General features: G+C 48.3%; 104 protein-coding genes and 1 tRNA gene (1 of these 105 running past the window's edge). 56 read left to right on the top strand and 49 right to left on the bottom strand.

All coding sequences use genetic code 11. The annotated features are described in order from the left end of the window. The 11 genes from GA003_02515 to GA003_02465 form a co-directional block, all read right to left on the bottom strand. On the bottom strand, positions 1-233 hold the start of the coding sequence (locus GA003_02515) for a pyridoxal phosphate-dependent aminotransferase (GenBank protein QXD28870.1). It extends 943 nt beyond the left edge of the window; only the first 233 of its 1,176 coding nucleotides appear in the window; the start codon lies at positions 231-233; the stop codon falls past the left edge of the window. 140 nt (positions 234-373) lie between these two features. Continuing rightward, positions 374-1,120 (bottom strand): CopG family transcriptional regulator, encoded by a 747-nt coding sequence (locus GA003_02510; GenBank protein ID QXD28869.1) that lies wholly within the window; start codon positions 1,118-1,120, stop codon positions 374-376. A 271-nt stretch (positions 1,121-1,391) separates the two neighbouring features. Next, complete coding sequence (locus GA003_02505; protein ID QXD28868.1) at positions 1,392-2,252, bottom strand: hypothetical protein; 861 nt, start codon at positions 2,250-2,252, stop codon at positions 1,392-1,394. Between the two features lie 45 nt (positions 2,253-2,297). After that, positions 2,298-2,765: a preprotein translocase subunit SecG gene (gene secG, locus GA003_02500; GenBank protein QXD28867.1), complete on the bottom strand. Its 468-nt coding sequence runs from the start codon at positions 2,763-2,765 to the stop codon at positions 2,298-2,300. Positions 2,766-2,834: 69 nt separating this feature from the next. Continuing rightward, complete coding sequence (locus GA003_02495) at positions 2,835-3,791, bottom strand: ParB/RepB/Spo0J family partition protein (GenBank protein QXD28866.1); 957 nt, start codon at positions 3,789-3,791, stop codon at positions 2,835-2,837. A gap of 10 nt (positions 3,792-3,801) precedes the next feature. Then, on the bottom strand, positions 3,802-4,425 hold the full coding sequence (locus GA003_02490; protein QXD28865.1) for a LysM peptidoglycan-binding domain-containing protein: 624 nt from the start codon (positions 4,423-4,425) through the stop codon (positions 3,802-3,804). Between the two features lie 37 nt (positions 4,426-4,462). Further along, positions 4,463-5,488: a methionyl-tRNA formyltransferase gene (gene fmt, locus GA003_02485; protein QXD28864.1), complete on the bottom strand. Its 1,026-nt coding sequence runs from the start codon at positions 5,486-5,488 to the stop codon at positions 4,463-4,465. Between the two features lie 58 nt (positions 5,489-5,546). After that, on the bottom strand, positions 5,547-6,938 hold the full coding sequence (gene der / locus GA003_02480) for a ribosome biogenesis GTPase Der (protein ID QXD28863.1): 1,392 nt from the start codon (positions 6,936-6,938) through the stop codon (positions 5,547-5,549). 116 nt (positions 6,939-7,054) lie between these two features. After that, positions 7,055-8,179: an aminotransferase class I/II-fold pyridoxal phosphate-dependent enzyme gene (locus tag GA003_02475; GenBank protein QXD30322.1), complete on the bottom strand. Its 1,125-nt coding sequence runs from the start codon at positions 8,177-8,179 to the stop codon at positions 7,055-7,057. 47 nt (positions 8,180-8,226) lie between these two features. Next, entirely contained in the window at positions 8,227-8,709 is a 483-nt protein-coding gene (locus tag GA003_02470) for an Lrp/AsnC family transcriptional regulator (GenBank protein QXD28862.1), read from the bottom strand. Between the two features lie 97 nt (positions 8,710-8,806). Beyond that, a complete protein-coding gene (locus GA003_02465; protein QXD28861.1) occupies positions 8,807-10,126 on the bottom strand; it encodes a S41 family peptidase in 1,320 nt (439 codons plus the stop codon). Here GA003_02465 and GA003_02460 point away from each other — a divergent pair. Further along, the gene (locus GA003_02460) at positions 10,125-11,150 is read left to right on the top strand and encodes an SAM-dependent methyltransferase (protein QXD28860.1); all 1,026 of its coding nucleotides are present in this window, start codon (positions 10,125-10,127) and stop codon (positions 11,148-11,150) included. The two genes, GA003_02465 and GA003_02460, sit on opposite strands and share 2 nt — an antisense overlap. A gap of 94 nt (positions 11,151-11,244) precedes the next feature. Here GA003_02460 and GA003_02455 read toward each other — a convergent pair whose 3' ends face one another. Together GA003_02455 and GA003_02450 are read right to left on the bottom strand one after the other, a co-directional pair. Continuing rightward, positions 11,245-11,460, bottom strand: a complete 216-nt coding sequence (locus tag GA003_02455) for a hypothetical protein (GenBank protein ID QXD28859.1) — start codon at positions 11,458-11,460, stop codon at positions 11,245-11,247. Positions 11,461-11,692: 232 nt separating this feature from the next. Continuing rightward, entirely contained in the window at positions 11,693-12,889 is a 1,197-nt protein-coding gene (locus GA003_02450; GenBank protein ID QXD28858.1) for an FIST C-terminal domain-containing protein, read from the bottom strand. 217 nt (positions 12,890-13,106) lie between these two features. Between GA003_02450 and GA003_02445 the strand changes: the two genes are divergently transcribed. The 4 genes from GA003_02445 to GA003_02430 all read left to right on the top strand — a co-directional run bounded on the left by GA003_02445 (position 13,107) and on the right by GA003_02430 (position 17,452). After that, the gene (locus GA003_02445; GenBank protein QXD28857.1) at positions 13,107-15,026 is read left to right on the top strand and encodes a carbon starvation protein A; all 1,920 of its coding nucleotides are present in this window, start codon (positions 13,107-13,109) and stop codon (positions 15,024-15,026) included. Positions 15,027-15,029: 3 nt separating this feature from the next. Then, complete coding sequence (locus GA003_02440; GenBank protein QXD28856.1) at positions 15,030-15,311, top strand: Smr/MutS family protein; 282 nt, start codon at positions 15,030-15,032, stop codon at positions 15,309-15,311. Positions 15,312-15,415: 104 nt separating this feature from the next. Then, positions 15,416-16,579 carry a phosphoribosylaminoimidazolecarboxamide formyltransferase gene (locus GA003_02435; protein QXD28855.1) on the top strand — a complete coding sequence of 388 codons (1,164 nt, stop codon included), beginning with the start codon at positions 15,416-15,418 and terminating at the stop codon, positions 16,577-16,579. 9 nt (positions 16,580-16,588) lie between these two features. After that, positions 16,589-17,452: a GNAT family N-acetyltransferase gene (locus GA003_02430; GenBank protein ID QXD28854.1), complete on the top strand. Its 864-nt coding sequence runs from the start codon at positions 16,589-16,591 to the stop codon at positions 17,450-17,452. A 155-nt stretch (positions 17,453-17,607) separates the two neighbouring features. On the opposite strand, the gene GA003_02425 is transcribed toward GA003_02430, so the two are convergent. From GA003_02425 to GA003_02395, 7 genes are all read right to left on the bottom strand, one after another. After that, positions 17,608-18,957 carry an MFS transporter gene (locus GA003_02425; GenBank protein ID QXD28853.1) on the bottom strand — a complete coding sequence of 450 codons (1,350 nt, stop codon included), beginning with the start codon at positions 18,955-18,957 and terminating at the stop codon, positions 17,608-17,610. A 157-nt stretch (positions 18,958-19,114) separates the two neighbouring features. Beyond that, positions 19,115-19,405 (bottom strand): cytidylate kinase-like family protein, encoded by a 291-nt coding sequence (locus GA003_02420; protein ID QXD28852.1) that lies wholly within the window; start codon positions 19,403-19,405, stop codon positions 19,115-19,117. Then, entirely contained in the window at positions 19,402-19,836 is a 435-nt protein-coding gene (locus GA003_02415) for a cytidylate kinase-like family protein (GenBank protein ID QXD28851.1), read from the bottom strand. Before GA003_02415 ends, GA003_02420 begins: the two co-directional genes overlap by 4 nt. A gap of 129 nt (positions 19,837-19,965) precedes the next feature. Continuing rightward, complete coding sequence (locus GA003_02410) at positions 19,966-20,730, bottom strand: putative 4-mercaptohistidine N1-methyltransferase (protein QXD28850.1); 765 nt, start codon at positions 20,728-20,730, stop codon at positions 19,966-19,968. Positions 20,731-20,830: 100 nt separating this feature from the next. After that, entirely contained in the window at positions 20,831-21,835 is a 1,005-nt protein-coding gene (locus GA003_02405; protein QXD28849.1) for an adenosine deaminase family protein, read from the bottom strand. Between the two features lie 179 nt (positions 21,836-22,014). Beyond that, positions 22,015-23,157 carry a galactose mutarotase gene (locus GA003_02400; protein QXD28848.1) on the bottom strand — a complete coding sequence of 381 codons (1,143 nt, stop codon included), beginning with the start codon at positions 23,155-23,157 and terminating at the stop codon, positions 22,015-22,017. Further along, positions 23,150-23,518, bottom strand: a complete 369-nt coding sequence (locus tag GA003_02395; GenBank protein QXD28847.1) for a VOC family protein — start codon at positions 23,516-23,518, stop codon at positions 23,150-23,152. The genes GA003_02400 and GA003_02395 overlap by 8 nt, the downstream gene beginning before the upstream one ends. Positions 23,519-23,656: 138 nt before the next feature. On the opposite strand from GA003_02395, the gene GA003_02390 reads away from it, so the two are divergent. Further along, positions 23,657-24,109: a hypothetical protein gene (locus GA003_02390; protein QXD28846.1), complete on the top strand. Its 453-nt coding sequence runs from the start codon at positions 23,657-23,659 to the stop codon at positions 24,107-24,109. Here the strand turns inward: GA003_02390 and GA003_02385 are convergent. Continuing rightward, the gene (locus GA003_02385) at positions 24,091-24,963 is read right to left on the bottom strand and encodes a hypothetical protein (GenBank protein ID QXD28845.1); all 873 of its coding nucleotides are present in this window, start codon (positions 24,961-24,963) and stop codon (positions 24,091-24,093) included. The genes GA003_02390 and GA003_02385 overlap by 19 nt on opposite strands. Here GA003_02385 and GA003_02380 point away from each other — a divergent pair. From GA003_02380 to GA003_02290, 19 genes are all read left to right on the top strand, one after another. Then, complete coding sequence (locus GA003_02380; protein ID QXD28844.1) at positions 24,952-25,572, top strand: YHYH protein; 621 nt, start codon at positions 24,952-24,954, stop codon at positions 25,570-25,572. The genes GA003_02385 and GA003_02380 overlap by 12 nt on opposite strands. A 102-nt stretch (positions 25,573-25,674) precedes the next feature. Further along, entirely contained in the window at positions 25,675-26,706 is a 1,032-nt protein-coding gene (locus tag GA003_02375; GenBank protein QXD28843.1) for a DUF3500 domain-containing protein, read from the top strand. Between the two features lie 48 nt (positions 26,707-26,754). After that, entirely contained in the window at positions 26,755-27,501 is a 747-nt protein-coding gene (locus GA003_02370) for a DUF1223 domain-containing protein (GenBank protein QXD28842.1), read from the top strand. A 273-nt stretch (positions 27,502-27,774) separates the two neighbouring features. Next, entirely contained in the window at positions 27,775-28,701 is a 927-nt protein-coding gene (gene cysK / locus GA003_02365) for a cysteine synthase A (protein QXD28841.1), read from the top strand. 39 nt (positions 28,702-28,740) lie between these two features. Further along, positions 28,741-30,297: a nitrite/sulfite reductase gene (locus tag GA003_02360; GenBank protein ID QXD28840.1), complete on the top strand. Its 1,557-nt coding sequence runs from the start codon at positions 28,741-28,743 to the stop codon at positions 30,295-30,297. 3 nt (positions 30,298-30,300) lie between these two features. After that, a complete protein-coding gene (locus tag GA003_02355; GenBank protein ID QXD28839.1) occupies positions 30,301-32,181 on the top strand; it encodes an FAD-dependent oxidoreductase in 1,881 nt (626 codons plus the stop codon). 289 nt (positions 32,182-32,470) lie between these two features. Next, positions 32,471-33,541, top strand: a complete 1,071-nt coding sequence (locus GA003_02350; protein ID QXD28838.1) for a hypothetical protein — start codon at positions 32,471-32,473, stop codon at positions 33,539-33,541. Positions 33,542-33,905: 364 nt separating this feature from the next. Next, the gene (locus GA003_02345) at positions 33,906-34,376 is read left to right on the top strand and encodes an HIT domain-containing protein (protein ID QXD30321.1); all 471 of its coding nucleotides are present in this window, start codon (positions 33,906-33,908) and stop codon (positions 34,374-34,376) included. Then, on the top strand, positions 34,377-35,348 hold the full coding sequence (locus GA003_02340) for a PhoH family protein (protein QXD28837.1): 972 nt from the start codon (positions 34,377-34,379) through the stop codon (positions 35,346-35,348). A 24-nt stretch (positions 35,349-35,372) separates the two neighbouring features. Beyond that, positions 35,373-37,742, top strand: coding sequence for an HDIG domain-containing protein (locus GA003_02335; GenBank protein ID QXD28836.1), 2,370 nt, complete (start codon positions 35,373-35,375; stop codon positions 37,740-37,742). Then, the gene (gene ybeY / locus GA003_02330) at positions 37,687-38,166 is read left to right on the top strand and encodes an rRNA maturation RNase YbeY (GenBank protein QXD28835.1); all 480 of its coding nucleotides are present in this window, start codon (positions 37,687-37,689) and stop codon (positions 38,164-38,166) included. Before GA003_02335 ends, ybeY begins: the two co-directional genes overlap by 56 nt. Beyond that, positions 38,159-38,863, top strand: a complete 705-nt coding sequence (locus GA003_02325; protein QXD28834.1) for a DUF502 domain-containing protein — start codon at positions 38,159-38,161, stop codon at positions 38,861-38,863. Before ybeY ends, GA003_02325 begins: the two co-directional genes overlap by 8 nt. A gap of 4 nt (positions 38,864-38,867) precedes the next feature. Next, positions 38,868-39,482 (top strand): hypothetical protein, encoded by a 615-nt coding sequence (locus GA003_02320; GenBank protein ID QXD28833.1) that lies wholly within the window; start codon positions 38,868-38,870, stop codon positions 39,480-39,482. A gap of 6 nt (positions 39,483-39,488) precedes the next feature. Beyond that, complete coding sequence (locus GA003_02315) at positions 39,489-41,825, top strand: PD-(D/E)XK nuclease family protein (protein ID QXD28832.1); 2,337 nt, start codon at positions 39,489-39,491, stop codon at positions 41,823-41,825. Between the two features lie 176 nt (positions 41,826-42,001). Beyond that, a complete protein-coding gene (locus GA003_02310) occupies positions 42,002-42,358 on the top strand; it encodes an RNA-binding protein (protein ID QXD28831.1) in 357 nt (118 codons plus the stop codon). An 89-nt stretch (positions 42,359-42,447) separates the two neighbouring features. Then, positions 42,448-43,887, top strand: coding sequence for an FAD-binding protein (locus GA003_02305; GenBank protein ID QXD28830.1), 1,440 nt, complete (start codon positions 42,448-42,450; stop codon positions 43,885-43,887). A gap of 2 nt (positions 43,888-43,889) precedes the next feature. After that, positions 43,890-45,002 carry an FAD-binding protein gene (locus GA003_02300; GenBank protein QXD28829.1) on the top strand — a complete coding sequence of 371 codons (1,113 nt, stop codon included), beginning with the start codon at positions 43,890-43,892 and terminating at the stop codon, positions 45,000-45,002. Positions 45,003-45,004: 2 nt separating this feature from the next. Further along, positions 45,005-46,267, top strand: a complete 1,263-nt coding sequence (locus GA003_02295; GenBank protein ID QXD28828.1) for a 4Fe-4S dicluster domain-containing protein — start codon at positions 45,005-45,007, stop codon at positions 46,265-46,267. A 248-nt stretch (positions 46,268-46,515) separates the two neighbouring features. Further along, complete coding sequence (locus GA003_02290) at positions 46,516-47,004, top strand: cell wall hydrolase (GenBank protein QXD28827.1); 489 nt, start codon at positions 46,516-46,518, stop codon at positions 47,002-47,004. A gap of 9 nt (positions 47,005-47,013) precedes the next feature. Here GA003_02290 and GA003_02285 read toward each other — a convergent pair whose 3' ends face one another. From GA003_02285 to GA003_02275, 3 genes are all read right to left on the bottom strand, one after another. Further along, complete coding sequence (locus tag GA003_02285; protein QXD28826.1) at positions 47,014-47,331, bottom strand: hypothetical protein; 318 nt, start codon at positions 47,329-47,331, stop codon at positions 47,014-47,016. A 49-nt stretch (positions 47,332-47,380) separates the two neighbouring features. Continuing rightward, positions 47,381-48,292, bottom strand: coding sequence for a hypothetical protein (locus GA003_02280; protein QXD28825.1), 912 nt, complete (start codon positions 48,290-48,292; stop codon positions 47,381-47,383). 275 nt (positions 48,293-48,567) lie between these two features. Then, entirely contained in the window at positions 48,568-49,254 is a 687-nt protein-coding gene (locus GA003_02275; protein QXD28824.1) for a hypothetical protein, read from the bottom strand. A 77-nt stretch (positions 49,255-49,331) separates the two neighbouring features. Between GA003_02275 and GA003_02270 the strand changes: the two genes are divergently transcribed. Next, entirely contained in the window at positions 49,332-49,685 is a 354-nt protein-coding gene (locus GA003_02270) for a Spx/MgsR family RNA polymerase-binding regulatory protein (GenBank protein ID QXD28823.1), read from the top strand. On the opposite strand, the gene GA003_02265 is transcribed toward GA003_02270, so the two are convergent. From GA003_02265 to GA003_02250, 4 genes are all read right to left on the bottom strand, one after another. After that, positions 49,577-50,362: a TIGR04283 family arsenosugar biosynthesis glycosyltransferase gene (locus tag GA003_02265; GenBank protein QXD28822.1), complete on the bottom strand. Its 786-nt coding sequence runs from the start codon at positions 50,360-50,362 to the stop codon at positions 49,577-49,579. The genes GA003_02270 and GA003_02265 overlap by 109 nt on opposite strands. Continuing rightward, the gene (locus tag GA003_02260; GenBank protein QXD28821.1) at positions 50,359-50,973 is read right to left on the bottom strand and encodes a hypothetical protein; all 615 of its coding nucleotides are present in this window, start codon (positions 50,971-50,973) and stop codon (positions 50,359-50,361) included. Before GA003_02260 ends, GA003_02265 begins: the two co-directional genes overlap by 4 nt. After that, positions 50,957-51,811 carry a DUF547 domain-containing protein gene (locus tag GA003_02255; protein ID QXD28820.1) on the bottom strand — a complete coding sequence of 285 codons (855 nt, stop codon included), beginning with the start codon at positions 51,809-51,811 and terminating at the stop codon, positions 50,957-50,959. Before GA003_02255 ends, GA003_02260 begins: the two co-directional genes overlap by 17 nt. A 66-nt stretch (positions 51,812-51,877) precedes the next feature. Further along, a complete protein-coding gene (locus tag GA003_02250; protein QXD28819.1) occupies positions 51,878-52,384 on the bottom strand; it encodes a peptidylprolyl isomerase in 507 nt (168 codons plus the stop codon). A 340-nt stretch (positions 52,385-52,724) separates the two neighbouring features. On the opposite strand from GA003_02250, the gene GA003_02245 reads away from it, so the two are divergent. The 3 genes from GA003_02245 (at position 52,725) to GA003_02235 (ending at position 55,361) form a co-directional block, all read left to right on the top strand. Next, a complete protein-coding gene (locus tag GA003_02245) occupies positions 52,725-53,438 on the top strand; it encodes a hypothetical protein (protein ID QXD28818.1) in 714 nt (237 codons plus the stop codon). 81 nt (positions 53,439-53,519) lie between these two features. Then, complete coding sequence (locus GA003_02240) at positions 53,520-53,963, top strand: response regulator (protein QXD28817.1); 444 nt, start codon at positions 53,520-53,522, stop codon at positions 53,961-53,963. A 72-nt stretch (positions 53,964-54,035) separates the two neighbouring features. Further along, the gene (locus GA003_02235) at positions 54,036-55,361 is read left to right on the top strand and encodes a PQQ-binding-like beta-propeller repeat protein (GenBank protein QXD28816.1); all 1,326 of its coding nucleotides are present in this window, start codon (positions 54,036-54,038) and stop codon (positions 55,359-55,361) included. On the opposite strand, the gene GA003_02230 is transcribed toward GA003_02235, so the two are convergent. Then, entirely contained in the window at positions 55,358-55,621 is a 264-nt protein-coding gene (locus GA003_02230) for a hypothetical protein (GenBank protein ID QXD28815.1), read from the bottom strand. The genes GA003_02235 and GA003_02230 overlap by 4 nt on opposite strands. Before the next feature lie 34 nt (positions 55,622-55,655). Here GA003_02230 and GA003_02225 point away from each other — a divergent pair, with 34 nt between their 5' ends. From GA003_02225 to GA003_02210, 4 genes are all read left to right on the top strand, one after another. After that, positions 55,656-56,378 carry a class I SAM-dependent methyltransferase gene (locus tag GA003_02225; protein QXD28814.1) on the top strand — a complete coding sequence of 241 codons (723 nt, stop codon included), beginning with the start codon at positions 55,656-55,658 and terminating at the stop codon, positions 56,376-56,378. Between the two features lie 94 nt (positions 56,379-56,472). Next, entirely contained in the window at positions 56,473-57,297 is an 825-nt protein-coding gene (locus GA003_02220; GenBank protein QXD28813.1) for a DUF1961 family protein, read from the top strand. 7 nt (positions 57,298-57,304) lie between these two features. Beyond that, positions 57,305-58,705: a sulfatase gene (locus tag GA003_02215; GenBank protein ID QXD28812.1), complete on the top strand. Its 1,401-nt coding sequence runs from the start codon at positions 57,305-57,307 to the stop codon at positions 58,703-58,705. Positions 58,706-58,733: 28 nt separating this feature from the next. Further along, positions 58,734-59,969 (top strand): VCBS repeat-containing protein, encoded by a 1,236-nt coding sequence (locus tag GA003_02210; protein QXD28811.1) that lies wholly within the window; start codon positions 58,734-58,736, stop codon positions 59,967-59,969. 5 nt (positions 59,970-59,974) lie between these two features. On the opposite strand, the gene GA003_02205 is transcribed toward GA003_02210, so the two are convergent. After that, a complete protein-coding gene (locus GA003_02205) occupies positions 59,975-60,931 on the bottom strand; it encodes a PQQ-binding-like beta-propeller repeat protein (GenBank protein ID QXD28810.1) in 957 nt (318 codons plus the stop codon). Positions 60,932-61,127: 196 nt separating this feature from the next. Then, a complete protein-coding gene (locus tag GA003_02200) occupies positions 61,128-62,051 on the bottom strand; it encodes a DNA alkylation repair protein (protein ID QXD28809.1) in 924 nt (307 codons plus the stop codon). A gap of 123 nt (positions 62,052-62,174) precedes the next feature. Between GA003_02200 and GA003_02195 the strand changes: the two genes are divergently transcribed. The 7 genes from GA003_02195 to GA003_02165 all read left to right on the top strand — a co-directional run bounded on the left by GA003_02195 (position 62,175) and on the right by GA003_02165 (position 69,078). Then, complete coding sequence (locus GA003_02195; protein ID QXD28808.1) at positions 62,175-63,182, top strand: Brp/Blh family beta-carotene 15,15'-dioxygenase; 1,008 nt, start codon at positions 62,175-62,177, stop codon at positions 63,180-63,182. A gap of 44 nt (positions 63,183-63,226) precedes the next feature. Beyond that, positions 63,227-64,291 (top strand): purine nucleoside permease, encoded by a 1,065-nt coding sequence (locus GA003_02190; GenBank protein ID QXD28807.1) that lies wholly within the window; start codon positions 63,227-63,229, stop codon positions 64,289-64,291. Beyond that, positions 64,292-65,293 (top strand): ABC transporter substrate-binding protein, encoded by a 1,002-nt coding sequence (locus tag GA003_02185; GenBank protein ID QXD28806.1) that lies wholly within the window; start codon positions 64,292-64,294, stop codon positions 65,291-65,293. Positions 65,294-65,410: 117 nt separating this feature from the next. Next, on the top strand, positions 65,411-66,277 hold the full coding sequence (locus GA003_02180; protein QXD28805.1) for an MMPL family transporter: 867 nt from the start codon (positions 65,411-65,413) through the stop codon (positions 66,275-66,277). A 74-nt stretch (positions 66,278-66,351) separates the two neighbouring features. Then, positions 66,352-67,749: a TonB-dependent receptor gene (locus GA003_02175; protein ID QXD28804.1), complete on the top strand. Its 1,398-nt coding sequence runs from the start codon at positions 66,352-66,354 to the stop codon at positions 67,747-67,749. 115 nt (positions 67,750-67,864) lie between these two features. Next, positions 67,865-67,955, top strand: a tRNA-Ser gene (locus tag GA003_02170). A 58-nt stretch (positions 67,956-68,013) separates the two neighbouring features. Then, a complete protein-coding gene (locus GA003_02165; protein ID QXD28803.1) occupies positions 68,014-69,078 on the top strand; it encodes a glycosyltransferase family 4 protein in 1,065 nt (354 codons plus the stop codon). On the opposite strand, the gene GA003_02160 is transcribed toward GA003_02165, so the two are convergent. The 7 genes from GA003_02160 to GA003_02130 all read right to left on the bottom strand — a co-directional run bounded on the left by GA003_02160 (position 69,047) and on the right by GA003_02130 (position 76,820). Beyond that, positions 69,047-69,919, bottom strand: coding sequence for an EamA family transporter (locus GA003_02160; protein ID QXD28802.1), 873 nt, complete (start codon positions 69,917-69,919; stop codon positions 69,047-69,049). The genes GA003_02165 and GA003_02160 overlap by 32 nt on opposite strands. 14 nt (positions 69,920-69,933) lie before the next feature. Continuing rightward, complete coding sequence (locus GA003_02155) at positions 69,934-71,490, bottom strand: PQQ-binding-like beta-propeller repeat protein (GenBank protein QXD28801.1); 1,557 nt, start codon at positions 71,488-71,490, stop codon at positions 69,934-69,936. A gap of 11 nt (positions 71,491-71,501) precedes the next feature. Further along, entirely contained in the window at positions 71,502-72,908 is a 1,407-nt protein-coding gene (locus GA003_02150; GenBank protein QXD28800.1) for a HAMP domain-containing histidine kinase, read from the bottom strand. Positions 72,909-72,926: 18 nt separating this feature from the next. Then, positions 72,927-74,117 carry a hypothetical protein gene (locus GA003_02145; GenBank protein ID QXD28799.1) on the bottom strand — a complete coding sequence of 397 codons (1,191 nt, stop codon included), beginning with the start codon at positions 74,115-74,117 and terminating at the stop codon, positions 72,927-72,929. A gap of 200 nt (positions 74,118-74,317) precedes the next feature. After that, a complete protein-coding gene (locus GA003_02140; protein QXD28798.1) occupies positions 74,318-74,695 on the bottom strand; it encodes a hypothetical protein in 378 nt (125 codons plus the stop codon). A 376-nt stretch (positions 74,696-75,071) separates the two neighbouring features. Continuing rightward, positions 75,072-75,326, bottom strand: coding sequence for a hypothetical protein (locus GA003_02135; protein QXD28797.1), 255 nt, complete (start codon positions 75,324-75,326; stop codon positions 75,072-75,074). Positions 75,327-75,419: 93 nt separating this feature from the next. Then, positions 75,420-76,820, bottom strand: a complete 1,401-nt coding sequence (locus GA003_02130; protein QXD28796.1) for a sigma-54 dependent transcriptional regulator — start codon at positions 76,818-76,820, stop codon at positions 75,420-75,422. Between the two features lie 131 nt (positions 76,821-76,951). Between GA003_02130 and GA003_02125 the strand changes: the two genes are divergently transcribed. Together GA003_02125 and GA003_02120 are read left to right on the top strand one after the other, a co-directional pair. After that, on the top strand, positions 76,952-78,316 hold the full coding sequence (locus GA003_02125; GenBank protein ID QXD28795.1) for a hypothetical protein: 1,365 nt from the start codon (positions 76,952-76,954) through the stop codon (positions 78,314-78,316). A 76-nt stretch (positions 78,317-78,392) separates the two neighbouring features. Beyond that, positions 78,393-79,190 carry an endonuclease/exonuclease/phosphatase family protein gene (locus tag GA003_02120; GenBank protein ID QXD28794.1) on the top strand — a complete coding sequence of 266 codons (798 nt, stop codon included), beginning with the start codon at positions 78,393-78,395 and terminating at the stop codon, positions 79,188-79,190. Positions 79,191-79,592: 402 nt separating this feature from the next. On the opposite strand, the gene GA003_02115 is transcribed toward GA003_02120, so the two are convergent. The 5 genes from GA003_02115 to GA003_02095 are packed head-to-tail and all read right to left on the bottom strand — an operon-like array spanning position 79,593 to position 85,796. Beyond that, the gene (locus GA003_02115) at positions 79,593-81,146 is read right to left on the bottom strand and encodes a hypothetical protein (GenBank protein ID QXD28793.1); all 1,554 of its coding nucleotides are present in this window, start codon (positions 81,144-81,146) and stop codon (positions 79,593-79,595) included. 49 nt (positions 81,147-81,195) lie between these two features. Further along, entirely contained in the window at positions 81,196-82,464 is a 1,269-nt protein-coding gene (locus tag GA003_02110; GenBank protein ID QXD28792.1) for an ABC transporter permease, read from the bottom strand. Further along, positions 82,457-83,716 carry an ABC transporter permease gene (locus tag GA003_02105; GenBank protein ID QXD28791.1) on the bottom strand — a complete coding sequence of 420 codons (1,260 nt, stop codon included), beginning with the start codon at positions 83,714-83,716 and terminating at the stop codon, positions 82,457-82,459. Before GA003_02105 ends, GA003_02110 begins: the two co-directional genes overlap by 8 nt. Beyond that, on the bottom strand, positions 83,713-84,435 hold the full coding sequence (locus GA003_02100) for an ABC transporter ATP-binding protein (GenBank protein ID QXD28790.1): 723 nt from the start codon (positions 84,433-84,435) through the stop codon (positions 83,713-83,715). The genes GA003_02105 and GA003_02100 overlap by 4 nt, the downstream gene beginning before the upstream one ends. 26 nt (positions 84,436-84,461) lie before the next feature. Then, a complete protein-coding gene (locus GA003_02095; protein ID QXD28789.1) occupies positions 84,462-85,796 on the bottom strand; it encodes an efflux RND transporter periplasmic adaptor subunit in 1,335 nt (444 codons plus the stop codon). 463 nt (positions 85,797-86,259) lie between these two features. Here GA003_02095 and uvrA point away from each other — a divergent pair, with 463 nt between their 5' ends. The 4 genes from uvrA (at position 86,260) to GA003_02075 (ending at position 93,167) form a co-directional block, all read left to right on the top strand. Continuing rightward, entirely contained in the window at positions 86,260-91,899 is a 5,640-nt protein-coding gene (uvrA, locus tag GA003_02090) for an excinuclease ABC subunit UvrA (GenBank protein ID QXD28788.1), read from the top strand. A gap of 6 nt (positions 91,900-91,905) precedes the next feature. After that, positions 91,906-92,385, top strand: a complete 480-nt coding sequence (locus tag GA003_02085; GenBank protein QXD28787.1) for a ribonuclease H — start codon at positions 91,906-91,908, stop codon at positions 92,383-92,385. A gap of 175 nt (positions 92,386-92,560) precedes the next feature. Then, positions 92,561-92,719 (top strand): PIN domain-containing protein, encoded by a 159-nt coding sequence (locus tag GA003_02080; GenBank protein ID QXD28786.1) that lies wholly within the window; start codon positions 92,561-92,563, stop codon positions 92,717-92,719. Positions 92,720-92,774: 55 nt separating this feature from the next. Beyond that, positions 92,775-93,167 (top strand): UPF0158 family protein, encoded by a 393-nt coding sequence (locus GA003_02075; GenBank protein ID QXD28785.1) that lies wholly within the window; start codon positions 92,775-92,777, stop codon positions 93,165-93,167. Positions 93,168-93,332: 165 nt separating this feature from the next. Here GA003_02075 and GA003_02070 read toward each other — a convergent pair whose 3' ends face one another. Continuing rightward, positions 93,333-93,950 carry a 3'-5' exonuclease gene (locus GA003_02070; GenBank protein QXD28784.1) on the bottom strand — a complete coding sequence of 206 codons (618 nt, stop codon included), beginning with the start codon at positions 93,948-93,950 and terminating at the stop codon, positions 93,333-93,335. Positions 93,951-94,098: 148 nt separating this feature from the next. Here GA003_02070 and GA003_02065 point away from each other — a divergent pair, with 148 nt between their 5' ends. Both GA003_02065 and GA003_02060 read left to right on the top strand, forming a co-directional pair. Beyond that, positions 94,099-95,130 (top strand): fatty acid desaturase, encoded by a 1,032-nt coding sequence (locus GA003_02065; protein QXD30320.1) that lies wholly within the window; start codon positions 94,099-94,101, stop codon positions 95,128-95,130. Between the two features lie 26 nt (positions 95,131-95,156). After that, a complete protein-coding gene (locus tag GA003_02060) occupies positions 95,157-97,706 on the top strand; it encodes a DUF3516 domain-containing protein (protein ID QXD30319.1) in 2,550 nt (849 codons plus the stop codon). Here the strand turns inward: GA003_02060 and GA003_02055 are convergent. The 3 genes from GA003_02055 to GA003_02045 all read right to left on the bottom strand — a co-directional run bounded on the left by GA003_02055 (position 97,698) and on the right by GA003_02045 (position 101,244). Continuing rightward, positions 97,698-97,931 carry a VF530 family protein gene (locus GA003_02055; protein ID QXD28783.1) on the bottom strand — a complete coding sequence of 78 codons (234 nt, stop codon included), beginning with the start codon at positions 97,929-97,931 and terminating at the stop codon, positions 97,698-97,700. The genes GA003_02060 and GA003_02055 overlap by 9 nt on opposite strands. A gap of 525 nt (positions 97,932-98,456) precedes the next feature. After that, complete coding sequence (locus tag GA003_02050) at positions 98,457-99,632, bottom strand: immunoglobulin domain-containing protein (GenBank protein QXD28782.1); 1,176 nt, start codon at positions 99,630-99,632, stop codon at positions 98,457-98,459. Positions 99,633-99,822: 190 nt separating this feature from the next. Then, the gene (locus tag GA003_02045; GenBank protein QXD28781.1) at positions 99,823-101,244 is read right to left on the bottom strand and encodes an immunoglobulin domain-containing protein; all 1,422 of its coding nucleotides are present in this window, start codon (positions 101,242-101,244) and stop codon (positions 99,823-99,825) included. A gap of 201 nt (positions 101,245-101,445) precedes the next feature. Here GA003_02045 and eno point away from each other — a divergent pair, with 201 nt between their 5' ends. Together eno and GA003_02035 are read left to right on the top strand one after the other, a co-directional pair. Next, complete coding sequence (gene eno, locus GA003_02040; GenBank protein ID QXD28780.1) at positions 101,446-102,765, top strand: phosphopyruvate hydratase; 1,320 nt, start codon at positions 101,446-101,448, stop codon at positions 102,763-102,765. Between the two features lie 223 nt (positions 102,766-102,988). Next, positions 102,989-103,423: a CopD family protein gene (locus GA003_02035; protein QXD28779.1), complete on the top strand. Its 435-nt coding sequence runs from the start codon at positions 102,989-102,991 to the stop codon at positions 103,421-103,423. Between the two features lie 106 nt (positions 103,424-103,529). Here the strand turns inward: GA003_02035 and GA003_02030 are convergent, their stop codons facing one another. Further along, on the bottom strand, positions 103,530-105,389 hold the full coding sequence (locus GA003_02030; GenBank protein QXD28778.1) for a TonB-dependent receptor: 1,860 nt from the start codon (positions 105,387-105,389) through the stop codon (positions 103,530-103,532). Positions 105,390-105,523: 134 nt separating this feature from the next. Between GA003_02030 and GA003_02025 the strand changes: the two genes are divergently transcribed. From GA003_02025 to GA003_02005, 5 genes are all read left to right on the top strand, one after another. Then, positions 105,524-106,402 carry a carbohydrate kinase gene (locus GA003_02025; GenBank protein ID QXD28777.1) on the top strand — a complete coding sequence of 293 codons (879 nt, stop codon included), beginning with the start codon at positions 105,524-105,526 and terminating at the stop codon, positions 106,400-106,402. A gap of 18 nt (positions 106,403-106,420) precedes the next feature. Beyond that, positions 106,421-107,218 (top strand): 2-succinyl-6-hydroxy-2,4-cyclohexadiene-1-carboxylate synthase, encoded by a 798-nt coding sequence (gene menH / locus GA003_02020; GenBank protein ID QXD28776.1) that lies wholly within the window; start codon positions 106,421-106,423, stop codon positions 107,216-107,218. Further along, a complete protein-coding gene (locus tag GA003_02015; protein ID QXD28775.1) occupies positions 107,218-108,111 on the top strand; it encodes a DMT family transporter in 894 nt (297 codons plus the stop codon). The genes menH and GA003_02015 overlap by 1 nt, the downstream gene beginning before the upstream one ends. Then, entirely contained in the window at positions 108,092-108,736 is a 645-nt protein-coding gene (locus GA003_02010; protein QXD28774.1) for an HAD family hydrolase, read from the top strand. Before GA003_02015 ends, GA003_02010 begins: the two co-directional genes overlap by 20 nt. A gap of 544 nt (positions 108,737-109,280) precedes the next feature. Continuing rightward, entirely contained in the window at positions 109,281-110,432 is a 1,152-nt protein-coding gene (locus tag GA003_02005) for a hypothetical protein (protein QXD28773.1), read from the top strand. 442 nt (positions 110,433-110,874) lie between these two features. Here the strand turns inward: GA003_02005 and tatC are convergent, their stop codons facing one another. Beyond that, the gene (tatC, locus tag GA003_02000) at positions 110,875-112,299 is read right to left on the bottom strand and encodes a twin-arginine translocase subunit TatC (GenBank protein QXD28772.1); all 1,425 of its coding nucleotides are present in this window, start codon (positions 112,297-112,299) and stop codon (positions 110,875-110,877) included. Between the two features lie 186 nt (positions 112,300-112,485). On the opposite strand from tatC, the gene ppdK reads away from it, so the two are divergent. Next, complete coding sequence (gene ppdK / locus GA003_01995; GenBank protein ID QXD28771.1) at positions 112,486-115,272, top strand: pyruvate, phosphate dikinase; 2,787 nt, start codon at positions 112,486-112,488, stop codon at positions 115,270-115,272. The last annotated feature ends 71 nt before the right edge of the window (positions 115,273-115,343 follow it).

Below are 115,343 nucleotides of genomic sequence, written 5' to 3'. Positions count from 1 at the left end.
TCAGCCAGAGCGGATCTTAGAGCTGGCACACCTGAGGAGGCAGCATACTTCGTCTTACCCTGATCAAGTGCTTCCTTACAGGCATCCTTAATAAAAGCTGGAGTATCAAAATCGGGTTCTCCCGCTCCGAATCCCGCAATATCTTCACCAGAAGCAATGAGCTCCTTTACGCGTGCATCGACGGCTAGAGTTGGTGAAGGTGAAATATTACTCGCCCAAGGAGATAGTGTCATGAATCAGTCGTTTGAAGTGGATATGCAGAATTTTTAAGCGGTGTATGAGATAAGCTTTATTTCAGCCTATCAAGAAAAAGTACAAAAAAACGCGAGCAACCTTTGAAGGCTACCCGCTTTGTGTAGAAATTAACTTAAGCTTACTTTTTCTTGGCTCTTTTCTTGGCTCTTTTCTTAGCGGCTTTTTTGGCAGCTTTCTTGGCAGCCTTTTTTGGAGCAGCCTTCTTGGCAGCCTTCTTTGGTGCAGCTTTTTTCTTGGCGGCTTTCTTAGCGACTTTCTTAGCGGCCTTCTTAGCGGCCTTCTTTGGAGCAGCCTTTTTGGCAGCTTTTTTAGCAGCCTTCTTTGGAGCAGCCTTTTTGGCAGCTTTTTTAGCAGCCTTCTTTGGAGCAGCTTTTTTCTTGGTGGCTTTCTTAGCGACTTTCTTAGCGGCTTTCTTAGCGGCTTTCTTAGCGGCCTTCTTAGCGGCCTTCTTAGCGGCCTTCTTAGCGGCCTTCTTTGGAGCAGCCTTTTTGGCAGCTTTTTTAGCAGCCTTTTTCTTGGCCGCTTTTTTAGGTGCAGGAGCAGCCGGAGCTAATGAGCCAGCAGCCATTCTTTTAGGCAAAGACTCAACACTCAAACGAAGCAACTCACCAACACTTACCTTGAGTTTCTTTGAAGCACGAAGGAGCTCGGTTTTTGCTTTGTTAGAAAGACGAACTGAAATTTGCTTGCTAGACTTCGGTTCAATTTGAACTCCAGAAAAGTCAAATTGTTGAAGGGCATATCGAATCACTTCACTCTTTGAAGCGGCGCCGGACCGTTTCTGAAGGGTTTCGATTTTGTCCAATAGCTTTCCTCCGATATCGAAAGTCAATGGCGCTGTTGCGGATTTCTTTTTAACTGCCATGATTATATTACCTTTTTTGATTTAGTGGTTAATAAGTAACGTTGTTGTTGTTTAATTTTAGTAGGAGTTTTTAACTGATTCTGTTTTATGTTTTCTGATTGTTGTACCCATTGCAAGGTAGCATTTGCCTTTTATCTATCGAATTCTTCAGGTGTGCAACCATAATTCAACTACAGCTTCCCATTAGGAGAGAATCCCCTAGTAAATTTCAACACGGCTAAGAGTTTTTCTTACTTCAAACTTAGGCAAATAATTCATCACTTAAGCCACCTTACTTTACTTCTTTGTACCGAGATAGTGGAATTTCGGGTACACTCTCAGGAATAACTCCGCGACCAAACGGATGATCACTGAAATCAAGATGCACGGCTGCTTCACGGATTCTCAAGCGCGTCTTATCTCGACCCACTTCATCCAAGAAGTCGAACGTCTTGGGCAACCATACATCGTCCACCTTTTTAATATCAATCAATCGGAGCGATTTAATGACCAGGTCATCAGCGGTCACATACTCGGCCTTAAGCAAAGCATTAAAACTTTCATCCAGAAACACCACTACCCCATACAAGCTAAGCGAGTTGTTTTGAAAAGACTCAGGGGCTGTCAAAAGAAAGGCATGGGCAACTCGACTGTTCACTTTGGTCACGCCTTCGTAAGACCAATCCTTCCAGTAGATAAACGGCATCATTAAGTCGAATGCAGTCAGTGTAATCTGATCGTCTACTGTTTTGAACCAATCCAATACGTCTACCATTGCCCATCGTGCCTGCGCATTTTGTTTTTTGGAAACAGATGCGAAGGGTCCGCTTTGCAGGTAGAGCTGAGATTCCGAATCTCCATGGATTTTGATAAGCGATACAGGTCCCCCCAAGCCATTGGTTCCCCATAGAGTTCCTTCAATCTCCTTTCGCTTGCCGCGACGGGGAATATACTGGAGTGAATATCGGAGACTGATATCTCCAACGACCCACATCCGTCTGAAATCGATCAAGCGTTGCCGTCCTTCTTCGAGATCAATCTCTCGAAGGATTTCTATCTTTGGTCGCTTGTTGGCCCGCTGTCCAGACACAGGGGAAGTCACAAGAGACAGAATTACCGAAATACTTAGGGCGGTATAGATTGCGCGAATCATAGTGCCCTGAGACTCCGACGCTCTAAGCATGTTGCAGAAGAAGCGCTACTGATTTACTGTTTCTTCGACTTCAGCCTTAACATCTTCGGCGGCAGCTTCCAGTTCTTGCCCGGCGGCTTCAGCTTGCTCAGCGGCCTCTTCCTGGCCTTCACTCAACTGTAAAATCTGCTGTAAGGCACTTTCAGCTTCAGGTGCATTTGAGGCTTCGGCGGCAGCTTCATCAACGATCTCACTGAGAATGCTTTCACTGCCCTCTTCTGTCTCACCCTTCATGGAAGATAGGTTTCCAAGATAAAGACCGAAAGTTAGCACGAAAAACCCAATGACTGCGTAGATGGTAATCCGGGTCAACAGGGAGCTGGTTTCGGCTCCTAATGCCGCCTCCATAGAACCTCCACCTAATGCAGCGCCCATACCTCCGTCACCTTTAGGTTTTTGAACCATCACAACGAGAAGTGTGAAAAGACAAAGGAGAACCAGAACGAAGCTGAATATAGCGATTATAATAGTCATGTGAATGCTCTTTGGAAAAAACGGGCTAATTTGCTCACCGAGTTCCTACAGTGCAAGTCAAAAGCATACTTACCCTTCAACCCCCATTTCTTCGAGTATACGCGCCAAATCATCGTTCCCAAAATACTCGATGACGATTCGGCCTTTTTTCGGACCATGCTTGATCGCAGCTCGGGTTTTAAACCGCTTTGAAATTTTGTCTTGAATCTCACGTACCGCGGCCGTCTCACTGGCAGGTCGACTGGTATTGGACTTGGAAGAACTCTGCCCACGAGATTCTTTGATTTGCCGAGCGTATTTCTCTGTATCTCTCACACTGGATCCCTCTTCCACCACACGACGGGCAAGCATGGTACGTTGAGCCGGTTCCTCGACTCCGAGAAGTACTTTGGCATGACCAGTTGAAAGGTGGCCTTTTCTGAGAAACCCCTGAATTTCCTTTTCAAGCTGAAGCAATCGGAGGGCATTGGCAATCGTAGCTCTCCCCTTCCCCACGCGTTCACCTACTTGCTCTTGGGTAAGGTCAAAGTCACGTAAGAGGCTTGCATAGCCAAGCGCTTCTTCAACCGGGTTCAGGCCTTCTCGCTGCAAATTTTCAATAAGGCTCAAGGTCGCTGAAGAGGCATCGCTCGCTTCCACCAGCCGAACGGGAATCGTTTTCAGCTTCAATTGCTGGCAGGCACGCCAACGCCGTTCCCCAGCAATCAATTGATAATTTTTGCCAACTTGTCGTACGACCACAGGCTGGAGCAATCCTTCAGAACGGATACTCTCAGCCAGCTCATTTAAATGGGCTTCGACGAAATCACGGCGTGGTTGGTAGGGATTGGGCTCGATTGCACTGATCGGCAATTCGGCAAATCCTGCGGATGTATCTTCCTGAGGTGCCGGTTTGTCCTTCGCCTTAGCCGGAGCCTTTTTAGCAACTGCCTTCTTCGCTGTTTTCTTAACGGGTTCGGATTTGGAGACGCCTCCTGAGATGAGACTTCCGAGTCCTCGACCGAGGCCTGTTTTGCGTTTCGCCATGAGCTATAAATTATTGATTATCGATCGGAATGAAGAGTTCTCTGCCAACTTGCAGCCGATCGGGATTCGGAATTTTGTTAGCATGCGTAATGTAGGAAATTTTCGATCCGACCTCCGAAGCAATCTTAGACAGGGTATCTCCTGATTGTACTTTGTAATAGATGCCCGTCTTCGGGAAACTGTTGGGGTCCCACTCAGTGATAACGGGAGGTGCGGCAGAGCTAGATCCACGGGAGGAAGCTCCTCCTTGATTCACCTGATCAGCCAAACCCTTAATTTGTTTAGTAATTTGTTTCGCGAGTTCTTCACGCTGCGCTTTGCTCAGGCGATTAAATTCCGCTTTGAGTGAGGCAAGTTCCTGGCGAAATACCACGTCACTCACAGCTGCAGCACCTTGAGCCTCCAGTTTTTTCATTCGCAACTCGAGCGTCTCGTTCTCACGAAGCAGTCGCTCCACCTCAAATCGCATTTCCCCAAGTTGCTCTTTCAATAGCGCCACGTCCTGAGAAAGGCTCGCCCGAGCAGAACCACTTGGGCTGGTCATGCGCGTCGGCTGGGAATAGCCCTGACCGTGGGCACTAAGCAGAGATAATGTAAGGGATAAAATAGTGAGGCAGATACTGTTAGGTTTCATGATAAAGCTCCTTAAAGGTCAGAACACCCATTTAATACTATGGTTTCGTATAAAGTTGAAAGACTCTTTTATGAGAAACCGGTTTTGGCGATACGAGTGAGTGCATTTCCCTACTTAGAAAGCGTTCACCGGAAGCAATAGGGTTTCCGAGTAAAAAGGCTTCAGCAGGGAGCATTTTCCCTCCCGGTCTTTGTAATTGTAGAACTCGAAGCACGCCTTGCCCCGTTCCTATTCTCACACAGCTAGTGTCTCCTTCAAATACAACTCCAGATTCGAATGATTGGTCCGCATCTTCGAAAGCAGCCAAGCCAAATTTGATCATGACACCATCGAGCTGGGCCGAGCAACCTGGCCAAGGAAACAAGCCGTTGATTCGATGAGCCAGATATTCTGCGGATTTCGAAAAGTCCAATTGCCCATCCTGTTTCACCAGAAGCCTACAATAACTGACTTCCTCGTCGTTTTGCTCAGTTGATAAAATAGACCCATCCAACATCGAGGATAAGTTCCGCTCCAATACTCGTGGACTTGCTTCGGCCAGTTTCTCCCGAAAGCCACCGCCGGTTTCGATATCTGAGATAGAGATGGACTCACGATCAAAGACCGGACCCGCATCCATTTTCATGACTAATCGCATGAGACTGACTCCACTTTCTTTGTATCCACTGGCAACCGCCGTTTCGATAGGCGAAGCGCCACGAAGCGCTGGAAGTAAGGACGTATGGATATTATAAATACCCAGCTTAGGGAGCTCTAGCACTGGCTTTGGAAGCAAATGGCCATAAGCCATTACTAAGATCAAGTCGGGGTTTAGCTCAGATAGTTCTTGTATAGCCTGCTCATCAAACTGTTCCGGCTGAAATACTGGAATCTCCTTTTCCTGAGCCCAGACCTTGATTGCATTGGGCTGAATCTTTTTCCCACGACCTCGCGCTCGATCAGGTTGCGTGTAAATCGCAGTAAGGACTACCCTCTCTCTTTCTTCCCACAAATACTCCAAGATCGGAAGCGTGATAACATCCGACCCCATGAAAACCATTTGCTTGGGCGCGGGAGATGACATGTGTGATTCGGGAAACTGGGTTTACGAAATAAATAATCTTCGCGGCCTTCAATAAAGACTAGGAAAATTTTTTCGGCGGTTTCTTTCCTTCGAGTTCAAAGAGAAGCGGGCAGCCTTGTAATTGAAATTCCTGAAGTAACTTAGCCTGAAGATAACGCTTATAAGAGTCATCCAGTCGACCAGCCTGATTACAAAACAGCTTAAACTTAATCGGCCGGGTGCTAATTTGAACTGCGTAGTACACCTTGAACCGGATCTTGGTAATGAGCCGAGGAGGATTCCGATCCATGAAACGCTTGAGGGCAATATTTAGACGCCCCGTCTGAACCTCGGAAAATAATCTTTGATAGATCACTGAGGCTTCCGTGAGGATATCATCAACTCTCAATCCGGAGAGTGCTGAAACAAACAAGATGGGTGAGTCAGGCAAAAAGAAGATTTCCTTCCTCACAGACTTCTCAAATTTTTTCTGAAAATCCACGAGGTCTTTGTAACCTGGCAAGGTGTATTCGCCAAAGGTCTCCACAGCCAGATCCCACTTGTTGACCAGGACGATGATGCCTTTGCCCTTATTCAGGATCTGCCCAGCAATCAATTTATCCTGCTTGGTGACACCTTCCATGGCATCGAGCACCAGGAATACAACGTCGCTGCGAGCAATCGTCTCGTCGACTCGTACCGATGAAAAGTACTCCACTGGATCCGTTACTTTGGTCTTTCGTCTCAACCCGGCCGTGTCGATCAGACTAAACTCAAGTAGATCGCCAGACTTGGACTGAAAATCCAAATCCTGACTAATGGCATCGCGAGTCGTGCCGGCAATATCACTGACAATCATTCGCTCTTCTTGAAGAAGGGAATTACAAAGGGAAGATTTCCCTACATTGGGTCGTCCAACGAAAGAAATTCGAATTCTGGAATCGGACTCTATTTCTTGCTCGGGTACCGTCCCAAGCGTATCGGCAATAAAAGTACGTAGCTCCTTAATGCCTCGTCGGTGTTCAGCCGACGTAAACATAAGGCCTTTCAGCCCCAGTTTCTGAAACTCATGGATTTTAAAATCGTGTTCTGGACCATCAATTTTGTTTACGACCACCCAAGCCGGTTTTCCGCTGGCACGCAGATGCTCAGCAACCATTTCATCCAAAGGAGTAAGACCATCAAGACCGTCCGTCACAAAGAGAATCATGTCGGCCGCCTCAATCGCGAAATCGACTTGCTGTTCTGCCGCCTTTTGAATCAGGGCAGGTGTCATTTCAGGCTTAATACCAATGCCACCCGTATCCATCAAGGTGTGCCCAGAATTCAGATCGTAGGACACCACGTCGCGAGTCACCCCTGGCATATCGTGTACAATAGACAATCGCCGCCCCGTAACCGCATTAAACAAACGGCTCTTACCAACATTCGGACGGCCCACCAAAGCTACACTTTTGCGCGTGAATTCCATGAAAAAAGCTGCCTGTGGTAACAGGTCCCCAGAAAATAACCAACTTAAAATAAAAAATCGTCCAGTTCGATGTCTCGTGCGACTTCGAACTATCTGAGAGCAATGAGCACTGAGTGCTACAAGCCCTGGACAAATGAGTCGATCAGATCGGTCGCTTGAATTAGATTTTCATAGCTCGTCGAATAGCTGCATCGAATAAAACCTTCACCACTGTCACCAAAGGCATCTCCTGGCACGGCAGCCACACGTTGCTCTTCAAACAACTTGAAAGAGAAGTCTTTCGAAGTCATGCCCGTAGACTGGATCGAAGGAAATGCATAAAAGGTTCCATTCGGCAAATGACAGGCGAGTCCCGATTCATTCAGCTTACGGACAATGAGGTCTCGACGACGCTGGTACTGCTCTTTCATTCGAGCAACCGCATCCTGTCCATTTTCTAATGCCTCGATTGCAGCTTCCTGACTTAAAATCGGAGCACAAAGCATGCTGTACTGGTGGACCTTCATCATAGCCTCGGTCAATTCCGGATTTGCACAGGCAAAACCAATGCGAAATCCCGTCATGGCAAATGCCTTGGAGCAACCATGCAAAAGTATGGTGCGATCCCTCATACCCGGCAGACTGGCGATAGAAGTGTGCTTTCCTTCAAAGGTCAGCTCAGCATAGATCTCGTCGCTGATTACAAGCACGTCTTTCTCCTGCGCGAAGCGGGCGATCTCGAGCAATTGCTCACGAGTCACCGTACCTCCGGTCGGGTTGGTCGGGAAATTGAGCAACAGGGCTTTTACGCCTGGCTCCCAATGATCCCAGAGTCGTTGCGGATCCAGAGCAAAATTATCTTCTTCTTTGGTCGCAACCTTCACGCCCACCCCATGCGTCATCAAAACCGATGGATGATAAGACACGTAGCAAGGCTCGTGGTACATAACCTTGTCTCCAGGATTAACCACTGCCCGCAGGGCAATGTCCAAAGCTTCGGATACTCCAACCGCGATCAATATTTCGCTCTCTGGATTATACTCCACTTCAAATTCTTTGGCCATGTATTTGGACACAGATTTGCGCAAGCTGAGTAGTCCCAGATTGGAGGTGTAACTCGTCTTCCCCTTCTCCAATGCATAAATAGCCGCTTCACGAATATGCCAGGGTGTCACGAAATCGGGTTCACCAATTCCAAGTGAAATCACATCGTCCGCCGCTTGCACCAATTCAAAAAAATCGCGAATGCCGGATTTTGGCATATCGCGAACATGATGGGCGACAAATGAAGTTGTTTCTTTAATCGTGTTCACGGGCTAATTTTGGGTTTCTCAGAATCTTCCGCGGTCCCCGGCAGGAGGTAGCCCTGCTCTTTATAGGCTCGCAATAGAAAATGCGTTCCGGTGGATAGGACACCTTCGATCGAAGCAAGCCGCTCCGATACAAATCCTGCAACTGCCTGGAGGTTACGTCCTTTAACAACCACCAGCAGATCGTAGGCGCCAGACATGAGGTAACAGCTTTCCACCTCGTCAAATCGGCTGATTCGATCAGCCAGTTTATTAAAACCACCTTCGCGTTCAGGTTTAATCTTCACTTCGATCACCGCACGCACCAGGTCTTCCACATCCTTCGTCGGATTCAAAATCGGACGCCACCCAAGCAGGATGTCTTGATCCTTGAGAGCTTGGAGATGCTTCTCGATCTCTTCCTCAGAATAATTTAACACCTCAGCCATCTGCCGGGTGCTTAATGACTCTCCTTCGACGAGTAATTGTAAGACCTTTTCCATAAAAGCCGCAGACCCTAGAGAACTAAATTTCTGAGTGCACGAAAAATTTGTGTCGGAAAATTGTAAAATAAACGAGCAGGACAAACGCCCCGAATGCTTACAAAACCATGCGATTTCTCACCACTTCCAAGGCTACATCGAGCTGTTTATCCGGCACTGGCTCAAATCCGTATTTTTCCAGGAACGCCTCTTCACCGAGGGACTCAAGATATCGACGCTGAACAACGAGCTTATTGAGCTCCTCCTCCGTTTGCGGAACTACCACGTCCGGTTCGATTCCCTGCTTATGAATGACGCGTCCGCTCGGAGTGAAAAACATAGCGGTAGTCAATCGCATGGCATCACCACTTCTGTATTGGAATATAGTCTGCACCGAACCTTTGCCAAACGTTTTGGTACCAACCAGCTTGGCCCGGCCAATATCCTGCAAAGCGCCCGCAACGATTTCGGAAGCACTGGCACTGCCTTCATTGACCAATACAACAATCGGGTATTCTCCCTTCCTAGCAGGCGTACTCGCCAGGTAGGTTTTATCCTGCGATTCATCTTTGCCTTTGGTATAGACTACCGTTTCGCCTTTTCCGAAGTACTCACCAGCAATGTTGACAGCTGCTGAGAGCACACCCCCAGGGTTATTCCGCAGGTCGAGTATGAGGCCTCGAAGATTGTCTTTCTCCAATTTGTTAAGTGCCAAAACAAATTCATTATAAGTCTTCGTCCCAAATTGTGTGATTTGAATATAACCGACCCCCGGCTCGATCATACCTACTTCCCGAACACTATGTACCTTGATCACCCGTCGGATGACCTCCATATCGATGACGGCCTTGGTCGAAGGACGGAATACTGAGAATTCGATGTTACTACCAGACGGACCTCGTAACAGCTCGACCACCTCCCGATATCGCATCCCATCCACAGACTGTCCTTCTACTTGCACAATCTGATCACCGGGAAGTATACCAGCCAGTTCCCCAGGGCTCCCTGCAAATGGGGATACAATCGTGACTCGATCGTCTGCCCACTCTACTTCTACACCGATGCCACCATACCGTTGTTCAGTTTCTATTTCAAATTCCTCAGCGTCCGAATGAGGAAGATACTCTGAATTCTCATCCAAAGACCGAAGCAAGTTATCTATGGCATTCCCGGTCAGTTCACTTGAGTCGACTTTGTCAGCATAGACATAGTGATCCGTGACCAGGCGCAGTGTTTCTTGAAATTGGCGAGACTCCTTGCGATAACCAATCGAGAACCAGCCTCCAAAAATCTCCCCCAGAAGGGTCACCACACTTATTGGAATCAGGAAGGCAACAGTCAGGTATATAATTAATCCTCGTCTCATAAAAAGAACCACTTTGTATGGTATGTCTTTAATTTGCCCGAATTCATCCACCTTTTTCAAGCTTTGAGACATGAGCCAACCGATTGAGCATCCCATATCTGAAAAACTAATTCAGAAATTGCGATCGCTGGCCGCAGAAAACGGCAGGCTCAATTACCAAGCATTTATACAATCCGCCCTCTACGATCCGGAATGCGGTTACTATAGCCGAGCAATTCAACGCGTAGGCCGCAACGAAGACACTGACTTCTACACTTCGCAAAGCCTGGGACAGGTCTTCGGGCTCCTAGTCGTCGATGCTGTCAAAAAACTACTCGAAGAAAATCCCATCAGTCCCGTGGCACTTAGCGATTGGACCTGGGTGGAAGTGGGATACGAAAGCGATGCCGGTTGGTGGGACGATACAGAGTGCCCGTTTAAAGAGATTATTCGAATCGGCCCATCCGACCCCATAGACATATCCGGACAATGTATTGTATTTTCAAATGAGCTATTCGATGCACAGCCTTTCCATCGTCTCTTACATATAGAGGGTCAATGGCGCGAACTCGGGGTCGATTGCTCAGGCCCAGAATTGAAAGAAACGATTCTGGAGGAGTTCTCCAAGGAAGTGTACGCCTTTCGTCATCAATTGCCTTTAGAAGCCGAAGAGGGGTACTCATTGGATCTACCTCTGGCGACAAGGCCATTGCTTCATCAATTAACCAATGAGAATTGGGATGGGTTATTTATCGCACTCGACTATGGAAAAACCTGGCCCGAGCTTGCACGAGACTTCCCGCAAGGCACAGCACGGGCCTACTACAAGCATGAACAATCCTCAAATTTGCTTCAGCAACCAGGGCTCCAAGACATAACCTGCCATATTTGCTGGGACTGGTTGAAGGAGGATCTGGAAGAAGCAGGCTTCGAAAATTGCCGCCTCGAAAGCCAAGAAGCTTTCTTTGTAAAAAACGCCGTTCGCAGAATTGAACAAATAGTCACTGCCAAAGCGGGAGAGTTTGATCCTCAGCGCCAAACACTCATGCATCTTATTCATCCAGCAACTATGGGGCAGCAATTCCAGGTGCTGTCTGCTTATCGCGGGAGTAAGTAAGGGGGCGTAGGATGGATGAGTACATGAAAAAGGCCGTCCCGAAAGACGACCTTTTTAATCCTATCTAGTGTTAATCAAGTGAGCGCACAGCGGATCAAGCTGCGTCCTCGGTAGCCATCCTCTTTTGAGCGATGAAACCGATCAATAAAATTCCGCCGATAATTCCAATCGCGAGATCGTTCTCGCGGAAAAAGTTTAAAAAGTCGCCATTCATTTGGACGGACAGGGAAGCCATATCGAAGGACATAATGGATATCGCACAGGATGTCAGGATTAATGTGGCGATCAGGATTTTAAAGAGGGTGATCATCGTTTTAAGTGTTTTTGCTTCGGTTCAATGGTAAACTTCAAAAATAAATTATCAAATTTATCGACGAAAGTCTATAAGTATTTCCCCTATATGAACCTAGTATTTACCTCTTGTTTACAATACTTAACACCCTTATGCAGCCAATAAAAACACTATAACCCTTTATAATCAAGGCTTTCAGGATTTTTTAGAGTTTCCCCCATACTAATAAGGGGTTCTCGTTTTTTACATTTTAAGTCTTATTAGTAAAAACACTTAATACAGCCGTGTAGCCATGTACGAAATTCACACCCCCGATGGCCCCAAATTCACCATTTCCAAAAAAGCCACTTACTCCAAAGGGCCCCAAATGATCCTGGATACTACTCGCGTCGAAATCCGGTACCTTAAAGAAGCTCTTTCCACGCCCTGTACAAGTAGATAATAGGCCTCCATAGAGTTTACGGCCTTTCAGCATCTGGACCATCTTCTCCAGCTGATCGTTCAATTCATCCATAGCGGAGTGACGATCTCGGAGTTGGAATTGCAAGGTTTGACCAACTCTAGGAAGCGCACCCACGAGCAAAGACCCTCGCTTTGGATCCGCACCGATAAGATTCCTTACAAGGAAATCACCTCTATCAAATTCTTGCTGATACTCATTGATGACAAAGCCTACGTGTAAATTGCCTCGAGATTTCAACTTCAAAGCATCGGGAAGGTCATCGAAAACATCACTAAGAACTTCGTAGGCCTTTCGATTCGCGATCCCATCAACCACATTGTTTTCAGCTGAAGTGATGATGAAAGAATCTCCTACGGGCTGACATCCCTGAGAAACTAGAGATTCAATAACGACGTCCCCACCTATGGCGACCCCAACAGCCCCGCTATCAATAACCTGGTGATTTAAAAATAAAGTGGTGGTTTCAATTTCCCGAGTTCCACAAGCCAAGCCACCCAAGACGGGCACTCCTGAAAACCTACGGTTAAATTCGACCAGCATTTGTTCGGGATGAGTCGAGAAAGGGTCAGCAAAGACCACAAAAGCGTTTGGCGATTTCTTTTCCAACTCCTCGAATACTTTTCCATCCTCAAAGTCGGGATAATCGTCGGTCATCTCACTTTTAAGATCAAAGGTATCGATGGTAGCATTGGGCAGCCGATGCAATGAGAGCGTCACACCTTCGCTGAGCTCATATTCAAATCCCTGACTCACAAGAGAATTTCCAGTACAGCCAATCAGGTTAGGCACCTGACAATGAATTTGGATAAGCTCTAAAATGTCCTGGAAAGAATCCTGGTATTCAGGTGTAGCAAAGACGAAGGCCAGATCGACCTGTTCCGAGATCAAACGTGTTCGAAGTTTTTGTGCCCACTCCTCTAATCCGGCCTCTTCAAATGGGCCATCCCAATGATCTGAAACTGCATAGGTGGAAAGATTGGACATGGTTCTAAGGATAATAGAGGCAGTGGTGCCTCTTTTAATTATAAGCTTCTATGATGCCACCGCTTGACGCAAGCACCAGCATTCGAATAAGTATGACCGCAAGTTATCAAATAACGTTCCCTGTATCTACTTAATCATTTCGTTCTCTCAGACTGACCTCGGTCATTAGTTAGTCATTTAACCTAGGAGCCATCCTTCCACCTCGACTTCTCAAATCATGTTCACACTCGCCATAGCCATCGGAGCACTTGTCCTATACCTCATTGCCTACAATACGTACGGCAAATGGCTCGCACGAAAGATTTTCAAACTCGATCCCGAAGCCACTGTACCGAGTGTAGCGCTCAATGACGACAAGGACTATGTTCCGACCGATAGAGGAATCATCTTCGGGCATCACTTTACATCGATTGCCGGCACGGGTCCGATTGTGGGTCCTGCTCTTGCCGTGATCTGGGGATGGGTTCCTGCACTTCTATGGGTTCTCTTCGGTTCTATATTAATAGGAGCTGTGCACGACTTTGGAAGTCTTGTCGTATCCATGCGAAATCGCGGCCAAACGGTAGGCGATATCGCCGGACGCATCTTAACCAAACGCACCCGTCTCCTTTTCCTCTCCATCCTCTTTATGGCGCTGACGATTGTATTGGCCATCTTCGGCCTGGTTATCGCCAATGTGTTCGATCTCTACCCGTCCGCCATTTTTCCCTGCCTCGTCCAAATTCCTCTAGCCATCATTATCGGCGTTTCCCTTCACCGCAAAGGCGTCAACATCCTGGTCCCTTCCATCATCGCTCTCGCGGTGATGTATGTCTCTATTATCTTTAGCGATTGGGGAATCTTCCATGCTGTGAATTATACATTGGGTGGAGAGCCTGGTGCGTTGAATGACGGCATCAGCCTGTTTGCCTGGGTACTCATACTCTTGATTTATTCCTACATCGCGTCGGTCCTGCCGGTCTGGACCTTATTACAACCGAGGGATTTCATTAACTCGCTTCAATTACTCTCAGCGCTGGCACTGGTTGTTCTCGGCCTGGCCGTAGCAGCCATCATTGGCGGAACTCCCGTTTCGGAAGAGGCAGGGCGAACCAGTCTCGAAATCGTGGCTCCGGCATTTCGCTGGGCACCCGAGGGCGCTCCCTGGATTTTCCCCTTTCTATTTATAACCATCGCCTGCGGAGCCATCAGTGGGTTCCACTGCCTGGTCTCATCGGGCACTTCTTCCAAACAGGTGAAATGCGAAACCGATGCTCAATTCGTAGGTTACGGATCCATGCTCACTGAAGGATTCCTGGCGACCCTGGTCATTCTTGCTTGTGTCGCAGGACTTGGATTGGGTGCAGCTACCGTAGGTGGTGAAGTACTCACAGGAAGTGCCGCCTATGAAGCGCGCTACGCTTCCTGGATGACGGCTCAGGGACTAGGAGCAAAGATCGGTGCCTTTATCGAAGGCTCCGCAAACTTTCTTCAGGCCCTCGGATTGTCAGCCGCATTCGCCGTTGCCCTGATGGGTGTTTTCGTGGCATCCTTTGCAGCAACCACTTTAGATACAGCCTGCCGTTTACAGCGCTATGTTATTCAAGAGCTCGCTTCCACCTTTGTTCCCAAATCCGAAAGCGGAGAATTGCAAGCAACTGGCATGAATCCATTTGGTTGGCTCACCAATAAACACGGGGCCACCATCTTCGCCATCATCCTGGCCGGCTTTATTGCAGCCATTCCGCTACCCGGTTCACCCTGGGGTTGGGAGTCAGCAGGCAAAGGCGGGCTCATCCTCTGGCCGTTGTTTGGAGCCACCAATCAGTTACTAGGTGGATTAGCATTTCTCGTGATCACTTTCTGGATGTGGCGCCGCAACCTTCCGGTCTTCTTTGTAGCAATACCCACGATCTTTATGCTCATACTTCCGGGTATTGCCATGGGGATTGAACTCTTCAAACCAACCGGCTGGATCGCACAAAGTCAGTGGCATTTAGTTTTCATTGGACTAGCCACTGTGGCCCTTGAAATCTGGATGATTGCAGAAGCCTTCATCGCCTGGCCCAAAGCGAAAGGTGTCCTCGAGCCTTCCCTTCCTCCTCTTCCAGGTGCCATTGTTAGCGAACCGCAAACCGAAGGTGGTCGTTCCTGTTGAGCGATGGAGGACGCGGATCCGGTCGAATACCCCATCGATGGTGAATTAGATCTTCATCAGTTCAGGCCTCAGGATGTGAAGGACCTGGTCACTGACTACTTGGAGCTCTGCCAGGAAAAAGATATCCTCAAGGTGCGTGTCGTCCACGGCCGCGGAATTGGTACCATCAAAGCGACTGTTCATGCACTGCTCCCGAAATTGGAAACGGTTCGCGATTTTCATTTGGCCGATGATCGAACTGGAGGTTGGGGAGCGACTTGGGTGTATCTGCATCCGAAATCGTGATGTATTTTTTGTAAGAGCATATTTGAGGTGACAAACGTCTCAGGACTCCAAAGCTGCTTTGCTTCCGCAAATCTGAATTAACTTATTCACTTATCCGACCGACCATGATCGAACTCCGCTACGGTGCCAATCCACACCAACAAACCAAACCCGTTTCATTCACTTCAGGTGAGCCATTAAAACTACTCAATGGTGCTCCTTCTTTCATAAACTTGCTCGATGCAATTACTGCCTGGCAGTTGGTTCGCGAGCTGCGCCAAGCAACCGGACTTCCCAGTGCTGCTTCCTACAAACATGTGAGTCCAGCTGGGGCGGCTGTGGCCAAGGAGATCGACGATGAGTTCAAGGAATCCCAGTTTCTCAAGCATACCGATTTCTCCCCACTCGCCAGTGCCTACGTTCGAGCTCGCGGAGGCGATCGCATGTGCTCGTTTGGCGATGCCGCCGCAGTCAGTGATGTGGTGGATGTAAGCTTGGCACAGTTCCTAAAGACGGAAGTCTGCGACCTACTAATTGCGCCAGGCTACGAGCCTGAAGCGTTGGAGATCCTCAAGCAAAAGAAAAAAGGCAACTTCCTCATTTTCGAAATCGATCCTGACTACGATCCGGATCCCATGGAGATGCGCGAATTGTTTGGCATTCAGCTGTCCCAGGAACGAAATCACAAAATCATTACCCGAGACGACCTGACGAATATTGTTTCACGCAACACGGACATTCCAGAGAGTGCCTACCAAACGCTCCTCGTCGCAGCCATCACTTTAAAATACACCCAGTCGAATTCCATTTCCTTGGCCTATGATGGACAAATCGTTGGGCTAGGAGCCGGACAACAGTCACGTATCCACTGCACACGTCTCGCTTGCGACAAGGCAGAAAAATGGTTTCTGCAACGTCACCCGAAGGTTCGTAATCTTCACTTTCAGGACAAGCTCCCCAAAGTCGTTAAGACCAACCTGATCGATCAATACCTGCTGTGGGATTCGTTGAGCGCTCGCGAGGAAGCCATGATGCTTGAAAGCTTCACCGAACGCCCGGAACCGATCTCCAAACAAGAACGCGCCGAGTGGATCAATACCTTCTCTGGCATCACGCTCGGCTCTGACGCCTTTATTCCTTTCCGCGACAACATCGACCGGGCCAGCCGAACCAATGTTCAGTATGTCGTAGAAACAGGCGGAAGCCTTCGTTCTGATGATGTAGCACAGGCCACCGATGAATACGGGATGGTTCATATTCACACTGGCATACGTACTTTCCTTCACTAGGCTCCTCGGATGGAAGTTATCCGATATGGCGACCCAGCGATATTGTGGGAGAAACTTCGTCCTCAGCTCCTGGAACAGGAAGGAGCCAACAATCTGATTGTTGGTATCCTCAAATCGATTTCGGAAAATAAAGATCAACAGTCGGACGAACACCTGTGGGTCACAGTTGAGGATGGCGGGAAGATTGAACTAGCTGGCTGGCGCACCCCACCCTTTGATTACGGACTCTGGTCTCCCAAAATCGAAACAACCCAGGCGCTACAATGTTTCATCAATTTTTTGGAGACAGAAGGCATGGACATTGTCGGCGCTGTAGGTAAACCCGCGCTTGTTGAATCCTATACGGCTTTGGCCATGCCACGCTTCGGACTGGAAAACACCTTCACCATGAACCAGGGCATCTATGAATGCCGGAAGGTTGATCCGACATTGCTGGGACCAGGAACCATACGTCCGGTTACCATGGATGAAATTGAAAAGCTTACTGATTGGATGATTGCTTTTCACATTGAGTCGCTCAATCAAGAGCCCCTGCGTTCCGAAGCTCGAGACAAGCTGAAAACCGATACTGAACAGGATCTCTATTATTTCTACGAGGAAGACGGACAAGTTCTATCCACCCTGGCAACCGCTCGCCCCATGGTGAATGGAATCTCTGTCAATATGGTCTACACACCTCCAGAGTACCGAAAAAGAGGATACGCAACGAGTGGTGTCGCGCAATTGACCCGGAAGCTATTGGACGATGGCTGGAAATTTACCGCCCTGTTCACTGACCTGGACAATCCGACCTCAAACAGCATCTACCAAAAGATCGGCTACCGGTTGATCGGTGAGTCGAAACATGTACAGCTGAGGCCGCGGACATCCTAGAAGACATTCACCACACGGACATTCTGCGGCATCGCGAGGACGCGATGGCCCTACCTCGATCATGAATGGTAGGGTAATTGCCTCCGGCAATGCCGCTTTCAATACCCTTCGTTTTCTTCGTTCTCTTCTGTTCAAAAAAGCAGCACCTGAAAAAGTCAGCTGTTCTCTGCCAACTTCCGCTGGGGATTGTCGGCGAAGAGACTCAAAAGCAGCACAAGGAACGGAACAGTCAATCCCATCCAGAACATACCGTTGAACCCCGCTCCATAATCTTTGAAGGTCGTAAACAGAGCAGGACCGATTCCACTGCCAATCACCGTGACGGATGCATTGAACCCATGGATGGCTCCCAAGTGAGTGCGCCCAAAAAAGCGAGGCCAGATGTTTCCACTCAAGTTGGCGAAAGCCCCATTGGTGATTCCCATCCCCACAATAAAAAGTCCGAACCCAAGTGTTTCTGGCATGAGCAAAAGTCCGGCCGGAACCAGCAGCATCCCCAGGCACATAGCCATCAGCACGTATTTAATACGGATGTAGTCGCTGACGTAGCCGATCAGGAAGTTGGCGATCATACTCGCGATAGATGCTGGAAAGAACAGGTAAAGCAGAGTCGACTTTTCCATACCCAATTCTCCGGAGATCGCTACTACGTGAAAAGTATATCCCGTGCCAAATAGGGCCCACCAGATGAAGGCACTGGCAAAGGCCCAGAAGCCCACGGTGCGAACCGCTTCATTGCGGGTAAAGTCACGCACGATGACATTGTCGGGATGCGTTGTTTTGGCACCCGTGCCTTTAAGCGGACCGTCCATCTCCAGTCCACTCTCTTCCGGATTGTCTCGATAAAAAATGTAACAAACCGAACTAAGCCCAAAGATCAGGATCCCCGCCATCACCAACCAGGCACCCCTCCAGGTGAACTGTTCAATCATCCAGTTGAACACCAAAGGGGTCATGGAGAAAGCCACGCTTACAAACACGCCACTGATAGCCATAATCAGGCCTCGCCGTTCGTGAAACCACTTCCCAATCATTGCCTGGGACGCCATGGTGATCATTCCTTGGGCTGTAAACCGAAGCGCAAAAAACCCCAGCAGAATGATGGCGAAGGCAATGATCCAGTTCGAGCTTCCGACCAAACGTTGGGCACCCACAGTCACATAATCAGAATAGCTGAAAAAGATAAGCACACCGCCCAACAACAAAGAAACCACAAAGGCCGTTCTCCGACTTCCATACAGGTCAAATGCTCGACCCCCTTTGGGCAGAAGAAAACCACTCATGGTAGTGCCAGCCAGGTAAGCAATACTTAGTTGCATCCGCGTTAATCCCAACTTCTCAATTAATACATCCGTGAAGACACTCACACCCATCGTCTGCCCAGGAATGCTGCAGAGAATGCCAAGGGTTCCTACGATCACGATCACCCACCCATAAAAGAATGGCCAGCGATCGGGAGCATGAGGGAAATTCGGCTGCCAGAATCTGCCTTCCGGTTTTTTCATACCCGGTAACAGAATCCGCCAAAAATTGAAATTCGGTGGCGGTAGAACAAACTAGGAGAGTGCATTGCAGGATTCAGAGACGAAGCCTGCATCAGGAACTTCCAAACCTGCCTAATCAACTTTATTTTCAGCCAAAAAGTATCCGTCCGATTTTATCTCAATGTTCCGCAGGTACCGGAAATTTCCGTTTCATTTCTTCCACGATCATATGGGCCGCATCGCTGACAGAAATCCGATCCGTATTGATACATAGATCGTAACAACTGGGATCGTTTATATTCTCTCCAAAGTTCTCACGCACCCAAACGCTTCGAGCTTTATCTTCATGCTCAATAAACTCAGCAGCTTCATCACGGCTAATCCGGTAGTAGTCAGCAGAACGTTTAATTCGCGTCTCCTTACCTGCTACCAATCTCAGATGGATCCCATGATTCAATTTTCTTGTCACGACATTGATCCGCGGCCGACAAGAATAACTCCGCCAAGATTGGCTAAATGAATCAAGGTTTCGAATACATCCTGATTCAATTCCCAGATCGGCGGGTGCAATCCCAGCAGCTCACTGATCAACGAACCAATTTCGGAAACATGTGCTTCCGGCAGGTATCGGGCGAAGCGCTCGGGCAGACCATGCTCACGCATAGCCGTCTGCACAAGATCTCGATCAAACAAGGTCCATTGGTTTTCGACCAAGGGCATATCGGCATCCAAGAGCCTTTGCAGTCGTTGCCCAAGAGTTCGAGCGCCGGCTCCTGTTTGCCGCGAGATGGTTATAAACGGCATTTGAACTTTGAAAGGCCGATCCGATTTCTGTTCATCGTTCAGATGACAAACGACAAAGGAATGACACCTGTTTAAAGTAGATTGTGGTGCACTCATGATAAGAAGAAGTAAATGGATTAACGCTTTGCTGATAATATACCTGATACCCCCCCGGGAGCAAATCGCTCGGGCCATCATTACCAAAGATGTTACCCCTTATCAGGAACTGTAAATGTTCCTGACCGACTACTTCCTAACCCAGATCGTCCCTTGAGCCACGCTCCACTGAAACTTTCGCGCGTGTTCGCGAATCAGGAATGGAAGGTCGACAGCCTTAACCTTCACAAAATGAGATTCCAAAGCGGATTCCAATCCCTCGAGGGTTCGTACGACGGATCCGTCACGTTCAAATCCTCCTAACCAGTTGGACTTTGGCGTATATTCCTCCAGCCAAGTGTAGGGAGATGTGATAACCAACTGTCCACCTGGATTGAGCAAATCGGGCAGGGAATCCAGAAAGCGTCTAGGATCCTCCAATCGATCAATGAGATTTGCAGCCAACAGCACATCGAAGCTTCCAATGCCTGCTGGCAAATCTGTGGCATCACCTTGTTCAAAGGTAACTTTCGTCCCATCCACCCCCTCCGGGATCGATGCTTCCAAGGTGGTGCTTAAATCACCTTCGTCCGTCCGCTCATAGCTCAAAACGCCATCATTTTTTAAGCGGTCAGCCGCCTCAATAAATCGATGCGAATAATCAATCCCCAAGACCGAGCCACAAATGCGAGCCATTTCAAAACTCGATCGCCCAACCGCACAACCCAGATCCAACCCCCGTGCATTGGAAGGCAGCAAGGCCGAATCAAAACACTCCACGATGCAACGCACAGGATAATGTAAGGCATTCGTAGGCCCACCAGGATACGGCAAGATCTCTTCCGAAGACCCATAGTGAAAAAGCAAATATTCAGCGACGGCTTTATCCGTCTCGTAGAAAGGCGTTTGAGACATAATGATGCAATACAGAGACTAGGTCGTCCCAAAAGCAATGACCTTTCAAAACAATTCCAGGGAGTTAAAAAACAGGGTCAGGGGTCAATTATCAACAATCTCAACCTGCACAATAGTCCGCCAACTCGTCCTTCAGCCGCTGCCGAATACTTTCATCAACAAGGGCAATATCAAAACCATTACCAGCAATCTGGGTAAGCTCCTCTTTGGAAAAACCCAAATCTTGATTGAGCGCGTAGTACTCTTCACTCAAGCGATTGCCAAAGAAGAAAGGATCATCGGAGTTGATGGTCACTTTCACACCGGCGTCAAAGAGTTGGCGAATGGGGTGATCAGCCATGGTGGTTACACCCTGGACAGCGAGCTTGAGGTTACTGATGGGGCAAACGTCTAATGCGATTTGGTCATCGACCAAACGTTGAACCGTAGAAGGATCCTCCACGGAACGAACTCCGTGTTGAATCCGTTCGGCACCAATTTCATCCAGCACTTTATCGACAAATGAGGCGGGCATAAACTCCCCTGCATGCGCTTTGGTAAATTTCCCCGCAGCACGCGCACGTTGCCAAACATCGGCGGTCCAAGGCTCCAGAGGAAGATACTCCTGACCATGCAGATCAATGCCATCCAGCCCCTTCCAGGTCAGGCATTCTTCAATGAGCTCTGCACCAGCATCTTTGTAATCATCATGACTCATACCGGCAAAAATCCTCAGTTCCAATCCTTGCGGCGCAGCACTGCGAACAGCATCAATCAAGGTAGGCCCCGAATCTTCCATTCCCAATACCACCGGCAAATGAAAACTGGTCTCCACGTAGCGACAGCCTTGGGCGACACAGTTGCCCAGCACGATCTTCATTGCTTCATGGTAACGCTGGGCAGAATTAAAAAAGGCCAAGCAGTATTCCACATACCATCCCATGAATTGGTCAAAACTCTCGTAGCGAAAATCGTCCGCCCAGAACGCGGGTGGATTTGCGTATTTCACCGGATCCATGGCTTTCAATAATTCGTAAGGGCAGGCCCCTTCCATGTGCAAATGCGTCTCCGTTTTGGGGAGATCTCGAATGAATGATTCAAACTCAGGATCGGCGGTGTAAGGCATAATGCTGATTAAGTAAATGAGGCGATGCTTCGGCAAGTTTTATAGGGCTGTATCTAAAATAGTAGAACAGGCGTCTCGCCTGTTTATTCCCAAGAGGCTTTCCATCAGACCTTAAAGATTAATGCCACCAAGCATTACTCGATTCTCCGAATCTACCCAGGCAAGATGCCTGGGCTACTTTACTCCGCGCTAAAGGTAAAGGCGGTGGTCGATTTGAAGATTTCACCTGGGCGAAGAACCGTGCTCGGAAAATGAGGATGATTAGGCGAGTTTGGATAATGTTGTGTCTCAAAGCAGAATCCACTCCGCGGTCCATACTCGACTCCATACTTTCCGGTGATGCCTCGCATGCCATTCGCAGTATAAAACTGCACTCCCGGTTGATCGGTAAACACTTCCATTATTCGACCGCTTGTAGGTTCATAAACCGTGGCAAAAAGTTCCGCTCCTTTTTGATCTGATTTACGCAGCACATAATTATGATCATACCCTCGGCCCAGGCGAAGTTGCTCGTTACTGTCGTCGATTTCCAGACCGATTCGCTTGGGCATATTGAAGTCAAAGGGAGTATCCTTCACAGGGATAAAATTGCCGTTGGGTATAAGACCTGGCTTAACTTCCGTCAGTTCGTCGGAATAGAGCTGAACCACATGGTTTCTAACATTGCCGATACCACCGCCTATCAAGTTGAAGTAGGAGTGATTGGTCAGATTCAGGACCGTCGTTTTCTCGGTCGATGCCTCATAGTAAACGACCAAACTGTTGTCATTTGTTAAACCATAGGTGACTGAGACATGCACAGGCCCGGGATAACCATCCTGTCCATCTGGGTGCAAGTATTGGAGATTCAAATAAACCGCCTTTTGCTTTCTCCCAGTCGTCGCCGTCCAAACTACCTCGTCCAAGCCCACGGATCCACCGTGCGTATGGACTGGAACCTGTCCAGGTAGCTCACGTACGAAAAGCTGAACTTGTTCTCCATCCAACTCAACCAGTCCGGTTTCCACTCGATTGGCATACAGCCCAACGATCGCCCCGAAGAGCGGGTTGCGCTCCACATATTCATCGAGGGTATGATACCCTAGTACCAAATCTTCAAGTTCACCTTCCCGATCCGGGGTGGCCAAGGACACGATGATCCCGCCATAATTAGTGATCTTCACTTCCATCCCACTGGGATTGGTCAGTGTGTAGAGAGTCACGGCCTCTCCGGTTGGCAGGGTTCCCCACGCTTCTTCAGTCACCGTACCGAGCTTAGTGCAACCCCAGTAGGCTGATACGCATACTGCCAAAATACTGAAACTCAACAGCCGCCTAAACATCAAGCTGGGTCAATTCGATGACATGCCCGTCCGGATCATTCAAAAACAGCTGAAGCGGTCCATCCGGCCGATACCGTGGCCCCTCATAATCGATCCCCATCTTTTCAAGATGCGCCACCGCTGCCGCCATATCCGGAATCCGATAAGCCGTATGCCATTCCAATGGAACCGTGTAGTCCTGGGCGTCTTTACAGATAAGGTGCAACTCCTGATCGGGACCTGTCTGAAACCATGCCCCAGGAAAATCGAAATCGGGTCGCCCCATTTGCTCGAGTTGTAAGACGTCACGGTAGAATTCCACGCTTTTGTCCAAGTTGGCGACATGGATGGCGGTATGATTGAGTTGATTGACGTTGATCATAATGGGGATGCGTTTGTGAAAATGGGAATTAGCAGGGCGCCTTACCCTCAGTTATTCTTCCAGCAAAACCCGTGGACTCCTATCATGCAAAAATAAATTGTAGCTAAGCGAAATTACCTTCTCAAAGATGACAGCCTGATGAGCAAAGCTATCAAAGTAACCGGAATCGTTGTCGAAGGCCACGGTGTGGCATCGGGCCGATCCGAGACGAGCCCTTACACAGGCGGATCGCTCATCCGGCAACTCCCCTACTTTGAGAAGTTAAACATTCCATTGAGCGACTACTTTCTCGGAACGATCAATATCGACATATCGCCCCGCTCCATGGAGCTCATTGCCTGTGACTATGAAGCCCGGCAAACCGCCTGGACGAATCTCATCCCGCCGGAAGATTTTTTCTTCAGTCATTGCCAAATTTCTTTCAAGCAAAAGACCTTTGAAGGCATGGTCTACTACCCCTCTCCCAAAACGAAAGTAGAGAACTTCCACAATCCGAATATTGTAGAGATATTGGCACCCAGAATAGATTCAATAAATACAGGAGGCGAAGTAACACTGCTCCTGAATTCCGATCATTGCTCACTCACCTGAATACGGAAAAATCGATTGGGCGAATAGGGCCCGGTTACTAGCACGGAAGCCACCAGTTCTTCACCAACCTGAAAAGGGTTTCCCGGCGAGGACCAAACATCCCAATTCTTGAGATCGTCAGAAACCTGGATCTCATGAGAACGGTTTTGTGTAACCGGTATCGTCAAAGTGACTTGATCACTGTTCACCGCGGCCTCGAGCGGCCACACGCTTCCAGCATCCAGAGCGTCGGTCGAGACCAGGTATTCAAACGTGTTCGTCTGCTGATCAAGGTCGGGATCAGACTGTGGATCTGCTTCCAAGGATTCTGGATTCGCAAAGGTATCATCCTGCCAAAGCACAAAACCCGTAGTCACCGAATCGATCCATTCAGTCATTAGATCAATCCAGTCTTGATCCAACTCATTGGTCGCCACATTAGGCATCCGGGTGAATCCATGACTCTCACTGATCCGACTAAGCAAGACTGAGAGATCCAGCTCGCCTGGTTTTATCAAGCGCCGATTGGAATCGCCTCCATCATTCAAAGGCAATCCTTCAATCAATCCGGTTTCCAAAAGCCCAATATGGGGACGGGCATCCCACGAAGTAGAAGCCACCGCTCCTGGCTGATGACAGGACACACAATTCACCGCGAGATAGGACCGCACTCGTGCAAGTAACGATGCCTCTTCATCGTCCGCCGAAGAAAACTGCGGCAAGGCATCTGGCTCAGATATGCCTGTATCCAGAATCCCAATATCACTTAAATGCTCCAGGAGATTCCGTTCCTGACCATCAATCATCTGATCGCGATTGAGCTGTCTTGTATTAAACGATAAGGCGTATCCAGCTGCCGGCGTATGGCATTGCATACATTCACCCCGGTTGAGCGTCAGCCTTTCGGGGTAGCCATCAATGGCGTTCCTTTTGATCCTGGTACTGCGGAGTACTGGAGAGGCGACATGGATTCTGGGTGGATATATGACGCTTTATCGGGAAACATCAACTTAGGTATCGATTCCAGCAATGGCCACGTCCAACCGACTGGGGCTTATCACTACCATGGCATCCCCAATGGATTGGTTAAACTGAGCGATAACTCTCAAGGCATGATCCTCGTCGGGTATGCTTCGGACGGATTCCCGGTGTATGCTTTTCACGGATACAATGATCCTTCTGACAAGAAGAGTGCATTAACCAAGGCAAAACCCAGCTTTAAGCTCAAAGAAGGCATTCGTCCCGACGGACCGAAAGGGTATTACGACGGTACATTCGTCCAAGACTGGGAGTATGTCGAAGGATACGGTGACCTCGATGAATGCAATGGCCGCTTCGGGGTTACTCCGGAATACCCGGAGGGCATCTACCACTATTATTTGACCGAGACCTACCCCTTTATTCCGCGCTATACACGAGGAGAGCCCGATCCCAGCTTTGATCGCCGTGGGCAACACGGTCGAGTTCGCGGATTAGGTCGTTAGTTCAGCGACAATTTATTTCGTCGATTCAAAAGCCAAGCTCACAAAGCTGGCTTTTGATTTCTTGCTTTCATGTTTCAATACCCACATCTTCGACTATTCCCTATGAAACAAACATCTATATTCTCCGTTTTTCTCACCCTAAGTTTAATTCTTTCGCCACTTAGCAGCCTCGTTGCAGTCGAGGCCACGGTTTCGAATATGCAGACTGCAGCGGCTGATTTCCTCGATTCCCTAACGACTGAGCTCAAGTATCGCGCCACTTTCTCGATGGAGAATGAAGAGGAGCGGCTCAACTGGCACTTCATTCCCAAGACAGGCGAGCGCAAGGGTGTGGACCTAAAGGACCTGAACGAGGAGCAAGAGGCAAAACTCTGGAAACTACTCTCAGCCAGCTTGAGTGCCCAAGGACAAGAGAAAGTGGAGAACATCATCGATCTCGAAGCCGTACTCTTTATCAAGGAAAACAAGGATCACCGCGATCCGGAGCTTTATTACACCGCGATCTTCGGCGAACCTAAAGAAGGAGGAACCTGGGGCTGGCGATTCGAAGGACATCACCTGTCATTGAATTTTACTGTAGTGAATGGGAAGCTATTGGCGACGGCTCCCAATTTCTGGGGAGCCAACCCTGCTAAAGTGGACGTCGGTCCAACCACCGGCTTTCGCGCGCTGAAACAAGAAGAGGACCTTGCCCGAGCATTTATCCAATCGTTGCCCAAGGAGCAACAAGCTGTGGCCATCATTGCCGAGAATGCTCCGAGGGATATTTACACCGGCGCGAATAAAACAGCGGATCCTCTCAGTCCAAAAGGACTCTCTACATCCGATATGACTCCTGAACAAAGGAGAGGGCTCAAGACAGTGATCGATGAGTATCTCAACAACATGCCAGAGGATGTGTCCCAGGCCCGACAAGCCGTTCTGAGAAACGCAGGAGTCGAAAACATTTCCTTCGCCTGGGCTGGACCCACCGAAAAGGGCGGCAAACACTACTACCGGATCCAAGGTCCAACGTTCCTGATCGAGTACGACAATATCCAAAACCAAGGAAATCATATCCATGCCGTGTGGCGGGATTTCGATGGGGACTTCGGAAGAGACATTCTGCGCGAACATCACAATCACCAGCACTAGGCGTTCGGCCTGAGTGAATAAGCCAGGGACATTCAACGTCCAACTGGCATGCATCGAATAAGCAAATTCATCGCAATCCTGAGTACAGTACTTCTATCTGTATATAATTCAGCAAAGGGAGCAGATCCGCTCATCTTCCAAAGTACCGAAGAGCGAAGCCAGCTACTTGAGCTATTTACCTCTCAGGGGTGCAGCAGCTGCCCACCCGCCGAACGCTGGATCAATCAGTTTGCCGATTACCCAGGGCTATGGTCCGAAATTGTCCCTGTCGTATATCACGTGGATTATTGGGACCACTTGGGTTGGAAAGACCCCTTTGCATCCAAAGCATTTACGCAAAGGCAACATGCCTACGCTGAAGAGAGACTCATAAGGCAAGTCTACACTCCTTGCTTTGTATCCAACGGGGAAGAATGGCGGGGTTATTTCAGTAAAGATCTACTTCCAAAATCGAAGGAAATAGCGGGCATCCTTCAAGCTAGAGCGGAAAATGGTCGATTGAAAGTAAGCTATTCAGAAGAACAACCCCTGACCTTGAATGTTGCGATTCTAGGTCTGAATGTAGTGACAGATGTAAAGAGTGGTGAGAATCGAGGAAGAAAATTGGAGCAACAATTCGTCGTTCTTGATCACCAAAGCTCATTTTCAAAGGAAGGAAAATGGACCCTGGAATTGCCGTCGATAGAGCTATCAAAAGCAGAGCGATTCGGCATCGCAATTTGGGTATCGAAAAGGGGTGATTTTGAGCCGCTTCAGGTCACCGCTTCCTGGATTGATTCACACCACTTTAATTAGCATTTACTGACCCAGGTTATTCGCCTCCAAAGAAGCCAAACTTAACTATAATAATATCGCCGCTAATACTTGATTTAGATGCAGTTCTGGTCTTGTCTTTAGTTTATTACCCAAAATACTAAGAAATACTTAATTTAAACACCGAATAGGCGATCCATCGCGAGCTGGCTTTCTACTTGATCTTACGGGGGCTATGCACATCGTTGTCGCTTCTGGTAAATAGCGTCCCAGTCTCCCTATCTTCTACGAGGGCGCGCCTAGACCCAGTCTAACATGGCTATATACAACAATTTATGTGAGATGATCGGCAACACATCGCTGGTTCATCTATCCAAATTCAGTGACGGATTGCCCGGCCATATCATTGGCAAATTAGAAGGTTATAACCCGGGTTGGTGCGTAAAAGACCGCATCGGGCTGTCGATGATTGAAGCTGCTGAGAAAGATGGGAGCCTTCCTGAGGGCGGGACCATCGTCGAGCCGACTTCGGGTAATACAGGCATCGGTCTGGCCATGACCGCCGCCGTTAAAGGTCACAAAATCATTCTTACTATGCCCTCCTCCATGAGCATCGAGCGACGCAAGATGCTCTTAAACTTGGGCGCGGAATTGGTTCTAACCGATGCCGATAAGGGGATGCCTGGAGCAATCCATGAAGCGGAAATGCTCACTGAGAAGATTCCAGGAGCCTACATGCCTCAGCAATTTAACAACCCGGCCAATCCACAGGTCCACTACGACACCACTGGACCGGAGATCTGGAACGATACCGAAGGTAAAGTAGACATTTTTGTCGCGGGTGTTGGAACAGGTGGAACCGTTTCAGGAGTTGGACTCTATCTGAAGGAGCAAAATCCCGACGTCCAGATCATCGCCGTCGAGCCGGAAGAATCCCCCGTGCTAAGTGGCGGAAAAATGGGACCTCATATGATTCAAGGAATCGGAGCCGGATTCATTCCCGGAGCCTACAATGGCGATGTGGTTGACGAGGTGATTCGCATCGACAGTCACGAAGCGATTAAGACGGCCCAGAAACTCGGTACAAGCGAAGGTCTTCTCGTTGGTATTTCATCCGGAGCTGCAGCCCTGGCTGCACGCCAAGTCGCCAGTCGCCCCGAAAACAAAGGAAAGAACATCGTCGTCATGCAACCCGATACGGGGGAACGATACATTTCAACCCTCCTCTTTTATCACGATTAATCCGTTCGGCTCACCCAACGCGGAAACTAGAATTTAATTATGCAGTGGACACTAGGAAAACGATTCGTCAGCGAAGACGAAATCATTAAAGAACAGGGACTCTTTCTGGACTACGATGAGATCGCCCGTAAAGGGGCGATGACCGCTGAAGAGAAAAACATCTCCAAATGGTACGGGATCTACTCCTCCCGTCATGCAGGCAACCACATGGCTCGCGTGGTGGTTCCAGGAGGGGTGCTAAGCTCAAGTCAGGCCCGCCGGATGTGCAAGATCGCTGAAGATTATGCACAAGGTAAATTGGCCATCACAACCCGGCAGTGTATCCAACTGCACTGGTTGAAGACGCCTTCTCTAGCCGACATGATCCGTGGCTTGGCAGAAGACTCGCTCTCCACCTTCCACGGATGTGGTGATGTCACCCGTAACGTGACGGCATGCCCGCTGGCCGAAACCTGCCAGTTCAAACGCTTCAATGTCCAACCCTACGTGCAGGAAACAGCTCGCGTGCTCACCAGTATGCGGGACCTGGACAACCTACCAAGGAAATTTAAAATCACTTTCTCCGGTTGTGGAGCAGGCTGTGCTCAACCTTACATCAACTGCATCGGTGTCGTTGCAGTTGAGCGGAAGGGCGTAGATGGCCAAACTGAACACGGATTCAAAGTCGTTATCGGTGGTGGCATGGGCTGGTCCCCATTTATTGGGAAGGACCTGTTTTCATTCGTCCCACCTAAGAAGATCGTTAAGGTCAATCGGGCCATCGCCCTCCTCTTCCGTGATTACGGGGACCGCCGTGACCGGACGATGTCGCGTCTGAAATTTGTAGTTTATCGCAAGGGTATCGACGAGTGCCGTCGCATCGTTCTGCAATACTTGACTGACGAAGGTGTTTCTATCGAAGACATCGAATCAGAAGCATTTGAAGAAACGGGTGTTACTTATCCCGATCGTCCTCTACTTGAGGAAAATCCAGTGGGAACGGACGGTAAAGTAACCGTGCGCGCCATGATCCCCAAAGGAGAGCTGACGCATATCGCCTTCAAGCGATTCGCTGAACTTTCTGAAATTTACGGAAACAAAAAAGTTTACCTAACCAACCGTCAAAATATTGAGATCCACGGAGTAAAACCGGAAAAGGTGGAAGCCATTACGGCCGACATTCAAGCAGCCGGATTTTCAACCGAAGGTTTCTTCGGCCTCCGTGATATCGTACCTTGTGTAGGAACTACCTACTGCCCGAAAGCGGTTACCGAAACACGCTCTCTTTACGACACCCTGATGCCAATCGTGAGTCAGGAGAAATACAAAGACATTTGGGACAAGGCGATTATCAACATCACGGGTTGCCCAAACAGCTGCTCACCTTACCGCATCACCGACATTGGCTTCCGTGGCATGCGTATACGCGAACAGATGGGATCAACCCAAGCCTACGAGATGCTGGTTGGAGGCGAACACGATCGCCTTGGTAAAAAGCTAGGAGAATTTAAAACGGATGACTGCCCACGCGTGCTGGAAAAAATCCTGGATACCTTCCTCAGAGTAAGGAAGGACGACGAAACTTTATCCGAGTGTATTCACCGCATGGGGTTGTAGATCATGAGCGACGATAAATCATTAGACGAATTTCTAAAATCCATTGAGGAGCTCGATATCTCCTATGACATGGCGCCGAATCCACAGGAGCACTCTGTGTTTACTGGAGTCACAGCGGAGCCCTTGGATTTCAAAACTTACGCCAAAGACATTCCCTGCCAGCAGGCCTGTCCCGCGAAGACCAACGTACCTGCTTACATTGAAGCGATTGCCAAAGGTGATCCGGACAAAGCCTACTTGATCAACCAGGAAGATAATGTGTTTTCGGGTGTGCTTGGACGCGTTTGCTCGCGCCCTTGTGAAGATGCCTGCCGTCACAATTGGACAGGCACATCAGGCCCGGTACATATCTGTCACTTGAAACGTTCGGCTTCAGACTATAAAGAAAATCCTCCCAAGCCATTACCTGGCTGGTTCGAGGATACTTCTAAGAAAGTCGCCATCATTGGTGGTGGCCCTGCCGGTCTAACCGCAGCGCGCGAACTGCGTCGTTATGGTCACAACGTCACCATCTACGAACGCGACAGCATGCTCGGTGGAATGATGGTTCAAGGGATTCCTATTTTCCGTCTTCCACGAGAGACCGTGGAAGCAGAAGTAAATGCCATTATCGAAAGCGGCATCGACGTGAAGTACAATACTAATGTCGATTCGGTGATGCTCCAGGGCATCATCGATGAGAACGACGCGGTATTGATGGCTGTTGGAACGGTTCACCCATCCAATTTGAAAATCCCTGGCCTGCCAGGAGACGGTCACACCATTTCCGGTCTGAAGTTCATGTATGATTACAATATGGGCAAGATCGGCGACATGCGTGGACAAAACGTTATCATTGTTGGTGGTGGATTTACTGCGGTTGACTGTGGACGTTCTTGCGCCCGGGCTGCCAAGCGACTGGTAGGTGAAGAAGGAAGTGTAACGATCGTGTATCGCCGCACGGAAGCCCAGATGTCGGCCGATCCGGACGAAATCAATGAGATCCGTCTCGAGGAAATCGAAGTTGAGACTTTAATGAATCCTCACTCAGCTCGCACGGAAGATGGCAAACTGGTAGGTGTTACTTTCCAGAGAAACTCCTTAGATGATTCCGATAGTGATGGAGGAAAACCAAAGGTTCACGCAATCGAAGATTCAGAAGAAGAGTATCCCTGCGACCTGTTGATCATGGCTATCGGTCAAACACGTGAATTGAAAATTCTTCCAGAAGGCGTAAGCCAAACGGAAGGCCACGATACCACCCATGAAAAAGTGTGGATGGCCGGTGACTTCAATTACGGCAGCTTCGATGTGATTACAGCTGTGAACGACGGCAAGGAAGTCGCTAAGAAAATCGACACCCAGCTCATGGGTAAGGAGCGACGCAAAGAACACATAGGCATTACTATGTTGGATACTAACGGTGAAACCGGACGAGTGCGTGATCACGATATCCAATTTCCACCCGAGATGCCGAAGCTTCCTCTTTTCGATCGCGATGGCACATCCGAAGTCGAACTCGGACATACGGAGGATGAAACGCTGGTTCAAGCTACCCGTTGTTATTTCTGTCACTACAAATTCGAGATCAACCAGGACGCCTGTATCCATTGCGATTGGTGTATCGGTGTGGCCCCTCGAGATTGTATCAACCGTGTATCCCGTCTTTTCCACGACGACGATGGCGCGGTAACCTCAAGCCTCGAAGCCAACCTGGCTGATGAAGCAACTTACATCTGGATCGACAGCAATGAGTGTGTTCGCTGTGGCAAGTGCTTACGCATCTGCCCAACTGGCGCCATCACCATGCGGAAGTCCGAGAAGTGTGGTTGCTCAACCGAAGAGTTCGAAGAAAAGCAGAAGGAAAACGTCCCTTACGGCGTAGTAAAGTACGACAAGTACTAAGCGAAATTAGCTGCCTCTTATTTAGGTTATCGATTGCTTAAGTATGGAATCATCCTTTCTACCTAGGAAGGATTGCTTGAAACGGTGTGAATAATGGCCATAATGACATGACCATTAAGTTTTAGCGTATGGAGATTCATACGCTAAAAAAGAAAACCCTCCCCCTACAATAAAGCATCCCCTGTTCCTCAAATAAAGCTCATTCTCAACCAAGTGGCTGGCCCTACTTCTACTTCTTTTCCCCGTATCCATCTTCGCCGATACGAACCTCCAAACGGTCGAAGGAGAGATGCGTGATTGGACCTTTAGAAATGGAGAGGTGCAACAACTCCAATTAAAAAACGCTTACGGGAAGACGGTCTATTTTGCCGACAAGAATGGATCGCCCACCTTCGCCAACATCCTTGCGCTCAGCCCCGACGATCAGGCAGAGATTGTTTATTGGTCCAGAGTTCGCGACGCACAGATTTTCAAACCTTCCACTGATCAAACCGCTTTTGAAAACCAGTTCAAACGGGATGCATTTAGACTGGAGGATGAAAAGCTCATTAAGAATGAGTGGAATGAATCTAAGCGAGATCCCGAATTTTATGCGATCTATACCTCCGCAAGCTGGTGCAAGCCATGCCGCGGATTCACTCCCAGTTTAGTATCGTTCTACAATACGACCAAAGACTTCTACCAAGGTCAGTATGAGGTTGTTCTTTGTAGTTGGGACCAAAGTCAGTCCGAAATGATTGATTACATGATCGAAGATAACATGTCTTGGTATGGAAACTGGAAGAGCCGGAAATCAAACTTCTGGCGAAAATACCAAGGCAACGGAATACCATGCCTGGTAGTCGTTGATCGAAACGGATTCGTCCTCGCACATAGCTACAATTCTGAAGGATACCTCGGCCCCACATCTGCGCTCAAAAGATTCAGAGAAATACTCATGCATGCTTGCGGCAACAAGGAGGACCGTATATCAGTACCGACTCAGGGTATTGATTTGAAGAAACTAAATGTGGCACTCAAAAAACGCAAAGATGCCGCACAGAAAGCGAGTCAATCATCGGCACCTTCAATTGCTTATGGCCCGAAGGAATTATTTAAATCTCTGGAGGAAGAGGGCGCTGAATTCATCGACATAAAGACAAAGCTGAGTGTTTCTAATCGGGGCATGGTGACGAAAGTTGAATTGTTAAACTCGAGCAATCCAGCTTTGGAACGGGAAATTTCAAAGGCGGTCATGCTATGGCAATTTATCCCAGCCTTATCGGCCGAGGGAGAAGAAAATTCTGCGGTCGTCTCATTGCCACTCAAATTAAAGTTAAAGGACAAATACCTCACCGAAGAGCTTTCTCTTATTAAGTGAGTAGAGGACGCCCGGAGTCCTAGGCATTCACTTCCTTTTTCCCACTCGTGATCGTGATCTGAATGTTCATAAGGGGAATCAGCAGAAAAAAGGGGAAATTCATTGAACGCAAGCCCTTCAGAGGCCGTCTTACCTCTTAATTATTCTTATCCAAACTCTAACAAATCAAATTGCTTTAAAAACACGACTTGGAGCCCAATTTTAACGAAAGAATGGCCTTTTCGCCCCAAAACCAGGTTCGAAAAATAGATTGCCTGGAACTGCAATTCCTACACTTTGAGCGCGTTTCTCCTAATTTCCTGAGCAAACAACCTATCTGTCACTCATGTCTAATCCTTACGATCAGCTTCACGCTTATTGGCGGATGGAGTACATCGAGACTCCTGAGGCCCTGAAAGGGAAGAATCCTTTCGTAGAGATTCCCAAACTTGAAAATGAACGGGAATCATTGCTGCTGTACCGGGGGGAAACGGGTTATTTGGTCCTCAACCGATATCCATACAACGCAGGGCACCTTCTGGCACTGCCCTATCGTGAAGTGGCTGATCTTGAAGATTTAGCAGAGGAGGAAAAAGCTGAATTCCTGGAGCTGATCATTTTGGCGAAGCAAATCCTGACAGAAGCACTGAGGCCCCAAGGGTTCAATGTAGGCATGAACCTCGGTGGAGCCGCTGGCGCCGGTATCCCCAGCCACATGCATGCCCACATCGTTCCTCGTTGGGACGGAGACACAAATTTTATGCCCGTGATCGGCAAAACGCGCGTGTTGCCCACCTCGCTTGAGGCCATGTGGGAACGCCTAAAAGAAGCTACAGAGGCTCTGACATCCAACTAAATGACGAGTATCGAAAAAACACTGAAGTTCCAAACTCCCCGCGTTGCCAGCCAACTGTATTGTGGAAAACCGGAACTATTGAAGGAAGTTGAGAAGCAACTTTCAGTGAACATTGTTGCCCGTGAAAACTGGATTCAGGTGAACGGTCCCGAAGCATCTGTGAACCAATGTGAGACCTTTTTCGATTTTCTAGACCAGGCACGTGCCCAGGGAATGGACATACGTAAGTCGGATTTCGACGCTGTTCTTCAACAGGTAATAAACGGCCGGACAAAAGCTCTCGAAACACTCATAAAAGACCCTTTGGTCCTAAAGTTTCCAAAACGAAAGATCATTCCTAAGACGCTGAATCAAAAGCGTTATCTGGAAGCGATTTTCAAAAAGGAAGTAGTTTTCGGAATCGGACCTGCCGGTACTGGTAAAACCTACCTGGCCATGGCCGCAGCCATCAACGCTCTGCTTAAAGGGGAAATTGAAAAGATCATCCTTACTCGCCCAGCTGTCGAGGCCGGTGAAGCCCTTGGATTCCTGCCAGGGGACCTGGAAGAGAAGATCACACCCTACCTCCGCCCTCTTTATGACGCCATTCATGATATGCTCGGCAAGGAAAACGCCGAAAAGCTCATGGAAAAAGGAGTCATTGAAATCGCGCCGCTGGCCTATATGCGGGGTAGAACCCTTTCTAAAGCCTACGTCATTCTGGACGAGGCCCAAAACACGTCACCGGAACAGATGATGATGTTCCTGACCCGCCTTGGAGACAACAGTCGAATGATTGTCACTGGCGACATAACACAAATTGATTTGCCCAGAAAACAGGAGTCGGGTCTCCGGCAAATCACTCAAATCCTGATGCATATACCCGAAATCGAGCTCTTTTATTTTGAGAGTTTTGATGTTGTGCGTCACCCACTTGTACAAAAGATTATCGAGGCTTATGAGCACTTTCGCTCCGAGGGTCACCCTCGCTGAAACGCTCCTGAGCCCTAACTTACTGTGAAACTTTTCAGCAAGAGAAAGCAGCTCACCGATACGCCTTCGCCCTCACGGCGAAAGCGCAGGGCGCTTCGGGAGACCTGGACAAAGACCTTCTTTAGTACGAGCCCCGTAGTCACAGGGTTTATATTACTGGGCTGGGTAACACTGACCATCTTGCTCGCATTTACTGGAGTTACCCCAGCGGGAATTCAGGTTCAAAAAGATCAAGAATCGCGTGCGCGCGTGGTAGCTGAAAAAGATTTCAGCTATGTCAGTGAGTTGCAGACCGCTCGCAAAATGGAGCTGGAAAAGCAACGGATCCCGCCTGTTTACCGCTTGGACATGGGTTCTTATGAGACCTTCAGGGACCATATCACCGATCTGGTTCAGGATATCAATCAACTGGAAAAGGATATCGCAGAGCTTACCAACGATGAAAAACTCGAACAGGTAGAAGATTTTGCTGTGCGGTTCGAGGGCCGAACAGATGTTAGATTGAACGTAGAGGACGTCCTGGTCATACTGGGTAGAACCGACGAGGAAGAACGCGGAACCATCGTAGATAACTCACTCGTTTCTGTGAGACGAATTCTGGGTGGCGGCATCTTTGATCCAACCGACACGGTACTATCTGAAGAGCCGGAAAACCTGAACTTTATTTACGTACACCAGGAAGATAGGCAGCCACGGCGATTGGAAATCCAAAGCCAGGATATGGCCTACAGTGATTTGAAACGCGACCTCACCTACTTTGATATCTCGCAGGACTTGAGCATTTCACTGCAACGGATAATGGGGCAAGCCATCCAGCCCAATCTCCGGTACGATCAAGAGCTACATGAGCAAGCGCGTATTGAAGCCGAGGAAAATGCTGAAACTGTGCGGATCGACGTCTTAGCTGGTGAGATCATCATCGAACCCGGAGAAACCGTCCTCGCCCACAAGTATGAGATGCTGGTTGCTTACCAGGACTTCCTTCTCGATCAGGATTCAAGCTTCGCATTTTCTCTAGGTAGAAGCTTTTGGGAAAAGGCACTCATTATATTCCTCCTGGGTATTGGTGTTGTGGTCTATTTATCTTTAGCTGGTTGGTCCAGCCTGACAGATAATCGACGAGTCAGCCTGCTCTTCCTGGTGATCCTGATCAACATCGCGGTCACCCGCTTGATTCTTTCGGTGGCAGCGAATAATCCGGAAACCTACTCCATTCTTCGAAATATCATACCGGTTTACCTAGGCCCCATCCTGATCGCGCTGTTGATCAATCAACGAGCGGCTATCTTCGTATCCGCTGTCGTTTGTTTCATCACCAGCCTTATGTTTGGTGAGTCGTTCATTCTCATGTCAGCCATGTTCCTGGCCTGCCTGGTTGCGGTGGTTTTCTGTAAGGATGTTCGCAAACGGGGACAAATCGTACGGGCCAGTATTTTTGGTGGAACCACCTTGGCGGTAGGTACTTTCCTACTCGGCATTCTCGATAAAACAAACCTGGTAACCATTGGATGGGAGATGCTCATCTCAATCGGCGTAGGCGCCGGAACTGGAATGCTGGTTATCGGGCTTCTACCTTTCTTCGAAGGCATTTTCCAGCTCACCACAAACATTACCCTGCTGGAACTGACTGACTACAATCACCGGCTATTGCGTCGCTTGCAACTGGAGGCACCCGGTAGTTATCACCACTCGTTGATGGTCGCCAACTTAGCTGAGGCTGGGGCTTCCGCTATCGGTGCCAATCCGCTGATTTGCCGCACCTGTTCACTTTTCCACGATATTGGTAAGCTTATAAAACCGGAGTACTTTGCAGAAAACCAACGCGATGGAGATAATCCCCTGCTCCTCCAAAATCCTTCGATGGCCGCCCTAGTCATTAAAGCTCACGTGAAGGAAGGGGTTAATCTGGCCATCCGGAACAAGCTGCCACGCATTATCATTGATGTGATTAAGCAACACCACGGTACTTCTCTGATCACCTATTTCTACGTACAAGCCTTAAAGGGTAAGGGTAGTAAACAAGATGAGATTCGAGTCGAAGAATCCACCTATCGCTACAATGGCCCCAAACCTCAATTCAGAGAAAGCGCGGTCATCTTTTTTGCAGACTCAGTAGAAGCTGCCAGCCGCTCCTTACGAAAAGTAACTCCCCAGAGTATCGATGAGCTAATTGATAATATTTTTGAGGACAAGATAGCCGATGATCAACTGAGCGAGTGTCCGCTCACTTTCGAAGAGATCAAAAAAATCCGCAATAGCTTCTCATTTGCCTTATTAAATACCCTGCATAGCCGCGTCGAATATCCAGATAAGGAAAAGGCAAAAGCAGAAGCCAAGAATGAGGAACGTAAAAAAGAGAAACGTACAGATATACAGCCCCGCCGCAGCGCTTGAACTGAATGAAGAGGCCGTGTCAGCCGTTTTTGATTTTCTCGATCAACACGCGCCCTACTCCATCCCGGATGGCGAACTTTCTCTGGCATTCCTGCAAGAGGAACAGCATAACCAGCTCCATGCTGATTTTCTGGATGATCCCAGCTCGACCGATGTTATCACCTTCCCTGGTGATCCGGACGAGGCCATGGCTGGCGAAATATGCGTATCCATCGATACAGCTCACCACTATAGCCAGGAGCACATGATAGACTTCTCGAAAGAACTTACCCTCTACCTCGTGCACGGCTGGTTGCACTTAGTTGGATTTAATGACTTGAATGAAGAAGACCGGCTAGTCATGAAGAAAGAAGAACAAGTTTGTATGTCTTTGCTGGAAACAAACAGTAAGGTACCCTTGTTTAAATACATCATTGATGTCTGAAAAATATCCATTCCTGAGATCTCTAAGAAACGCCTTCCTGACCGGTCTCCTTTTACTTACTCCCTTAGCTGTTTCACTTTGGGTATTCGTGTGGTTGGTCAATAACGTGGGAGGCCGGGTCAGCAACAATCTGCTCTATTTCATTCCAGCTGATTGGCGACAAATCGATGACCTCCAACTTATCTGGAACATTCTGGCTACGATCATCGTATTCTTGGCAATCACAGTGCTCGGGTACCTATCACGCTACTTTGTCGGCAAATGGATCCTGTCACTCGCAGAGAATATTTTAAACAAGGTCCCCTTCATCAATACCGTCTACAAAACGGTCAAACAAATCGTGGAGACTTTTAGCACTCAGCAGAAGGCAGTGTTTAAGAAAACAGTTCTGATCGAATATCCACGCAAGGGCCTTTGGGCCCTCGGGTTCCTTACCAGTGAGACCAAAGGAGAAACACAGGCTAAGACGAATAGCGAGTTGCGGAATATTTTTGTTCCGACCACGCCAAATCCAACGAGTGGTTTTCTTTTGATGATTCCCAAGGAAGAAGTGCATGAGCTTAACATGTCGATTGGCGATGGCATGAAACTGATCATTTCTGGCGGAGCCGTGGTTCCACCTTACCCGATTGAAGACGGAGAAGATACGACCGTTAAAATCGAAAACCCGAGCGAAGAAAAACTCACCGAGGCGTGATCCCATGGTTGCGCAATCGGTGCATCTCAGAGGTATTATTCTGAAGCGCGAGGCATCGGGCGAGCAGTTCCATCGACTCAATGTATTGAGCGAGACAACTGGCAACACCATGGTCATGATGCGGAGGTCTAAAAAGAATATCCGTTCGGGTTCTACCCCAGATCTCTTTGACGATATTGAGGCTGTCCTGGACAAAAAAGGAGATGGCGGATTCGGCTTTATCAAAGAAGTCACCATTCTGAAACGACGACGCGGATTAGCCAAATCGTTCATCGCATTAGAACTCGCATGCGAATGGTCGACTATCCTGATGAAAAACCTTCCACGGGACATGGATGTAGGATCCGCCTATCAACTTACCCAACGCGGATTAGATGCCTGGGAAAAAAGGATTCAACCTGAAGCCGTGTTTTTCAAATGCCTGTTTGTTTATGCCCGTAATGAAGGTTACCCAGTGAAGCACGACTGGTTCCAGAAATTGACTCATCAGAATCGTATAACCGTTGCATCTATTCTCAACACGCCGCTCAACGAGTTGACGATGAAACCAGAAGAAGTGAGAAAATGTAATGACGATTTAAAGCATTACATCCAACACCACACGGATATCCTGCTTTAGGAAAAGATGCAGGTAGATCTGGAGAATAAGAAAGTTTCGATAAGTGTGGGCGAACTCGCGGAGTTCAGCACCGGCCCCGGTCATCGAATGCGGAGAAGGTTGGGACGTTGGCGAACTCAAGTGGGAGTGGAATGGCATCAAGAGCAGGAACGAGCATCCAAACAGTCAGGCGAAATCGGGAGATACGAAGTGAGTCTTCGTAGAACGTGGCCCTACAAAGGTTGGAAATTTAACATACAAGGTAGAATCGATCAGTGGATAGATCAGGAGTACCACATATTAATCAGGGAAATAAAAACCACTGGTCATGAACTGCCTGCGGAAACAGACGAACTGGTAAATCAGTATCAAAGCTATTTTGCTCAGCTAGGAACCTACTTGGCTCTCTTGAGCGAACGTCGGGACCTGGAAAAACCGTTTAAGGGGGAGCTTTTATTTATAAGTATATGTGATGGGATCCGGCAACATGTCACCGATGACCAGCACTGCATCGACCTATTTCATTCACAAATTGGAAGCTTGTGGGAGTACGTAGAAAACCAGAAAGCTCGCCAGTCAAAATTTGCAAAGCTGAAGGAAGTCCGCGCTTTCGGAGTCCTTCGAGATGGACAAGAAAACATTCAGGAGGCCCTTCTCCAAGCGACGGAGCTGAGTAAGCTGGCATTCTTCCAAGCACCCACAGGATTCGGGAAAACAGGCGTCTCACTGGAATATGCCATCAATCAAATCATTTCAGGCCGATATCAACAAGTCCTCTACCTGACCAGTAAGAGCAGCGGGCAGCACCAAGTGATGAAGCAGTTGGCCTCAATGCTTCCTGAAGACTCCGAACTTACGGCCGTTCAAGTTCGCAACCGTGATGAACTGTGCAGCTCACCTACCTGTCGTTGTGATCCTGATGATCAAAGGCTGAGGCATGGAAATCGATGGAAGAACTGCAATCTTTCGCCCTACTCATTCATCCAAAGCCCCATCGACCAACCATTAAGGTTCAGGGAAACAGGGAGTAAAGAAGCCCTGTGTCCTTATGAGCTTATGCGAGCAAGCTTACCTTATGCAGATATCTGGGTGGGTGATTTGAACTACCTTTTTTCTCCGCGCAACCGGAACCTGTTTCTTGAGCAGCCTGGTTTTGATCTTTCTCAAACTCTGTTAATCGTAGACGAAGCTCATAACATTGCCAGCCGGGTGGCCGATGTTTTCTCGTATCAGATTTCCCACGACGAAGTGTCACAATGGCATGCTGAGCTCCAATTCACAAACGGACATCCGACCATTCGTCGAGCGCTGGAAGCCTGGCTCGATCTGTTGGAATCAGTGGAGCCATCCGACAGTATGGCCGACTATAAATCATACGAGGCTCGCGACTGTTCCGAGCAGTTGGCAACCGCGCTTGAGACTTATCCAATTCATGGGCAATTACTCACGGAGGATGCCTTACACTCCATCTGGGAACTTGCCGATACGGAAACGTTTTTCAAGAACGATCATTTGGAGAAGCTAGTTTGGAGTTCCAAGCCGGGAACCCTCAACCTAAGTTGCCTGGATGCATCCTACGAGATTGGGAATACGTTGAATGAATGCCGGCAAGTATTACTCATGTCTGCGACTTTGGAGCCGCAGCCATATTTCCTGAAACAACTGGGCCTTGTATCAAATAAAACGAAACCGATATGGGTGGAGGCCAACACTCCTTGGCGACACAACGCTTACCAATGCTCTGTCGACCTAAGAGTCGACACAAGGTACAAGGCTCGAGATCGACATAGCTTTACCACAGCCGAGACCCTCGCTCGATGCGTACAGTCAAGTGCTCAACCCGTCGTTGTATTTTTTCCCTCCTACAAATATGGAGAAAGGATTAAACTGGTTATCGAAAACGAATTCCCTCATCTCGCTGTCGCCCTTCAAAGCCGAGGAGGATCAACGGAAAGACAAACCCATTTCATTGACGAGGCAGTTACGGAATCAGACCTGATATTTCTAATATTGGGCAGTGTATTTGCCGAGGGGATTGATCACCTTGGAGGTCATACTGACTTGGCCATTATCGTTGGACCCGCTCTACCCGAGGTGAATGCACTTCAAAAGAAGCGTATGGAAGATCGTAAGCACTTGGGTCGAGACCCTGCATTCGAAGAGGTTTATCAGATACCCGGCATGCAGAAAATCAATCAAGCACTGGGGCGCCTCGTACGAGCTCCTGGGCAAACGGCGCGCATTCTCTTTCACTGCAAGCGGTTTGCTGAAACCTCCTATCAGGATCTACTAATGGAGGACTTTCAGTCTGACCATACTATCCGCAATCAGGATGATCTTGAAAATTGGTTAAAAAACACCTGAAATTGGAGATTCAGGGCATTTCGGATTGCGATTCTCACCATTCGCGTTCCCAATAGCCGCTCAAACTCATCCTCAATTAACTTCTTTCAAAAGAAACTCCCCAGCAGTTAGCCCCCTCATTTCGATTAATTATATCAGGCGCACGTTTTTAGGCGGAGTATAAACAAGTATAAACGATGAACAATAAACTGTATGTGGGGAACCTGAACTTTGCGGTAACCCAGCAAGATCTTTCTGATTTCTTTCTCGGTCATGGATCGGTTTTGGAAACCGTAGTAGTGACTGATCGTAGCACGGGTAACTCTCGAGGTTTTGGTTTTGTGACCATGGCCAGTGAGAACGATGCCTTAACCGCTATCGAAGAACTAAATGGCAAAGAGCTTTTAGGCAGCGAAGTAGCCATCAAACTCGCACTTGACCGCGAACGCGGTGGAGGAGGAGGCGGGGGTCGCGGCGGATGCCGCGGAGGCGGTGGCGGCGGAGATCGTCGTGGAGGCGGAGGCCGACGCGGCGGCAGAAACTGGGATCGTTAGACACAGCTTCCGGACATACCGTGTCCTAATAAATGATACGCAAAGAGGCTTGATTAGAAATCCTCAGCTTAAGAGGATGGAATTCCCAAATGGATCTAATCAAGCAACTCGAGCAGCTCTTCACCCCCAAGCAACTCTTTACTAAAAAGTCTCAGCTCGTTGCGTACGAAACGGATGGCTTGACTTCATTCCGGTCGGAGCCGCTTGCCGTAGTCGTTCCCGAGACTAATGAGCAGGTAATTGAAACTGTCCGGCTTTGTCACCAAGCAGGCGTGCCCTTCATGGCACGTGGAAGCGGCACTAGCCTTTCGGGTGGATCCATGCCCGTCGAAGGTGGAGTGGTTATTACCCTCAATCGCTTAAACAAGATCCTTAAGCTCGATCCAGAAAACCGTTATGCAGTGGTGCAAGCTGGCACCGTCAACCTCAAGGTTAGTCAGGCTGCTGCTCCTCACGGACTCTATTACGCTCCAGATCCAAGCAGCCAACAAATCTGCACCATAGGTGGAAACCTCGCCTTTAATTCCGGCGGCGCTCATTGTTTGAAATATGGCATGACAGCTAACCATGTATTAGGCATCAAAGCGGTATTAGCAGACGGTGAAGTGGTAGAACTTGGCGGAGAATCAGGGGATACCGTAGGCCCGGATGCCGCGGGATTTTTCTGCGGCAACGAAGGTCTTTTTGGCGTAGCCCTGGAAGTCACCCTGAGACTTACTCCACAACCCCAACGCTACTGCACACTTCTTGCCGCCTACGATTCACTAGAGAAAGCAGGTCATGCTGTATCAGCAGTGGTAGATTCCGGCATGTTGCCCGGAGCAATGGAAATAATGGATAAGCTGTCCATCAAAGCCGCTGAGACGGCAGTCAACGCGGGTTATCCGCAAGATGCGGCAGCGTTGTTGATCGTGGAACTTGAAGGCGAGATAGAAGCCGTAGAAGAAGACTTTAAAACCCTTCGTGCACTCATCGATACCACAGGAGCTTACGAAACACGAGTGGCTCAAGACGACGCAGAGCGAATGACTATATGGAAAGGTCGTAAGAGTGCATTCTCCGCCGTTGGGCGCCTTTCCCCCGACTACCTCGTCCAGGATGGGGTTGTGCCACGCTCTCGACTGGGAGAAGCCCTCGTAAAGATCGAAAACTACAGCAAGGAATACGGTCTCGATGTTGCGAACGTCTTTCATGCCGGCGACGGCAATCTTCACCCGTTAATTATGTTCAACGGAAAGGAAGAAGGAGCCCTTCACCATGCAGAAGAACTAGCAGGAAAAATTTTGAGAATGTGCGTTGAGATGGGTGGATCCATAACCGGTGAACACGGAGTAGGCATGGAAAAGAAAAAGTACATGCCAGAGATGTTCAACGAGACGGACATGGAATGTATGAAACGCGTTCGTCGAGCAATTGACCCATTAGAAATTGCCAATCGTGGAAAAATGTTTCCGGGAGGAGAAGCACCTGCTCTCACAACCCATGGAGCACATCCTCTTGAAAAAGCGGGGATTATATCGCGCGAATAATTATGGGGCAGCCAATCGAAATACCCTCTTCAGTTGACGATCTCATATCGCAGGTTAAGTCCCTATCTGAAGTTATCCCTCGTGGTAGCGGGACCAAACCTTCCCTGTGGAAATCACATGAGACAACCACGTTGATTGATACCCGGCAACTTTCCGGCATCGTTGAATACCAGCCCTCCGAATACACCATTACGGTTCAAGCAGGCACCCTCCTTAGCGAGGTAGTCGAAGCTTTGGCAGAAAACGGACAATACCTTCCCTTTGATCCACCTATGGCTGAAGAAGGTGCAACGGTAGGAGGTACTGTAGCAGCAGGCCTATCAGGTCCAGGCGCTTACCGCTACGGCCCACTCAAAGACTTTATAATTGGCGTCCGGTTTGTAGATGGCCTGGGAAACTTCGTCCGAGGCGGAGGCAAAGTTGTTAAGAATGCAGCGGGGTTCGACTTTCCAAAATTATTCAATGGCAGCTTGGGTCGATTAGGCATTTTGACGGAAGTATCGTTCAAAGTATTTCCCGAACCTCAATCCTACGTCACATTACAAACCCGTTTTGAAAGCCACCAGGACGCCCTTTCTATCCTCCCAATCCTCAAGGGCTATGACCTCGAAGGAGTCGAATTGGACAACCAGCTAAACCTCCAACTCAGACTGGGATTCCAGGAGGCGACGATGGATGCTCGCAAGAAGGGACTCGAATCCCTGATCAATAAAGACCTAAGCTTGACCTTTGGCGAACCCGAGCAAGACCTATGGAAGTCCATCAAAGGATTCAAGTGGGCTCAAGACAATCGGCCACTCTTCAAAGTCGCTACACATCCACATTCCGCATTAACGTTTCTTAATGCACTCCAACTTGAAAATTGGAACCTTCACCTGACCAACGGTGGGAAAACGCTTTATTTGAGTGGTCCTGCAGACGATGAAAGTTCGAGCTTAGACGAGATTCTTAAAACTCAGAAACTAACCGGACTTCAAATAAAAGGACCGATAGATCCGCATCCCCTGATTGGGAATACTTCTTCAGTACCCTTTATCAACCGGGTTCAAAAAGCCCTGGATCCCGAAAATCGTTTTCTTACTTTTTCCCCATCGACCTCGGAGGTAGCGAGCTAGTCATGCAGCACGTCATTGATAAAAACTCTCTCGGACCCAAAGCACATGCATTAACCCAAGGCGTTGAAGCCTGTGTCCATTGTGGATTTTGCCTACCGACCTGTCCGACCTACGATGAACTGGGCGAAGAAATCAACTCTCCGAGAGGTCGCATCTTCATCATGAAGGAAGTGCTGGAAGGAACAGTACCTATTGAGGAAGCTTTAGACCCCATCGATAATTGCCTGGGTTGCGATGCCTGCATCACAGCCTGCCCGTCTGGTGTTGAATACGACCACTTGATCACTGCCTTTCGATCGAAAGCAGAAACAGAAAGAAAGCAGCCTTTTGGCAGGAAACTATTCCGTAGTATAATATTGAATACGCTACCCTACGCTACTCGAGCAAAGTGGGCGTTTCGTATGGGAGGTCTCGTTCGACCCTTGGCAGGGATCCTGCCCAAGTCATTGCGTCCGGCACTGGATCTATTGCCAGCGAAGTTGCCTACTCAGGAATCTTTACCAGACATTTTTCCAGCGACCGGTGAAAAGCGAGGACGGGTCGCACTGTTGACCGGCTGCGTGCAGCAAGTGTTGGCTCCAGAGATTAACAAAGCAACCTTGGAAGTTCTCAGTGCCAATGGAATCGAAACGGTGATCCCGAAAGACCAGGCATGCTGCGGAGCCCTCGCTTTGCATACCGGAATTGAAGAGCACGCGAGGAAGACTGCCCGCCAGCTCATCCGCTCCATTCCAAAGGATGTCGATGCACTGATCACCAATGCAGCAGGTTGCGGATCGGGTATCAGCGAATATTCGATCCTCCTTGCTGGCGAGCCAGATGAGGAGGAAGCAACTGCTCTAGCGGCCAAAACAAAGGATATTAGTACCTACCTTCAAGAAGTCGGACTCATCTCCCCTCCGAGCCTGGAAAGCTCGATGCACGTAGTCTACCACGATGCCTGCCACCTGGCTCACGCTCAGCGTGAAACAGCCGCCCCACGAGCAATTCTCAACGCCATCCCCAATTTGAAACTACTGGAACCCCCTGAATGGGAAATTTGCTGCGGATCAGCAGGCATTTACAATATTGAAAAGCCAGATGTGGCCCAATCATTGGGAAAACGAAAGGCCTCCAATTTGATGTCAACTCAGCCAGATGCAGTTGCCCTGGGCAATATTGGCTGCATGACACAAATCCAGAAACACTTGGAATCTTACGAGACCCCACCCCCCGTTTTGCATACGGTACAGATCCTGGCCCGCGCGTATGGCATGGAGAAATAACTGTTTTTTTGCGGAGATTGCTCGTATAGCTACTAAGGGTTTCCCACAAAGGGAATTGTGTGTTTTCGGAAGACCCCAGACAGGACGGGAGATACAGCTAGATCTCGATAAATAAAGGCCTCATCGCCGACTCTAGCGCTGGAGAAAAAAGGAAACTTTTAGGGTTGCACTCACTCAAATTCCGAACAGCTTGCCCCCTCTTTTATTCGATTCTCAGTTTTGTTACCCCGGGAATACATCGAATAGTTATGAAAACACATATTCTAAATAAGATGGCCTTAACGGTCATTCTCGGGGTTGGCATTTTAAACGCTGCCCAGGCATACTCACCCGATCCATGGGCACGCCAAATCATTGCCGCCTGCCTCATTCTTGAAGCCTCCGATCAAGGTGAACGGGGTATGATTGCCGTCGCAAATGTGATGAACAATCGTGCCGGTGGAAATCGGTCTCGTATTTACCGGGAAGTTAAGAAGCCTTATGCTTTTACTTCTTTAAATGCAGCCTCAACAGGTAGAACTGGAAACAGAGGGTATGCTGGTCACGTAACACGCGCCTCCCGCGATCCGAATTGGAAAATCGCTCTTGGAGTGGTCGACCGGATGTACGCAGGATCATTAGGCGACCTAACACAGGGTGCCACCCACTACTCCTTGGTAAACGAGCACGTAAGCTGGATGAGAAGCATGCGCCTCACCGTGGTAATCGGGAGCCACAAATTTCTTCGGAAGAGCTAGCTGAGAAGTTTAAACGACGCCGCAAACCACGGTACAGAATAAGCATCCGACGAGAAATAGCATTCCTAAGGGAAGCGCCAGAATCAGAAGCACTGGCAGACTAACTCCAAGCACGACCAGTAACACCAGAGTTGCCAGCACGCTGAATAGAGCTCCGAAGACTGTGGACACCACAGATCCAAAGGCAGAGAACACATAACCGAGTCCGGTAAATACAAGGCCGAATAAAGCCGCAATGAACACGAATCCGGCAATGGCTGCCAGGATTCCAGGTAGGATGAAAAATGCGACTAGGGAACCTAAGAGAATTAAAGAGAGCTTAATCATAATATACTTTCTATAAGAACTACACAGTTAGCCCTGAGAAAGTTTCAGATTATTTGGAGCTCATTTCATTTTTCTTAACCCATTCGCGAAAAATACGCAGCGTTTCAGGATCACTGTCGAAGCGCCAATTGGGCTCTCCCTTTCGAGGGTTAAAGTGATTGAAGTAGATAAAGCCTTCAATCCGCTCGTCCTTGGATACTTTTTCAAGGAAGTCCTTAATCCAGGCCGGTTTACGCTCATCGTCTGCACAGCCTATCTCCGAAATATAGACCGGTTTATTAAATTTCATACTGGCCTTAATGGTCCGCTCGAAGACTTCCTCGTAGCTTTGCCATTCGTGCCATTTGTCGTGGTGATCCCCAAAATTGTAACCGTCTAGGCCAATCAAATCCACATAGGCTGCGCCGGGGTAATAGTTATAGAAATCCTTCTTTTCAGTCCGCTTGTCCCACAGAATGTTGGGAGAGAACATCCACTGAACGTTTTCGCATCCCACCTCTTTGAAGATATTGTAGCACCTACGCCAGGCTCGGATGAAGGTCTTTGGCTGTTCACCCCAAGGAAACCAGTCGCCATTCATTTCAAAACCGAAACGCAGAATGACCGGAAGATCACAGGCTTTGGCATCTTTGGCCCATTGTCGGAAAAAGTCATCAAACTCGCCTTTTGCCACTTCCTCTAAGTAGCCGGCATCACCTCCACGGCCCCACTGACTTATTTCTAGACTGATGACCGGAGTCATACCCCTGGCATGGGCGTTTTGAACTCTCTCAGTTGGGAAGGTCCGCGTCCGGTTTAAATCCCTGAAGAAAAGGACGAACTCCGGATTGGCACCAAAGTCATAAATAGCCTGATCCAAGCGATCTTCCCAGGAATATCGACGCGTCAGCATCTCATAAACACCCCACTCTACTTGTCTCTTCTGTGCGCCCACGACTGAGTCCTCGCCAGCAGAAACCATAAGGCTACTTATAATCAGAACAAAAAGAGAGAAAATGCGCGGCTTCATAATCAGGCGAGAACTACCAAAGTAAAAACTGGGTATTCAGAGATAAGGTTACGAATAAAAAAAGAATGGCCCCAGGAACCTACTATCCCGGGGCCACTAAAGGTGTCGGCTAGACACCATCTCCTAGCCGGGCGTGAACCCGGTAGGTAACTCTCTAACCATTCAAGCTTTGAATACATGTAAAGAGGCCAGGTGTTCCGATTTATTTCCCAGAATATTAAAAAAAATCACACCCCATCTACCGTAAAATTCTGCAACTCCTTTTCCCCCAACTCAGTAAGACGATAACACCCCCGAGAAACTCGTTCGAACCAGCCATAATGATTTTTTTGAAGTATGCTGGCGGCCTTCTTGAGGCCCGTACTTGCTTTCACCGTTTTGAGCGGACAATCCCCATTCTCTTGTACGCAAACGGCCACTTGCATGACCTGCTGACGGTAGGCGGTCATAATCTTTCGCCCCGTGGTACCACCTGGACTGGGATCGCCTTCCCGGGTGATAAACTCATCGTGCAAAGCTTGCAGTTTGGCAGACTGTTTCCGAGGCCTATAGGGCCCAGGGTCTACCAGCACATCTACCCTTGTCACTCGCGGACCAAAGTAGACCTGAAGTAACCCAAAGCCTAGTCTGCGACAGAGCTTAAACACAGACTTACGTTGTTGATTCAGGATGTTATTGGGACTGGATGAAGCGGGCACCGCCAAGTAAACACGATCGGAAAGAGCCAAACGTTCGATTCCTTGAAAAACCAATTTCAAATTAAAGGATTTCTTCAGCTCGACCAATATGGTTTCGTGCTCCGGATGGGTCGCTACCAGATCCACATCATGAACCTCGCCTTTGACGGTATAACCGCGCGCTTCAAGGTAACGCTTAATCGGTTCGTATAGTTCGGACTCGTATTGGACAGGCACAAAAAGAAAAAGTTGAATCGGATTGATTTTACAGTTTCGAAATTCCAGAACTGAAGTAGAGCAATTAATCAAAAAAGATGATCAAAGTTTATACTTACAAAAAATGCAGTACCTGCCGTAAGGCCACTCAATGGCTTAGCTCCCAAGGGTTTGAATTTGACGAACGCGCTATACGAGACACACCGCCGACTAAGAAAGAGTTGGAGACTATGCTCAAGGCATATGAGGGAGAGTTGAGGAAGTTGTTTAACACTTCAGGCTTGGACTACCGTGCACAGAACTTAAAAGACAAGCTATCAAGCATGAGTAAATTAGAAGCTTTTCAACTCCTGAGCGAAAATGGGAACTTTGTAAAACGGCCTTTCCTACTAAGCGACTCACTCAATGCCGTAGGGTTTAAGGAAGCAGACTGGTCAGTTGCTTTGAGTTGAGACTGGGGCTTGTAGAAGCGGCTCAGCCAAAATGGAGAAGCACCCGCCAGGTATAAACTGACAATGCCTATATTTTTCAGTTGCTGGCGCAGAATACCCATGGTCCTGAATCGACGGGCAGAGGTGATCAAGGGTAAGGGGGATTTGAACCAGCGCCCCTGACGCCGCAGGCGACACTGCTTTTCCAGGTCTTCAAGAATGGGATAGTTCTTGAACCCTCCAACGCTCTCAAAGACCTCTCGTCGCATGAAATAGCCCTGATCACCATAGGTCATCAACGGGTGATTCCACCGACTAAAAAAGCAAAAGAGACGCAACAGCCAGTGCCTGTCGTCAAACTCCAGCCGAAAGCACCCTGCTATCACTCGGGAAAGACTTATGGTCTCGCGAATCTCCTGCTTCCATCCTTGGCTAAGTTCACTATCGGCATGGAGGAACCAAAAGATATCACCTTTGGCGATCGTAGCTCCATGATTTAATTGAATCCCCCTTCCAGCCGGCGCATGCACATATCGCACGAATGGATATTTCCGCATCACAGCAGGAGTAACATCAGAGCTCCCTCCATCAACCACAATTACGTCTAGGTCTTTGTGCTCATCAAATGACCGTAGCAAGCGATCGAGACAAAGAGCCTCGTTCAATACAGGGATCACAATGGAGATGACTTGACTCACGAATTCTCTTTCTCTTTTTCACGAATTTCCTTCTCACGGTAGACTTCATCCCGGAAAGCATTGAGAAGATTGGGCACTCGCTTGCTTATCCCCTTCTTTACCCAGGACTTGGGTATGTACCAGCCAAAGTCCACATAGGTTGTATAGAGAAGCAGGGCATGGTCATCATCTTGTTCAGAAACCAATTTCCATTGGCCCGAAAGTTCGCGGAATGCCCCACTTATTCGGTTAAACTCTATGGTGTAGTCAGGCCCATATTGTTCTTTAAACACATATTCGAAGCGGGGAAGCAAGGGACTCATCTTTAGTTTGTGTTGAACGACTTTCCAGTTCTCACCGGTTTCTAGTAGTTTACTCTCACGTAGCTCTTTCACATAATTTGTTACGCGTTCGTGATCCAACATGATCTCCCATACAAACTCCGGCTTCGCTTCGATCCGGACAACAGCGGCAAGCATGTTTTGACCCTCAGGTTCCAAAAAAATGACCTCCCCTTTTTCAAGGGCCTCCAGTTGATCCGTCTCAAAGGAAAATGTCTTTTCCTCTGCCCATACTTGAAAGCAGATCGAACAAAGGAAGAGAAATAGCAATCTGCTAAGAGGCCGTATCATGATTCCGAGGTAGTTCATTAAGTGACCAGTCGTAGCTCAAGAAGTCAAAGTCAGTATCCGGAGATTGTAGAAAGTCCCACACACGGGGATCCTTCAGGTAACGAGCAATAAAATGAATGGCATTGCGTTCCTTCTTAGTTCGATTGCTTAGTTGAAAACCTGTGGGTGCCTCCACATCAAAGTCTTCATTGAACCACTTGAACAATTTCGAGACACAGACACGGCCTTTTTCGTAATCTAACAGCACTCCTCTTGACGTATTCGAAAGATAGGTACGTGCCTGATCCTCGAGTTGATCTTCTAACTTATCAAAAATGATCGCTTCTGCTCTTAAGCTGGGACATCCTATAGAGGCACACTCGATGGCAAAATGAATCCGTGGTTCATTAAAAGTCGGCCTGATTAATCCGTGCTCAATGTGGTCCAAGGTCAAAGATTGGCCCGCAACCTCCCACTTAATCTTCTTCCAGACGCCAGGTATTTGAATGATACTATTCCTGGGAACCACTAGCCCCTTAAATGTCCACGTCCTGATAGGATAATAATCCAGGATTACTCTTAAGGTGAATGCATTATAGGCATTGATCCAGAAAGCCAATTGCTTGTCTCTCGACCAATCATCGACGACGGTACGTGGCACAGAATCAAGTTGCTTTAGATACCGATCCAGTAGCTGAGTATCTTTAGCGAGGCTGGCGTAATCGACAAGAGAACCATGCACATGGCTTTTGAGGACCTTATCCCAATCCTTGTGTGCATGGTCAAAGTCTACAGCCCAACTTACACTGCAAGTCAGTAGCAGTGTAGCAATGGACAAAACGTTTGAAAAAGAGATCATAGGGAACAGGTGCCTTACCATACATGACGCCTCCCCGACTACTCTATTCCAGGCTTCCCCGATTCTTTAAGAAACTACCTTGGCTGATTGTATAATTACAGCCTCAACGGGAACATCCTGATGCATGCCTTTATTTCCAGTTGCGACTTGGCTAATGGCATCCACAACTTCCGTTCCTTCAATCACCTTACCAAACACGGCATACCCAAAATCACGACCACCATGGTCCAGGAAAGCATTGTCAGCAGTATTGATGAAAAACTGCGAGGTCGCACTATCCACAACCTGAGTCCTGGCCATTGCGAGTGTGTATTTTTCATTCTTCACACCGTTGTCAGCCTCATTCTTGATCGGAGCATCGGTATCCTTCTGGAGCATGTTTTCCTTAAAACCTCCTCCCTGGATCATAAAATTGGGAATTACCCTATGAAATATGGTGTCCGCGAAGAAATCTTTCCCTACGTAGGAGAGAAAATTCTCAGCGCTGATGGGAGCTTGATCTTGGAACAGCTCTATCGTGATAGTACCTTTTTTGGTCTCAATAGCGACCTTTGGATTGGTTGATTCTGACATAAGCCGTAAAACAAAAGAAAAATTTCGGCTACGATCAAGCAAAGTGCGCAAAATGTTTTGCACTTAAAACGGGGCTGTCATTCGATCGAGGGGACTATATACAGAAAAACGTTTATTTTTTGGATTATTTCGACAAAGTCCTGACCGACTCAATTAACCACTCCCATTTCAACAAGTTGGGCCGGAAAAAGTAAAAAAGGCGGCTCACGCCATTACTCCGTGGAAGAACGTAGCTTTCTACCTATGTATTTTGTTGTTTCTGCTATCCTTTGTTTCGTACATAACAGGTAAAAACTACGGAAACGGTCAGTGGTTGGGCCCTCTACTTTTTGTCCCACTGATGCTTTATTTTCTAGGTATCATGTATGGAGATGTCCCATCCCGCTTCTATCAATTGAGTGGACTGGCGCCTTTTCCGATCCCCTTTTCTATGCAGTTTGACCGTGCCGTTCTGGCAATCGTGCTGCTCTTTTCGGGAATTACGCTGAATGGCATCCTATTACTATTCAGCATTTTATTTGGCGCTCCCACATTCCTGACCGTTCTTTACGGCATCTATATGCTCATTGTTTTGTTTGAGCTACCTCACAGTATACGGATTTTCAGATATCTGCAGCACATTCAGATAATGAGGATGAGTGCCCCTGATTCTGTAAAACTCTTTGAAGATATATCAGCCGACCGGTCGGACGAATTCATCAATTTCGAATCGGACGACAACCCCGTATTTCTGGAAACCGTGTTCAAAGAGTTGAAAAAGGAGGCCGAAACACTCGTCCAACAATATTCACCCCTAGGGCGGGAGCAACAATACGCTCTTAACCTGGCAGTTCGCGCTGGCGAAGCGGTATGGGAAGCACGAGAAAGTGCCATCTACAGTGAAGCGGAAGCACTCCACACAAATCTCAATATCATCTACGCGCTTTGTAAGCATGCTGATATGGAGGCCCCGCCTGACCTCAATGATTTGACGAAAAAGCTGGGGGAGATTCGTGAAAACGACACTTCTGAAGAAGACGGCAATATCGAATCCTTCCCGGCACCAGCAAGTTAGGAGCTTACTAGGTAAACAATGCCCCCAAGACATGACTCATTTCCGAGATAAATCAGAGACGAAAGGCACTCCCAAAATCTAATGACCTCAAGTGATCTGACTCCCGACTTCGCAGAACAATATCCTCATAAGATCCTTATAGTGGAGGATGATCCAATTAACGCAAAAGTGCTGGTTACTATTCTCAAAAAAATGGGAGACTCCGCGGATGTATCAGAGAACGGAGAAGCGTGTTTGAAGGCACTTACAAGCATTCGCTACGACATCATCTTCATGGATCTTAAAATGCCGGTATTAGACGGATACAAAGCTACTGCCCGTATACTAAATTCTGATACCATCACTCATTCCATATTTATCTCTGCATTTACAGCCAATGCTCGGCAGGAAGATCGAGACACCTGTAAGGCGGTAGGCATGCACGACTTTGTTGCAAAACCGGCACTGCCAACTCATATTTTTGAAGTAATAAAAAGAGCACATAGCTGGCTAGAAAAGGCTAGTAACGGCAAAAAAGATCATTAACACCGTCCTCAAATAACTTCCATTCACACACTACACGCTTGCGAAAACTCTATACCGCACCGTAGATTGCGGATGAATCACCCTAAAATGATGCGCCCAGATAAATCGTTTTTTCTTCGCTCAAGCCTGACTGCCCTTCTCCTGGTGGCCATCCTCCAAACCCAAGCAGGGTGCCAACCAACGAAAGAAGCATCCGAGCAACCAGTTGCAGGTGAACTCAACTTTTCAGACACTGATTGGCCCTACTGGCGAGGCCTCAACGGGAACGGCTACGCAAACGTGCAAGAAGCACCTACTGAATGGGGTGAAAATCAAAATATTGTATGGAAGACTTTCATTCCTGGCCGCGGACATAGCACTCCAACCGTGGTGGGAGATAACATCTTCTTACTGACAGCAGACGAAGAAAAACAGACTCAATCCGCTCTATGTTTCGATCGCAACAGTGGAACTCTCAAATGGGAAACGCAGATACATCGAGGAGGCTGGCAAGGACGTATTCATAAACGCAACACGCAGGCGACCCCCACCGTTGCTTGTGACGGTGAACGCATTTTCGCCACACTCATGCATGACGAAAAAATCTGGATTTCAGCAATCGATCTAACCGGAGAGATCCTCTGGCAAAAGAAAGCCAGTGATTTTGTTTCTCATTGGGGTTACTCAACTTCACCAACCATCTACAAATCTTTAGTCATCACATCGGCAGATCATAAGGATGGTGGAGAGCTGACCGGATTTGATCGCGTAACAGGGGAAGTCGTTTGGAAGACCAAGCGACCCAAGACACCGAACTACGCATCACCCATCATTTTCAATCTGAACGGCCAGGATCAAATCGTACTACCCGGCTGCGAGATGATCGGCGGCTACGATCCCAACACCGGCAAGTTAATCTGGTCCTCCCCTGTCACAACGCAAGAGACCGTAGGTAGCGCCATCACCGATGGCACTCGCATCTTTGCCAGTGGCGGTTGGCCAAAAAATGAAACAGCGTGTATCCTGGCCGATGGCTCAGGTGAACTTGTATGGAGAAATTCCATACGCACATACGCACCTTCGATGTTAGTAACAGATGGATACGTTTATACCATGACTGACAAAGGCATTGCCTACTGCTGGGATGCCGAAACCGGAAAGACCATGTGGCGTGAAAAGCTTGGAGGCGACTTCAGCGCATCCTTAGTATTGGTTGGAGACCATCTCTACACTTCTAGCGAGCAAGGTAAGACGATCATTTTCAAAGCCTCACCAGATGCGTTTGAACTGGTGGCCGAGAACCAATTGGGTAATGAGATCTGGGCTACACCGGTTATTTGTGGCGACAAAATATACCTACGGGTTGCTCATCACGAAACAGACGGTCGAAGAGAAGTCCTTTATTGCATTGGTGGCTAAACCAACTGCACCAGCTTATCGGGGTTTCTCAAAGCAAAGATCATCTCAATCCGATCATCCTCGATCTTAAGACTGAAGGCAGTCGTTGGATTTCCGTTCTCATACAGAACGAGTCCTGGTGGACCATTATACCACAACACGGAGGCTTTGTATTCGTTGCCACTTAGCTGCCCATTGGGCGCAATCCGCGTGAAGAACAAAGCCACCACATGGGCAAAAGAAACATAGAGGAAAAAAATCAGAAGTGCTGTTTCCCGCATTGCCATCGTCAGAGAATCGGCCTGAGATAAAGCGATGCAAAAAGCCGCCGCATTCCTCGTCCTGGGAGTATTCCTTTGGCTCGGAGCCACCAAGCCACCTCCTCCGGAACCACTTTACGAACAACGCACAGAAGCCAACCGCGATGGTATTGGAAAGTTCTACCTGGGTCGTGAAATCTCGCACGTCATGGGACACCAGGGTGCGAGCTGGCTCGAGCGTCCGGAGCGTGAACAAGAAGAGCGGACCGACTTGCTGGTTGAAGCGCTCAAGATCAAAGAAGGCGATGTTATCGCTGACATTGGTGCTGGCAGCGGCTACTTCGCTTGGCGATTTGCAAATCAGGTAGGCGAGTCCGGAAAGGTGTTGGCAGTGGATATCCAATCCGAGATGCTCGAAATACTAGCTGAGCAAATGGAGAAACGCGGTGTGGCTGATCGCGTGGAAGGCATACTCGGAACCATCGAAGACCCTAAACTCCCACCAAACTCAACCAATCTGGCCATTATGATCGATGTCTACCATGAGCTCAGCCACCCTTACGAAATGACCCTCAACATGGTCGAAGGACTCAAGCCGGGTGGTCGATTGGTATTTGTCGAATACCGGGCAGAAGATCCGAGTGTAAGGATCAAACGACTGCATAAAATGACCGAAGCCCAGGTTAAAAAAGAAATGACCGCACAGAACTTGGAGTTTGTAGAAACCATCCCCACACTACCCCAACAGCATATCGTTATTTTCAAAAAGCCCGAATAAGCATGCCCCTATTCTGCCGGGAAATCGGCAAGCGACTGGGCAAGAGCATTAAAATTGAAACGCACTAGCTCTGTCCTCGAACAGCACAATTAGCATGAAATATCTTTTGATATACGCCTCTGTTTTTACACTCTTCCTTAGTTCACTGGGATTATTTTCCCAGGTGGGGATCAGAGGAGAAAAACGCCAGGAGTTTTTGAAACTAAACAAGGCCAGCTGGGAGGAAGCCTTTTTTGATTCCTGCACAGAAGATTGGAAAGACAAGTGGGCGCTGGATGGACTTAAAGCAACGATCTCGAATAGCGAAACCGGCATGGATTATTCCGCAGGCAGGGTGGACAAAAAGGATGCGAGTCACGCCGTACTCTGGACCAAAGACCGGTTCAAAGGAGACATTAAAATCGAATATGAATACACCCGAACCGGGACTGTCACCCGCAATGTAACCATTTTATACATACAAGCCACCGGATCTAAGGAAATAGGAGTTCCCTACGACTTAGCTGATTGGGCAGACGTACGCGAGATCCCTGCCATGCGAACCTACTTCAATAACCTGAACACCTACCATATCAGTTACGCGGCATTCGGGAAGAATCCAGTGGATGAAATCGATGATTACATCCGCGCTAGACGATACATGCCACAGTTGAAAAAAGGGCTGACTGGCACCGCGATTGAACCGGATATTTTCAAACGGACAGCACTTTTCGCCCCAGATGTTCCTCATCACATCACGGTCATCAAAACGGGCAAAGAGATCTTCATGATGATCAAGAACCCCGAAAAGGAATACCTTTGCCACTGGAACAATACTCAGTTTCCTCCCATCACAGAAGGAGCCATTGGCTTACGCCACATGTTCATGCGAAGTGCCCGCTACAAGAATTTCCGTATTTCTACTCTAAAATCAAACTAACTACCCCATGCGTTTACTCACTCTGTTTATTTGCGCCCTGACGATAAGCCTCCAGGCACAGTCACTACCAGAAAAGCCCAACATCATTTACATCATGGCAGACGACCTTGGCTGGTCGGATGTCGGCTATAATGGAGCTAAATTCTACGAGACTCCAAACATCGATGCCATGCGAGCCTCAGGCATGGAATTTACTTCCGCCTATCCGGGTGCTTCCAATTGCATGCCATCCCGAGCCTGCATCATCAGCGGCATGTATATTACCCGTACGCAGATGTGGACTCCCGGCGCGGAAGCAAAGGGAAAGAAGGAATATATGAAGTTTCTCGTCCCACGCAAAGGGGACAAAAAAGGAGAAGGTGTCATGCCTTCGAAACTGAACCTGGATCCTTCGGTCACTTCCATTGGGGAAGTCATGAATACAGCAGGGTACAGAACCGCGCATTTTGGGAAGTGGCATATGGGTGCTGATACCCAGGGCTTTGATGTAAGCGACCCAGACGGAGTAGGAGGACCCGTAAAAAACTACTATGGCAAAGTAGGAGTTACAGAGACCCTCAGCGAGGGCACCGTAAAGTTTATTCAAGAAAACAAAGATGACCCATTCTTCATCTATCTGTGCTACTGGGATGTGCATTCGCCGATCCGCGCTCACGACCATGTCAAAGCCAAATACAATGAAAAGCTGGCAAGCGGCGATTGGGATCGAAAATGGAATACGACTTACGCCGCGATGATCGAAGCAGTCGACAAAGGCGTTGGACAAATCCGTGAGGCGGTGAAAGAGGCTGGATTACTTGAAAACACGCTTATCGTATTTACTTCCGATAACGGCGGAGCTTCATTTGCCACTTGGTGTGATCCTCTAAAAGGAGCCAAAGGTGCTTTTTACGAAGGCGGCATTCGTGTAGCAACTTGTATGAGCTGGCCAGGAGTTATAGAAGCGGGATCCGGTTGTGATACCCCCATCACCGGTGTAGATTACATGCCAAGTTTCGCTGAACTATCAGGAGCACGTCTTCCAAACAATCAACCTGTCGATGGCCAGTCGTTTGTCCCTTTGCTCACAGGCAAAGAGACGAAAAACCGTTCTATCTTCTGGCATTACCCACTCTACTTGCAGGGCTCAGACTATAACCAGGTAGTAAATGTTTATGGAACAGATAAGCCCTACTGGCGGGCCACACCTTGTAGTGTCATTCGCAAAGGTGACTGGAAACTCATCCAGTTTTTCGAAACGGATTCGGTCGAATTGTACAACCTCAAGATTGACATCGGTGAGGAGAACGATTTAGCGGGCGCCCATTCTGAAAAAGCTGAAGCCCTGTTGGCCGAGTTAGAGGATTGGCAGAAGCGCACCCGAGCCGTCATCCCCACCGAACTAAATCCAGACTACAACCCAGGCTGATTTATACACCATCGTTATGAACTCTCGCATGAGATCTATCATTTTCTTCCACATTCTTAACGTCTTCTTGGCTCTGGGATGCAGTGGCAAGGAAGCATCAGAACCATGGCACCGTCATACCATTGATAATACCTCTCTCGGAGCGGATGGCGCACGGAGTATGGACGTGAACGGAGATGGCTTGCCCGATATTGTCGCAGGTTGGGAGCAAGGCGGAGTGAGTAGAATCTATTTAATGACTCGTGAGCCGGGACAAAAACCCACTTGGACGCTTGTTGGGGTTGGCCCCGCATTATCAGTCGAAGATGCCCTCCTGGTCGATGTAGATCAGGATGGAGCAGTCGATGTGATCAGCTCAACCGAAGGAAAGAACAAAGAGGTGGTCATTCATTGGGCACCCTCAAATCTAAAGAACTACAAAGACTCCAGGCAATGGGAAACCGAAACACTATTTCAAGATGGTAGTATGTGGATGTATGCCATCGCGATGGATATCGATGGGCAGAACGGACTGGACATCGTGGTAGGCGCAAAAGGGGACGGTGCGAAAATTGGATGGCTGGAATCTCCGGAAAATCCACGAAAGATATCCGATTGGAAATTTCACCCACTTTCAGAAGCGGGCTGGATAATGTCGCTGATCGAAATCGACATGGATGACGATGGCGATTCGGACATCCTCATATCCGATAGAAAAAGTAAACTAGGTGGTATCCGCTGGCTCGAAAATCCTGGAAAGAAGTCGAATCAGTTGCGTAAAGCTTGGACCAACCATTGGATCGCAGACCATCTCAGTGAAGCGATGTTCATTGATACTTTCGATTTTGACGGAGATGGGATTGAAGAAATGGTCGTTCCGTATTACGACGAATCGAATCAAGGCCAAATGAGCATTTTCCGCTCGGAAGATCGTTTAGGCTGGAGAGAAAACCAGATCTCCTACCCTCCCGATATGGGTCGAGCCAAAGCACTCTCAGTGGGTGACATCAATCTTGATGGTCAATCAGATCTCGTTCTGAGCACTGAGGGAGCTTACGAAGGCCGTAGCGGCGTGGTCTGGCTGAAGTATTTGAAATCCTGGGACAATCCCAATTGGTCTGTTCATGACATCAGCGGCCCAGAAGGCCTCAAGTTCGACCTCAACCTCCTTCTCGATCTAGATGGGGACGGTGACCTCGATGTCATCAACACCGAGGAGAACAATAACGCTAAAGACGGAAAAGCTGGCCTGGGACTCATCTGGTATGAGAATCCTACCAGATAAAAAGGCTATAGGTGCTCAAGAAGATCTACCGCCCTTTGCCCATCCACCACTAAACTATTAGACAGAGCATCCCCAAACTCCGTCCAATTGAACCAACTCCAGACGAGCTCCTTGTCGCGGGTGATTTCGACGATTTGGGGATTCTCTTCGCCGGCATGGCAGTTCCCGATAACCAGGTTGCCATTGGGAAGTTCTTGTAGAGTAGTGACCCAGGCTAAGGTTACGCCGGGGATCTCGTTTTGGGAGAGATGCCAGATGATCTCCTTCTCGGGGGTGACCTCGAGGACACTATGACCGTTTCCAGTGGCGATGAGGTAGTTTCCGTTTTTTAATACAATAGCTGAAAAAGTTTTTGCTCCGTATCCCGCAGGTCCATGACCCTTGGCGGGTTTCTTATCAAAAAGAGGGACCTGAAAGTTCCAAACCACTTCCCCGGAAGTATTGTAACGTGCAACTCGTTCCTCCCCTTCATGACTAACCAAGTAGTCTCCATTATCGAGTTTCCGAACAAGTCGTGTATCCCGATGAGGGTGAGGGTCTTTAACCTGTAGAGGTATCTCGGATACCAGCTTACCATTCTTGTCTACTTCTACAATCCGACTGATCCCACTCTCGGCGATCATAGTATTTCCATTGGCTAAACGTTGAAACGCGTGGATCTCAATTTTCTGTCCGTTGAAGCCCTCCGTTTTGCTGCTGTCGTATTCCCAAACGGTTTCTCCAGCTAAATTTAACTCCATCACTTTGGTCCAACCGTTATTGACCAGGATATTTCCATTATCGAGCAGATGAACATCGTGCACCTGTTTGATCGGATGCTTCCACAAGATCTTTCCATCTGAGTCTGCAATTGCGACCTGCTTGCCACCTTCGGCAGCTATTACCAGACGAGTGGCTTCTTCGTCCGAAGGACTACAAGCAATCAGAAGAAAAAGAGATGATAGGGCGATCAATAGCTTCATAGATCCAAGGGTTATGACGATAACTCGAAAAGTCGATACTCTAGGCCAATTCAATGTCACCTTCAGATTCCACAACCCCATTCACGCGCAATTCAAAACGATGAATGCCAGGGTAATGCTTGCGGGTCGAAAGATCGGCAAAACGGTGACGTTTCTCAATAGACATTTCTTTGGCCGATTCCACGCGTTCAGAGATTTATAAGACTATGGGAGAAGTAGTCCCGTTCTTCTTCACAAAGTGAACGATGTATTCCAACCTAAGCTTACCCAGCGAGGCATTTGAAGTCTGTATTTTGGAGCTGAATACGGTAGAGTCGCCAACCGCTATTCTCTTACGGTCCCATTTCAGGGGAGTTACCTGAATGGAATGGGGTGAAGAAAACCCAAATAATTGTAGCACCTCGGTTCGACCTTGCTTCAACAGCGTTCGACAGGCGTGCTTGATTATCCAATCAGTGTCCTCAGATTTACCCTTCCAGCGTTTAACCAATTCAATCACCCGGTCTGGATGATCCTTGCTGATATCGTTGAGGTTATTGGCTACTGATCGGCGAACATACAATTCAGGGTCCTCTTTCAAGATTTCCAGTATAGGGAAAATAGGCGTAGAGTCTTTCTTGAGGTCTTTAAGTGCTGCGGCCCAAGGCAGCCTTGGACGGCAACCCTCGCTGGCCAAGCGCCGGTGATCATAATTCTTGGATTTGGCCCAACGCTCCAACTGCTTGAACATACGTTTCGGATACCGCAGAATAAAAGGACGCACGGCAAACTCCGAAGCACATAACTCGGTGAAGTCCTGCAATGCAGGTATGGACTCATCCGGATATTCCAATCCATAGCGTTGAACAAAGTCCGGAAATACGAGGCAGTCGAATCCTTCAATCCCTGTAGCAACCGATCTCAATAAGCTAAGCGCCTCCGGATAATCGCGGGGAAGGTACTCCCTCAAACAATCAGCCACTCGTCGCATTCGATCCATTAACTCCAACGAACCCCAAGGATCTGATAAAACGGTAGAAACGAAGGCTTGAGCAGAGAAGCCAGCATGCACGGATTCTAGGCTGTTACCTAGCTTCTTAATCGTCTCAGGCCGGAAATACTGGTCCTTCAAATTACTCACGGCACTAGACAATTGAACTTCATTCAACAATGGAACACCGAAAGCCAATAATCCCGCATTTATTGAGTTGGACGGAGACCAACAATTCCCGTAAGTTCAATTCTTGGTTTTTCTTTTGATCCCATGCTACGCATTTTACTCATCGACACCTTCGTCAATCCGGTATGGGAGAAAAAGTGGCTTTGGCTGCTCTTTGTGGGATTCTGGGCGGTAAGTTGGCTCTTCTTAGATTCAGCTCAGACCATACATCTTATATTTTTTCTCTTTGGCTTGGTGGTATTCACGATACCCCATGGGTCATCGGACATATATTTACCCGCTTGGATTTTGAATCCACCCTGGGAAATCCGCCCAGCCTATTGGCTATTAGTCTTTTGTTTTCTTTTGGTGGTGGGAGGAATCGTTTGGGCGCTGAGTTTGATTTCTATAAACTTCGCTGTAGCCCTTTTTACCGGGCTGATCATCTGGCACTGGGGAAGTATGGATGCTCTCTATTTATATCCTGAGAGAGGGCCCGCATGGGTTATAGGATCCATAGGACGAGGCATGCTGGTCTTCATAGCGCCTCTCTATTTTAAACCACTTGAGACACAGGGTCTTATTCTAACCATTCTCCGCGTTGACCATAGCCACATATTATCGACACTGTATTCATTCTCTAAATACTTACTCTATTTTGCTATTTTCCTAGAGCTCCTTTCTTTTCTGGCCAATAAGTTCATCGAAGGCAGAGGATTACCTCGATCTATGGCCGCACACGGTCTCGAATCGTTACTGCTCCTGGTAACCTTTATTTGGGTCAACCCGATTCTAAGCCTAACGTTCTACTTTCTCATACTACATGCCGTCAGGCATATGACTCGGGTATCGGCATATATCCCAGAGGAACGAGGAAACTTGCTCGATACGGGGGGAATCCTGAGGGCCCTGCCCAATCTCTTTCAACGCACAAACTTGATGACCTTTTTGGCCGGATTTGCAATGGCGCTATGGTTCGCCTGGCAATTGTATACTGGACAGAGCTTCCGTGAAGCGTCTCTCGGATGCCTCCTGCCATTAATTCTACTAATGATTCCTCACTCGTTGGTCAGTTTATTGGTGGACTTTAACCCTAAACGATTGAACGACTAGATTCGACATTGGTCATGGTACCGTTTGTGCTGCCATTCATTACTATGAAAGCATCGATTAAATTTCTCATTTGGCCCACATTCTTGCCTGCCATCTCAACTCTTTCTATTTTCGCTGAATCCAAGATCCCAATCAAAGTGGTCGTGGTTTCTATGTTTGAGAATGGTGAGCATACAGGCGACCAACCAGGTGAGATGCAGTTTTGGGTTGAACGTGGCGGGTTTGACGAGCGGATGGATTTCCCCCTGGGACTCCATGATCTTTACTATAGAAACGACGGCACACTACTAACCTGCACGGGGGGAGGGGTCACCAATGCCACAGCAAGTATCATGGCACTCGGGATGGACCCACGGTTTGATTTTTCCAAGGCATACTGGATCATTGCCGGTATTGGAGGGGCTGACCCTACAGACGCTGCGCTAGGAGATGCTATTTGGGCTAAATGGGTAGTAGATGGTGACCTGGCATACGAAATCGATGCCCGCGAAATTCCAGAAGACTGGGACTATGGATTCATTGCCCTGGGTGCAAGAGAGCCGGACACATTGGAAGACGGCTGGACCGTTGAGACTATTTCCTTTCGTCTAAATTCCGATCTAGTGGACTGGGCCTACTCCATAACGAAGGACATTGATTTGGGTGATGACCCGGAAATCGCGGCTTTTAGAAAAAAATTCAAGGGCCTCCCGCAAGCTACCCGCCCTCCCAAAGTCCTCATTGGGGATACACTTGGATCAAGCACCTACTGGCATGGTGAACTCCTAAACAAATGGGCCAATAACTGGATGAAACTTCACTCCAATGGAGAAGCCAAATTCATGACCACAAACATGGAAGACAACGGCACGCTCACCGCATTGCATCGTATGTCTCGTACGGGACTGGTAGATCCGCAACGTGTTCTTGTTTTACGGACCGCCAGCAACTTCTCAACTCCTCCTCCAGGAGAAGATGCAGCCTGGTCAACCACAGCCCACTACCCTGCAGACAGCATACCCGCAAAAGAAGCCGCTTACAAAGTAGGTAGTACGGTGGTTAATGAGCTCATTGGGAATTGGGATCGCTTCGAAAGCAATACACCTGGGAAGCAGAACCCAGGTGCTTGAATGAAATTTCTCAAACGTATCCTTTACTTCACGCTCATTTTTCTGAGCGGCATCCTATCTATTTCCTGTAATAAGAAGCAGCAGGAATCGAATAGGGACCCATCCAATACCTATTATTCGGAGTCCATCCACTTTGCGGATGCCAGAGGGGAGCTCATTGCATTAAAACGCTCAGCCATCAAAATCGTATCCCTGGTTCCGAGTGTAACCGAATACATTTTTGCATTGGATCGAGGGCATTTATTAATCGGACGATCCGATGAATGTGAGCTTCCTGAGAATGCTCTGGAAGTCGAAGTTGTGGGAAGCCCCACTCACATAGCGTCTGAGCGACTGGTAGCTTTGAAACCAGACGTTGTTCTCGTAGGCAAGATGATGGAGGAACACCAGATAACCCAACTCGAGGGCAAAGGGTTTACCATCGTGGTATTTGATCTTCAGAATTGGAATTCCGTTCTCCGCGATCTTGAAATGCTGGGAAAGATATTAGGTGCCGAGGGAGATGTAAAGACCCTGGTCTCTTGGCTGACCCGGAAACGAACCACCGTCGAAGTTGAAATAAATTCATTGGAAGACTCTATGCCGCTATCGACAGTGGTCCTCCACTCCCTCAACCCATTGCGAGCAGCAGGAGCCGGCTCCGTCATTGATGAATTTATTTCTATCTCAGGTGGGTCAAACATCACGGCAGATGGTTCCTCTCACTCATCCATCTTTTCTTTTGAAGAGCTTTTGCAAAAACAACCGGATGTTATTCTCATTTCCACAAAAGCGTCTAATCGTCAGGGCATAAAAGATCTGGCTAAAGATCCGAACTGGTCTCAACTCCCCGCTTTTAAGAATAACCGAGTTTACCTCATAGATGGAGAGACTCTGAAAACACCTGGCCCCAGGCATGTAATCGCCTTCGAACAAATTGCTTCAGCTTTACACCCTGGTATTTTTGATGCCCCCAATGGACTGACACACGTAAATACTCAGCCAGAGCCCCAACGTCCTTAAAACGCTCTTTCCGGCATCCACCCAGAGGACCTGATTGGGCGAGATACCGAGCTGAAGAGATTCATCAAACTCCCAAAGTAGGCAAAACAAGCCGACGGAGTCATCGACTACGAGGTCATGGAGCTCATCGATCGTTTTGCTTGGCACATGGAAAATGTCCCCAATGTGCAATCGGTAGTAAACCTTGCTTCCATCGCCAAACGATCCAATGCCGGATTTAGCGAGAGCTATCCCAAATGGCAGATTTTACCTCAGCACCCCGCCGTAATCGCCCAAGCCATAAGCCCCTTTGAACCAACCAGCAGGTTGCTAAACGAAGATGGCAGCGTCGTGCCTATCATGATTTACCTGGGCGATCACAAAGCGGAAACCATCCAACGTTTGATAAACGCGGTTAAACGATTTCGCGAAAACAACCCGTCTAATAAAATCGAATTCAAATTAGCGACTGGAAACATAGGAGTCATGGCAGCTCAGAACGAAGTGGTTGAGGAGGCTCAATTTCCAATTTTGATCTACGTATTTGGTGCGGTGATACTGCTTTGTTTGATTACTTTCCGATCGTGGAGGGCAGCCCTTTGCATAGTCCTCCCACTCGCCCTCGTATCTATCTTGGCCTATACGCTGATGTATTTCTTGGGCATTGGTTTAAAATCCAGCACTTTGCCGGTTGTCGCATTGGGTATCGGAGTTGGGGTTGACTACGGCATCTACCTATTCGCCAGGCTGGATATCTATATCAAGCAAGGAGATTTCTTTGAAGACGCCTTGGCAAAGGCACTTCGCAGAACCGGAAGTGCAGTCGTATTCACCGGAGTCACCCTGGCACTGGGGGTATCTACCTGGATCTTTTCCTCGCTCCAGTTTCAAGCGGATATGGGCATTTTGCTAACTTTCATGTTTCTCCTAAACATGCTGGGGGCGATCTTCCTTTTAACAGCGATCGCACGCTGGATTTTCCCTCACCATTTCAAAGGGGTTTAAAAATAAGACTGAGCTTAGAAATTCAGTGAGTCAGACTTGCACGCGTGAAGGAAGCCTCTAGCTTGGCAGGCAGGATGAAGAAAACGAATCCCAATACACACCAAAAGGCTTTCGAGCTAAACATGGACCCGGCACTCTACGGGACCATTGCTGAAATCGGAGCTGGCCAAGAGGTAGCCCGCTGGTTCTTCCGCGTAGGAGGAGCATCAGGTACAGTAGCCAAAACCATGTCGGCCTACGATATGAAGTTCAGCGATTCGATCTACGGAGAAGCTGAACAATACGTAAGTCGCGAACGATTGCGTGAAATGCTCGGTGTGGAATACGATTTGATCGTCGAACGACTGGATGAGGAACGTGGAGAGTCATCCAAGTTTTTCTGCTATGCAGCCACGGTCGCTACCCGATCCTTCTCAAGACAAACAGACGGCCATGGCTGGATTGGGGTACGAATGCAACAGAATCCCCGCACACCATCCAGTGACATTCTCGTTCACGTCCGCTTATTCGATGAAGACAATCTTCAACAGCAAGAGGCTCTTGGAACACTGGGGATAAACTTGCTTTGGGCGTGTTCCAAGTTCGGCGACGATTATAGCAAGGTAATCGACAGTCTTATGAACGGCTTAACAAGAAATAGAACCGAGATCGACGTAGTTCTATTTGATGGGCCTGACTATAGCAACTTGGATAATCGTTTGATCAATCTATCGTTGGTCGAGAAACAGCTAACCAGTGCGGTGATCTTCTCGCCCCAAGGAACCGTCCAACACGCCTCAGAGCTTCTCTATAAACGTCCGGTTATTCTTGAGCGCGGTAAGTTTGCTCCAGTGACCAATGTGAATGAGGAAATGATCGAAACAGCGCGAGCAGCCTTTGCAAAGAATCTGGAGCTTGAGGAAAGCGAAATTCTGGAGATCATGGAGATAACAATGAACAATCTCCTTGGATCTGGAGGGATTGATCATGACGACTTTCTTGCGCGCCTGGATATTTTAACCGGATTGGGAAAAACAGTCATGATTTCGGAATATGGCGAGTTCTTCAGATTAGCCGGGTATCTGAACCGCTATACCCATGCTCCCGTCGGATTTGTCCTCGGCGTAGCATTGCTTCGGGAAATTGTTGATCAAAAGTACTACACTGACTTGCCCGGCGGCATTCTGGAATCTTTTGGTCGATTATTTAAATCAAACGTTCGCATGTTTGCCTTTCCAGCTCTCGATGAGGAAACAGGAGAACTGCTAACCGCCGACAACCTAAAAGTCGCGGATCACCTGAAGCATCTCTACCTCCATCTCAGGGAAAACGAGGTCATTTTGCCTCTTGAAACCGAAAACCCAAAACCCCTATCACTTACCTCGGCCTATCTGGCAGATACTATCCGATCCGGGGACGAGAGTTGGAAGACCCGCGTCACCCCGTTCGTCGCCCAGAAAATTGAAGCAAATGGTTACTGGGGCTGTAGATAGGATATTTTAGAGATATCAAGAGTGCAGGCAGTAAACCCATCAAAATCTATCACCAAAATTCGATTTTTCTTGTTGCCTGAAGGAGAATAGTTCCAATTCTACATCACCTTTTGACGGAGAGATGGCTGAGTGGTCGAAAGCAACGGTTTGCTAAATCGTCGTACCCCACAAGGGTACCGCGGGTTCGAATCCCGCTCTCTCCGCCATTCTTTGCTTTAAGAGCTCGGGGTGGCAAATAAAGGTCCGCAATTCACGGATTTTTTTATGCGCGTATTATTTCTACAGGACCATCTGAGAATGGGAGGCACCGAGAAGCAGACCCTTGCTCTCGCAGCTTACGGGCAAAAAAATGGCCACGAGGCAGGGGTGATCGTATTTCGTCCAGGGGGAACCTTAGCTGTGGATTCCTCAAAGTTCGCCTTCTACAAGGTTCTTCAACCTTTCAACACGCGCGTAGATGAATGGGCACCGGGAATTATCAGAAAGATCAAGTCCTTTAAGCCGGATGTGATCGTGTTTATGGGCAAGGTTGCTCACCTCTACTATCCCTCCATTCGCAAATACATTCCCTCTATCACACTAGTTACTACCTACCGCTCAGGAAAACCTCCAGTCGCCTATTATCGAAGGGCACTTCAAGAGTCAGATGGCGTCATTACAAATAGTCACGCTGAACACAAACGACTGATACGCCCTTGGGGAATCCCCGAGGAGAAAATTCGCACCATTCACAATGGGTGTTTGCTTTCACCCAAGCATGCAGAGAGCAAGAATGTGGCGGGAGATCAGCTTCGTCTTCTTTGTACGGCCATGTTTCGTCCGCAAAAGAACCAGTTAGAGCTGCTCGAAATCCTGGCCAGTCTGCCAGAGAGTGTGCGCTGGCATTGCACCTTTGCAGGCACTGGAAAAATGTTGAAACCCTGCCATACAAAAGCCCGCGAACTTGGACTCTGGGATAAGGTCACCTTTACATGGAGTAAACACCCGGAAGAGCTGTATCAATCGCATGACGTTGTCGTTCATACATCAGACAAGGAATCGTTGCCAAACTCTTTGGTCGAAGCACAGATCTTTGGTCTTCCTATTGTCGCCTATTTGGTGAACGGCGTGGAAGAATGTTTCGAAGAAGGCGTATCCGGATTTGGAATACCATTTGGCGAACAGGCCGCGTTCCGCGATGCCATTCACTTATTGAGTATGGATTCTGAAAAGCGCTCAACAATGAGCGATGCTGCCAAGGCCTTTGCCAAGAAGCGTTTTGATTTCCACGCAAGATCCAAAGACTTTTTCAAAGCGCTCAAGAAGATTCACGCTTCACGCAAGCACTGATCCGCTCGTTCAAATAAACGGCACCTACAATAATGGCGCCACCCATGAGAAGACGAACGAGCGCTTCCCCTGAAACGGATTCGAAGAACATGAGGCTCACCACAACCGCCAAAGGTATCTTCAGGTTATTCATCACTGCCAGCGTTCCTGCATTCGTCTTGGTGGCTCCATAGTTCCACAAGAAGAAGCCTATGCCAGAAGCAAGCACTCCCAAGAACAAGATGACCTGAAATTGCTTCATCGAAATACTTACGGCTTCCAGGTCAGTACCCAGAAGCACCAGTATGACGGTTGCAATAAACCCACCCAAGTAAAGCACACCAAAATGATCCCGACTCTTCAGGTCATCATTTTGCAGCATGATCCGACGATAGAATACCTGCCCAATGGCGAAACAAAGGTTAGAAAGTTGCAGAAGACAAATTCCAATCAGCGTGTCTGAAAGATCGATCGTTTTGTAGTAAATGACCACCGCACCGAGTACGGCCAATGCAGCACAAAGAAAGTGATGCGCCTGGAATCGTTTCTCCAAGAAGTCGTCTATCAGGGTGACCAGAAGCGGAGTAGTCACAGTAAAGAGGGCAATCTTATGCGCCTCCATAAACTGATAGGTGTAAATGTAGGTACCATACATCAGTCCGAACTGAACGGCGCCGATCAAAAACAATTTCAGGAATAGATTAAATGAAACCGTTCCCAGCCGCAGAAAGGGAAGAAAGAGCATTAGAGCCACCCCAATCCGCATAGCACTCACCAAGAATGGATCCATGCCGGCCAGGTAGGTTTTGATCAGGCCAAAGGAAAAGGCCCAGATAATTGATACGACAACCAGGTACCACATAGCAGCAGTGAGTGCTAATGCTGCTTAGCTGTCAGCCTGAAAAATTTGGGCGGCGATTCAGCCGCATTGAGGTGAAGCCGTACTAAGGTCTTTTCAACGGCTGGCTCCTGGGTCATCGATTCATACCAAGGATAATCGTCGGGAGCCTTTAGATTCATGGAAGTCCAAGTGACCAGATCATCGGAATAATCAAACCCTAATCCTCGAGCACTGACGACCCACTCGGCCTTTAGCTGAAGGCCCTCACTTGTGAAAGTTGAGTAGGGAAACTTGACCTCACTCAATCCAGCAACTTTAGGGTCCGTGCAAAAAGCCCATTCGAGCACGTTTTCGAGCTTGTCGTCGTCACCATCGGCATAGGGATCAGGATCGGACAGATTCTGTTCCTTGACCCATGCGCGGTAGGGATCAATCAGTCCGGTCGATTCATTGCTCCCTCTCCATTTAGGCCAGCGTGAAAAACTAAGTGGGCTGTCACCATGAACCGCGTAGACCATTCCATCGGTCGAACCGAAATAGACAGTACCATCATAGCCAATGGCTGGCGATGAGTCGACGAATCCCCCAGTTGGGAAGGACCAAAGCTTCTGGCCGGTACTGCTCACAGCATAAAGGCTCTTATCTCCAGACCCCACATAAACAGTACCGTTCTCAGCAATAGCCGGACTCGAGTATATAACATCGTTTGGCTCAGTAAACGGCCATCCCGCTTTGACTGCACCTGTCTGTCCATCAAAGGCAAATACTCGATCATCGCCAGTGCCTATATAAACCGTTCCGTCTGGCCCCAGAACCGGCGACGACTCAATCCCTTCGAGCCCGGTATTAAAAAACCATTTAGGAATGTCGTTCCCCGGAGTGATAGCGATGATATAGCCGTCTTCATCTCCAACGTAGACGGTTCCATCTTCCGCAATGGCCGGCGAACTGGGAATTCCTGCTCCCAAATCGACTGTCCAGATAACCGATTTGTCCGGAGCAACCTGCGATAGATTTCCAAAGAGGTCAGCAACCCAAACATTGCCTTGTCCGTCAAAGCTAGCGGAGCTATCTACCCAATCACTGAACTCTAAAGGAGATGCTTCGCCGTTCGTCTCATTCACCCAGGCAGCGGTACCATCTGGATTCACTGCGTAGAACATATTCTCGCCATTTCCAAAGTAGATCATGCCATCTTTGCCTATCGCAGGAGAAGCTTCGATTACACCAAAGGTTTCAAACTTCCAAAGCTCTTCCCCTGTCTCACAATCGAATGCATAAAGAAATCCATCCCAGCAACCGATATAAAGCACCCCATCCGTTCCAATAGCTGGAGAGGAGTCTGCCCAATCGCCCAACGGCGATTCCCATTTCAAGCTACCATCGGAATTCAGAGCGATGGCCCGATTGGTGTTCACCTCATCATTCATCGGATCGTTAACACCTATAAATAGGGTTCCGTCGATAGACAGGGCTGGCGATGAATAAATCTCTCCACCGGTCGTATAAGACCATTTTAATTCGCCCGAATTTTGGGCAACCAGACTGTTCACAGACAGCAAGGCCAACAGAAATGATATTAAGTTCCGCAAAGTTATTTAAGTTAGGTAATGATTGAGATACTGAGTTCAAAAACAGTCCCGTCGGGCCCTGTTTTTGCAAGTTCTAAGTCGCCGCCTAAGTGACGACTGAGTTCCTGACACAATGACAAACCAACACCGCTTCCACCGACTTTACCACTGGCAACGGGTTGAAAAAGATTCTCGCGAACCGCTTCAGGCATTCCAGGCCCTTGATCCGCAACTTGAAAGGTCAATCGACCCTTCTGCTCCGAAATTATCTTCAGGGTCACCTCCTGCTCATTTCCAGAAGCATCAACGGCATTCCGGATGAGGTTTACCAGAATAAGTACAATCAGGTTGGCCCGATCGTTAGAAATCATCACCTCAACACCCTCTGCCCCTCGAACAGAAAATCTTACCGATTTTCTATCCGCGTAACTCATAACTCGATCTTTGGTCAGTGCAGAGAGCTCTTCCAAAGTCACTTCGTAGGAGAAGTCGCCACCCCGATCCTGTAAGACTTCGATGACCTCATTGATTAAATTCTGCATACGCTCGGTTGTATCAGCAGCATCTTGCCAAACAAGTTCCTCACCATCTGCATCCTCACCATTCGATTGGGCGGTCACAAACTGACGTATTCCTTGTAGCGGACTTTTCAAACCATGGATTAAGTGCGAAGTAATCGCGCCAATGGCCGCCGTCCTCGCCTCCATACTCAGCTTATGATTGGCAGATACCAGATGACGTGTTCGGTCTTCCAACAATTCATTGACTTTCCGCAATCTGCGAAAAGCCCAAATCAAAATCCCAGATCCAATAATCCCTCCGAATAAAAAGGCTCCACCGGCATAAAGAAAAATACTTCGATCCACCTCAGCAAGTTCCGCTTCAACATCTGCTCCATCCAAATAATACTGAGCATATCCTGACACCTTTTCGTCTTCGAATGAAAAGAGCGGTATTATAATTTCCAATACGGGGTATTGTTCTTTCTCAGTATGTTCGTCTTCAACAAACAAAAAGATATCGGACAATTCAAATTCCGGATGAAAACGACTGATAGGTATTCGTTGATTCAGGAGCTCTTCCTCATAAGGTTCAGTCTTTCCTCGCTTGATAGACAGTGGCACCCCACCGACGGACTTATTACCTTCGGTAAATACTCGTACTCCGACCACGCCTCTTATGTCCGAAGTGTTCAATGCGACTTCGAATAATTCCTCTTCCGCACCAGGAGGGATGATACCCTCGTTGATGGTCCGGACATCATCCACTTCCGCCGAAGCCACGGCCATAAAAACTGGCCCGTCGCGGTAAATGGTTTGCTCCCGAAGCTGAGCCCGCATCTGTATAGCAAGCACAGCGGTCACTAAAAAAAACAATAGCAACAATCCCCCAATAACCCATATTACGAGCGATCGCTGGCTATGTTGATTATTACTCATCCTAAAACGTTTCGAACCCTACTTTTCTCCAAAATCAAATTGAAATCCCAATGATCCAGATAAGACATCGTACTCATCAGTGACTATATTGGAATTTGATTCTTCAAACTCGGCGAGCAGATAAATGGACCAACGCCCCCAAAGTTCTTTCCGTAAAAACAGCTCTCCCCAATAATCTTTCTTCTTCCTTGGCAGTGAATTGAAGCGCTCCACCGTTTGAACGAGAAACTCTGAATCATCTACACCGATTGAGGCTCTGGCCTCAAACCCCTTCCACTCTCCCTCAAGGGACAGGTCGATCGACCACTGGTCGTAGTCGTAATATCCTGCACCATTGTCGCGATTCCTTAAAAATCTAACTTCCAGGGCAGATTCCAGTAACTTCTGTTTTCCCCAGCCCTTCGACAACTCAATCATGGCAGAGTTACGATTTACTTTTAAACGTTCACCTTCCGTAGATCTTCCAAAGATATCGCGCTGGGAGCGGTCATCGTAGTCTCGTTTCTCGGCCCGTAACTTTGTAGAAAGTTCGGTGGAAAACCAAAAAGGTCGCTCCCATTCGAGTTCGACTCGCCCCAGCCAATCGTTGCCGAGTACCTCCGCGTATTCTTCTCGAAGAACCATAAATCCGAATGTGAGTTCGTCTACCTGAGTTAACAGGTATTCTAAATCCGATCCCGATCCATAACCATGAAATTGTATACGCTCTCGTGTCTCTTGGCGCTCGGTCAGTGACAGGTCTAAGATTTGGTCAAAATAGACATACTGAGCCTTCAATGCCCCACTCAAACGATCTGAAAGGTAACGCTTCCATTGAGTGGAAGATAAAAACATTTGTTCCTTATCCGCGTCTTCTACTCCCGAGTATCTCAGATCGGTAAGAGATAAATAGGAAAAAAACTCACCGGAATCATCCGGCAGCTTAGTAAGAAACATCTCAGATTCCGAACGGACATAGTCCCCAGTCTGAGGGTTTACCGTGGCGAGCAGAACATTGTCAGACCGTCCCCAACCAACACGTCCAAGGGCGGAAAAATTCCATCCGGTAAATTCCTCCTCAAGCCAAACATCCAGAGCAGCAGGATCGTCGAGCAGAGCGTCGAGTTCTGCATCGGAAATTTCCTGCGCCTTCAAAACACTGAATGTGAGGGCTAGGATAAAGGATAGCAGACAAACTACTCTCCTACCCATATGAATCGTGGCATTCATAGAATCAATCTGAAGGAAACCTTTACCTCAAACCCATTCCAAGAGGCAATCGAGGTTTCTTTTTAAACTATGGCAACAGTATATTTTTTTGAAGCGAATCCAGGCTCCGAAATAAATCAGGCGACTCCCGAAGAGAGCCGCCTGATTCGATCGAATTTACAGTTAGGAGTTCAGGGAAGTCAGTACCCTAACCTTTAACTTCATTCCCCATCAGTTGCCCGTACTTCACGAAGCGCGCGCATCTCACGTCTAACTGTTTTACGAAATTCTCTTTGCTCACCTGAATGCTCGCGAAGTAATCCACGGATTTGTTCACGAATGCTTGCAACCGTTGCCTCATCCGCGCCTTCCAAGCTCGCACGAAGTGGCGCAATGGCTGCGCGCAAAGCTTCTCTTGCTTCTCGATAGTCAGTCAGTGCATCCGCAATCGGGCTGTCTTCACCACGTAAGGCTTTAGGAATACGAAATTGTCCGTCCCGTAGACGTTCACCGTTGCGCACTGGACGGTCTCCTTCAGCGAAAGCTGATCCTGAGAAAATTACCCCGCTAAGGATCATTAATGTAATTAATTTTTTCATGTTTATATTGGTAATGGTTATTCGTGGCGTTTCGCTTCTTTATGCAAGGCGTATGCCAATCAGAGCTTCATTAATATTTCCCCTTGTACAAAAACGACTTACAGATCTATAAGCACAATCACAGAAAAGCATAATTCTGGCAATCGGGCATTATTTCCCACCATTTCTAGAAATGTGTCGTCCTTGAATGGGAAATAGTCCCCACCAGAGGTATGAATATACCTCCAGGTCAGCCACCGGAGCCAGAACTGGTCGCGGACTTCGCTTCACGCATCTCTGTAGTGAGTGCACGTACACGCTTACGAAAGGCGTTTTGCTCAGCCCGGTGCAGTTTCAAATGCTCACGAATCTGAGCGCGTATGTCATCTTTCTGTGCCTATTCCGCATTTTTGAGGGCCTTACGCATTTCTTGAAGCCGAGTCTTGAAGGCTTCACTTGCAGTCCGAAAATCGGTCGACCATTGCTGGAAGTCAGTATTATCGCGGACAAGCTTAGGAACTGGTGGACGTCCTGAAACTCTACCGGGTCCACCTCCAGGACCTCCGCTCGGTCTCTCTGGACTATCCTGGGCAACAACGGCTCCTGAAAATAGTAGAACGCTGACAAGAAGGAGAGAAATTAGCTTTTTCATAGCCGCTTAGGATTCGGCTCTACTCCTATTCAGATAAGATGCACTGTCAAACTAGCATTCCAGATACACAAGTTCCGGCCCAGCTTTCAGGACCTAAGACTCTTTCTTCTGTGATAGCCGATACCGAATGTAATCTCGGTTGACTCCCAATAGTCGAGCAGCAGCGGAAACATTCTGATTCGTTTGATCCAGGGCATGCTGAATCATCTTTAAAACTGCCTCTTCGATCTGGAAGCCCTCCTCTGGAAATTGAAATGTGGGATTGAACCATTGCTCAGGTGATAAGCTGCCTGACCCGGGATCTCCGTCCGCATGGGCCAGCATATTCAGGTCAAGTTCTTCACCATCCTCGAAGATTAAAGATCGCTCCAGCTCATGAGCCAATTCACGAACATTGCCGGGCCACTCGTAATTTACCAAGCGCTGCAAGCCGAGTTGCGATAAGTTTCGTGCACCGCTTTTGTATCGTAGCGCCAACTTGTCGAGGAGTGATTGAGCGAGACTTGGTAGATCTCCTACTCGGAGTTTCAAAGGAGGTAACTCTATGCGGAGTAAATCCAGTCGGTGATAAAGGTCCTCACGAAATAATCCTTGAGCCACTCGATCTTTCAAGTCTTCCCCACCTGCAACAATCAAGCGGATATTGATCTTGATCGTCTTGCGACCGCCCAAGCGCCGAATCTCCTGATCCTCAATGGCCTTCAAGACTTTCGCCTGCAAGGGCAGCGAGAGGCTCGGCATCTCATCGAGGAATAACGTGCCTCCATCAGCTGCTTCGAATAAACCGATCCGGGAGGTCTTGGCATCCGTAAAAGCACCCCGCTCGTGTCCAAATAACTCCGACTCGGCCAAGGTTTCCGGCAAAGCGGAACAATTGACTTCCACTAGCTCGTTCGAACTGCGGGGGCCATTTTCATGTAACCAGCGAGCAAAGGAGGTCTTTCCTGTCCCCGTCTGCCCAATCAAAAGGACAGGCGGCAACGAGTCGCCAAGCCGCTGATCGGTTTCAAGGATTTTGTCCAAGGATTGCCGAATGCCCAACATAGCCTCGCCAAAAAATAATCCCGAGTCCTGGGAGCGAGTCTCCTTACGAAAGGTTTCCAATCTTGCCTGCTTCTGTTGTTGGCGACTTCGCAGTATGACCAAGGGTAGTTCATCGAGCTCAAACGGCTTAGTCAAAAAGTCGGCCGCTCCCAGGCGCATGGCCTCTACAGCTGTTTCGACACCCCCTTCAGCGGTCATGATCAGCACACGCGTGGTTGCTGGATAAGATTTCCCTCTAAGCGGGTCCAATCCATTGCCATCAGGCAAATGAACATCGGACAACACGACATCGAATGAATAGTCTGCCAGCAAATTCCTGGCCTCCTCTAGCGAAGCCCCAGACATCACATCCCCACCTCGAGATTCCAAATAGGCTGAAACACGACGGCAAAGTAGCTTGTCATCTTCAATGACAAGAATTGAAATATCACTGAGTGGGGAGTCATCCATCTGTCGCACTATGAGTAAAGCTATTGTATCAATCCAAGCAAAATTGTGTAACTCCCTATCTGGGGTCCTCGTTAATATGAACGTAAGACCTCTATTTAAAGTTTCAGCCGAACAACTAAACAGCCATCACCATGCCAGCTAAGAAACGTTCATTCTCCCTCCTGTTCTTCCTGTGGCCTGCAAGTTTACTGGTAGCGTTTTTTATCGGTCGCCTTTCACTTTCCAACGATCCTTCCGCCACCTACCAAGCTTCCTTGTTAGAATCTAGTGACAAAGCAGAACCCAAGTCGCTAAGAGATATACGCTACGATACACCTCCACCAGAAGAATCAGCAATTGCGATTGAAGGCGTCCCTGATCCGCTCCTCCAAATTCGGAGTGCCATCACAGAATCGGATCCTCTTAAACGAATGTCCCTTCTCACAGACGCGTTTTCCAAGTTGACTAAGGACAATATATTGGAGGGAGTCGCTCTTTTGGATTCCATGCCGGACAGCCAGCTCAAGCGACAAATGGAAGCCCTACTCTACAATACCTGGGGAAAATTGGATGGCCCGGCGGCTATGGAGTATGTCAACAGCTTGGAAGACACTGACTCCGGTGGAGACCGCGGCCGTGGAGGCCGAGGCAGAGGCGGACGAGACGGAGGAAGTACAATATTACGTAACAGCACTGCTGTTATGTCAGGCTGGGCAGAGGTTGATCCACAAAACGCCGTTGCTTACGCTTCTGAAAATGGAGAAGCCTCTGCACGCGGTGGACGCAACCCACTCATGTTGTCTGCCATGCAAGGCTGGGCCAACACCAATATAGAAGGGGCCATCAACTATGCCATGACCGAAATAGATTCCTCATCTGATCAAGGAGGTCGCGGTCGTGGTGGAGGTATAGAGAATTTCTTAATTGCTCGCTACGTGAACGAAGATCCTCAGGCAGCAGGCCAATGGGCACTGTCCCAACCTGATCCTGAAACAAGAAACGATGCTATTGGCACGATTGCTCGATCAATGGCGGGGGACAGTCCAGAAAATGCAGCACTTTGGTCACAGGCCATTTCAGATCCTGAGGCCCAAGCGGAGGCTCTACGAGGAACCGCATCTGGCTGGGCGCGTGAAGATCCTCAAGCTGCCATGGAGTGGGCCATGAATATCGAAGACCCATCTGTTTCATCTCAAGCCACACGAACAGCGCTTGGCACCTGGGCCCGTGAAGACCCTTACAGTGCTTCCGACTACGTAATCGAAATGGAAGCAGGGGTAACCAAGGATCAAGCAGCCTCTACATTGACTCAAAGCCTCATCCGAGAAGATCCAGAAATGGCAATGCTTTGGGCAGAATCAATAGGTGATCCAGCGCTACAAGCGCAAACGCTTAGCCCCATTACTGAGAGCTGGATGAAAAAGAATCCAGAACAGGCTACAGAATGGATTAATTCCTCCAACCTGCCCGACGAAACGAAGCAAGAGCTGTTAACTCCAAAAAAGAGGAAAGAGTAAAATCCCAAGGAAAAATGATGACTGGGCAGTTTGCTATTTAACCCGACTTAAGCACTATTAAGATCAGGTTGAAGTCATGAAAACCAGTACCTTCAAGCTTTTAACTCTCAATATTGCTCACGCCCGAGGCCCTATCCTTCATCAAGGTCTGGTAAAGCAGAAAACCATTCTCAAATGGTTGGATAAAATCGCTACTTTGCTGATTGATTTAGATCCAGATATTGTAGCACTGCAGGAGATCGACGAAGACTCGCGGTGGAACGGACACTTGGATCTTTTAGAGTACTTAAGAGAAAAAACCGGAATAGCTTTCTCCGCCTATGGCATGCATAACCGTCACGATGGGAAATTTCGCCTGAATTATGGCAATGCGTTTTTATCAAAACACACGATCATACAAGATGAAGTTGTAGCCTTCGATAAAAAGAAAATTGGCAGCAAAGGTTTTCTATACTGCAGATGCGACACACCTATTGGACTACTTGACTTTATTAATGTGCACCTCGACTTTAAATCAAAGAAGAGCCGCCTTATTCAGTGCCACGAGATTAAGAAATTCGTTCTAAACAAAGAAATAGAATACGATATCTACAGCCCCATGACGCCATTTGTCATGGGCGACTTTAATGCTCAAATGAAAAGTCAGCTTGATGCGGCCCGATTTCTCCTCGAGGAAGTCTCTACCCATTCTCACTACCGATCCTACCCTGTTAAGGCCGCTACCTACCCCAGCTATCTACCCCGGAAGGCGATTGACTACATTTTCGTTCCGGAGGCGTATCATGTTTCACATAGTGAAGTTATTCGAAGAAAAGTGTCGGACCACAATGCGGTCTTGGTCGAAATACCCATTGCTCCGAAACCCAAAAATTAAGTGATTCTACTATAAACCCCTCAGCGATTCCCGGCAGAGTCATAGCATCACTACTCGAGGTAATTTAAGGGAAACTTTTTTGAATTGGTTTTGCCCATCGGTCCCAGGACCCTATCCTTTTGGGCAATTCTTTCTCTTATGTCACCTATCCGTCTAAAAATATCCCCGCAGAAGCGTGTACTCCCGATTCTGCTGTCCTTGTATATTCTTGGCACTCAATGCTACGCAGCCTCAATGAATTCTGGCCTGGTACCAGGCTCTGAAAACACCGAAACAATACGATCCTACGGAACCTACCTTTTCATCGCTATGCTTGGAACCGTAGCATGCCTGATGATCTTTCGTGGTCGAGAAATTCGCTCTCAGCACCCAAAGTCGTTTCACTAGTTCCAGCCAGGAAAATCAAAAGGAACACAATCCGGACCATTCTTGGAATCGGTAGAGCAGTGCTTTCCCTTTAGCTCGCCAACCTGTTTCCTCCCAGGCCGAATAGTCTAGCGTGTAATGCAACCCATCGGAGTTGTTCCAGCTCCGGTCGAAGTAACTCTTAAATCGCTGCATAGAGCCGTCCGAACCTTCGATCAACACATTCGCTTCCATATTCAAATCATCCAGATTCCGGCGGGTCCAATTGGCTGATCCGAGACACAGTTGATTCTTCCCATTTAGCGGATTGTGAATCGCCAAGATTTTAGAGTGAAATTGTTCACCATGCGTATCCGCCCAAAGAATGCTGATATTGTGCTCAACCGCCATCTTACGAAATTCGGCAGCGACCATCCGATTCGGGATTCCATTCTTTTCGCGCCCGAATGCGTCTCGATTCGCATCCAAAACCATACGCACCTGTGCCCCGTTTCGGGCAGCCTGTTTGATAGCATTTACGACGCCTCGATCTGATAGATAGAAAAGAGCGATCATTACCTCATCGCCCGCCTGGGTTTCGTTCAATAATCGGATTAAGTTATCTCTTATCGCGCCTTCAGTAATCCATTTAACCTGAGCCCCACCCGCTCTGTTTGAAGTAGGAAGCTGCTGAGCGATCTGCTGAATCTGATCCACCTCTTTTGGCAATAAGATTTCAGGAAATGCTGACTCATGAGACCACTGAATCAGCTTCAATTCAGAAGCCAATGCTTCCAGGCCTACTGCACCTCTCACCCGTACTGCCACGTTCGAATGAGCAGAACTTCCATCAGCCGGATTGAAACTACAAACGAGCAAATCAAGGCCTTCGTTTGTGGAGCATGTAATGGCTACTTTACGATGATTGGCTTTAAGAAACAATAAGTTCCCCGTTTGCTTCAAAGAGATTTTTGGACCATCGAGAACAAATGGATTGGAAATCAAGGGCTTGTTAACAAAGGCGTTTTCTTTGTCGCTGTTGGGAACGAGCTTAGAATAAAACCGTGCATTGGTACCATAAATCCAGTTTGAGTCAGGCATCCCCCATAAATACATATAGACGACCTCTACCCCCACATTCTCCATCTCTTGAAAAAATGTTGGCGCCATATCCCCATAGATTCGATTGATAGGATCAGTAAGCACGAGAATTGGCAGATCAGGAAAGGCCTGCTTTTTTTTAACCAGGGCCAGTGCCAGCTCAGTCGATAGTCGTCGGTGATCCTCGGATATTTTTCCCTGAAAGTGATTCCAGAGAAAAAAGTCCAACACTATGAAACGGTCGGCCCGATCAATCATATCCAAGAGCTCATCAAAGATCTCCTGCTTGATGACGCGTTGCTTTTTGTTCGGATCCCAAGCAGTTGAGTCTATAAGTAGTTCTATATCCGATTCCAGAACGGAATACCAATCACTCTCGCTATGTGCACCAGGCGGTATGTCCGGTTGCTCAATCATCATAAATGGCAGAGCCAGAGGACTTAGAGCTAACAAAATAAAAAACAGATCGAAGATACGGAGGGATCGACGTGGTTTTTCTTCAGAAGCCATACAGGGACAAATTGTTTAGAACTAGCGCTTCCGGTCGATGGAAAAATGCCTATTCAAACCGCAAGGCATCAATGGGGTGCAACTTGGCCGCTTTGTATGCAGGATACATCCCAAATAAGATCCCTATCGCCGAACAGGTCGCAATCGCCACTCCGGTCCAAAACCACGGAAAGATCATGGAGACATTCATCTGAGCAGCGATGATGTTTCCGGCCACAACGCCTATTATTATACCGATAACTCCACCGAGCTCCGACAGGAATATAGCCTCTAACAGAAACTGTTTCAGGATATCTTTTCTTCGCGCACCGATAGATTTCCGTATTCCAATTTCCCGTGTTCGTTCAGTTACACTGACAAGCATGATATTCATCACCCCAACCCCAGCCGTAACAAGAGCGATGGCACTGATGAGCAAGCCACCGGTTCCAATCACAACCGCAACGCCGTCAAAGATGTCCTTGATTGCGTCGTTGGTAGTAATTTCAAAATTATTCGGATCTTCAGGCTCTAGTCCGCGGATCACTCGCAGGAGTCCTATGGCTTGATCCTGGTAGTCTGGCATCACCGTCAGCGACGGGGTTTTGACGGCCAAGTCTAATGAAGTCGAATCGTGCGCTCGGAGTGACAGAAAGCGTGTAATCGGAACAAGAACGATCCTATCCGGATTGTTTCCGAAACTCTCGCCTTTCTGCTCCAGGACACCTACCACGGTATACTTGGTTCCCCATTGGGTAATCTGCTTACCCAGTGGATCTTCATCAGGGAATAGCGTCTCTCGTATCTCAGAGCCAATGACCGTTACGGTCCGATTGAACTCAACATCCTCGCTCGTCAGATTTCTTCCGAGCTCTACGTCCATCGGGAAACATTCCAGATAATTCTCATTGGTCCCAATCACCCGGGTATTTCGTTCCGTCTTTCGCTCTTTATAACGGGCAATTTCACCACCATCCGCCAAATACATGCAGACAATCGCATCCGACTCAGACTCCATCATCAATTTAAAGCGCCTGGCCTGACGATAGTCTATTCGTGGCCGATCCCGATAGTTCCACCACCCATCGTTTATTCTTACGGCCGGCATTCGGCTTACTTGAAAAACACCACCCGCAAAGACCTCAAGGCCCTCATCGATGGAGGATCGCATAGCAGAAAGTGCCGTCATCACACCCACAACAGAGAACACCCCAATAGCTATTCCAAGAATCGTAAGCGACGACCGTAGCTTATTCGACGTCAGGGAGACAAGCCCCATGCTAACAATTTCCAAGGGACGAATCCGGCGACTCCTATCAAATCGTTTGCGCTCACTCATGGCGTAAGGCGGTTGCCGGGTCGAGCCGGGATGCTAAAAACGCAGGTATAATACCAGAAAGAATGCCGACCATAATAGAGGCCACCATAGCCGCAACGATCAGGCTAAAAGAAAACACGAAGGGAAAGTTGGGGAAGGCCCAGTTCAATAGCGCCTGGAGAGCATAGGCGACTCCGAGGCCTACGATACCACCAACAACACAGACAGAAATCGCTTCGATCAAAAACTGTAACAGAATAGAGGATTGCCGAGCCCCTAAAGCTCTACGCGTACCGATCTCACGGGTACGCTCCTTTACGCTCACGAAAGTGATATTCATAATTCCAATAGCCCCTACAAAAAGAGACAAGCCGGTAATACTAAACCCCGCGATAGCTAATCCTATTTTAACTGGAGCGAGTCCCTCTTCAATCGAATCGGTACTATTAACTGAGAAGTTGTCTTCCTCCTCAGCGACCTGGCCATGAATTCGACGCATCGCGCCGATGAGCTCGTAGCGAGCTTCTTCCTTATCCGCACCTTCCGCCATCTTAACTCGTATTTCTGTATGAAGCTTCCACTGATAGTGCTTTCTTAACCACCTCAATGGCACGACCGCATAATTATCAAAACTCATCAGACCAAAAAAAGATCCCATACGGGAAAAAACACCAATGACCTCGACTTCCCTGCCTTTGAGGCGAACCGTTTTCCCAACCGCTGATTCGCCTTCGAATAGAGCTTCAGCTACATCGTACCCAAGCACCACAACTGACCTGCCACTCACAGCCTCTACTTCCGAAATAAAGCGGCCTTCTTCAATAGAAGCTGTGTTTATAAATTCAAAGTTTTCATCAGTGCCCAGTGTGTTGACTCGAGATACCGATTTTTCAGTCGTTTTGACATCGGCCTGTGGCCACCAATTGACAGCGGGGGCCCCACGAAAAAGGTTTGAGTCCGGTGTCTGAGCGATAATTTGATTCAGCTTTTCCGATTCATTATCCCGAATGTAAGGGCGATTCTTCAGGTATCTCCAGGCATCCTCCGATTGCTCCCAAGTCTGCCTCGACACATAGAACACGTCTGAGCCGACGACATCGAGCGTTTCATTAACCCCCTTGTCGATCCCATTCATCGCCGTGCCCATTAGAGTAACAGCAAGCACTCCAATAATAACGCCCAGCATGGTCAACATGGCTCGAGTCTTGTGGGCATTCAATTGCTCAAGGGCGATACGAATGCTCTCAAAAAACTCTGACAAAATACGCTTCATGTATTCCGCTGATTGACCTGATCTACTTCAATTTTCCCATCCTTCAATCGAATCAAACGATGGGCATGCGCCGCTATATCTTTCTCGTGAGTTACAAGAATAATGGTGTTCCCTTGCGAATGCAGCTCATCGAACAGTTGCATAATCTCCGCCCCAGTTTTCGAATCCAGGTTTCCTGTCGGTTCATCTGCAAGAATGATCGATGGCTCGTTTACCAATGCACGCGCAACAGCTACCCGTTGCCTCTGGCCTCCTGAAAGCTCATTGGGTTTGTGATGAACACGATCACCTAAACCGACTCGTTCACAAGCCAGGTTCGCTTTTTCAATTCGTTCCCATCGTGGCATACCAGCGTAGACCAACGGTAATTCCACATTCCTTAAAGTGGAGGCGCGCGCTAGTAAATTGAAGCTTTGAAAGACGAACCCGATCTTCTGATTACGGATGAAGGCCAACTCATTGTCATCCATGTCGGCTACATCCTCACCCTCAAAATAATACTGACCAGAGGTCGGAGTATCCAGACAACCCAGCATGTTCATCAGTGTAGATTTCCCACTACCCGACGGACCCATAATCGCCATATAATCGTTCCTGTAAATCTTAAGATCCACTCCATCCAGCGCCCTCACAATGTTGGCTTTACCAAGATCGTAAAACTTTTCGACTCGGCCAATATCAATGGTCGGCTCTCCGACTCCTTTGTAAGTCTGAATCATATTCTTAGGCTCAAGTGGCTGATGAATCAGCTTTTCTTATCGTCCTTCTTTTCATCGCCCGGCTTTTTTATCGTAACCGTCATGTCATGTTTCAGTTGACGGGTAATTGCACGATAGGATCCAGATACCACTTCTTCACCTACTTCGATCCCCTCTTCGATGACGATGTAGGAGTTGTCGGCGATACCGGTCTTGACCTTTCGCATGATGGACTTGCCGTCCTTCACTACAAATAGGATTCGCTCAAGATCTTCCTTTGCGTCCTTTTCCTCCTGCTCTTTGTTTTCAGGGCCATCATTATTGGCTACCTCTTCTTTGGATTCATCCGTCTCGGCAGCATCCGGATCGAGCGCCTTCTTGATATCCTCTTTTTTCCGAACGGTCACCGACTGCATAGGAACTGCAATGGCATCCTCTACGGTGTCAGTCTCAATATCTGCTGTCGCAGTCATACCCGGTCGCAACTGAGGACTCGGATCCCTTAATTTGATCCGTACTTCAAAGGTAGTCAGTTGGTCGTTGTTCTGCCTCACGTTGGCGGCTGAGCTGGATATCTCCGTCACATATCCATCAAATTTTTTATCGGCGATCGCATCAACTTCAACAGTGGCCTCATCACCAATTTTGACGTGTACGATATCGGTTTCACTCACCTCAATGCGAACTTCCATGTTAGTCAGGTCTGCCACCCGCATGATTTCGGTTCCGGCAAATTGCCCGGTTCCAACCACCCGCTCACCCAACTCAGAATCCAACTTACTGATCGTTCCATCCATGGGTGCAAAGGTCACTGTTAACGACAGAAATTCGAGCGCTTCCTCCAAAAGTGATTCTGCTCGTTCGATCTCCAACAAGGAAGCCTGCTCCTGAGTCTTTCGGATCTCTACCAGTGTCTTGGCATCATCCGACTCTTTTTCACTGGCAAATCCCTTGGTAAACAATTCTTCAACGCGCCCTAAGTCCTGTTCTGCCTGTAATCGCTGAGCCTTGGCTTCCAAAGATCGTGCCTTCGCGGTATTGATGGAGACCCGTCGCTGGCTAACCTGCGATTCGTAACGGTCTGGGTCCACCTTGACCAGAAGGTCTCCCTTTTTAACCAACTGGCCTTCGACGACCGGAAGCTCGATAATCTCGCCGGCCACCTCGGAGGAAATCTTTACCTCCACTTCAGGGAAGATACGCCCCGTCGCAGACACGATGCTCGTCACTGTCCGTTTTTCGGCTTTTTCGACAGTCACTTGGACTATCTCCTCCTTTTTACGGGTCGAAACTCCTGCCATGGCGACAATCAACAGCAGGATCAGGACCGAGAATACGATCAGTTTTTTCCGAGATTTCTTTCTACGTTTTGGAGGAGCCATGAGTTTTATTTTTAGGCAGCGAATAAGTGAGAGAATGGGAGCATGAGGAAGGAAACCACCAATCAAAAAGAGTATTCTGACTGGGCTGACAAGCTCTGAGCAGCAGTGTTTCCCATGCAAAGTGTTTAAAGTTATGCCATTATCAACATCTAGACCCCGAAAAGATTCAAGAAGTCGCAAAAATATTTCAGATGGAGTTGCACAATTCGAGAAGGATAGCAGCATCGCTGCGGGCCTCACGTAGTGAAGATGTAGAGCTTAACGACTGATAGATGATGGAGCGCACAAGTGTGCGTAACTGAATCGAGAAGAAGGCACACTCGACATGTTCGCACGAGGACGTGTGCAATATCCATATCTGTGATGAAGATTCATTTAAGAACTATATCGATAACATGCAAAATACACAATTATCCATTGCACACGTCTGGTGAGGCCTGCAGCGTCATAAATCCCTGCATACATGTCTGTTCAGCAAGAATACATTCATCTCAAAGGCATCCGCCAAAATAACCTCAAGGGCTTCGACCTCGATATCCCCTTGGGTAAGCTGATTGTGGTTACCGGTTTGAGTGGGGCAGGTAAATCATCGCTCGTTTTTGAAACACTGCATGCTGAAGGTCAGCGCCGTTACGTGGAAACGTTTAGCCCGTATACCCGGCAATTTCTCGAACTTTTGGACAGGCCCCAACTCGACTCGGTTGAAAATATTAGGCCATCGATCGCAATCCAGCAGAGCAACACGGTAAAAACGACACGCTCCACTGTCGGTACCATGACCGAGCTGACGGACTTTTTCAAAGTCTGGTTCAGCCACGTGGCTAAGCTCTACGATCCTGAAACCGGGGAATTAGTCGAAGACGACAATCCTGAAACGATTTGGAAAAAGGTCCGAGCCAACTCTTTGGACACCACACTCCTCCCCACTTTTCGGGTCGATAAGCCCAAGCAATTGAAGTGGGAAGAAATCCTGGGTCCTCTGAAAGCTCAAGGCTACACACGTGCCCTTTTAAAAGGGAAGGTGACCCGCCTGGAAGACCTCAAACCACCCATGATTGGGAAGGCCCCTCTCTTCATCATTCAGGATAGGATCCGGATAAATACAAAGAACCGCAACCGCTTCATTGAGTCGATCCAAACCGCCCTCCACTTTGGGCAGGGAGAGATCATCCTTTTTGATGAATCAGGTAAAGATAGCGGCCATTACTCGACCGGACTTCATTCGCCGAAAACGGGCAAGCGCTTCAAGCCCGCAACACCCGCTCTCTTTTCATTCAATTCACCGATAGGCGCCTGCCCGGAATGCCGGGGCTTTGGGCGCGTCATCCGTGTCGATTACCGATTGGCCATACCCAATAGAAAAATAAGCATCGACGACGGCGCCATCAAGGCCTGGCAAGGAGCTGTGTATGGAGCGAGCCTGAAGGATCTACAAATTTCATGTCGTAAGAAAAAAATCCCCACCAACATTCCCTTCGAGGACATGCCGGAGGAACATCAGGCCTATGTCATCGAGGGAGATCCCAATTACGGCAAGCCAGGCTATAAATGGGCGAAAGCCTGGTACGGACTAAAAGGATTTTTCAACTGGCTTGAAAACAATACCTACAAGATGCACGTGCGCGTTTTTCTTTCGCGCTTTCGCACGTATAACGAATGCCCGGCCTGTGATGGCACGCGTCTTCAGCCAGAGTCGCTCTGCTGGAAATGGAGAGGCAAACAGTTGCCGGATCTCTATGAGATTCCTGTCCAGGATCTGCTTCCTCTAGTCCGCGATCATTTCAAACCGACCGGTGACCATCAGGTCGACCTAGCTTATGAGTCCATTCTCACGCGGCTAACTTACTTGGACCAAGTTGGTTTGGGATATCTCACTCTCAACCGACCCTCGAAAACATTATCCGGAGGCGAGGTAGAGCGGGTAAATCTGACTTCATGCCTAGGCACATCCTTGGTGGATACTTTGTTCGTCCTGGATGAACCTTCAATCGGCCTACACTCAAGAGACATCGACCGTCTGATTCGCATCCTTAGAAGCCTGACCGATATGGGCAATACGGTGGTGGTGGTTGAACATGATGAAGCCATCATCCGCGCCGCCGACCAGGTGTTGGAAATTGGCCCGCGCCCCGGCAAGCTTGGCGGAGAATTGGTTTTCCAGGGATCCTTGAAAGACCTCCTCAAAGATAAAGTCTCGATCACAGGGCAATACCTCTCCAACCGAAAAGAGATCGCCGCCCCGAGAAAGCGAAGAGCAGTGAAGACAAAAGGCAAAAGCGCCTCCGCTTTCCTGAAATTTTCCAACGTATCCAAACACAACATACGCCGACAGAATTTCAAAATACCCCTCGAAAGGCTCGTTTGCCTGACCGGGGTAAGCGGCTCCGGAAAATCCACCCTACTCGACAACGTCGTTCATCAGGCCTTCAAACAAGCACGTGGCTTAATGGTCGAAGACCCTGCAGAAGTCGCACGTATCGATTGTCCGGTTGAGTTCTCCGACGTAGTTCTAGTTGACCAGGGGCCTGTAACCAAAACTCCCCGATCGAATCCCATTCTTTTTGTAAACGCCTGGGATGACATCCGAAACCTATTTGCGAAAACCGACGAAGCCCTCTCTCAAGGATTCACCGCCGCTTACTTCTCGTTCAATGCTGGAGATGGGCGTTGCGACAATTGCACCGGCCTCGGTTATGAACAGGTGGAGATGCAGTTCCTCTCCGATGTGTTTGTCACCTGCCCCATCTGTGAAGGCGAACGCTTCAAACCAGAGATTCTAAAAATACAATGGGGAGGAAAATCGATATCCCAGATTCTCCATATGACCGTTACCGAGGCGCTGGAGTTTTTCGAAGACCAGCCCAAGCTACAGTATAAACTACGATCACTAGACGCCGTCGGCCTCGGCTATCTAAAACTGGGACAACCACTGAATACTTTATCCGGCGGAGAATCTCAACGGCTCAAGCTTGTGAAGTATCTATCGCAAGTGGAAGACGCCAAGGACCCATTCCTGCTTCTGCTGGATGAGCCAACTACGGGACTTCACAAACATGACGTCAGCCGCTTAATCGGCGTGCTTCACCAACTGGTCGATCAAGGGCACAGTGTAATAGTCATCGAACACAATCTCGATCTCATCAAATGCGCCGATTGGCTTGCTGAACTGGGTCCGGAAGCTGGCGACGCCGGAGGAAAAGTAATTGCGGAAGGTACCCCCGAACAAGTTATCAAGAAGAAGGTCCCCTCCCAACCATTTCTCATGCAGGAACTGTATCGGGGAAAAGCAGGTGTAAGGCGTCAAGTGTCAGGCAAGTCGTTGAAGGCAGCGAAAGAAGCTTCGCCTTACAATGGAAACTTTCAGTCTTCAGAAAATACCCTCCTCGCCGCTGAACCACCGAAGAATTACGGTAGTTCCCCTCGCCCCTCGTCCCTCGCCCCCCGCCATTCAGGTGGCGTTTTAGAAATTTTGGGCGCTCGCGAACATAATTTAAAAAACGTTACCGTCGAGATCCCTCACAACGAGATCTCGGTCGTGACCGGCGTCTCTGGCTCCGGCAAATCCAGCCTGGCCTTTGATATCGTGTTCGCCGAAGGCCAGCGCCGCTTCCTCGAATCCATGTCTGCCTATGCTCGACAATTTGTAGAGCAACTTCCTCGACCCGACATCGATGATCTTCGTGGGATCGCCCCGACTGTAGCCATCGAGCAACGCGTGACTCGCGGCAGTCGTAAATCCACCGTCGCCACTATTACAGAGGTCGCACAATATCTACGACTTCTTTACGCTCGGCTGGGTATCCAGTATGCACCTGACTCGGGCCTCCCTGTCATTTCCCTCAGTCACTCTGCGCTCGTTAAGCATCTCGAGTCCTTACTGAAGCAACCCAAGCTCAAGAAACAAAAGCACATCTACTTAGCATCCCCACTTATACGGGGTCGAAAAGGACACCACGAACCCATTGCAAAATGGGTCGCCAAACAAGGCTACAAACTCATGCGCATTGACGGTGAAGTGATTGAAGTCTCGAAGTTCAAAAAGCTGTCTCGCTATAAGGAGCACGACATCGAAGTGATAGTTGATGATCTGGGAACACCGACACCCGACTCAGCACTTTCTCCTCTTCTCAAGCGCTCTCTCCGCCTCGGCAAAGGATCCGCCATGCTCATTAACTCCAAGGGAGAGATCCTATCCTGGCTTTCGACAGAACGTGTTGATCCCATCTCAGGTGAAGCTTATCCGGAGCTCGACCCCAAGCACTTCTCTTGGAATAGCTCTAAAGGCTGGTGCCCTGAGTGTCGTGGAAATGGAAACATCTGGTTCGAGAATGAAGACGAGAGCTCAGACCGCAAATGGCTCTTGGAAAGTTGCGAGACCTGCGAAGGCGAACGCCTCAACCTGCTTTCCAGAAATGTGTATTTAAATTTTAAGGACGGGAATTCATTAACGCTTCCACAGCTCCTCCGCCTTGCACCTGACGGACTCCTTGAACGCCTGTGCAAGCTGAAACTCGACCGCAAAGGCAAAGCAGTCATCAGCGACATTCTTCCTCAGATCGAAGAACGCTTGAAGTTCATGGGCCAAGTCGGTCTCGACTACCTGGGCATGGATAGGCCCACCTCTACCCTATCAGGTGGCGAAGCCCAACGTATCCGACTGTCCGCCCAATTGGGTTCCAATTTATCCGGCGTACTCTACGTTTTAGACGAACCTTCCATTGGTCTCCACGCGCGCGACAATCATCGACTCATCGAATCCCTCAAAGACCTGAAGAGCAGAGGAAATACTTTGCTGGTAGTCGAACACGACGATGAGACCATGGAGCAAGCCGACCGCATCATCGATATCGGCCCAGGAGCAGGCATCCATGGTGGAACGATCCTGGCGAATGGCACTCTGAAGGAGATCGTCAGCAATAAAGACTCCCTCACCGGTCAATATTTGAAGAACGGGATTCCTCATCCCATTCGCGGCGAATACCGGGAGTTGCCACCTGCTTATAGTCCACGAAAACGAACACCGCAGGATTGGCTCGTTCTGAAAAAATCTGCATTGCGAAACCTCAAGGGTGACGACCTCCACATTCCTATGGGAAAACTAACCATGGTCGGAGGTATCTCTGGAGCGGGGAAATCGACCTTGATCAGAGACCTGCTTCACCCGGTGGTGGATTACGCACGTAAATACAAAGAGCCCAAAGTCGAAGAGAAGGAATTCTCTAAGTACGTCACCCTCCCCAATACGCATGATGGTAAGCCCTTTCTTGGGTTGCTTAATGGCGATCGCTACCGGGCTGTCATTGAGGTCGATCAGAATCCAATAGGCAAAACACCTCGCTCCACTCCTGCTACCTACATGGGGGCCATGGATATCATCCGAAAGTTCTTTGCCAATCTACCGGAGGCCAAGATGCGGGGAATGAACGCCAGCACATTCTCTTTCAACACAGCCAAGGGCCGTTGTGAAACCTGTAAAGGATCCGGACAGATCAAACTGGAAATGAATTTTCTGCCGGATGCTTACATGACCTGCGAAGACTGCAACGGCACGCGGTACGGCCCAGAGCTCAACGATATCCTTTGGAAAGGAAAGACCATCGCTGACATATTGGACATGTCATTCGAGGAGGCTGCGGAGTTTTTCAAGACTCATAGCCAATTGGGCGACATGCTAGGCCTGATGGTCCAAACCGGACTTGGTTACCTTACTCTAGGTCAAAGCAGCCCCACTCTCTCAGGCGGCGAAGCCCAACGACTCAAACTCGTAAGTGAACTCGCCAAAGGCCTCCCCAGTTTCCGCGACAAAAGCCGAGCCATAAAATTTCAAAATCTCTACATCCTCGAAGAGCCTACCATCGGTCTGCACATGAGTGACTGCGAGAAACTGATTCATCTTCTCCACCAGCTTGTTGACCAAGGCCACACGGTTATCGTCATCGAGCACAACCTCGATCTTCTCGCCGAGGCAGATTATCTGGTTGAGGTAGGCCCAAAAGGCGGGAACGAAGGCGGACAGATTCTTTACCAAGGTCCGGTTAAAGATCTTGGAAAAATAAAGAAAAGCCCGACCTGGCCGTTTCTGAAAAAGAAACTCACCAAGTAATCTGGAATGCCTGAGATGCTCCTATTTACTGACGGAAGCGTAAGCACCCAGAGAAGTGTCGGATATGGAGCCTACCTCCGGGTGACGAATGCTTCACTTCCATTGGAAGTTCTCCAAACGCAAATAAAGGCCAAACGATTTGAACCCACCTCATCAACCAGACTCGAATTACAAACCCTCCTATGGGCACTTAACGAAGTCAGGGAGAATGCTGAGAGTGTGCTAATCCATACCGACTCCCAAAACATTCTGAGCCTACCTAATAGAAGGAGCCGCTTGGAGAAAAATGAATTCCGCTCGAAAAAAGGGAGCCCTTTAAAGAACCGTGAGCTCTATCAGGAGTTTTACCAATTGATCGATCACATGGACTGTCAGTTTGTAAAAGTTAAAGGCCATCTGAAGCGGAATGAAAAAGATGCTATCGACCACATCTTAAGCCTGGTCGATAAGGCTTCAAGAAATGCTCTTAGAAATGAGTTTAAATAGAGCTTACTCCTCCCCAAACCCAGTGGTTCTGAGATAATCCCAGGAACTTAAAAAGTCCTTCCCGCGAAACAATATTGCTCCGGCGGGGGTCTACAATGATCTTGATATCAATTGAAGGAGTCAGAGAATCATCTACGCCAAGCACTCCTAACGACTCTGATAATTACCTGCTCATATGAAACCTGCACTTAAAGGAATCCCCGCCCAAGGTAAACTCGTTGCTGACGCCTGGCATGCAGCCTTGGCCATAGAATATGACTGCGAATGGTATTCGACAGATTCCGACTTCGCACGCTTTCCAGGATTGAAATGGAAGCATCCATTGTCTAGTTGATTACATAAACAAAATGACATTAAACGATCTTGAGTTGGCGTTTGATTAAATCTCAATGAATGATGGATTTGGCGACGTAAGCGCATACGTTTCAAAATCCACTGGGGAGGTAGTCTACAACGATGAGCCTATTTCAGACGAACCTTGTCCTGTTGAAGATATCGAAAACAATCCAGACTACATTCCCATACCTACTAAGCATGAACTAGATCTTGGGACCCAACTGGTCTGGCAATTTGTGGACAAAGAAATCCCTGCGCTTTATCCAAAAGTGCGAGAAATTTTCAGCCAAAAGGGAGCATATGGCAGATTCAAAGATTTCTTAAGTTACAACGGCATTCTCGAACAGTGGCACGAATTCGAAACCCTTCAAACTCGAATCGCCTTAACCGAGTGGTGCAAAGAGAATAAGATTCCACTCTCACTCGACAATACGAGCGGAGAGTAATTTGTCCGTCAAAGAAGGTTCTACTATGGGCAAAAAAGAGGTCGAACGATTGCTCTAAAATGTGGAGCCTTGCCCACAAGAACGCCCAAGACCTGGCCGTTAAATCATGACTAATTAACACCACTCGCCGTCCTACGTCGTTGGAAAATGAGGAGGGCTTTAGCTTTAAACCTTGGCAGGTTGGAGCAAACGCTGGACTGATTTCTTAGGCGTCTTCATGAGCCGTTGAACCAATTCGAAAGACACCGTTCGGCTACACTGGCGTTCGCAAATTTCGCTCAGCATGGCTAACCACAACTTGGTGGTCATCTCGGAATCGTACAACGCTCGGTGAAAGGTTCCTTCGCTTTGCAGATGCAAATAATCAACCAGGGCGCCAAGCTTGTGGTTGGGTGCGTCCTGAAAGATCCGCCGAGCGACCATCATTGAACAAGCGAATTTCCCGGTGTAAGTTCGGGAGATCTTTTCCAATTCGGCATCGAGGAAGCGCTTATCGAAGGAAGCATTATGGGCTACCACATTGTCATCGCCTATAAAATCAGCGAACTGATGCATCACTTCAGAACTCGAAGGGGCCTCTGCCAACATAGCGTTTGTGATCCCCGTGTAATCTTCGATGAATCCGCTAATTGGCCAACCTGGATTCATGAGCTTTTGAAACCGGTCGACCACTTCTCCCTCCTGGATACGTACCGCTCCGACCTCGATTGCACAATCTCCCCAATTAGGAGAAAGGCCCGTGGTTTCGAAATCAAGAATGACAACTGAATTGGCCAGGGACATGTCTTTGGTCAGCAGGCTCTGGGATTATTAGTTAGGATAAGAAAGGATCTTATAGTGGATTCTAGATCTGAATCATGTTTGCAATCATTTGTTGGAAAACAGATCGATTTATGTCGCGCATAGGGGCAATCTGTTTTCTATCTCGAACATCAAGACTTCTCCCACTGCTACCAAAGACCCTACCGACAAGAACCAGACTGAGAACTGGCGTGCGATCGTGCGCAAATATCAGCAGCCATCCTTGTCAAAAGGACTTTGGCAATTGGCCAATACGGGGATTCCCTATCTCGGACTCTGGGTATTGATGTACTATACCCGTCACATCTCCTGGCCTCTGACGATCGCCCTCAGTTTCCTGGCTGCGATGTTTCTCATCCGTTTGTTCATCATTTTTCATGATTGCGGACACGGTTCATTTTTCAAATCCAGGAAAGCGAACCAAGTGACAGGATTCCTGATAGGGATCATTACCTTCACACCCTACCGCCATTGGACCTGGCAGCATGCTGTCCACCACGCAACGTCCGGCAATCTAGACGATCGCGGAAGCGGCGATATTTGGGTCATGACCGTGAAGGAATACCTGGCAGCACCACGAAAGGCCCGCCTTCTCTACCAGCTATCCCGCAACCCGATCATCCTATTTATTATTGCACCGGTTGGGCTATTCTCCATCTACCAACGGTTCCCGGATAGCAAAGCGAGTAAACGGGAACGCATATCGGTACAGCTGATGAATGTTGCTGTGGTAGCCTATGTAGTAGGTATGAGCCTGATATTCGGATTTTGGAGTTTCTTCTGGATCCAACTGGCCATTGGGTTTGTAGCTGGCGGCTTGGGAGTCTGGGGATTTTACGTACAGCATCAGTTTGAAGATACCTATTGGCGAACAGAAGATGAGTGGGATTATGAAACCGCAGCGTTGACGGGCAGTTCCTTTTACAAGTTGCCTGCTATATTGAACTGGTTTTCAGGCAATATCGGTTACCACCATATTCACCACCTCAGTTCAAGGATTCCGAACTACAACCTACAAGCCTGTCACAAAGCAGAACCGTTCTTTCAGCAGGTCCCCGAAATAACTTTAAGGAGAAGCCTGCAGTCTCTCAAACTTCGGTTGTGGGATGAAGATTCAAAGAAACTCGTGGGCTATGAAGTGCTGCGAAAAGGTAAGGTGTAATGACAAGTGAGTCAGGTGGATCGATGATGGATTTCCCGCTCCAGCCAACCTTCGAATCGAAAGATCCGAATGTATTGATGGAGCACTTCCTCGATTACGTGAGTGCCAAAGGGATCGAATTGTACCCGGCACAGGAAGAAGCGATTCTGGAAATCTTTGAAAGCAAGAATCTGATTCTTAATACCCCAACCGGATCGGGTAAATCGCTAGTGGCGGCCGCCATGCATTTCTTTTCGGCCTCCATGAACCGAAAGTCAATTTACACCTGCCCGATTAAGGCACTGGTCAACGAAAAGTTTCTCGCTCTGTGCAAAGACTTTGGTCCGGAGAATGTCGGTATGATGACCGGAGATGCCAGCGTGAACCAGGGTGCTCCGATCCTTTGCTGCACCGCGGAGATCCTGGCTAACATCGCATTGCGCGATGGAGACTCCGGGCGTGTGGACGACGTGATCATGGATGAGTTTCACTACTACTCCGATCGGGAGCGGGGCGTGGCCTGGCAAGTGCCATTATTGACTCTACCCCACTGCCGTTTCCTTCTGATGTCTGCTACCTTGGGAGACACCCGGTTTTTCAGTTCCGAATTAGAGAAGCATACCGAGGTCGAGTGCGTGACGGTGACGAGCCGTGAGCGACCCGTTCCTCTGGACTTTTCATATTATGAAATTCCGCTCGTAGAGACGCTAGAAAAACTACAGGCCGAAAATAAACTACCGGTCTACATCGTAAACTTCACTCAACGGGCTGCAGCAGAAACCGCTCAAAACCTACTGAGCCTCAACGTCTGTACGAAGGAAGAAAAAGCCCGGATAAAAGAGGAGTTGAAGGACGTGAAATTCAGCAGTCCTTTTGGCAAAGTAATGCGCAAGCTATTTCATAGCGGCATCGGCCTGCACCATGCGGGCTTACTCCCGAAATACCGGGTGCTGGTGGAGAAGCTTTCGCAACTGGGATTGATGAAGCTAATCTGCGGAACTGATACGCTGGGAGTGGGCGTTAATGTGCCGATAAGAACGGTACTGCTTACTCAGCTGTGCAAATACAACGGTGAAAAGACAGCTATCCTGTCCGCCCGGGACTTTCATCAGATCTGTGGCCGAGCTGGTCGAAAAGGTTTCGATGACCATGGCTATGTTTATGCGCTGGCTCCTCAACATGTGATTGAGAATAAACGCAAGGAGGCTAAAGCCGAAGACGATCCGAAAAAACGCCGCAAACTGGTAAAATCCAAACCACCTGCCCGAGGGTATGTTCCTTGGGATGAACAGACTTTTGAAAAACTTCAGAACGCAGACCCCGAGCCACTGACTTCCAGTTTCAACATCTCCCATGGGATGCTGCTCAATGTGTTGGGACGTGAAGGCGATGGCTGTGGAGCCATGCGTCAACTCCTCCGCGATTGTCACCATCCAGAATCAGGAAAAAAGGCCCTTCGCAAAAAAGGATTCCAACTCTTTCGTGCTTTGGTCGATCGCAAGATCATTGAAATCAATCCCGAGCAAGGAGCCGCACAAAAGCTGCGAGTCAATGTCGACCTGCAGGACGAGTTTTCCCTGAATCAAACCCTGGCTCTTTACTGCGTAGATACCTTGGCCCTTCTCGATCAGGAGGCGCTGGAGTACCCCTTACAAGTCATCAGTCTGGTTGAAGCCATTCTGGAAAACCCCAAAGCGCTCCTCATACGACAGATCGATAAAGCGAAAGATGACTTGGTGGCCGAAATGAAAGCGGCGGGGGTCGAGTATGAAGAACGGATGGAACGCCTCGAAGAAGTGGAACATCCCAAACCAGATGCCGACTTCATCTACGACACTTTCAATGAATTTGCCGCAGCACACCCTTGGGTGGAACAGGAGAATATTCGCCCCAAGTCGATTGCGCGGGAAATGTTCGAGCGATTCAGCAGCTTTTCCGATTACATCAAACTGTATGGCCTGGCACGGTCGGAAGGATTGTTGCTTAGGCACCTTTCACAGGTGTACCGCATATTGGAATACACGGTGCCTCCCGAGTACAAGACCGAAGCAGTTAATGAAGCGATCACCTACTTTGAACATCTCCTAAGACAGGTGGATTCAAGCCTACTCGATGAGTGGGAGAAAATGCGGAACCCGGAGTATCAGTCAGCCGAATTGCAAGAGCTTCCCGATACCGATGGCCCCATTGATATTACGAGGTCCAAAGATGAATTCACACGGCTGGTGCGCAATGAGATCTTTGCCTGCGTCCGTATGCTCGCCAGCAAACAGTATGAAGATCTAGCCGATCAATATTCCATAGACGCCCTGTTCGAAGATCCAGCAGCGGTTAAGTATCCAGACATGGAGCTGGAAAAAGTCATAGCTCCGTTTTACGAAACCCGACAATGGATACGCCTTGATCCAGCAGCGCGTTCGAAAGAGAACACCCGCATCGATGAATCACCGGATGACCGAAACCATTGGGTGGTGAGACAAACGCTGGTTGATTCAGAGGAGTTCAATGACTGGGAACTTGTTTTCGAAGTTGACCTGGAAGCCTCTCGCAAAGAAGGCAAGGCGGTCTTCAGCATCAAAAGCGCTGGATTAATCTGACTGCTCCCGCTTTAGCGTACGTATATAAAGCTGTTCCACTTTTTCCCGAGCCCAAGGCGTACGCCTGAGAAATTTCAGGCTCGAACTCAAAGAAGGATCAAAGTTGAAGCAATCAATCCTCACCTGCTTGCCCAGCTCTTCCCAGCCATAGTATTCGACCAGGTTTTTTATAATTTTCTCCAAGGTCATCCCGTGCAGTGGGTCTTTGGATGATTGATCAGGCATAGGTGGCTTGGTTGCAGATATTTAAGGTTCCGAATCGGAGCTAAACTCTCACGAGTAGCGAAACCAAAATCAACGACCAACAAAGGATTTTCAGCTGAATTCGAATATTTTGGAAATAAAGCTGCAACCTTTCGCAGAACGAAGGGTATTTCAAACATGGGAACACAACTCTCTCTAGCCGCCATGCGGCAGAATCTGCGACGACTCTCCAAACAAAGGGGTTTTACCCTGCCGGAGTAAACTGATTGCTGCTGTCATCCCGATAGGACCAGCTCCTGCAACTAAAACGGTTGGATGTTTACGCTTCCACATCGTTAATCCTCTCATCTAAAAATCAAACACACATTGCCTCAACGACCATTCGTATCCATATATATGGTACTAAGCGGTCATAATATTTATCGTTACCTTACTGTATTTATTTGCGCTTTTTCCTCAACGGCAGTCGTCGAAAACACAGGTATCTATACAATACTCTAATAAGGAGCATTAAGGCACGAAAAGACTGGAAGCTACTTAAGCAGCTTAGTCCGTATCCACTTTCATGCGAATGAAGGCTGCTTCTTCGCTCGGAAGCTTCAACACAGTGCCGTTTTCATCGGTCTCAATCAGCACACCATCCAGAGTATGGAGTAGCTGAATCCAAGGGCCATTTTGAAGGTCATCGGTTCGCTCAAAGGAATAGTCTAAATTCGGGAAGTCGATAAGTGCAGGAAACGTAAAGACCACATAATCGGTTCCCTGAATGACCTCTCTTGACAGGATGGGAGATTGAACCGAATCCGGCATTTGAGGATCCAGATCAAAGAGAAACTCAAACGCATTGACGAAGGCATCTTTGTCCGGATTTGACTCAGGCTGGGCGTCCTCGCTGCTTGCTTCCTCACCAAATTTTTCGAACTGCCAGGAATCAAAATTCTCCTCCTGACTGACAGTCAGGAATACAGAGGGACTTGTCTCAGTTAATCCATTCTTACGCACTTGCACACGATAAGCCCCATTCACAGCTGGGGTAGCATTTTCCACGCGATAAACCGCTTCTGTCTCTCCTGATAAATTGGAGAACTGGTTTAAGTTGGATCCCACATTCCGCTGCCATTGATAGGTGGTGTTCTCAGGGTCATCGACTTCGACGGTCAATTCGGCCGTTCCTCCAAGAGGCACCTGTATACTTTGTGGAGCTTCGGTAATTTCCGGTGGCTCGGGAGTCAAAGTGATGACAAAATCTTTGAAGATAGATCCTGGTGTGTAATCAGGATTATTTTCCCACGATAAAACCGACAATTTAACAGGGAAGTTTCCGGAAACATTTGGGAACCCTGAAATTGAAACGATACCCTGTGCTAGTCCAACTGTCAGACCAGATGGGATTACACCCTCCAACTGATAAGTAAGTATTTGCGCTCTGTAAGGTTGAATGGCGAAAACCATGTATTCATTCTCAATTCCACTAGTCGAGCCAGGATCGGGAGAGATAGACAATTCACCCGTCGCTCCCGTGACCGTATTGTAAAATGTCGAAACCGTCCCCACACTAGCTAACCATTTGAAGATCTGGATCATGCGGGGACCCATTGTGAAACGCAGTTCAGCCAATACCCACTGAATAGGAGTCCGCTGTAACAAGAGCATCAAAGCCATCCCCGTCCAGGCAAGTCGAGCGCGTGCTCGAAGTACTTGATATAACAGTCGGGAAAACATCTAAAAGGTGTGGGTAGTAGCAGCCTGGATACAGTATCCAGAAACAGATCTGGGTAAAAGTAGACCTAAATCGATAAACCCTATGCAAAGTAAAAAGCAATCTTTTAGGTGATTCCCCTATGCCATTTAAATTGAGTCGGCCGAAGCCTCAAACGCTGTAAATCAGACGTAGAAACCTATTTGATAGCGACTAGATCTCGTTTTCGATAATTCGTAGACGATTAAACTGCCGTGGATCCGCCGGTAACTTAACCACATAAGCTTCCGCAGTGGACTCAATGATTACGCCATCTACTCCGCTTACGAGGGTCGTCCACCCTGCAGCATCAGGAGTAGTATTCGACTCCAATACGACGGTCGTAGTCGAACCTCCCGAAAGTGCCGGAAAACTATATACGGCGTGAATGACGCCTTCAATGGTTTCTTGGGTCGTTCTAACAAGGGCTTCCTTCTGCATCGCATTGGGATCAAGACCAAAAGTAAATTCCACAGCGTTGATGAGGCCATCATCGTCCAGATCTTTATCCAGAGCAGCATCCTCGCTGAACGGATCCTCGAAGAAAGTATCCTGCCATAATTGGAGTGGGGATGCATTGATAGCTAAGGCAGCGATCTCGCTAAGCTCTACATTTTCGCCACTAGTCGTCACCACCCGGTAATTTCCAGCATCAGCCAAGGTAACTACAGGCAGGCTTAATGTAGCTCCCGTTTGCCCGGGAATATCGTCAAAGACTTCCAGGTCGTCCGCGTTTTGCTTTTGCCATTGGTAAGTTACGCCCTCAGGACTCACCATCACAACAGACAACTCCGCGTTCCCACTCCAATCGGCTGCTACGCCGGCGGGTTGGGTCTGAATGGAGGAACCTACTGTGATCATAGCCGGATCACTGGTCTCCTGATATTCTCCTTTGGTTATCACCACACGGTAAAGTCCCGTATCATTCAAAGTAGCACTTTCAATTGAAAGGGAAGGACCGTTTTCCCCATCGAGATCAATATAGGTGCCGGAGTTTTCAGAATCTTCTTTCTGCCACTGGTAGCTGGCACCGGCTGGGTTACCAAGAGTCACAGATAGTTGAGGGCTACTTCCAAAATTAACTTCCTGAGCAACCGGTTGCTGAGTAATCAAAGGATCTACGGTTATTGTAAAACTTAAAGGAGTACCTTCGGCACCCTGCATGGGATCGCGCTGCCAAGCACGAACGGTTACATTCCAACTCCCAGATTCAGTCGGAGTTCCAGCAATCGTAGCCGTTGCAGCATTTCTAATCCAATTCCAGGCTACACCTTCGGGTAGCGGATCTGTCATTCGCCAATCCTCCGGGTTGTTCCCCGACCCATCAACCTCAATAACCAAACGTAGCTCTTCCCCAGCCAAAACAGTAGTGTCATTAAAATTACCTCGAAACTGCAAATCGCCCGACGCTCCTGTCACTGAATTGTAAGCGCCAACCGTGAAGGCACCTACCGCCACAGTCCAAATATGTTGAACCCGCGGCATGAGAGAATTCTCAAGCTGGACCAGATAACGGACCAGAGGAGAGCGCTGTAGAAGCATGATGAGGCAAAACGCAGGCCAGGAAAGGCGTGAGAGGAAGAATCTAAGTTTCATAGAAGACGATTGGAGAGTTACTAATAGGGATACGAATACATGAGGCGAATGGTTGCAAAGAAATTCCCCTCGCTCGGAGATTCCCTCAATAACGCCTAATCCAAGGATAATGAAACGGCTGAAGCTCAAGCTATGCCATTGACACCTTTGCCTTCACCACAAAACTGCCCCCTTTTAATTTTCGAACCAAGACAAAGGATTATGACCACAATTACAGACATCAAAGCGCGCGAAATTATGGATTCGCGCGGAAATCCAACCGTTGAAGTAGACGTACACCTTGAATGCGGTGTTATCGGACGCGCCGCTGTTCCTTCTGGAGCCAGCACAGGTGTGAACGAAGCTCTCGAATTGCGTGACGGAGGCGTTCCAGCCAACCAACTGCCCAAGGGTCTCAATGGCAAGAAACGCTATTTGGGTAAAGGTGTGGTTAAAGCTGTCAGCAATGTGCACAAGAAAATCGCACCCCAGCTCGTCGGTCACGATGCGGTGGATCAAGTCGGTGTTGACCAGGCGATGCTTGACCTGGATGGAACAGCTACCAAAAAGAAATTGGGTGCGAATGCCATGCTTGGCGTATCCATGGCGACCGCCAAAGCAGCGGCTCAAGCCCTCGATCTACCGCTTTACCGCTACCTCGGTGGCACCAACGCAAAAGTGCTTCCTGTTCCTATGATGAATATCATGAACGGTGGATCTCACTCAGATGCACCAATCGACATCCAGGAGTTCATGATCATTCCACGCTCTGCCACATCGTTTAATGAAGCATTGCGGGCGGGTGCCGAAATCTTTCACGCCTTGAAGGGTGTGTTAAAAGGCAAAAACCTTTCGACAGCCGTTGGAGATGAAGGTGGGTTCGCACCTAATATCGAATCCAATGAAGCAGCCTTGGAAGTGATAGCCCTCGCGGTTAAAAAGGCAGGCTACAAACTCGGTAAAGACATCTTCATCGCGTTGGACGTTGCTTCCTCTGAATTCTACAACAGCAAAACCAAACGCTACGTATTCTCCAAGTCCGACGGTTCTAAAAAGAACTACAAGCAGATGGTCGCTTTCCTGAAGGACATGCAGTCACGTTACCCGATTCTCTCGATTGAAGACGGTTGTGACGAAAACGACTGGACTGGTTGGAAACACATGACCGAAGAAATGGGTCACGATACTCAGCTCGTAGGCGACGACTTGTTCGTAACCAACACCTCGTTCCTCAAGAAAGGAATCGATATGGGTGTAGCCAACTCCATCCTCGTGAAGGTAAACCAGATTGGTACCTTAACTGAAACGTTCGACGCAGTGGAAATGGCGAACGAAAATAAATACACAGCCGTAATTTCCCACCGTTCAGGTGAAACTGAAGATGCGACTATCGCCGACATCGCGGTTGCAACCAATGCGGGCCAGATCAAAACCGGTTCCCTATCTCGCAGTGACCGGATCGCTAAGTACAACCAACTCCTTCGCATTGAAGAAGAGCTTGGTAAGCATGCGATCTATGGTGGCGTGATTGGCAAAATCTGATCTGGGCCGGCTAACGGATGAATGCATTGTTAGAAACTAGATGCCGAGTATGCCTCCTTCTTGGATTGGTTACGCACAATTGTGCGCGCCCGCTCCCATCGGTCGTTAAGCTCGACATCTAGTATCTGTATCCGACCTAAATAATATCAACCGCTACTTTCGAAAAGGCGGTCGACACTCGGCCGCCTTTTCTCCAATAAGAGGCTAAACAATTCACAAGCTTATGAATCCACAACTCTACATCTGGTTAAAAGTTTTCCACCTAGTCATGGTCATGGCATGGATGGTCAGCATCTTCTATCTCCCTCGCATACTCGTCCACATTGTGGAAGGCCGCGCAGCGAATCAAAGCGTAGATCGCCTGTTCATCATGGCCCGCAAATTATTCATGTTTGGCAACATCATGATGGTCATTGCCTGGATCACCGGTTTGTGGATCGCGATATCCATGGGCTATTTTTCAGGGCAAGGCTGGCTGCATGCCAAGCTTCTCCTAGTGGTCATTTTGATCGGTTACAATCACATGACACTTGGCTTAGTCAAAAAAGCTGAGAAAGGTTCACTTTCTTGGTCATCCAAAGCACTGCGCTGGTTTAACGAACTGCCGATCATTTTGGTTGTGATTGCTGTGTTCCTAGTAATTGGAAAACCGATGTAATCATTCGATCTATTTTTTCATTTTAAACCGAAAGGCCCCTGCGTTAACAGGGGCCTTTTGGTTTCTAGTATGGAGCTGAAAAAGCTCCTCTCACCAAATGAAAAGTTTACCAGCGGTAGGCTGCGTTCAAGGAGATTTGTCTGGGAGCTGCAGGAACTGAAGGAATCTCTTCGAAGTCACTGTCCCAGAGATTTACCACAGCAAGACCAAGCTCCAATCCTTCTATGGATTTTGGAAAATAATAGAGTCCCAACGATGAAAGTACCGCATCGTCTGAGGTGCCTTCCGTCCGAAGCAAATTATCTTGCTGAATGCGAAATACGTTGTCGGATCGAAGTTCTATTCCTGAGGCCAGTTCATAAATAAAAGCCAGAGTTGCACGGTGTCGGGCAAAATTAAGAGCGTAGAAACTAGCATCTACATTGGCGACGCCATAGTCCTCGTCTTTAGATAAGGAGGTATAACCCACCACAACGCGGCCTTTATCAAAATCGTAAGAGGCCAATAACTCTACTCCCGTGGTATCAATATCCACATGGTTTGCGGTTCGACCAAAAATATCATAGGCAAATGTCCAATCGACCAGTTCATCATCTTCACGTTTGAATACCGCAGCCTGAAAGTTGAAATGATCGGACTGGGTAAGGTAACCGAGTTCATAGTTGGTGGCCGTTTCACGCCCCAGGCTGGGATTACCACGAAACAGGCCTCCATTTGGGTTTCCAGCAATCGCGGTGTATCCCGCCACTTGTGAGGCTCGTGAAACATCGATGTAAAGCTGCGAGTTGTCTCCAAGACCAGGGAGTCCCGATACATCGAGTCTTGCCATGGGCAATACTTTGCTACCGCCACGATTATTGTCGTCATAGGATAAACCTCCAGCGAGCCGCCATTGATTTCCATCCCTGTCGTCCCATTCGGTATCAACCAGGACACTTCCTTTTAAGTAGCTACGACTATTGAAGGCTCCAAAGGTTAAGGAAGTCGATTCAATCTCATCCTGCAACCACTCGACTTTGGTGAGCAGGTTCCATTGCTCCCAAGTCCAGCCACCTTCAAAAGCGATGTCGTACACTTCAGTCGTATGTTCGAAGGGATTGAAGACTCCAGGACGAGTACGATCGAATTCGTAATCGTCTTTATTCTTTCGGTAATAAGCACTGGCCTGCCAAAAGATATCTCCGTGATCCACACGATGGTTTAAAAAGAATAGGCTTGTTTGAATATCCTCCGTCTCAGCAACGCCGAAAGGAGTATACATATTCGGCCACCCAAAAAATTTATCCTGATAACCAAAGAACACATCGCTCTGCGAACTCCCTTCGATTCTTTGAAAGCGTATACTCAAACGATCAAAGTCATGATCTCCGTTTTCGATGGGCCCTTCCGACTCCGAATGAGACACCTCGGTATCGATACCCCAGGTCGATCCATCCTCTGCCTGCTCTACATGCGCACCATAAGCGCTTCCATACCAATAACCATCTTCACCGACACCCAAAGCAAGCTCCTGATGCGGGCGAATAGCACTCCATTGATAGTTAATGCTACCTACACTTGAGTTGAACCCGGAGAAGGCATTCGCACTTCCGGTTAAAACGTTTGCCCTTGAAAGCATGTGCGGCGATACCGGAATTTCCGCGTAGTAGTGTCCTGTCTGTGGATCAAAGAGAGTTGCACTTCCCAGCATGAACCCGGTGTTTTCAAAAATACCACCCCGGATGGTTACATCACCTTGACTCTCTACGGAATTACGAGACTGCACATCCACCAAGGGTTCATACTTCAAGGCAGAAACCGGCATGGAGAAAGTCGCAAGAGAGTCTTCCAAAGCAATGCGCTGGGAAACAGTCTCTACGGTATCGAGTTCATACAATTGGTAACTCTCATCCTCTTGCCCATATGAGCATAGGATGGGCCCCACGAGCATTAGCAAAATATATTTTATAACTAATTCGGATTTCATAAAACCGGTGAGATGAAGTGACTTTCATTTCATTTGGCAATCCTAATGTTAACCTATGTGTTGATTCATCTTAACATTAAAATGGACTCCCTTCAGTCTTTGACAGTCTCTACCCCAAACGCCAACTTGACTCCATGAATCAAGTGGACGTGCTGTGCATTGGCTATGCTTGCTGGGATCTCAATTTTCACATCACGGACCATCCAGGTCCGGACAAGAAGATCTTTGCCAAGTCGCTAACCAGCGAGGGAGGAGGTCCAGCCGCGAACGCTGCCTACACTATAGCCAAGCTGGGAGGTCAGGCAGCCTTGGCAAGTCGATTAGGCAACGACGCCCTCGGACAAGCGCACCTGGAAGAGCTGAAACAAGCAGGCGTAGATACAAGCCGTATTTTGATTACGAATACACCAACTCCGACATCAAGCATCTGGGTCAATCAAAAAGGCCAGCGCGCGGTTGTTAACTTCAAACCTGATCCTTCCGATCTTCCGAACACAACATACGCTATTACCCCGCACTGCATATTGGTAGACGGGCATGAGTTCGATGCTTCCATGGATGTATTAAAGCAATCCGACAGTACCCCCACCCTTCTTGACGCTGGATCCCTCAGGGATGAAACTTTGGAACTGTCATCCATAGTATCTCACCTGGTAGCCTCTTCATCATTCGCGCGAGATCTGTCTCAGTCAGAGGATTCAAAAGACTGGCTAGAATGCCTGACAGAGAAAGCGTCCTGTGCTGCTGTAACTTGCGGAGAGCATGGGGTGCATTGGCAGGATAAAAACGGCACCGCCGGACACATCAAAGCCCCATCAGTAAATGCAATTGATACCACGGCTGCAGGAGATATTTTTCATGGTGCTTGCGCTCTTGCACTTGCCAAAGGAAGATCTTTTCAAACTTCACTGGTTTGGGCAAACGAGGTAGCCGGTGTATCCGTAACTAAACCGGGTGGCCGTAGCGCTTCACCTGAAATCTCCGAAGTAACGTCTCTGAACTCCTTCAAATAACCTTTTGATTTTATACTTATGCATGTAGGGGACATTGAGCGATGGGAAGGAAAGCAATCACTTCCAAAAGTTATCTGTCTCCATGGCTTCCTGGGACATGGAAAAGACTTCAAGATCGTAAGGGACCATTACGCAGATCACCCCACGATAATTGCTCCCAACTTGCCGGACTATTCCCAAAGCCCGGCAAGTGACTATAGCTGGGAAAGCTGCATCCAGGCATTGGATGAACTAATCGTAACTGAATCAAAAGACGCCGTTTGTGTTTTATTGGGCTATTCCATGGGCGGACGCATAGCGCTACAGTATGCGCTTCAGCACGCTGATCATTTGGCAGGCCTCGTACTAGTTGGCGCAACACCGGGTATAGCGAATGCAAATGAGCGTAAGGCTCGTATACAAAAAGATTTCGCACAAGCGGCCATGCTGAAGGAGCAATCTCTGGAAGACTTTTTAAAACAATGGTTCAAGCAGGATATCATCCGATTTCAATCACAGATACCCGAACCCTACCGTTCAGATATGCGGAGGACGCGGGAATCGAATAATAGCATCGCGCTTGCACTATCACTTTCTTCTCTCGGAACTGGAAGCATGCCATCAGCATGGGATCAATTGGCCAAGCTTCATCAACCCACTTTGCTGGTTACTGGAGATAGGGATGAAAAATTTAAAACCATTGCGGGCAAAATGGAGACACAACTTCCAAATGCACAACACGCATCTATCATAGATGCAGGTCATGCTTGTTGCTTTGAGAAACCGTTGGCATTTACGCAAATCCTCGACTCATTTGTTTCATCACTAATTGATTGATGGTTTTGCGATTCCTCATACTTTCACTGGGTGTCTTTTGTGCAGGGACCTCAGTGGTGATGACTAAAGCGAGTCAACTACCCGCTGAATATGTAGCGGGAGGTCGCCTGTTAATTGCAGCTCTCCTTCTACTTCCCATTTATATCAGGGATCAAAAACGGAATCCCGATTTTAAGCTAAGACAAAGCCTCCGGATATCGGGTCTACCTGCGCTTCTTCTCGCTTTGCACTTTATCACATGGACGATTGGAGCGCGTTGGACCACCAGTGCGAATTCCACTCTCATTGCAAACTTGATTCCGGCAGCTATGCCTTTCTTCAGTCTGTTTCTTTTAAAAGAAGCACTCAACAGAGGAGAATGGATTGGCACATTCATAACATGCTTGGGTGTAGTCATCCTTGCTTACGTAGATTACCATGTAAGCTCCACCATACTAGCAGGTGACCTTGTTTGCTTGTTATCCATGCTGGTTCTTTCATGGTACCTCATTCTTGCAAGGAAGTACCGACACATTCCTTCCATATGGTTATACTTAGTACCTCTCTATACCGTTGCAGGACTCATTTGTATTTTCACCGGTTTACTCAGAGTAGGTATTCCCCCTGCTCCGCCAGCTGTAGAATGGTTTTATATTTTCTTACTAGGGTTAGTTCCAACCGTGTTTGGTCACTCTCTCCTCAACTTAGCAATGCATTGGTATAGAAGTCAGTTCGTTGCCATAGTCAGTCAGATGCAGTTTGTCTACGCCGGCATCCTGGGCTATTTCTATTTTGCAGAAATCCCTCAAACAAGTTTTTACCTTGCTAGTGCATTCATGATGGCTGGAGTTGTGTGGACTTTGTATTCACACACTTACACTCATAAGACCTCCCATGATACCAAACAACATTAAGCATATTATCTGGGATTGGAACGGCACGCTCGTAGATGATGGGCAACGCTGTGTCGATATTATGAACGGCATCCGAAGAAGGCGATCGATGCCTTTAATCAGCCTTGAGGATTATCGTAAGCTATTTGATTTCCCTGTCATTGAATACTATCGCAGAATTGGTTTTGATCTCGAAGAGCATCCTTTTGAAACCTTAAGCAATGAGTTTATCTCTGAATACATCCAATCACGAAAAGATTTACCGCTACAACCAGGAGCTCTGGAAGCGTTAACTTTTTTCAGAGAAAGAAATATTCCGCAATGTGTTCTATCAGCTACCCAATCTGATGCTCTAAGAAAAACACTGGATGAACATCAGCTGACATCCTTTTTCAAAACAATACTTGGCCTTGACCATCACTATGCCGATGGGAAGGCACACCTGGGAGACACCTGGTTGGAAAAAACCCACATAGACAAAGAACATGTCCTATTCATAGGAGACACGCTTCACGACAGAGAAGTCGCATTAAAGATGGGCATTCATTACCTACTCATCTCAAAAGGCCATCATTCAGAAAAACGCTTGCGCGAAAGATCGACCAAAGTCTTAGACAGTCTTCAAGAGCTCATAGAATTACTCTAGTCGAAAGACAGCAGAAGAAATAAAACACTTCTACGTACCTGCTTGTTGGGTACATTATAATTCATTCATCCATCAAGTGTTCACCAAAGAAAAAACACTTAAAACAACGACATGCTTAAAAGACATCTTTCTCTTGCATTCTAAATAAGCTTACATTAAGAAACTTACCCCAAGCTTTTATAAATCCCGGACTATCCCCCAACATCATCCAAAACCCAACAAATTGACGCGCTTTAATCATAGTTTTCTTTGGCGTTTTGCTGGACCTATCAACCAGCAGTTAACGCATCATTCAATGAAGGTATTGAATGAAAAAAAAGCGCACACTTTGAATGCACTTGAAGAATCAAGTCACTCCCACTTTCAAGCTACAAAGACTCATCCACTTTCCATAGACAAGTTGGCATCAGCTGAACTCGTAACCACCGCCTTTTCTTTTTTAAAAAGAATCGACGGCATCGTTCCGACAAAGCGCCCTCTTTTCGTTGGGATAAATACCTAGGTATAAATCAACACGAAGCGTTACCAATAATCGATTAAAACTATGCCTCCAAAAAAAGCTGCTAAAAAAGCAACCAAGAAGAAGGTAGTTAAGAAGGCCGCCAAAAAGGCTGCCAAAAAACCTGCCAAAAAACCAGCTGCCAAAAAAGCTGCAAGAAAAGCACCTGCTAAAAAAGCCAAGAAAAAGGCTGTAAAGAAGGCTGCTAAGAAAGCTGCTAAGAAAAAGGCCGCTCCTAAAAAGAAAGCTGCTGCTAAGCCAAAGAAAAAGGCTGCCGCTAAAAAGAAGGCTGCTCCTAAAAAGGCTGCCAAGAAAGCTGCTAAGAAAAGAGCCGCTCCTAAAAAGAAAGCTGCTGCTAAGCCAAAGAAAAAGGCTGCCGCTAAAAAGAAAGCTGCTCCTAAAAAGGCTGCCAAGAAAGCTGCTAAGAAAAGAGCCGCTCCTAAAAAGAAAGCTGCTGCTAAGCCAAAGAAAAAGGCTGCCGCTAAAAAGAAAGCTGCTCCTAAAAAGGCTGCCAAGAAAGCTGCTAAGAAAAGAGCCGCTCCTAAAAAGAAAGCTGCTGCTAAGCCAAAGAAAAAGGCTGCCGCTAAAAAGAAAGCTGCTCCTAAAAAGGCTGCCAAGAAAGCTGCTAAGAAAAGAGCCGCTCCTAAAAAGAAAGCTGCTGCTAAGCCAAAGAAAAAGGCTGCCGCTAAAAAGAAAGCTGCTCCTAAAAAGGCTGCCAAGAAAGCTGCTAAGAAAAGAGCCGCTCCTAAAAAGAAAGCTGCTGCTAAGCCAAAGAAAAAGGCTGCCGCTAAAAAGAAAGCTGCTCCTAAAAAGGCTGCCAAGAAAGCTGCTAAGAAAAGAGCCGCTCCTAAAAAGAAAGCTGCTGCTAAGCCAAAGAAAAAGGCTGCCGCTAAAAAGAAAGCTGCTCCTAAAAAGGCTGCCAAGAAAGCTGCTAAGAAAGCTGCTAAGAAAGCTGCTAAGAAAAGAGCCGCTCCTAAAAAGAAAGCTGCTGCTAAGCCAAAGAAAAAGGCTGCCGCTAAAAAGAAAGCTGCTCCTAAAAAGGCTGCCAAGAAAGCTGCTAAGAAAAAAGCCGCTCCTAAAAAGAAAGCTGCTGCTAAACCAAAGAAGAAAGCTGCTAAGAAGGCTGCAAAGAAAAAGGCTGCTCCTAAAAAAGCTGCCAAGAAAGCTGCCAAGAAAAGAGCTCGTAAGAAGAAGTAAAGCGCTCCTTATCTTTGATTATTTCAAAAGACCGGCTTCGGCCGGTCTTTTTTTGTACCCCTTCGATGAACCACACCTCCCTCTTCACAATTTACAAAAAGAGGTGGACAATTCCCCAAAAATGATTCCGATACCACGCCATGAGTTCATCAGACGAAAAGAAAGCCGGCTTCGGTAACCCAATCGTTAACCTAATTCTTACTGGATTGGTATTCCTGTTTTTTACTTGGATTCTCAGGCCTTACGTCCCAGCCAAGACAGTTGCGCTAAACTGGCTTTTCTCTGCTTTCGCGGCCACCACTCTGACCATGACATTTTATTTTGCGATAAACATGTTCCAGGTCACACTGAGAGATCACAAAAACCGCGAAGGTTAGAAGTCAAAACGATCAACTGAGCCTGATCCAGGCCAAGCATTGGTAGATGGTTCCAAGACTAACAATTAGTCTTGGTTATCTTCATCCCAGGATCCGAACTCAGCCTCATAGGCACGCTTCTTACGTCGCTCAATAAAGGCGCCTACAATGATGGCTGCCTCATAGAGAAGAATCATAGGACCTGCCATCAAACCTTGCGTAATCGGATCTGCCGTGGGCGTGATGAACGCGGCCAGAATAAAGATGATTACAATGGCATACCGCCTAAACTGCCTAAGCATAGCGACGGACAGGATGCCGACATAGACCAGGATGGTAATAACGAGGGGGAACTCAAAACTGAGCCCAATTCCAAGCACCATCCAGATTAACAGGCTCATGTAGCGGTCCGCAGCCCAAACAAGGCTGAAACCGAGAAGCTCGTTCAGATAGATCGATACATTCAGAGCCGAGGGCACCAGCACCATATAGCTAAATATGCAACCGACACTGAAAAGCATCAACGCAACGAAAGCTCCAGGTAATAGCGTTCGCCGTTCTTTTTGATTTAGACCGGGCGCAATAAAGGAAGAGGCAAAATACAGAATAAAAGGAGACGCCAGAGCAATCCCGCCTAAGAATCCTAATTGAAGCAAAAATGAGAAAACCCCAAACGGTGAAGTAGTCACCAGCGCTTCCGTAACACCATGGTTGGCCATAGCCTTTTCGACCGGTGTTCTAAGCAAACCCGTAATCTGTTGGAAAAATATCGCTACAAGAATGAAGGCCGATAAGAACGCTGCCGCAGATTTAAATAGTACGACTCGGAGCTCCTCAAGGTGCTCAAGAAAAGTCATGTGGCCACCTTCGATGGCATCATCTAATGCTGCGATGTCTTCATCAGGGTGACGCTCAAGTTCAGTCACACTTTTTTCTACCTGGCTGGCAAGCGCGGTCTCTTCCTCACCATGAGAGTCCTCATCATGGTAGCCATCGCCATGGTAATCATGATCGTCGTCCCAATGACTATAACCATCATCTCCCTCGTGGTGATAATCTGAACCTTCGTCCCCGGAAACAGTATCCTCGTCCGAAGATTCATTTTGATCCTGTTCAGAGTCAGTCCCATCTGACGCGTCACTTTCCTCCTCAGAGCCCAACTTTGGCTCTTCCCCGGATTCAGCATCATTCTCACCTTCATTCTTAGGCTCGAGGCTATCTTCCTCGCCGATATCCTCTGTATTTTCAGGCTTGGACGACGATTCGTCATCCGCGTCAGACTCAACAGATTCGTTATCCAAATCCTTCTCAAGATCAGAATCCTCAGGCTCCATAGTCTCATCTTCCTCAGAAGCATCCGCGTCATCTGGCGGAACAAGCTCACCTTCTAAGGAAAACTCCTCCTGCTCTGAATGCGATGAATCATCACCCTTTTTCGAAGGCTCCTCAGGGCCTTCATCCGGGGTCAAGTCTTCGTCCTCATCGGGACTCTTTTTTCCGTCGTCTTCCATTTAAAAACGAACCAGAAAACAGTTTGAAATGAAAACGGCAACCCCCGAGTTGCTAGGCACATACATTACTCTCACCATGCTTCCTTAACCGTTGACAGAAAAACTTCCATTGGTTCAATTGCGCCCTTTCTCACGGACTTGGAGGTTCTCCGAGAAACGCTTTCAACACTAAAATACATATACGACATGGCTAAAAAAGTCAGTAAGAAGCAAGTTAGAAAACCTAAACGCGCAACCAAAACTGCAAGAAAACCAAAAGCAGCCAAATACGTCTACTCTTGGGGCGGCGGCAAAGCGGATGGTAACGGCTCTATGAAAGCCCTCTTGGGCGGTAAGGGTGCCAACCTAGCAGAGATGGACAGAATAGGTCTCCCTGTCCCTGCCGGATTCACCGTTACGACGGAAGTCTGCACCTCCTACTACGATAACAATCGTCAGTACCCAGCCGGTCTCCAAGACCAGATTGTGCAGGGCATCAAGAAGATTGAGAGAGTCATGGGCACCAAATTTGGTGACTCAAAGAAATTCCCACTTCTAGTAGCAGTTCGTTCAGGAGCACGTGACTCTATGCCGGGTATGATGGATACCATCCTCAACCTGGGCTTGAATGACGAAACCGTTCAGTCACTTGAAAGCGCAACCGGCAACCCACGCTTTGCCTGGGATTGTTACCGTCGCTTCATTCAAATGTATGGTGATGTAGTTATGGGAGTTCAAAAACTTCCAAGCGAAGACCATGATCCATTTGAACTGATCATCGAGCATGCTAAGGCAGACCTTCTCGGAGATGCCGATGCAGAAGACACCGAATTTACAGCTGGTCACCTCAAAGAAGTGATCGCTCGCATGAAGAAGCTCGTAAAGGACCGCACCGGACAAGATTTCCCAAGCGATCCCTGGGAGCAACTTGATGGAGCAGTGAGTGCAGTATTCGGATCCTGGATGAATGACCGTGCGATCGTTTACCGCCGTAAATATAACATCCCTGCCGAATGGGGCACCGCGGTTAACGTCCAAGCGATGGTATTTGGTAACACGGGAGAAGATTCAGGATCAGGAGTATCTTTCACTCGTGACCCTGCTACCGGCGAAAAGGTTCTCTATGGTGAGTTCCTTATGAACGCTCAAGGTGAAGACGTAGTAGCTGGAGTTCGCACTCCTGACGCGGTAGCTGAACTTGAGAAGGTACAGCCTGCTTCTCTGAAAGAATTGAAACGCATCTGCAAAGTGCTCGAAAAGCACTTCAGCGATATGCAGGATTTTGAGTTCACCATCCAGGAAGGCAAGGTCTTCATGCTGCAAACTCGTAACGGTAAGCGCACGGGTGTAGCTGCTGTTCGTATCGCATGTGAAATGGTGAAAGAAAGACTCATCAATTGGAAGACAGCCGTAACTCGCGTTCCTGCTGAACAGCTCGAGCAAGTACTTGCACCGATCTTCGACAGCGCAGCTGTTAAGTCCGCCAAGCAAATTGCGAAGGGACTTCCTGCAGGTCCTGGTGCCGCAACTGGACGCATTTACTTCAATGCTGAAAGAGCAGTTGAAGCAGCTGAAAAAGGACACCGTGTCCTACTCGTTCGCGTTGAAACTTCTCCGGAAGATCTACGCGGAATGATCGCTGCTGACGGTATCCTGACCGCTCGTGGTGGTGTATCTTCACACGCAGCACTCGTTGCCCGCCAAATGGGTAAGATCTGCGTTTGTGGTGCTGCTGAACTTCAAATCGATTATGAAGAGCGCACATTGAAAGTTGGAAAGAGGGTTTATCACGAAGATGACTTCCTATCTATCGATGGAACAGCCGGAACGGTTTACGATGGAGAAGTAAGCACAGCTCCTTCCGAAGTCGTTCAAGGTCTCTTGAAAAACAACAAGAAGGCACAGAAGAGTGGCACCTACCAAAACTACACCAAGCTCATGGGCTGGTGTAAGAAGGTTACTCGTATGAGCGTTCGCACGAATGCGGATACTCCCGAGCAAACCACTCAAGCGATTGCATTCGGCGCTGAAGGGATCGGACTCACCCGCACAGAACACATGTTCTTCGAAGGTGACCGCATCGACGCCATGCGCGAAATGATCCTTGCTGGAAACCTGAAAGCCCGCGAAAAGGCGCTTAAGAAGCTTCTCTCGCACCAGCGCAAGGACTTCTACGGCATCTTCAAGGCACTCAAGGGTTTTCCTGCAACCATCCGCCTCCTGGATCCACCTTTGCACGAGTTCCTACCTCACACTAAGGAGCAGCAACTCGACCTTGCACACAAGCTAGGTATTCCTGTGGAAAAGATCATGACCCGTGTTCACGATCTCCACGAGTTCAACCCAATGCTTGGTTTCCGCGGCTGTCGTCTCGGAGTTCTGTATCCTGAGATCACTCGCATGCAGGCCACTGCGATTCTCGAAGCTGCAGCACAAGCGCAGAAGCGAGGCATCAAGACCAAGCCTGAAATCATGATTCCTCTCGTAGGTTTCAAGAAGGAGCTCGATCTGCAAGTAGCCATCGTTCACGAAGTAGCTGCTGACGTGAAGAAGCGTAAGAAACTACGTAAGCTCGACTATCAAGTTGGAACCATGATCGAAGTACCTCGTGGTGCATTGACCGCCGACGAGATTGCCGAAACCGCTGAGTTCTTCAGCTTCGGAACCAACGACTTGACCCAAACAACCATGGGTATGTCTCGCGACGATTCAGGTTCATTCCTCGGTGCCTACCAGGAAGAAGACATTATGTCGAAGAACCCATTCGCTTCCATCGACGAAACAGGCGTTGGACAGCTTATGGAAATCGCTATTGAGAAGGGCCGCTCCACCAACCCCGATATCAAACTCGGCATCTGCGGTGAACACGGTGGTGATCCTGACTCGGTTGCATTCTGCCACAGAGTTGGTCTGGCTTATGTATCCTGCTCGCCTTACCGCGTGCCGGTTGCTCGCCTTGCCGCTGCTCAGGCTGCACTCGAAGACGAAACTTAATCGCAAGCGTCTCAATTTCAAAAAGCCCTTCCCAATTCGGGGAGGGCTTTTTTCTTTACGCCTTTGACTCT

This window comes from Opitutia bacterium ISCC 52 (assembly GCA_014529675.2).
Taxonomy (GTDB): Bacteria; Verrucomicrobiota; Verrucomicrobiia; order Opitutales; family UBA2995; genus UBA2995.
Note: the sequence above shows the minus strand (reverse complement) of the source record. Positions and strands in the feature narration are given on the sequence as shown.

Excerpts from the sequence above, each read along its gene's own strand:
- GA003_02045 (QXD28781.1), bottom strand. The coding sequence starts at position 101,244 with ATGAAACTTAGATTCTTCCTCTCACGCCTTTCCTGGCCTGCGTTTTGC.
- tatC (QXD28772.1), bottom strand. The coding sequence starts at position 112,299 with ATGGAAGACGACGGAAAAAAGAGTCCCGATGAGGACGAAGACTTGACC.
- GA003_02175 (QXD28804.1), top strand. The coding sequence starts at position 66,352 with ATGAAGAAAACGAATCCCAATACACACCAAAAGGCTTTCGAGCTAAAC.
- GA003_02070 (QXD28784.1), bottom strand. The coding sequence starts at position 93,950 with ATGTCCCTGGCCAATTCAGTTGTCATTCTTGATTTCGAAACCACGGGC.
- fmt (QXD28864.1), bottom strand. The coding sequence starts at position 5,488 with ATGTCATCTCCCGCGCCCAAGCAAATGGTTTTCATGGGGTCGGATGTT.
- GA003_02025 (QXD28777.1), top strand. The coding sequence starts at position 105,524 with ATGAATCAAGTGGACGTGCTGTGCATTGGCTATGCTTGCTGGGATCTC.
- GA003_02145 (QXD28799.1), bottom strand. The coding sequence starts at position 74,117 with ATGAATGCCACGATTCATATGGGTAGGAGAGTAGTTTGTCTGCTATCC.
- GA003_02290 (QXD28827.1), top strand. The coding sequence starts at position 46,516 with ATGAAAACACATATTCTAAATAAGATGGCCTTAACGGTCATTCTCGGG.
- GA003_02255 (QXD28820.1), bottom strand. The coding sequence starts at position 51,811 with ATGATCTCTTTTTCAAACGTTTTGTCCATTGCTACACTGCTACTGACT.
- GA003_02395 (QXD28847.1), bottom strand. The coding sequence starts at position 23,518 with ATGATCAACGTCAATCAACTCAATCATACCGCCATCCATGTCGCCAAC.
- GA003_02315 (QXD28832.1), top strand. The coding sequence starts at position 39,489 with ATGCAGGTAGATCTGGAGAATAAGAAAGTTTCGATAAGTGTGGGCGAA.
- GA003_02125 (QXD28795.1), top strand. The coding sequence starts at position 76,952 with ATGCCAGCTAAGAAACGTTCATTCTCCCTCCTGTTCTTCCTGTGGCCT.
- GA003_02435 (QXD28855.1), top strand. The coding sequence starts at position 15,416 with ATGATCGAACTCCGCTACGGTGCCAATCCACACCAACAAACCAAACCC.
- GA003_02430 (QXD28854.1), top strand. The coding sequence starts at position 16,589 with ATGGAAGTTATCCGATATGGCGACCCAGCGATATTGTGGGAGAAACTT.
- ppdK (QXD28771.1), top strand. The coding sequence starts at position 112,486 with ATGGCTAAAAAAGTCAGTAAGAAGCAAGTTAGAAAACCTAAACGCGCA.
- cysK (QXD28841.1), top strand. The coding sequence starts at position 27,775 with ATGGCTATATACAACAATTTATGTGAGATGATCGGCAACACATCGCTG.
- GA003_02415 (QXD28851.1), bottom strand. The coding sequence starts at position 19,836 with ATGAGTGCACCACAATCTACTTTAAACAGGTGTCATTCCTTTGTCGTT.
- GA003_02055 (QXD28783.1), bottom strand. The coding sequence starts at position 97,931 with ATGCCTGATCAATCATCCAAAGACCCACTGCACGGGATGACCTTGGAG.
- GA003_02015 (QXD28775.1), top strand. The coding sequence starts at position 107,218 with ATGGTTTTGCGATTCCTCATACTTTCACTGGGTGTCTTTTGTGCAGGG.
- GA003_02160 (QXD28802.1), bottom strand. The coding sequence starts at position 69,919 with ATGTGGTACCTGGTTGTCGTATCAATTATCTGGGCCTTTTCCTTTGGC.
- ybeY (QXD28835.1), top strand. The coding sequence starts at position 37,687 with ATGAGGAACGTAAAAAAGAGAAACGTACAGATATACAGCCCCGCCGCA.
- GA003_02285 (QXD28826.1), bottom strand. The coding sequence starts at position 47,331 with ATGATTAAGCTCTCTTTAATTCTCTTAGGTTCCCTAGTCGCATTTTTC.
- GA003_02165 (QXD28803.1), top strand. The coding sequence starts at position 68,014 with ATGCGCGTATTATTTCTACAGGACCATCTGAGAATGGGAGGCACCGAG.
- GA003_02250 (QXD28819.1), bottom strand. The coding sequence starts at position 52,384 with ATGTCAGAATCAACCAATCCAAAGGTCGCTATTGAGACCAAAAAAGGT.
- GA003_02075 (QXD28785.1), top strand. The coding sequence starts at position 92,775 with ATGAATGATGGATTTGGCGACGTAAGCGCATACGTTTCAAAATCCACT.
- GA003_02115 (QXD28793.1), bottom strand. The coding sequence starts at position 81,146 with ATGGCTTCTGAAGAAAAACCACGTCGATCCCTCCGTATCTTCGATCTG.
- GA003_02080 (QXD28786.1), top strand. The coding sequence starts at position 92,561 with ATGAAACCTGCACTTAAAGGAATCCCCGCCCAAGGTAAACTCGTTGCT.
- GA003_02185 (QXD28806.1), top strand. The coding sequence starts at position 64,292 with ATGAAATTTCTCAAACGTATCCTTTACTTCACGCTCATTTTTCTGAGC.
- menH (QXD28776.1), top strand. The coding sequence starts at position 106,421 with ATGCATGTAGGGGACATTGAGCGATGGGAAGGAAAGCAATCACTTCCA.
- GA003_02120 (QXD28794.1), top strand. The coding sequence starts at position 78,393 with ATGAAAACCAGTACCTTCAAGCTTTTAACTCTCAATATTGCTCACGCC.
- GA003_02135 (QXD28797.1), bottom strand. The coding sequence starts at position 75,326 with ATGAAAAAGCTAATTTCTCTCCTTCTTGTCAGCGTTCTACTATTTTCA.
- GA003_02180 (QXD28805.1), top strand. The coding sequence starts at position 65,411 with ATGGAGCTCATCGATCGTTTTGCTTGGCACATGGAAAATGTCCCCAAT.
- GA003_02465 (QXD28861.1), bottom strand. The coding sequence starts at position 10,126 with ATGTCTCAAAGCTTGAAAAAGGTGGATGAATTCGGGCAAATTAAAGAC.
- GA003_02150 (QXD28800.1), bottom strand. The coding sequence starts at position 72,908 with ATGAGTAATAATCAACATAGCCAGCGATCGCTCGTAATATGGGTTATT.
- GA003_02385 (QXD28845.1), bottom strand. The coding sequence starts at position 24,963 with ATGCAATGCCATACGCCGGCAGCTGGATACGCCTTATCGTTTAATACA.
- GA003_02505 (QXD28868.1), bottom strand. The coding sequence starts at position 2,252 with ATGATTCGCGCAATCTATACCGCCCTAAGTATTTCGGTAATTCTGTCT.
- GA003_02230 (QXD28815.1), bottom strand. The coding sequence starts at position 55,621 with ATGCGGGAAACAGCACTTCTGATTTTTTTCCTCTATGTTTCTTTTGCC.
- GA003_02105 (QXD28791.1), bottom strand. The coding sequence starts at position 83,716 with ATGAAGCGTATTTTGTCAGAGTTTTTTGAGAGCATTCGTATCGCCCTT.
- GA003_02400 (QXD28848.1), bottom strand. The coding sequence starts at position 23,157 with ATGTTTAGGCGGCTGTTGAGTTTCAGTATTTTGGCAGTATGCGTATCA.
- GA003_02110 (QXD28792.1), bottom strand. The coding sequence starts at position 82,464 with ATGAGTGAGCGCAAACGATTTGATAGGAGTCGCCGGATTCGTCCCTTG.
- GA003_02260 (QXD28821.1), bottom strand. The coding sequence starts at position 50,973 with ATGATACGGCCTCTTAGCAGATTGCTATTTCTCTTCCTTTGTTCGATC.
- GA003_02495 (QXD28866.1), bottom strand. The coding sequence starts at position 3,791 with ATGGCGAAACGCAAAACAGGCCTCGGTCGAGGACTCGGAAGTCTCATC.
- GA003_02060 (QXD30319.1), top strand. The coding sequence starts at position 95,157 with ATGGATTTCCCGCTCCAGCCAACCTTCGAATCGAAAGATCCGAATGTA.
- GA003_02350 (QXD28838.1), top strand. The coding sequence starts at position 32,471 with ATGCGTGATTGGACCTTTAGAAATGGAGAGGTGCAACAACTCCAATTA.
- GA003_02390 (QXD28846.1), top strand. The coding sequence starts at position 23,657 with ATGAGCAAAGCTATCAAAGTAACCGGAATCGTTGTCGAAGGCCACGGT.
- GA003_02460 (QXD28860.1), top strand. The coding sequence starts at position 10,125 with ATGAGCCAACCGATTGAGCATCCCATATCTGAAAAACTAATTCAGAAA.
- GA003_02190 (QXD28807.1), top strand. The coding sequence starts at position 63,227 with ATGAAAGCATCGATTAAATTTCTCATTTGGCCCACATTCTTGCCTGCC.
- uvrA (QXD28788.1), top strand. The coding sequence starts at position 86,260 with ATGTCTGTTCAGCAAGAATACATTCATCTCAAAGGCATCCGCCAAAAT.
- GA003_02375 (QXD28843.1), top strand. The coding sequence starts at position 25,675 with ATGAAACAAACATCTATATTCTCCGTTTTTCTCACCCTAAGTTTAATT.
- GA003_02300 (QXD28829.1), top strand. The coding sequence starts at position 43,890 with ATGGGGCAGCCAATCGAAATACCCTCTTCAGTTGACGATCTCATATCG.
- GA003_02030 (QXD28778.1), bottom strand. The coding sequence starts at position 105,389 with ATGAAATCCGAATTAGTTATAAAATATATTTTGCTAATGCTCGTGGGG.
- GA003_02130 (QXD28796.1), bottom strand. The coding sequence starts at position 76,820 with ATGGATGACTCCCCACTCAGTGATATTTCAATTCTTGTCATTGAAGAT.
- GA003_02455 (QXD28859.1), bottom strand. The coding sequence starts at position 11,460 with ATGATCACCCTCTTTAAAATCCTGATCGCCACATTAATCCTGACATCC.
- GA003_02320 (QXD28833.1), top strand. The coding sequence starts at position 38,868 with ATGGTTGCGCAATCGGTGCATCTCAGAGGTATTATTCTGAAGCGCGAG.
- secG (QXD28867.1), bottom strand. The coding sequence starts at position 2,765 with ATGACTATTATAATCGCTATATTCAGCTTCGTTCTGGTTCTCCTTTGT.
- GA003_02450 (QXD28858.1), bottom strand. The coding sequence starts at position 12,889 with ATGTCCAATCTTTCCACCTATGCAGTTTCAGATCATTGGGATGGCCCA.
- GA003_02050 (QXD28782.1), bottom strand. The coding sequence starts at position 99,632 with ATGTTTTCCCGACTGTTATATCAAGTACTTCGAGCACGCGCTCGACTT.
- GA003_02240 (QXD28817.1), top strand. The coding sequence starts at position 53,520 with ATGACCTCAAGTGATCTGACTCCCGACTTCGCAGAACAATATCCTCAT.
- GA003_02085 (QXD28787.1), top strand. The coding sequence starts at position 91,906 with ATGCCTGAGATGCTCCTATTTACTGACGGAAGCGTAAGCACCCAGAGA.
- GA003_02220 (QXD28813.1), top strand. The coding sequence starts at position 56,473 with ATGAAATATCTTTTGATATACGCCTCTGTTTTTACACTCTTCCTTAGT.
- GA003_02445 (QXD28857.1), top strand. The coding sequence starts at position 13,107 with ATGTTCACACTCGCCATAGCCATCGGAGCACTTGTCCTATACCTCATT.
- GA003_02310 (QXD28831.1), top strand. The coding sequence starts at position 42,002 with ATGAACAATAAACTGTATGTGGGGAACCTGAACTTTGCGGTAACCCAG.
- GA003_02235 (QXD28816.1), top strand. The coding sequence starts at position 54,036 with ATGAATCACCCTAAAATGATGCGCCCAGATAAATCGTTTTTTCTTCGC.
- GA003_02225 (QXD28814.1), top strand. The coding sequence starts at position 55,656 with ATGCAAAAAGCCGCCGCATTCCTCGTCCTGGGAGTATTCCTTTGGCTC.
- GA003_02280 (QXD28825.1), bottom strand. The coding sequence starts at position 48,292 with ATGGTTTCTGCTGGCGAGGACTCAGTCGTGGGCGCACAGAAGAGACAA.
- GA003_02475 (QXD30322.1), bottom strand. The coding sequence starts at position 8,179 with ATGCCAAAATCCGGCATTCGCGATTTTTTTGAATTGGTGCAAGCGGCG.
- GA003_02440 (QXD28856.1), top strand. The coding sequence starts at position 15,030 with ATGGAGGACGCGGATCCGGTCGAATACCCCATCGATGGTGAATTAGAT.
- GA003_02140 (QXD28798.1), bottom strand. The coding sequence starts at position 74,695 with ATGAAAAAATTAATTACATTAATGATCCTTAGCGGGGTAATTTTCTCA.
- GA003_02345 (QXD30321.1), top strand. The coding sequence starts at position 33,906 with ATGGAGTACATCGAGACTCCTGAGGCCCTGAAAGGGAAGAATCCTTTC.
- GA003_02305 (QXD28830.1), top strand. The coding sequence starts at position 42,448 with ATGGATCTAATCAAGCAACTCGAGCAGCTCTTCACCCCCAAGCAACTC.
- GA003_02380 (QXD28844.1), top strand. The coding sequence starts at position 24,952 with ATGGCATTGCATACATTCACCCCGGTTGAGCGTCAGCCTTTCGGGGTA.
- GA003_02010 (QXD28774.1), top strand. The coding sequence starts at position 108,092 with ATGATACCAAACAACATTAAGCATATTATCTGGGATTGGAACGGCACG.
- GA003_02205 (QXD28810.1), bottom strand. The coding sequence starts at position 60,931 with ATGAAGCTATTGATCGCCCTATCATCTCTTTTTCTTCTGATTGCTTGT.
- GA003_02405 (QXD28849.1), bottom strand. The coding sequence starts at position 21,835 with ATGCCTTACACCGCCGATCCTGAGTTTGAATCATTCATTCGAGATCTC.
- GA003_02325 (QXD28834.1), top strand. The coding sequence starts at position 38,159 with ATGTCTGAAAAATATCCATTCCTGAGATCTCTAAGAAACGCCTTCCTG.
- GA003_02490 (QXD28865.1), bottom strand. The coding sequence starts at position 4,425 with ATGAAACCTAACAGTATCTGCCTCACTATTTTATCCCTTACATTATCT.
- GA003_02100 (QXD28790.1), bottom strand. The coding sequence starts at position 84,435 with ATGATTCAGACTTACAAAGGAGTCGGAGAGCCGACCATTGATATTGGC.
- GA003_02035 (QXD28779.1), top strand. The coding sequence starts at position 102,989 with ATGAATCCACAACTCTACATCTGGTTAAAAGTTTTCCACCTAGTCATG.
- GA003_02410 (QXD28850.1), bottom strand. The coding sequence starts at position 20,730 with ATGTCTCAAACGCCTTTCTACGAGACGGATAAAGCCGTCGCTGAATAT.
- GA003_02215 (QXD28812.1), top strand. The coding sequence starts at position 57,305 with ATGCGTTTACTCACTCTGTTTATTTGCGCCCTGACGATAAGCCTCCAG.
- GA003_02245 (QXD28818.1), top strand. The coding sequence starts at position 52,725 with ATGCTTTATTTTCTAGGTATCATGTATGGAGATGTCCCATCCCGCTTC.
- GA003_02370 (QXD28842.1), top strand. The coding sequence starts at position 26,755 with ATGCATCGAATAAGCAAATTCATCGCAATCCTGAGTACAGTACTTCTA.
- GA003_02005 (QXD28773.1), top strand. The coding sequence starts at position 109,281 with ATGCCTCCAAAAAAAGCTGCTAAAAAAGCAACCAAGAAGAAGGTAGTT.
- GA003_02510 (QXD28869.1), bottom strand. The coding sequence starts at position 1,120 with ATGGCAGTTAAAAAGAAATCCGCAACAGCGCCATTGACTTTCGATATC.
- GA003_02425 (QXD28853.1), bottom strand. The coding sequence starts at position 18,957 with ATGAAAAAACCGGAAGGCAGATTCTGGCAGCCGAATTTCCCTCATGCT.
- GA003_02340 (QXD28837.1), top strand. The coding sequence starts at position 34,377 with ATGACGAGTATCGAAAAAACACTGAAGTTCCAAACTCCCCGCGTTGCC.
- GA003_02210 (QXD28811.1), top strand. The coding sequence starts at position 58,734 with ATGAGATCTATCATTTTCTTCCACATTCTTAACGTCTTCTTGGCTCTG.
- der (QXD28863.1), bottom strand. The coding sequence starts at position 6,938 with ATGGAATTCACGCGCAAAAGTGTAGCTTTGGTGGGCCGTCCGAATGTT.
- eno (QXD28780.1), top strand. The coding sequence starts at position 101,446 with ATGACCACAATTACAGACATCAAAGCGCGCGAAATTATGGATTCGCGC.
- GA003_02295 (QXD28828.1), top strand. The coding sequence starts at position 45,005 with ATGCAGCACGTCATTGATAAAAACTCTCTCGGACCCAAAGCACATGCA.
- GA003_02095 (QXD28789.1), bottom strand. The coding sequence starts at position 85,796 with ATGGCTCCTCCAAAACGTAGAAAGAAATCTCGGAAAAAACTGATCGTA.
- GA003_02355 (QXD28839.1), top strand. The coding sequence starts at position 30,301 with ATGAGCGACGATAAATCATTAGACGAATTTCTAAAATCCATTGAGGAG.
- GA003_02270 (QXD28823.1), top strand. The coding sequence starts at position 49,332 with ATGATCAAAGTTTATACTTACAAAAAATGCAGTACCTGCCGTAAGGCC.
- GA003_02195 (QXD28808.1), top strand. The coding sequence starts at position 62,175 with ATGCTACGCATTTTACTCATCGACACCTTCGTCAATCCGGTATGGGAG.
- GA003_02360 (QXD28840.1), top strand. The coding sequence starts at position 28,741 with ATGCAGTGGACACTAGGAAAACGATTCGTCAGCGAAGACGAAATCATT.
- GA003_02470 (QXD28862.1), bottom strand. The coding sequence starts at position 8,709 with ATGGAAAAGGTCTTACAATTACTCGTCGAAGGAGAGTCATTAAGCACC.